This is a genomic window from Flavobacteriales bacterium (assembly GCA_016715895.1).
Taxonomy (GTDB): domain Bacteria; phylum Bacteroidota; class Bacteroidia; order Flavobacteriales_F; family PHOS-HE28; genus PHOS-HE28.
In genome coordinates, this window is the sequence record JADJXH010000003.1 from 1,873,874 (window position 1) to 1,989,216 (window position 115,343).

The 115,343-nt window shown below is 65.4% G+C and carries 97 protein-coding genes, 1 tRNA gene and 2 pseudogenes (1 of these 100 cut by a window edge); 50 read left to right on the top strand and 50 right to left on the bottom strand.

The window, feature by feature from the left end; translation table 11 throughout:
- The 9 genes from IPM49_08125 to IPM49_08165 all read left to right on the top strand — a co-directional run.
- Positions 1 to 1,072 carry the 3' portion of a ribonuclease D gene (locus tag IPM49_08125; protein ID MBK9274491.1) on the top strand. It extends 59 nt beyond the left edge of the window, so 1,072 of the gene's 1,131 nt are visible here — the last part of the coding sequence; its start codon lies beyond the left edge, outside the window; it ends in the stop codon at positions 1,070 to 1,072.
- Positions 1,073 to 1,141: 69 nt separating this feature from the next.
- Positions 1,142 to 1,456: a helix-turn-helix transcriptional regulator gene (locus tag IPM49_08130; GenBank protein ID MBK9274492.1), complete on the top strand. Its 315-nt coding sequence runs from the start codon at positions 1,142 to 1,144 to the stop codon at positions 1,454 to 1,456.
- A 3-nt stretch (positions 1,457 to 1,459) separates the two neighbouring features.
- On the top strand, positions 1,460 to 2,263 hold the full coding sequence (locus IPM49_08135) for a sulfite exporter TauE/SafE family protein (GenBank protein ID MBK9274493.1): 804 nt from the start codon (positions 1,460 to 1,462) through the stop codon (positions 2,261 to 2,263).
- A 78-nt stretch (positions 2,264 to 2,341) separates the two neighbouring features.
- On the top strand, positions 2,342 to 3,754 hold the full coding sequence (locus IPM49_08140) for an MBL fold metallo-hydrolase (protein ID MBK9274494.1): 1,413 nt from the start codon (positions 2,342 to 2,344) through the stop codon (positions 3,752 to 3,754).
- Positions 3,755 to 3,851: 97 nt separating this feature from the next.
- Complete coding sequence (locus tag IPM49_08145) at positions 3,852 to 4,415, top strand: YeeE/YedE family protein (protein MBK9274495.1); 564 nt, start codon at positions 3,852 to 3,854, stop codon at positions 4,413 to 4,415.
- A 4-nt stretch (positions 4,416 to 4,419) separates the two neighbouring features.
- Positions 4,420 to 4,932, top strand: a complete 513-nt coding sequence (locus IPM49_08150) for a YeeE/YedE family protein (protein MBK9274496.1) — start codon at positions 4,420 to 4,422, stop codon at positions 4,930 to 4,932.
- A gap of 138 nt (positions 4,933 to 5,070) precedes the next feature.
- Positions 5,071 to 6,054 carry a c-type cytochrome gene (locus IPM49_08155; GenBank protein ID MBK9274497.1) on the top strand — a complete coding sequence of 328 codons (984 nt, stop codon included), beginning with the start codon at positions 5,071 to 5,073 and terminating at the stop codon, positions 6,052 to 6,054.
- Positions 6,051 to 7,838, top strand: a complete 1,788-nt coding sequence (locus IPM49_08160) for a 5'-nucleotidase C-terminal domain-containing protein (GenBank protein MBK9274498.1) — start codon at positions 6,051 to 6,053, stop codon at positions 7,836 to 7,838. The genes IPM49_08155 and IPM49_08160 overlap by 4 nt, the downstream gene beginning before the upstream one ends.
- A 17-nt stretch (positions 7,839 to 7,855) precedes the next feature.
- Positions 7,856 to 8,329 carry a DNA starvation/stationary phase protection protein gene (locus tag IPM49_08165; GenBank protein ID MBK9274499.1) on the top strand — a complete coding sequence of 158 codons (474 nt, stop codon included), beginning with the start codon at positions 7,856 to 7,858 and terminating at the stop codon, positions 8,327 to 8,329.
- Between the two features lie 14 nt (positions 8,330 to 8,343).
- Here the strand turns inward: IPM49_08165 and IPM49_08170 are convergent, their stop codons facing one another.
- The gene (locus tag IPM49_08170) at positions 8,344 to 9,930 is read right to left on the bottom strand and encodes an STAS domain-containing protein (GenBank protein MBK9274500.1); all 1,587 of its coding nucleotides are present in this window, start codon (positions 9,928 to 9,930) and stop codon (positions 8,344 to 8,346) included.
- A 207-nt stretch (positions 9,931 to 10,137) separates the two neighbouring features.
- On the opposite strand from IPM49_08170, the gene IPM49_08175 reads away from it, so the two are divergent.
- From IPM49_08175 to IPM49_08200, 6 genes are all read left to right on the top strand, one after another.
- Complete coding sequence (locus tag IPM49_08175) at positions 10,138 to 10,551, top strand: DsrE family protein (GenBank protein ID MBK9274501.1); 414 nt, start codon at positions 10,138 to 10,140, stop codon at positions 10,549 to 10,551.
- A 2-nt stretch (positions 10,552 to 10,553) separates the two neighbouring features.
- The gene (locus tag IPM49_08180; GenBank protein ID MBK9274502.1) at positions 10,554 to 11,981 is read left to right on the top strand and encodes a hypothetical protein; all 1,428 of its coding nucleotides are present in this window, start codon (positions 10,554 to 10,556) and stop codon (positions 11,979 to 11,981) included.
- A gap of 71 nt (positions 11,982 to 12,052) precedes the next feature.
- Positions 12,053 to 12,373 (top strand): rhodanese-like domain-containing protein, encoded by a 321-nt coding sequence (locus IPM49_08185; protein MBK9274503.1) that lies wholly within the window; start codon positions 12,053 to 12,055, stop codon positions 12,371 to 12,373.
- A 20-nt stretch (positions 12,374 to 12,393) separates the two neighbouring features.
- A complete protein-coding gene (locus IPM49_08190) occupies positions 12,394 to 12,606 on the top strand; it encodes a hypothetical protein (protein ID MBK9274504.1) in 213 nt (70 codons plus the stop codon).
- Positions 12,603 to 12,920, top strand: a complete 318-nt coding sequence (gene trxA, locus IPM49_08195) for a thioredoxin (GenBank protein ID MBK9274505.1) — start codon at positions 12,603 to 12,605, stop codon at positions 12,918 to 12,920. Before IPM49_08190 ends, trxA begins: the two co-directional genes overlap by 4 nt.
- Positions 12,917 to 13,321: a rhodanese-like domain-containing protein gene (locus IPM49_08200; GenBank protein ID MBK9274506.1), complete on the top strand. Its 405-nt coding sequence runs from the start codon at positions 12,917 to 12,919 to the stop codon at positions 13,319 to 13,321. The genes trxA and IPM49_08200 overlap by 4 nt, the downstream gene beginning before the upstream one ends.
- On the opposite strand, the gene IPM49_08205 is transcribed toward IPM49_08200, so the two are convergent.
- The 7 genes from IPM49_08205 to IPM49_08235 all read right to left on the bottom strand — a co-directional run bounded on the left by IPM49_08205 (position 13,318) and on the right by IPM49_08235 (position 19,841).
- Positions 13,318 to 14,028: an acetolactate decarboxylase gene (locus IPM49_08205; protein MBK9274507.1), complete on the bottom strand. Its 711-nt coding sequence runs from the start codon at positions 14,026 to 14,028 to the stop codon at positions 13,318 to 13,320. The genes IPM49_08200 and IPM49_08205 overlap by 4 nt on opposite strands.
- Positions 14,012 to 14,551 carry a hypothetical protein gene (locus IPM49_08210; GenBank protein MBK9274508.1) on the bottom strand — a complete coding sequence of 180 codons (540 nt, stop codon included), beginning with the start codon at positions 14,549 to 14,551 and terminating at the stop codon, positions 14,012 to 14,014. The genes IPM49_08205 and IPM49_08210 overlap by 17 nt, the downstream gene beginning before the upstream one ends.
- Positions 14,552 to 14,667: 116 nt before the next feature.
- Positions 14,668 to 16,062 carry a class II fumarate hydratase gene (fumC, locus tag IPM49_08215; protein ID MBK9274509.1) on the bottom strand — a complete coding sequence of 465 codons (1,395 nt, stop codon included), beginning with the start codon at positions 16,060 to 16,062 and terminating at the stop codon, positions 14,668 to 14,670.
- A 66-nt stretch (positions 16,063 to 16,128) separates the two neighbouring features.
- On the bottom strand, positions 16,129 to 17,226 hold the full coding sequence (gene prfB / locus IPM49_08220) for a peptide chain release factor 2 (GenBank protein MBK9274510.1): 1,098 nt from the start codon (positions 17,224 to 17,226) through the stop codon (positions 16,129 to 16,131).
- A 46-nt stretch (positions 17,227 to 17,272) separates the two neighbouring features.
- Positions 17,273 to 18,841 (bottom strand): Rne/Rng family ribonuclease, encoded by a 1,569-nt coding sequence (locus tag IPM49_08225; GenBank protein MBK9274511.1) that lies wholly within the window; start codon positions 18,839 to 18,841, stop codon positions 17,273 to 17,275.
- 191 nt (positions 18,842 to 19,032) lie between these two features.
- Entirely contained in the window at positions 19,033 to 19,554 is a 522-nt protein-coding gene (locus IPM49_08230) for a tetratricopeptide repeat protein (protein ID MBK9274512.1), read from the bottom strand.
- Complete coding sequence (locus tag IPM49_08235) at positions 19,551 to 19,841, bottom strand: integration host factor subunit beta (protein MBK9274513.1); 291 nt, start codon at positions 19,839 to 19,841, stop codon at positions 19,551 to 19,553. Before IPM49_08235 ends, IPM49_08230 begins: the two co-directional genes overlap by 4 nt.
- Positions 19,842 to 19,911: 70 nt before the next feature.
- Here IPM49_08235 and mutY point away from each other — a divergent pair, with 70 nt between their 5' ends.
- The 4 genes from mutY to IPM49_08255 all read left to right on the top strand — a co-directional run bounded on the left by mutY (position 19,912) and on the right by IPM49_08255 (position 23,469).
- Positions 19,912 to 20,979, top strand: coding sequence for an A/G-specific adenine glycosylase (gene mutY, locus IPM49_08240; GenBank protein MBK9274514.1), 1,068 nt, complete (start codon positions 19,912 to 19,914; stop codon positions 20,977 to 20,979).
- Positions 20,980 to 21,049: 70 nt separating this feature from the next.
- Positions 21,050 to 21,511, top strand: coding sequence for a single-stranded DNA-binding protein (locus IPM49_08245; protein ID MBK9274515.1), 462 nt, complete (start codon positions 21,050 to 21,052; stop codon positions 21,509 to 21,511).
- A 34-nt stretch (positions 21,512 to 21,545) separates the two neighbouring features.
- On the top strand, positions 21,546 to 22,871 hold the full coding sequence (gene gldE, locus IPM49_08250) for a gliding motility-associated protein GldE (GenBank protein MBK9274516.1): 1,326 nt from the start codon (positions 21,546 to 21,548) through the stop codon (positions 22,869 to 22,871).
- On the top strand, positions 22,861 to 23,469 hold the full coding sequence (locus IPM49_08255) for a hypothetical protein (protein ID MBK9274517.1): 609 nt from the start codon (positions 22,861 to 22,863) through the stop codon (positions 23,467 to 23,469). Before gldE ends, IPM49_08255 begins: the two co-directional genes overlap by 11 nt.
- Here IPM49_08255 and IPM49_08260 read toward each other — a convergent pair.
- Complete coding sequence (locus IPM49_08260) at positions 23,353 to 24,435, bottom strand: COX15/CtaA family protein (protein ID MBK9274518.1); 1,083 nt, start codon at positions 24,433 to 24,435, stop codon at positions 23,353 to 23,355. The genes IPM49_08255 and IPM49_08260 overlap by 117 nt on opposite strands.
- Before the next feature lie 96 nt (positions 24,436 to 24,531).
- A complete protein-coding gene (locus IPM49_08265; GenBank protein ID MBK9274519.1) occupies positions 24,532 to 25,059 on the bottom strand; it encodes a heavy-metal-associated domain-containing protein in 528 nt (175 codons plus the stop codon).
- 92 nt (positions 25,060 to 25,151) lie between these two features.
- On the opposite strand from IPM49_08265, the gene IPM49_08270 reads away from it, so the two are divergent.
- From IPM49_08270 to IPM49_08285, 4 genes are read left to right on the top strand one after another with little or no spacing between them, the layout of a single operon-like run.
- Entirely contained in the window at positions 25,152 to 26,057 is a 906-nt protein-coding gene (locus tag IPM49_08270; GenBank protein MBK9274520.1) for a DMT family transporter, read from the top strand.
- Between the two features lie 60 nt (positions 26,058 to 26,117).
- Complete coding sequence (locus tag IPM49_08275; GenBank protein ID MBK9274521.1) at positions 26,118 to 26,870, top strand: glycosyltransferase family 2 protein; 753 nt, start codon at positions 26,118 to 26,120, stop codon at positions 26,868 to 26,870.
- A 2-nt stretch (positions 26,871 to 26,872) separates the two neighbouring features.
- Positions 26,873 to 28,480 carry a glycosyltransferase family 39 protein gene (locus IPM49_08280; GenBank protein MBK9274522.1) on the top strand — a complete coding sequence of 536 codons (1,608 nt, stop codon included), beginning with the start codon at positions 26,873 to 26,875 and terminating at the stop codon, positions 28,478 to 28,480.
- Between the two features lie 13 nt (positions 28,481 to 28,493).
- On the top strand, positions 28,494 to 29,657 hold the full coding sequence (locus IPM49_08285) for an aminotransferase class I/II-fold pyridoxal phosphate-dependent enzyme (GenBank protein MBK9274523.1): 1,164 nt from the start codon (positions 28,494 to 28,496) through the stop codon (positions 29,655 to 29,657).
- Between the two features lie 39 nt (positions 29,658 to 29,696).
- Here IPM49_08285 and IPM49_08290 read toward each other — a convergent pair whose 3' ends face one another.
- From IPM49_08290 to IPM49_08365, 16 genes are all read right to left on the bottom strand, one after another.
- Positions 29,697 to 32,114: a TonB-dependent receptor gene (locus IPM49_08290; GenBank protein MBK9274524.1), complete on the bottom strand. Its 2,418-nt coding sequence runs from the start codon at positions 32,112 to 32,114 to the stop codon at positions 29,697 to 29,699.
- 99 nt (positions 32,115 to 32,213) lie between these two features.
- Entirely contained in the window at positions 32,214 to 32,765 is a 552-nt protein-coding gene (locus tag IPM49_08295; protein MBK9274525.1) for a hypothetical protein, read from the bottom strand.
- Positions 32,766 to 32,789: 24 nt separating this feature from the next.
- Positions 32,790 to 33,995: a hypothetical protein gene (locus IPM49_08300; GenBank protein ID MBK9274526.1), complete on the bottom strand. Its 1,206-nt coding sequence runs from the start codon at positions 33,993 to 33,995 to the stop codon at positions 32,790 to 32,792.
- Positions 33,953 to 34,960: a hypothetical protein gene (locus tag IPM49_08305; GenBank protein ID MBK9274527.1), complete on the bottom strand. Its 1,008-nt coding sequence runs from the start codon at positions 34,958 to 34,960 to the stop codon at positions 33,953 to 33,955. The genes IPM49_08300 and IPM49_08305 overlap by 43 nt, the downstream gene beginning before the upstream one ends.
- A gap of 6 nt (positions 34,961 to 34,966) precedes the next feature.
- Complete coding sequence (gene der / locus IPM49_08310; protein MBK9274528.1) at positions 34,967 to 36,271, bottom strand: ribosome biogenesis GTPase Der; 1,305 nt, start codon at positions 36,269 to 36,271, stop codon at positions 34,967 to 34,969.
- Between the two features lie 103 nt (positions 36,272 to 36,374).
- Entirely contained in the window at positions 36,375 to 37,250 is an 876-nt protein-coding gene (era, locus tag IPM49_08315) for a GTPase Era (protein ID MBK9274529.1), read from the bottom strand.
- 68 nt (positions 37,251 to 37,318) lie between these two features.
- Positions 37,319 to 37,391 (bottom strand) — tRNA-Met (locus tag IPM49_08320).
- Between the two features lie 38 nt (positions 37,392 to 37,429).
- Complete coding sequence (locus IPM49_08325) at positions 37,430 to 39,358, bottom strand: ABC-F family ATP-binding cassette domain-containing protein (GenBank protein MBK9274530.1); 1,929 nt, start codon at positions 39,356 to 39,358, stop codon at positions 37,430 to 37,432.
- A gap of 111 nt (positions 39,359 to 39,469) precedes the next feature.
- The gene (gldN, locus tag IPM49_08330; GenBank protein ID MBK9274531.1) at positions 39,470 to 40,342 is read right to left on the bottom strand and encodes a gliding motility protein GldN; all 873 of its coding nucleotides are present in this window, start codon (positions 40,340 to 40,342) and stop codon (positions 39,470 to 39,472) included.
- A 14-nt stretch (positions 40,343 to 40,356) separates the two neighbouring features.
- Positions 40,357 to 41,976 (bottom strand): gliding motility protein GldM, encoded by a 1,620-nt coding sequence (gene gldM, locus IPM49_08335; GenBank protein MBK9274532.1) that lies wholly within the window; start codon positions 41,974 to 41,976, stop codon positions 40,357 to 40,359.
- An 84-nt stretch (positions 41,977 to 42,060) separates the two neighbouring features.
- Positions 42,061 to 42,849, bottom strand: a complete 789-nt coding sequence (gene gldL / locus IPM49_08340) for a gliding motility protein GldL (protein ID MBK9274533.1) — start codon at positions 42,847 to 42,849, stop codon at positions 42,061 to 42,063.
- Positions 42,850 to 42,941: 92 nt separating this feature from the next.
- Entirely contained in the window at positions 42,942 to 44,291 is a 1,350-nt protein-coding gene (locus IPM49_08345) for an SUMF1/EgtB/PvdO family nonheme iron enzyme (protein MBK9274534.1), read from the bottom strand.
- A 104-nt stretch (positions 44,292 to 44,395) separates the two neighbouring features.
- Positions 44,396 to 45,328, bottom strand: a complete 933-nt coding sequence (locus IPM49_08350; GenBank protein MBK9274535.1) for a type IX secretion system membrane protein PorP/SprF — start codon at positions 45,326 to 45,328, stop codon at positions 44,396 to 44,398.
- A 132-nt stretch (positions 45,329 to 45,460) separates the two neighbouring features.
- Positions 45,461 to 46,630 carry a formimidoylglutamase gene (locus tag IPM49_08355; protein ID MBK9274536.1) on the bottom strand — a complete coding sequence of 390 codons (1,170 nt, stop codon included), beginning with the start codon at positions 46,628 to 46,630 and terminating at the stop codon, positions 45,461 to 45,463.
- A 128-nt stretch (positions 46,631 to 46,758) separates the two neighbouring features.
- On the bottom strand, positions 46,759 to 49,365 hold the full coding sequence (topA, locus tag IPM49_08360) for a type I DNA topoisomerase (GenBank protein MBK9274537.1): 2,607 nt from the start codon (positions 49,363 to 49,365) through the stop codon (positions 46,759 to 46,761).
- A 168-nt stretch (positions 49,366 to 49,533) separates the two neighbouring features.
- On the bottom strand, positions 49,534 to 50,238 hold the full coding sequence (locus tag IPM49_08365; GenBank protein ID MBK9274538.1) for a hypothetical protein: 705 nt from the start codon (positions 50,236 to 50,238) through the stop codon (positions 49,534 to 49,536).
- On the opposite strand from IPM49_08365, the gene miaB reads away from it, so the two are divergent.
- The 8 genes from miaB (at position 50,237) to IPM49_08405 (ending at position 57,920) form a co-directional block, all read left to right on the top strand.
- The gene (gene miaB, locus IPM49_08370) at positions 50,237 to 51,739 is read left to right on the top strand and encodes a tRNA (N6-isopentenyl adenosine(37)-C2)-methylthiotransferase MiaB (protein MBK9274539.1); all 1,503 of its coding nucleotides are present in this window, start codon (positions 50,237 to 50,239) and stop codon (positions 51,737 to 51,739) included. The two genes, IPM49_08365 and miaB, sit on opposite strands and share 2 nt — an antisense overlap.
- 39 nt (positions 51,740 to 51,778) lie before the next feature.
- Positions 51,779 to 52,993 carry a sigma-54-dependent Fis family transcriptional regulator gene (locus IPM49_08375; GenBank protein ID MBK9274540.1) on the top strand — a complete coding sequence of 405 codons (1,215 nt, stop codon included), beginning with the start codon at positions 51,779 to 51,781 and terminating at the stop codon, positions 52,991 to 52,993.
- Positions 52,994 to 53,094: 101 nt separating this feature from the next.
- The gene (locus tag IPM49_08380; protein MBK9274541.1) at positions 53,095 to 53,577 is read left to right on the top strand and encodes an LptE family protein; all 483 of its coding nucleotides are present in this window, start codon (positions 53,095 to 53,097) and stop codon (positions 53,575 to 53,577) included.
- A 5-nt stretch (positions 53,578 to 53,582) separates the two neighbouring features.
- Positions 53,583 to 54,626 carry a hypothetical protein gene (locus IPM49_08385; GenBank protein MBK9274542.1) on the top strand — a complete coding sequence of 348 codons (1,044 nt, stop codon included), beginning with the start codon at positions 53,583 to 53,585 and terminating at the stop codon, positions 54,624 to 54,626.
- 73 nt (positions 54,627 to 54,699) lie between these two features.
- On the top strand, positions 54,700 to 55,047 hold the full coding sequence (gene secG, locus IPM49_08390; protein MBK9274543.1) for a preprotein translocase subunit SecG: 348 nt from the start codon (positions 54,700 to 54,702) through the stop codon (positions 55,045 to 55,047).
- A gap of 146 nt (positions 55,048 to 55,193) precedes the next feature.
- Complete coding sequence (gene groES, locus IPM49_08395; protein ID MBK9274544.1) at positions 55,194 to 55,487, top strand: co-chaperone GroES; 294 nt, start codon at positions 55,194 to 55,196, stop codon at positions 55,485 to 55,487.
- Between the two features lie 59 nt (positions 55,488 to 55,546).
- On the top strand, positions 55,547 to 57,184 hold the full coding sequence (groL, locus tag IPM49_08400) for a chaperonin GroEL (GenBank protein MBK9274545.1): 1,638 nt from the start codon (positions 55,547 to 55,549) through the stop codon (positions 57,182 to 57,184).
- Between the two features lie 331 nt (positions 57,185 to 57,515).
- Positions 57,516 to 57,920, top strand: coding sequence for a T9SS type A sorting domain-containing protein (locus IPM49_08405; protein ID MBK9274546.1), 405 nt, complete (start codon positions 57,516 to 57,518; stop codon positions 57,918 to 57,920).
- Positions 57,921 to 58,088: 168 nt separating this feature from the next.
- On the opposite strand, the gene IPM49_08410 is transcribed toward IPM49_08405, so the two are convergent.
- Positions 58,089 to 58,547 (bottom strand): hypothetical protein, encoded by a 459-nt coding sequence (locus tag IPM49_08410; protein ID MBK9274547.1) that lies wholly within the window; start codon positions 58,545 to 58,547, stop codon positions 58,089 to 58,091.
- Positions 58,548 to 59,121: 574 nt separating this feature from the next.
- On the opposite strand from IPM49_08410, the gene IPM49_08415 reads away from it, so the two are divergent.
- The 7 genes from IPM49_08415 to IPM49_08445 all read left to right on the top strand — a co-directional run bounded on the left by IPM49_08415 (position 59,122) and on the right by IPM49_08445 (position 72,259).
- Positions 59,122 to 60,420: a hypothetical protein gene (locus IPM49_08415; protein ID MBK9274548.1), complete on the top strand. Its 1,299-nt coding sequence runs from the start codon at positions 59,122 to 59,124 to the stop codon at positions 60,418 to 60,420.
- A gap of 208 nt (positions 60,421 to 60,628) precedes the next feature.
- Entirely contained in the window at positions 60,629 to 63,727 is a 3,099-nt protein-coding gene (locus tag IPM49_08420; GenBank protein MBK9274549.1) for an outer membrane beta-barrel protein, read from the top strand.
- Complete coding sequence (locus tag IPM49_08425) at positions 63,724 to 65,034, top strand: T9SS type A sorting domain-containing protein (protein ID MBK9274550.1); 1,311 nt, start codon at positions 63,724 to 63,726, stop codon at positions 65,032 to 65,034. Before IPM49_08420 ends, IPM49_08425 begins: the two co-directional genes overlap by 4 nt.
- 81 nt (positions 65,035 to 65,115) lie before the next feature.
- Positions 65,116 to 66,501: a T9SS type A sorting domain-containing protein gene (locus IPM49_08430; protein ID MBK9274551.1), complete on the top strand. Its 1,386-nt coding sequence runs from the start codon at positions 65,116 to 65,118 to the stop codon at positions 66,499 to 66,501.
- Positions 66,502 to 66,515: 14 nt separating this feature from the next.
- Positions 66,516 to 67,217 (top strand): hypothetical protein, encoded by a 702-nt coding sequence (locus IPM49_08435; GenBank protein ID MBK9274552.1) that lies wholly within the window; start codon positions 66,516 to 66,518, stop codon positions 67,215 to 67,217.
- A 236-nt stretch (positions 67,218 to 67,453) separates the two neighbouring features.
- On the top strand, positions 67,454 to 69,001 hold the full coding sequence (locus tag IPM49_08440) for a hypothetical protein (GenBank protein MBK9274553.1): 1,548 nt from the start codon (positions 67,454 to 67,456) through the stop codon (positions 68,999 to 69,001).
- A gap of 84 nt (positions 69,002 to 69,085) precedes the next feature.
- Positions 69,086 to 72,259 carry a T9SS type A sorting domain-containing protein gene (locus IPM49_08445; protein ID MBK9274554.1) on the top strand — a complete coding sequence of 1,058 codons (3,174 nt, stop codon included), beginning with the start codon at positions 69,086 to 69,088 and terminating at the stop codon, positions 72,257 to 72,259.
- Between the two features lie 55 nt (positions 72,260 to 72,314).
- Here IPM49_08445 and IPM49_08450 read toward each other — a convergent pair whose 3' ends face one another.
- The 3 genes from IPM49_08450 to IPM49_08460 are packed head-to-tail and all read right to left on the bottom strand — an operon-like array spanning position 72,315 to position 76,875.
- Complete coding sequence (locus tag IPM49_08450) at positions 72,315 to 75,575, bottom strand: CHAT domain-containing protein (protein MBK9274555.1); 3,261 nt, start codon at positions 75,573 to 75,575, stop codon at positions 72,315 to 72,317.
- Positions 75,572 to 76,300: a hypothetical protein gene (locus IPM49_08455; GenBank protein MBK9274556.1), complete on the bottom strand. Its 729-nt coding sequence runs from the start codon at positions 76,298 to 76,300 to the stop codon at positions 75,572 to 75,574. The genes IPM49_08450 and IPM49_08455 overlap by 4 nt, the downstream gene beginning before the upstream one ends.
- Positions 76,297 to 76,875 carry a sigma-70 family RNA polymerase sigma factor gene (locus IPM49_08460; GenBank protein ID MBK9274557.1) on the bottom strand — a complete coding sequence of 193 codons (579 nt, stop codon included), beginning with the start codon at positions 76,873 to 76,875 and terminating at the stop codon, positions 76,297 to 76,299. Before IPM49_08460 ends, IPM49_08455 begins: the two co-directional genes overlap by 4 nt.
- A gap of 160 nt (positions 76,876 to 77,035) precedes the next feature.
- Here IPM49_08460 and IPM49_08465 point away from each other — a divergent pair, with 160 nt between their 5' ends.
- From IPM49_08465 to IPM49_08500, 8 genes are all read left to right on the top strand, one after another.
- Entirely contained in the window at positions 77,036 to 77,494 is a 459-nt protein-coding gene (locus IPM49_08465; GenBank protein MBK9274558.1) for a response regulator transcription factor, read from the top strand.
- A gap of 26 nt (positions 77,495 to 77,520) precedes the next feature.
- A complete protein-coding gene (locus tag IPM49_08470; GenBank protein ID MBK9274559.1) occupies positions 77,521 to 78,564 on the top strand; it encodes a hypothetical protein in 1,044 nt (347 codons plus the stop codon).
- 3 nt (positions 78,565 to 78,567) lie between these two features.
- Positions 78,568 to 79,305: a T9SS type A sorting domain-containing protein gene (locus IPM49_08475; protein ID MBK9274560.1), complete on the top strand. Its 738-nt coding sequence runs from the start codon at positions 78,568 to 78,570 to the stop codon at positions 79,303 to 79,305.
- Positions 79,306 to 79,368: 63 nt separating this feature from the next.
- Positions 79,369 to 80,433 (top strand): hypothetical protein, encoded by a 1,065-nt coding sequence (locus IPM49_08480; GenBank protein ID MBK9274561.1) that lies wholly within the window; start codon positions 79,369 to 79,371, stop codon positions 80,431 to 80,433.
- A gap of 3 nt (positions 80,434 to 80,436) precedes the next feature.
- A complete protein-coding gene (locus IPM49_08485; GenBank protein MBK9274562.1) occupies positions 80,437 to 81,381 on the top strand; it encodes a T9SS type A sorting domain-containing protein in 945 nt (314 codons plus the stop codon).
- Positions 81,382 to 81,524: 143 nt separating this feature from the next.
- The gene (locus tag IPM49_08490) at positions 81,525 to 83,135 is read left to right on the top strand and encodes a DUF4139 domain-containing protein (protein ID MBK9274563.1); all 1,611 of its coding nucleotides are present in this window, start codon (positions 81,525 to 81,527) and stop codon (positions 83,133 to 83,135) included.
- Between the two features lie 32 nt (positions 83,136 to 83,167).
- Positions 83,168 to 83,839, top strand: coding sequence for an MBL fold metallo-hydrolase (locus IPM49_08495; GenBank protein MBK9274564.1), 672 nt, complete (start codon positions 83,168 to 83,170; stop codon positions 83,837 to 83,839).
- Positions 83,840 to 83,953: 114 nt separating this feature from the next.
- A complete protein-coding gene (locus IPM49_08500) occupies positions 83,954 to 85,774 on the top strand; it encodes a class A beta-lactamase-related serine hydrolase (protein ID MBK9274565.1) in 1,821 nt (606 codons plus the stop codon).
- A 177-nt stretch (positions 85,775 to 85,951) separates the two neighbouring features.
- On the opposite strand, the gene IPM49_08505 is transcribed toward IPM49_08500, so the two are convergent.
- The 5 genes from IPM49_08505 to IPM49_08525 form a co-directional block, all read right to left on the bottom strand.
- On the bottom strand, positions 85,952 to 86,392 hold the full coding sequence (locus tag IPM49_08505) for an OsmC family protein (protein ID MBK9274566.1): 441 nt from the start codon (positions 86,390 to 86,392) through the stop codon (positions 85,952 to 85,954).
- 36 nt (positions 86,393 to 86,428) lie between these two features.
- Complete coding sequence (locus tag IPM49_08510; protein ID MBK9274567.1) at positions 86,429 to 87,034, bottom strand: NAD(P)-binding domain-containing protein; 606 nt, start codon at positions 87,032 to 87,034, stop codon at positions 86,429 to 86,431.
- 32 nt (positions 87,035 to 87,066) lie between these two features.
- Positions 87,067 to 87,837 (bottom strand): DUF481 domain-containing protein, encoded by a 771-nt coding sequence (locus IPM49_08515; protein ID MBK9274568.1) that lies wholly within the window; start codon positions 87,835 to 87,837, stop codon positions 87,067 to 87,069.
- A gap of 3 nt (positions 87,838 to 87,840) precedes the next feature.
- Entirely contained in the window at positions 87,841 to 88,773 is a 933-nt protein-coding gene (locus tag IPM49_08520; protein MBK9274569.1) for a hydrogenase, read from the bottom strand.
- A 98-nt stretch (positions 88,774 to 88,871) separates the two neighbouring features.
- Positions 88,872 to 89,618, bottom strand: a complete 747-nt coding sequence (locus tag IPM49_08525) for a type 1 glutamine amidotransferase domain-containing protein (protein ID MBK9274570.1) — start codon at positions 89,616 to 89,618, stop codon at positions 88,872 to 88,874.
- Positions 89,619 to 90,028: 410 nt separating this feature from the next.
- On the opposite strand from IPM49_08525, the gene IPM49_08530 reads away from it, so the two are divergent.
- Entirely contained in the window at positions 90,029 to 90,412 is a 384-nt protein-coding gene (locus IPM49_08530) for a helix-turn-helix transcriptional regulator (protein MBK9274571.1), read from the top strand.
- Positions 90,413 to 90,415: 3 nt separating this feature from the next.
- Here IPM49_08530 and IPM49_08535 read toward each other — a convergent pair whose 3' ends face one another.
- The 5 genes from IPM49_08535 to IPM49_08555 all read right to left on the bottom strand — a co-directional run bounded on the left by IPM49_08535 (position 90,416) and on the right by IPM49_08555 (position 98,127).
- Entirely contained in the window at positions 90,416 to 90,844 is a 429-nt protein-coding gene (locus IPM49_08535) for an ankyrin repeat domain-containing protein (GenBank protein MBK9274572.1), read from the bottom strand.
- A 91-nt stretch (positions 90,845 to 90,935) separates the two neighbouring features.
- Positions 90,936 to 93,338 (bottom strand): ABC transporter permease, encoded by a 2,403-nt coding sequence (locus IPM49_08540; protein ID MBK9274573.1) that lies wholly within the window; start codon positions 93,336 to 93,338, stop codon positions 90,936 to 90,938.
- Between the two features lie 195 nt (positions 93,339 to 93,533).
- Positions 93,534 to 94,403 carry a T9SS type A sorting domain-containing protein gene (locus IPM49_08545; GenBank protein MBK9274574.1) on the bottom strand — a complete coding sequence of 290 codons (870 nt, stop codon included), beginning with the start codon at positions 94,401 to 94,403 and terminating at the stop codon, positions 93,534 to 93,536.
- Positions 94,404 to 94,491: 88 nt separating this feature from the next.
- Positions 94,492 to 95,700, bottom strand: coding sequence for a rhodanese-like domain-containing protein (locus IPM49_08550; protein MBK9274575.1), 1,209 nt, complete (start codon positions 95,698 to 95,700; stop codon positions 94,492 to 94,494).
- Between the two features lie 9 nt (positions 95,701 to 95,709).
- Entirely contained in the window at positions 95,710 to 98,127 is a 2,418-nt protein-coding gene (locus IPM49_08555; GenBank protein MBK9274576.1) for an ABC transporter permease, read from the bottom strand.
- 160 nt (positions 98,128 to 98,287) lie between these two features.
- Between IPM49_08555 and IPM49_08560 the strand changes: the two genes are divergently transcribed.
- A complete protein-coding gene (locus IPM49_08560) occupies positions 98,288 to 98,635 on the top strand; it encodes a hypothetical protein (protein MBK9274577.1) in 348 nt (115 codons plus the stop codon).
- A 54-nt stretch (positions 98,636 to 98,689) separates the two neighbouring features.
- On the opposite strand, the pseudogene IPM49_08565 reads toward IPM49_08560, so the two are convergent.
- The 7 genes and pseudogenes from IPM49_08565 to IPM49_08595 form a co-directional block, all read right to left on the bottom strand.
- Positions 98,690 to 100,970: pseudogene (locus IPM49_08565) on the bottom strand (multicopper oxidase domain-containing protein).
- Positions 100,971 to 101,004: 34 nt separating this feature from the next.
- Entirely contained in the window at positions 101,005 to 101,856 is an 852-nt protein-coding gene (locus IPM49_08570; protein ID MBK9274578.1) for a DUF3347 domain-containing protein, read from the bottom strand.
- Positions 101,857 to 101,893: 37 nt separating this feature from the next.
- Positions 101,894 to 104,322 (bottom strand): annotated as a pseudogene (locus IPM49_08575) (heavy metal translocating P-type ATPase).
- A 14-nt stretch (positions 104,323 to 104,336) separates the two neighbouring features.
- On the bottom strand, positions 104,337 to 104,765 hold the full coding sequence (locus IPM49_08580; GenBank protein MBK9274579.1) for a cation transporter: 429 nt from the start codon (positions 104,763 to 104,765) through the stop codon (positions 104,337 to 104,339).
- Positions 104,766 to 104,845: 80 nt separating this feature from the next.
- Positions 104,846 to 105,409: a helix-turn-helix transcriptional regulator gene (locus tag IPM49_08585; GenBank protein MBK9274580.1), complete on the bottom strand. Its 564-nt coding sequence runs from the start codon at positions 105,407 to 105,409 to the stop codon at positions 104,846 to 104,848.
- A 28-nt stretch (positions 105,410 to 105,437) separates the two neighbouring features.
- A complete protein-coding gene (locus tag IPM49_08590; GenBank protein MBK9274581.1) occupies positions 105,438 to 106,133 on the bottom strand; it encodes an ABC transporter ATP-binding protein in 696 nt (231 codons plus the stop codon).
- A gap of 76 nt (positions 106,134 to 106,209) precedes the next feature.
- A complete protein-coding gene (locus tag IPM49_08595; protein MBK9274582.1) occupies positions 106,210 to 107,457 on the bottom strand; it encodes an efflux RND transporter periplasmic adaptor subunit in 1,248 nt (415 codons plus the stop codon).
- Positions 107,458 to 107,798: 341 nt separating this feature from the next.
- On the opposite strand from IPM49_08595, the gene IPM49_08600 reads away from it, so the two are divergent.
- Together IPM49_08600 and IPM49_08605 are read left to right on the top strand one after the other, a co-directional pair.
- A complete protein-coding gene (locus IPM49_08600) occupies positions 107,799 to 108,350 on the top strand; it encodes an RNA-binding protein (protein MBK9274583.1) in 552 nt (183 codons plus the stop codon).
- Positions 108,296 to 109,639, top strand: a complete 1,344-nt coding sequence (locus IPM49_08605) for a TonB-dependent receptor (GenBank protein ID MBK9274584.1) — start codon at positions 108,296 to 108,298, stop codon at positions 109,637 to 109,639. Before IPM49_08600 ends, IPM49_08605 begins: the two co-directional genes overlap by 55 nt.
- A 1,153-nt stretch (positions 109,640 to 110,792) precedes the next feature.
- Here the strand turns inward: IPM49_08605 and IPM49_08610 are convergent.
- The 3 genes from IPM49_08610 to IPM49_08620 form a co-directional block, all read right to left on the bottom strand.
- Positions 110,793 to 111,755 carry an HmuY family protein gene (locus IPM49_08610; protein ID MBK9274585.1) on the bottom strand — a complete coding sequence of 321 codons (963 nt, stop codon included), beginning with the start codon at positions 111,753 to 111,755 and terminating at the stop codon, positions 110,793 to 110,795.
- Positions 111,756 to 111,757: 2 nt separating this feature from the next.
- On the bottom strand, positions 111,758 to 113,998 hold the full coding sequence (locus IPM49_08615; GenBank protein MBK9274586.1) for a TonB-dependent receptor: 2,241 nt from the start codon (positions 113,996 to 113,998) through the stop codon (positions 111,758 to 111,760).
- 66 nt (positions 113,999 to 114,064) lie between these two features.
- Positions 114,065 to 114,889, bottom strand: coding sequence for a T9SS type A sorting domain-containing protein (locus tag IPM49_08620; protein ID MBK9274587.1), 825 nt, complete (start codon positions 114,887 to 114,889; stop codon positions 114,065 to 114,067).
- Positions 114,890 to 115,343: the final 454 nt, after the last annotated feature.

The window sequence follows — 115,343 nt, forward strand, 5'->3', positions numbered from 1 at the left end:
GGCGCTGAGCACCTCGTCGGTGATCGCGCTGGACACCGAAGCGAGCAGCTTTCACCGCTACAAGGTGCGGGTATGCCTTGTGCAGGTGAGCGACCGCGACCGCACATGGCTGGTGGATCCCTTCGCCGCCGGTGACCTGGCGCCACTGGGGATCCTGCTGGCCCGTACGGACATGGAGGTGGTGATCCACGATGCCGATTACGATCTGCGGATGCTGGCGCGGGAACAGGGGATCCGGGTGGAGAACGTGTTCGACACGCTGGTGGCGGCGGAGCTCCTGAACGAGCCCGAGATCGGCCTGGCCTCCCTCCTGCAGAAGTACATGGGCATCCAGGTGGACAAGAAGTTCCAGAAGGCGGATTGGAGCAAACGCCCGCTGCCCGAAGCCATGCTGGACTATGCCGCCGGGGATACGGCGCACCTCATCGCCCTGCGCGACATCCTCGAGGCCCGGCTGAAGGAGAAAGGCCGATGGAACTGGGCCCGGGAGGAGTTCGCCCTGCTCACGGACGCCCCCTTCAACCTGCAGGACAACCAGGAACCAGGCTATCTGCGCCTGAAGGGGGCCAAGCTGCTGAAGCCCCACCAGCTGGCGGTCCTGCGCGAGGTGCATGCATGGCGCGAGGGTGTCGCCGAACGCATGGACCGCGCCCCGTTCATGGTGATCGGCAACGAGGTGCTGCTGGACCTCGCCAAGGAGCCACCGGCCGATGCGCGTGCGCTCGCCTCGCGCAAAGGCATGAGCGAAAAGGTGATGGACCGCCATGGCCGTGCGCTGCTCGAGGCCGTTCGTCGCGGCACCCTCCTGCCCAGGGATCAATGGCCGCGCCTGGAGCGCCCCAAGCGATGGGACCGCGACCCGGAGCATGACGAACGCCTGAAGCGGCTCAAGGCCGTGCGCGACCGCCTCACCGTCGAGCACGACCTGCGCATGGGCATCGTGGCCAGCAACCAGCTGCTCCAGGAGGTCGCACGCTCACGTCCGGGCGACCTTCAGGCCCTGTCCGCTCTGCCCGGCATCCGACACTATCAGGTGGAGCACTTCGGCGCCGACCTGCTCGCCGCCGTGTAGGGATGTGACCCCGGTCACATCGTAACATAGTTATCTTGCTATACTTTTGTCCCCGGAACACCGAGGACGATGGCGACCCTGACCCTGGAGGAACGTGTGGGCACCGAAAAGCTGGTGCGCGCGAGCGAACTGTTGCGCATGGCGGCGCATCCGCAACGCCTGGCGATCCTGGACCAGCTTGGACGGGCCAAGCGATTGTGCGTGCTGGAGCTCCGCGAGAGGCTGGGCATCGAGCAGGCCATCCTGAGCCAGCACCTCACCCTCATGCGGGACAAGGGGCTGGTGGACTTCGAGAAGGAGGGCCGCTTCAGCTTCTACTTCCTGGCCCGGCCGGAGTTCATGAAGATCATCCGCGACATCGAGACCTGCTGCGACAAGCTCTGAGCCATGGAGATCATCGGGTACATCGGTGCGGTGCTCATGGGGTTGTCCCTGGGCTTGATCGGAGGGGGGGGAAGCATCCTCACGGTCCCCATCCTGGTGTATCTCTTCAGCGTGGACGCGGTCCTGGCCACCGCCTACTCCCTGTTCATCGTGGGCCTTACGAGCCTCGTGGGCAGCTTCAGCCACATGCGCATGGGCAACATCCACTGGCGCACGGCCATCGTGTTCGGCATCCCCAGCATCCTGGCCGTCTACGCCACACGCGCCTGGCTGGTGCCGGCCATCCCGGACCCGATCGTGTACATGGGCGACTTTGTCCTGCACAAGCCCATCGGCATCCTCATCCTCTTCGCCCTGATCATGGTGGCGGCGGCCTACAGCATGATCCGCAAGCCGAGGTCGACCACCGCGGAAGCGAAGCAGGCCATCGCGTTCAACTATCCGTTGATCCTGATCGAAGGTATCGTGGTCGGCACGGTCACCGGCATCGTCGGCGCGGGTGGCGGTTTCCTCATCATCCCGGCGCTGGTGCTGCTGGCCAAGCTGCCGATGAAGCAGGCGGTGGGCACCTCGCTCATCATCATCGCGGCGAAATCGCTCATCGGCTTCACCGGCGACCTGAAGGGCGCCGAGGTGATCGACTGGAACTTCCTGCTCGTGTTCTCCGCCATCGCCATCGCCGGCATCATCGCGGGCAGCCTCCTCAGCAAACGCATCCCGAACGAAAAGCTCAAACCCGCCTTCGGATGGTTCGTGCTCCTCATGGGCATCTACATCATCGGACGGGAACTCTCCAACCTCAGCTAACCCGTACGGGCGACGTTCACGTCGCCCAATAACTCCACACCAAAAATCCAGGGCGACGAGATCGTCGCCCCAACGACCATGAACATCGAACAGATCTACACCGGCTGCCTGGCGCAGGGCGCCTATTACATCGAGAGCGATGGCGAAGCGGCGATCATCGATCCGCTGCGCGAAACGAGCCCCTACATCGAGCGGGCCGCGGCGCGCAACGCCAAGATCAAATACGTGCTGGAGACCCACTTCCACGCGGACTTCGTGAGCGGCCACCTCGACCTGTCGAAGAAGACCGGGGCGCCCATCGTGTACGGACCGAACGCCAAGCCGGCCTTCGAGGCGCACATCGCCACGGACGGCGAAGAGCTCAAGCTCGGCAAGGTGACCATCAAGGTGCTCCACACCCCGGGCCACACCATGGAGAGCACCTGCTACCTGCTGATCGACGAGCACGGCAAGCCCCACAGCCTCTACACCGGCGATACCCTGTTCATAGGCGATGTGGGCCGTCCCGATCTGGCGCAAAAGGCCGGCACCCTCACCCAGGAGGACCTGGCCGGTTTCCTGTACGACAGCCTGCACAACAAGATCATGCCACTGCCCGATGACGTGATCGTGTACCCCGCGCACGGGGCCGGCAGCGCCTGCGGCAAGAACATGAGCAAGGAGACCTTCGACACGCTCGGCAACCAGAAGCGCACCAACTACGCGCTGAAGGCCGCCACCAAGGAGCAGTTCATCAAGGAGGTGACGGACGGCCTGCTGCCGCCCCCCGCCTACTTCCCCCAGAACGTGGCCATGAACAAGGGCGTGATCCCGAGCGTGGACACCGTGAAGGAGAAAGGCCTCCGCGCGCTGACCCCCGACCAGTTCGAGCTGGTGGCCGAGACCGAAGGCGCGCTGGTGCTCGACACGCGGAACGCCGAGGACTTCAAGGACGGCTTCGTGCCGCGCAGCATCAACATCGGCATCAAGGGCGACTTCGCCCCCTGGGTGGGCAGCATGGTCCCCGATGTGAAGCACCCGCTGCTGCTGGTGACCGATGCCGGCATGGAGGATGAAGTGGTGACCCGCCTCGCCCGCGTGGGCTACGACAACGTGATGGGCTACCTGAAGGGCGGCATCGCCGCGTGGAAGGCGGACGGCCGGGAGGTGGACACCATCGAGCGCATCGATGCGACGGAGTTCGCCAGGCGCTTCCACGCCGGCAAGCTGCGCGTGGTGGACGTGCGCAAGGACGGTGAGTATGCCGCCGAGCACGTGGACGGTTCCTGGCATGCCTCCCTGCAGTTCATCAACCAGAACCTGTCCGCCTTCAGCAAGGACGAGACCAACTACGTGCATTGCGCCGGTGGCTACCGCAGCATGATCGCCGCCAGCCTGCTGAAGGCACGCGGCTACCACAACCTGGTGGAGATCCGCGGTGGATTCAACGCCATCAAGGGCACCGATGTGAAGGTGACGGACCACGTGTGCCCCAGTACCCTGAAGAAGTGAACGCGATCGAATGGTGAACGGTCAATGGTGAATGGGAGGCCTCGGGGCATTCCCATTCGCCATTCGCCAATGACCATTCACCAAGACCCTCAACCCCATGCTCGAGCTCATCAAACAACCCTGGCCCTGGTACGTGGCCGGCGCCCTCATCGGCCTAACGGTACCCTACCTGCTGCTCGTGGGCAACAAGACCTTCGGCATCAGCAGTTCGCTGCGGCACCTGTGCGCGGCCTGCCTGCCGACGAACATCAACTTCTTCAAGTACGACTGGAAGAAGGAGGTCTGGAACCTCTTCTTCGTCGGCGGCATCGCGCTGGGTGCGTTCATCGGGGCCACGCTGCTGGCCAACCCCGATCCGGTGCAGCTGGCAGAGCCCACGGCCGCCTACCTCGCGGAGAAGGGCATCACGGACACCACGGCCTTGATGCCCCCGGAGATCTTTTCCTGGTCGAACCTGTTCACGCTGCGCGGCCTGATCTTCTTCGTGATCGGTGGCTTCATGGTGGGCTTCGGTACGCGCTATGCCGGTGGCTGCACCAGCGGGCACGCCATCATGGGGCTCAGCAGCCTGCAATGGCCCAGCCTGGTGGCCACCATCATGTTCATGGTCGGCGGCATCGTCATGACCTGGCTCATCCTCCCCTACCTGCTCACCCTCTGATCCGATGGCACAGCAAAAGCAACCCTCCACGGCGGAGCTGAAGGACCTGCAGACCCGCGAGCTCGATGCGATCTGTGTGAATGAGAGCGCACTGAAGCACCCGTGGTGGTACAACCTGAAGTACAGCGCCTGGGGCATCCTGTTCGGCATCGTGTTCGTGAAGGCGGAGATCATCAGCTGGTTCCGCATCCAGGAGATGTTCCGCTTCGAGAGCTTCCACATGTACGGCGTGATCGGCACCGCCGTGATGGTCGGCCTCATCAGCGTGCTCATCATCAAGCGCACCAAGGCCCGCACCATCTACGGCGAGGAGATCCACATCCCGAACAAGGAGTTCAACAAGGGACAGATCTACGGCGGACTGATGTTCGGACTGGGCTGGGCCATCACCGGCGCGTGCCCGGGTCCGCTGTTCGCCCAGATCGGCGCGGGTTTCGGCGTGGTGATCGTCACCTTCCTGAGCGCCGTGGCCGGAACCTACGTGTATGGAATGCTGCGCGACCGGCTCCCGCATTGACCCATGCCCCTCCTCGCACCCCTCGCGATCCTGTTCGCCGCCCTCGTGGTGTGGCTCTACCTGGTCGTGGTGGAGGAGGCCACCCGTGTGCTGAGCGAGCGGGCGGGGATACCGTTCCAGGAGCGACGCGCGCGCACCATGCGCGCCCTGGTGCTTGCCGTGATGGCCGGGGTCGTGCTGATCCTCATGCTGCCCCACCGAACGCTGGACCTGTTCGAGCGGACGCCACCCCCCCTGCCACAACAGGCCACCTACACCGCCGACAGCCTGTGGACCGGCGCGGACACCGCGCGCCTGACCTTCCTCGATGAAGAACAGGGCGCGTTGATCCGCTATGGACGCGAGCTGATCGTCAACACGGCCGCCTACCCCGGTCCGAAAGGCAGCGTGGCCGCGCTCACCAACGGCATGAACTGCCAGAACTGTCATCTGGACGCCGGGACCAAGCCCTGGGGCAACAACTACGGGGCCGTGTGGAGCACCTATCCCAAGTTCCGCGCCCGCAGCGGTGGGCAGGAGAGCGTGGAGAAGCGCGTGAACGACTGCATGGAACGAAGCTTGAACGGCTCCGCCCTGGATAGCAGCAGCCGGGAGATGCGCGCCATCGTGGCCTACATGCAGTGGCTGGGCACCGGCATCCGCAAGGAGCAGAAGCCGAAGGGTTCGGGCATCGTCGAACTGGCCTACATGGAGCGGGCGGCGGATCCGTACAGGGGTGCGATGGTCTTCATGGAGAAGTGCGCAAGCTGCCACGGCAACGATGGCCAGGGCATCCTGAAGGCCGATGGCATCACCTATCAGTATCCGCCGTTGTGGGGGGAGCACAGCTACAACCAGGGCGCTGGGCTGTTCCGGCTGAGCCGCTTCGCCGGCTACGTGAAGGCGAACATGCCGCAGGGGGCGAGCTGGGATCGGCCGCAGCTCACGGATGAGGAAGCCTGGGATGTGGCCGCATTCGTGAACTCACGCCCGCACCCCCCCAAGGACCTCAGCACCGACTGGCCGGACATCGGGAAGAAGCCGATCGACCATCCCTTCGGTCCATACAAGGATACCTTCACCGAGCTGCAGCACAAGTTCGGTCCCTTCGGCCCGATCGCCGCCACCTACAAAAGACCATGAGCGAGATCCACCACCCGCCCGGATGCGCCTGCGGCGCACATGACGACACGCCGCTCGATGAAGGACGCCGCCGCATGCTCCGTTCACTCGGCGCGTTGGGTGCGGGCATCACGCTCGGCCCCACCCTGGCCATGGGCGCCTTGAGCGATCCCGTGCGGCGCAGCGAGCTGACCGGTTCAAGCGCGGTGGCCCAGGGCAGGGCGCGGAAGTTCTCGCTGCTCTTCACCAGCGACATCCACGCGCAGCTGCACACGCACGATGAGTTCCTCCTGGAGAACGGAAAACCCGTCTACCGGAAGCGCGGCGGCTACGGCGTGCTGAAAACGATGATCGATGCGCTGCGCGCGGAGGATCCGGCGAACACCCTCGTGATCGACGGCGGCGATTGTTTCCAGGGCGGCGGTGTGGCGGCCATGAGCGAGGGGCGGGCCATCGTGCCCCTGATGAACCGCATCGGCTACGACCTGATCCTGCCCGGGAATTGGGAAGTGGTCTACGGCAAGGAGAACATGCTGAAGGACCTCGGCGGCTACCGCGCGGCGAAGATCTGCGCCAACATGTGGCACGAGAAACTGGCGGACTACTGCGGGGACATGCAGGACCCCAACGCCGATCTCGCGGGCGAGATGATCTTCCAACCCTACTGGACGCGCATGATCGCCGGGGTCAAGATCGGCTTCATCGGCTACAACGATCCGCTCACACCCAAGCGGCAGTCACCGGCGTACAGCTGCGGCATCAAGTTCACGAAACCGGAGGTGAACGTGGCGAAGTACATCCGCATCCTGCGCGACTACGAGCAGTGCGCGATGGTCTTCCTGGTCACACACATGGGCCTGGCCCAGCAAGTGGACCTGGCGAACAAGCCCGAGGTGGAAGGTGCGGACCTGATCCTCGGTGCCGATACGCACGAACGCGTGCGCACCCCCATCGAGGCGAAGTACAGCAAGGTGGTGGAGCCCGGCTCCTTCGGGTCGTTCCTCGCGCGCTTGGATGTGGTCGTTGAGGACGGCAAGGTGAAGGACAGCCACTACGAGCTGCTGGACGTGGACCCGGAGAAGTACCCGGCGGACCAGGGTATGCTCCAACTTGTTGACGAGGTGAGCGCGCCCTACAAGGACCAGTTGGGCAAGGTCGTCGGCAGCACGAGGAACACCTTGGTGCGCTACTACGTGATCGAGAACCCGATGGACAACCTGATCACGGACGCGCTGATGTGGAAGTTGAAGCCCGACATCGCGATCAGCAACGGCTTCCGTTTCTGCCCGCCGATCGTGGCGGATGGAAAGACCCCGACGCCCATCACCAACGACCACCTCTGGAGCATGATCCCGGTGGACAGCGACGCCAAGTACGGTGAGGCGACCGGTCAGCAGGTGTGGGACTGGCTGGAGAAGGAACTGCACAACGTGTTCGCGAAGGATCCGGCGAAGCGCTTCGGCGGCTGGGTGGTGCGGTTCAAGGGCATGACGGCCAATTTCACCATGCACAACGACATGGGGAAGCGCGTGAACTGGATCAAGGTGGGCGGCAAGCCCATCGATCGCGCGCGCACCTACCTCATCGCCGCCTGCGAACGCGAAGGCGATCCGGATGACACGCTCTGCCGCCTGGAAAAGGTGTCGAACCCGCGCCGCGCGAACATCACCATGCACACCATCCTGCGCGAGTACTTCGGCAAGTTCTCGCCCGTGACACCGAAGGTGGAAGGGCGGATCACCGCCACGGACGCGCCGCAGGACCTGCTGAGCCAGTTGGAGGGGTACGACTACGAGTTCCGTTGAACCCAACACGACCTGCCATGAAGACCAATGCGATCGGACTCGACCGGAAGAAGGCCGCGAAGCTGGCCGAAAAGCTCAACGTCCTGCTGGCGAACTACTCGATCTTCTACCAGAACACACGGGGTTACCACTGGAACATCAAGGGCGAAAAGTTCTTCGAACTGCATCTGAAGTTCGAGGAGCTGTACAACGACCTGCTGCTGAAGATCGACGAGGTGGCGGAGCGGATCCTCACCCTTGGAGCGACACCGGCGCACAACTACAGCGACTACCGCAAGGAGGCCACCATCAGGGAAAGTCGTCAGGTGAGCGACGGTAACGCGGCCGTGAAGGACATCCTGACCGCGTTCAACACCGTGATCACCCTGCAGCGCGAGCTGTTGGAACTGAGCGCCGATGCGAACGACGAAGGGACCAACGCCCTGATGAGCGATTACATCCGCGCCCAGGAGAAACTGGTGTGGATGTACTCGGCCTATCTGGGCAGGTGACCGGACCGCGCCGCTCACTTCGTTGCTCCGGCCAGTGCGATCGCCGAACGGATGTCCGGGCACAGGCGCCCTTCCATCGGTAGTCCGGCGTCCTGGATGGAGCCCTGCACCTCCGGCCGCACATCGGTGAGCAGGACGCGCACGTGGCGCCGCTCCATCGTCCGGATGATGTCCTGCAGCCGGTGCAGCCCCGTGGCGTCGATGAAGGGCACATGGCGCATGCGCAGGATCAGCACGCGGTGGTGATCGCCCACCTGGCGGATGGTCTCGGCGAAGGTCTGCGCCGCACCGAAGAAGAGCGGTCCGTTGATCTCGAAGATCACCACATGCGAGGGCACCGTGCCCAACTCGGATTCGAACAGCTTCTCCGCGGTGCCGTCCGCGGCCCCCAGTTCGCTGAGCCGTGTGCTGTCGCTCATGCGCTTCATGAAGAGGAAGGCCGCCAGCACCAGGCCGATCTCGATGGCCACCACCAGGTCCACGAACGCGGTGAGCAGGAAGGTGACGAGCAGCACGGCCATGTCGTAGCGGCTGGTGCGGAACACGGCGATGAAGCTGTGGACCTCGGCCATGTTCCAGGCCACCACCACAAGGATCCCCGCCAGGCAGGCCATGGGGATCAGTGCGGCCCATTGCCCGGCCACCAGCAGGATCAGCAGCAGCACCGCGGCGTGCACCATGCCCGCCATCGGTGTTCGCCCACCGTTCTTGATGTTGGTGGCGGTGCGGGCGATGGCGCCGGTGGCCGGGATGCCGCCGAAGAGCGCGGACACCACGTTCGCCCCACCCTGGGCCACCAGCTCCATGTTGCTGCGGTGCCGGCCACCGATGCTGCCATCGGCCACCACCGCGCTCAGCAGCGATTCGATGCCACCCAGCAGCGCAATGGCCAATGCGGGCCGGAGCAGTTCCTTGAAGGTGGCCAGGTCCACCCACGCGAAGTGTGGTGCCGGCAGGCTGGTGGGGATGCCCCCGTACCGCGATCCGATGGTGTCCACGGGCAACTGGAACACCGTGACCGCGACCGTGGCCAGCACGATGGCCACCAGGGGCCCCGGGATCGCAGGCAGCATGCGCGGCATCAGCACGGTGATGGCGATGGTGCCTGCACCGATGGCGAAGGTGAGCGGGTCGAAGGCCGCCGCGTGCTGCAAATAGGCCCCCCACTTCTCCACGAGGTCCGCAGGCACGTGGGCGATGCCCAGCCCCAGCAGGTCGTTGACCTGCGTGGAGAAGATGATCACCGCGATCCCGGTGGTGAAGCCCACGATGAGCGTGTGCGGGAAATAGCGCAGCAAGGCCCCGGCACGCAAGAGGCCGAGCAGCACCAGCAGAACGCCGGCGATCAGCGTGGCGATGGTGAGCCCCTCCACGCCATGCTCCTGCACGATGCCGTAGATGATGACGATGAACGCGCCGGTGGGGCCACCGATCTGCACGCGGCTGCCACCGAAGGCGCTGATGAAGAAGCCCGCGACGATCGCCGTGATCAAGCCTTTTTCCGGGGTCACGCCCGAGGCGATGGCGAAGGCGATGGAGAGCGGCAAGGCCACGATGCCCACGATCACGCCGGCCAGTGCATCGCGCCGGAACTGCGGCATGGCATAGCCCCTTCCCAGTACCGAGAAGGACTTGGGCACGAACTCCGACCGGTCCCGATCCCCTTGCACAGCGGCCAAGGTACCGGTACATCACTCGGGGCACAGGACCGTGGCAAGCCCCTTTGCGAACCGGGTCCGGTTGGCATCGGCCCATCTCCGGTGACATCGATCACCGGTCACCTTTCCACGCAGCCGGACCTTTGCAGCATGAAACAGATGCTCCTTCTGCTCGCCCTTCTGGCCGGGCCCGTGATGCATGCGCAGGACCAGGCCCGCCAACACCGCATCGTGATGCAGCTCACCAGTGGTGACACCCTCGTCCACAAGAACCTGATGAAACAGTTCAGGAACATGCTGGAGGCCGCGCCCACGGCGAAGATCGAGGTGGTGTGCCACGGGCCCGGCATGGACATGCTGATGAGCGACAGCAGCGTGGTGGGAGCCAGGGTGAAGGAGTTCGCCGCCAAAGGCGTCGCCTTCACGGCCTGCGACAACACCATCCGCGAACGCCAGCTGGACCCCGCCAAGGTGTTGCCTGAGGCGGGCCATGTGAAGGCCGGCATCATCCACATCGTGGAGCGGCAGGAGGACGGTTGGAGCTACATCAAGGCCGGCTTCTAGGCATGTTCCATTTCCGACCGGACCGGTCGCAGTGCGGCCGGCCCGCGCTATTGATGGCCTCCCTGCTCGGCATCTCCGGTGCGCTGGTCGCGCAGCATGGCGAACAGGACGTGCCCAGCGCCGACAGCCTCCGCGGTACAAGCCACCTGTACGACATCATGAGGCAGGGCCGGCTGGATGGGCGGTTCAGGCTGTACGGCATGCTCACCGTGAACGACGGAGCCCCGGCCGACTACCATGCCGTGGCCTTCGGCGGGACCCTGGGCTTCACCTCCCAGCGCTGGCACGGGCTGCGGTTCAGGCTGAGCGGTGGATACACCTTCGACCTGGCCACGAGCGACCTCACGGAACCCGACCCGGTGACCGGGGCCGTGAACCGCTACGAGATCGGCCTGTACGACGTGAACGACCCCCGCCACACGAACGATCTTGCCTACCTGCACGAGTTCCAGCTCGACTGGCTGGGGCGTAATGAACGGACGCAGGTGGTGGTCGGCAAGCAGGAGCTCAACACCCCCTTCCTGAACCCGCAGGACGGGCGCATGCATCCCAGCCTGTTCGAGGGCATCTGGGCCCACCATCACACGCAGCGCGGATCCCGGTTCCAGGGCGGATGGCTGTATCGGGTGGCACCGCGCGGAGCCAGCGAGTGGTATCCCGTGGAGGAGAGCATGTCGGTGTTCCCGGTGGGCCGGAACATCCACGGTGAAGGTGCAGGCCATGGCGACCACCTGAACAGCGCCGGCATCTTCGCGGCCAGCGCCAGGCAGGACCTGGGGCGCAGGTGGCGGCTCACCGTGTGGGACCTGTACACGGAGAACGTGTTCAACAGCGCCCTCACCCAGGTGGACCTTGGAGGCGCAGAGGACCGGTGGAGCGCTTCAGCCATGGCCATCCGGCAGGATGCCACACACCACCGCGGAGCGCTGAACGACACGGTGCTCTACATGCCCCCCAGCGAGAGCTCGTGGGCCTTCAGCGGTCGGCTGCGCAACGTGCTCGGCCGGTTCCGCTGGCAGTTGAACTACACGCGCATCACGGCCCACGGCCGCTACCTGATGCCGCGCGAGTGGGGGCGCGACCCCTTCTTCACCTTCCTGCCGCGCGAGCGGAACGAGGGTGCGGGTGATGTGCACGCCGCCACCCTGAACCTCATCTGGCGGACACCCGGCGGATGGCGTATCCAGATGGACGGGGGGTGGTACGCCATGCCTGCCTTGAGCGACGCACGGCTGAACAAGTACGCCATGCCATCCTATATGCAGTTCGATGTGAACATGCAGTACCGGTTCAAAGGGGGGTGGAAGGGCCTTGCCCTGCAAGTGCTCGCCCTGGTCAAGCTGCCGGTGGACCCGGGTCTCTCGGAGGCACAAGCGATCAACAAGGTCGATATGCTTCACGCCGATCTCATCATCAACTACGTGTTCTGATCGGGCTGTGTGACAGGGGTCACCGCGGAGGCGTTACGTGAGCGCGGAACTTTGCGGCACAACTGAACGAGATGGGGATCCTGCAAATGATCAAGAGCGCCATGGGTGGTGGACCGAAGGTCGACCTCGGCGAACTGTTGCGGTCCGGCGCGGTGGTGCTGGACGTGCGCAGCAAGGAGGAGTTCACGGCCGGTCATGTGAAGGGGGCGAAACACGTTCCGTTGGACCGCCTGGGATCCCACTTGGCGAAACTGGACCGTTCCAAGCCCATCATCACCTGCTGTCGCAGTGGCATGCGCAGCCGAGCGGCGGCCGACCTGCTGCGTCGTCAGGGATTCGATGCCTACAACGGCGGACCGTGGACGAGCGTGCGTGCGCTCAAGGCCGGATGAGACCGATCGCAACGCCCCTCATGCGCTGGTTGAACGGCGCAGTGGCCATGGCTTTCCTGATCCAGGCCGTACTCAGCAACGACGGGTTCGCCTACGCGCTGGCGGCCTTCTTTGGACTGAAGGCCCTCTTCAACGTGGGCTGCTGCGCGAGCGAAGGCTGTGCCACACCCGACCGGACCACCCAACCCCCACCCCGGGAGGTGGGACCGACCCCCATTGCGCAGACCCCATGAACACGCGTGCCCGCACCTTTCAAGAGCTGATCGGCGGCGAAACGCCGGTGTTGGTGGATTTCTTCGCCGAGTGGTGCGGCCCGTGCAAGGCGATGGCGCCCATCCTGGAGGACTTCAAGCGCCAGGTGGGTGACCGGGCGGTGGTCGTGAAGGTGGACGTGGACCGGAATCCGGCGGCTGCGCAGGCCTATCGCATCCAGGGTGTGCCTACGCTGGCGCTCTTCAAGCAGGGCCACATGGTCTGGCGCACCTCGGGCGTGATGAGCGCCGCTCAGCTGATGAACGTCATCTCCCCTCACCTCGACCGACCATGATCCACAGAACGCTGATCCCGTTCCGCGCAGGAGCGCTCCTGCTCCTCTTGAGCATGGCCGCGGCCTGCGGCGCAAGCGGCCCGGGATCGGCGCTTGCACCCGCGTCCTTCCAGCAGGCGATGCGCACACCCGGAGCGCAGGTGATCGACGTGCGCACCCCGGCGGAGTTCGCCTCCGGTCATCTGGACGGCGCGATCAACCTGGACTGGACGGGCGGCGTGCTCGAACAACGCATCTCGGAGCTGGACAAGGAGGCACCCATCCTGGTGTACTGCGCCTCAGGTCGTCGCAGCGCCGCAGCGGCGAACGCGCTGCGGGAGGCGGGATTCCGCACCGTGTCCGACCTGGGGGGCGGCATCCGGGCCTGGCAGGCGTCCGGGCTTCCGGTGACCGGTCGTTAGCGCCCTACGAGCAGGCGCATCCCACCGGCACGCCACATCGCCATGTCCGCATGCCCCATCCGCTTCCGGTCGGGCGAGATCACGTGCATGTGGATGTTGCTGTCGTGATGGGTGAACACCGTGCGATGGGCCGTGGAGAAGAACCCGATGAGCTCCACGGGTTCCTTGGTGAAGCTCACATGGGCGTCGTACGCGTGGGCCTCCTCCCTGGAACGGACCTCCACGTTCTCCGGCACGGCGAGGACATGCGCCGAAGCACTGTCCACATCACCGACCAAGCGGAACGCGAACGGTCCGGGGTCCATGCCGGCCCGTGCTGTGAGGAAGGCGTCCAAGGCGGCCAGGTCAAGCACGCTGTCCGGCAGGGCCACCGGCTCCCAGCGATCCACACGGGTATGGACGAAGAACGGTGCGCGCACATCCCTGTTCACGGACACCCTTACACTGTGGTTCACCACCCGGGCCACATGGCAGACCCCGTCGATCACCGTGATCTCTCCACGCAGGTGCTCCAGTGGCCCGACACCATAAAGCCCTGGTCCGGTGAGGCTGTCCATGGAAATGACACCCGCACCCTGGCCATTGTGGATCACATCGCGCATGGCGCCCGTGGCGATGACCTGGGCGCCCAGCAGCAGCGGAACGACAGCCCAGACAAGGAGCGTGGCACGCTTCGTCCACCCGCGTCCCTCAAGGGAGCAGGTCACAGGAAACGCATGTTGCACAGCGATCGCGGTCACCTGTAAGGCAGGTCGTGTAGACCATCTTGAACTGATTGAGCAAGAGGCAGGATCCACAGCCCAGGGTGCCATGCAGATTGGGATGGCTCGTGGTATTCGTTGCATCGTGCCGATCGATGATCAAAACATGCTCCTTGGTGGCCGAATAGTCCAAGACACCATCCGTCTTCACAGTGATCACATAGGGGCTGGACATGGAGGCCTCTCCGGTCACCTTCACCACGTGCTTGTTCTCGTTCATCACTTCGGATACGAAGGCCATGGTATCCTCCCTGGTGGCGGCGCTTGCCAGCGGTCCAAGGTCCATGATGACGATATCGACCTGACGACCATTCACCTTCGCCGGATCTAGGGCGTTCTTCTCGAGGTGGACGGTATAGCCGCCTTCCACGCGCTCCAAAGGCGGTTTCACCGCCGGTCCTGTGCATGCCGCCAGAAGCGTGATTGCGAGGATGGGAAGCACCTGCCTGGTCAGAGCAGGCCGGTTCATCGTCAAGCTCTCTTTCGGAGATCCCTTTGTCATCATGATCGGAGTGGATCAGGCGAGGCCCCAACAGCAAGGCCACGGCCGAAAGGTAACCAAGCCGGTCGCTGGCTCCTTCGGCCTCACCCCTCGCCGCACATCTTCGCCGGATCCACCCACGTGTCGAAGTCCCCGGCGCTCACGTGACCGAGCGCGATGGCGGCCTCCTTCAGCGTGGTGCCCTCCTTGTGCGCCTTTTTCGCGATCTCGGCCGCCTTGTAGTACCCGATGTGCGGGTTGAGGCTGGTGACGAGCATGAGCGAGTTCTCCAGGTGGCGCTTGATCACCGGGCGGTTGGGCTCGATTCCCTCGGCGCACTTGTCGTTGAAGCTCACGCAGGCATCGCCGATCAGGCGGGCGCTCTGCAGCACGTTCGCCGCGATGAGGGGCTTGAACACGTTCAACTCGAAGTGGCCGTTGCTGGCGCCGATGCCCACGGCCACATCGTTGCCCATCACCTGGGCGGCCACCATGGTGAGCGCCTCGGGCTGGGTGGGGTTCACCTTGCCGGGCATGATGCTTGAGCCGGGCTCGTTATCGGGGATCACCAGCTCACCGATGCCGCTGCGCGGGCCGCTGCTGAGCATGCGGATGTCGTTGCCGATCTTCATCAGGGAGATGGCGAGCCGCTTCAGTGCGCCGCTGAGCTCCACCATGGCATCGTGCGCGGCCAGCGCCTCGAACTTGTTGGGGGCGGTGACGAACGGCAGACCCGTGAGCTCGGCGATCTTCTTGGCCACGAGCTCGCTGTAGCCCTTGGGCGCGTTGAGGCCGGTGCCCACCGCGGTGCCGCCGAGCGCCAGTTCGCGCACCATCTCCAGCGCGTTGTTCACCGCGCGCAGGCCGTTGTCCAGCTGCTGCACATACCCGCTGAACTCCTGGCCGAGCGTGAGCGGCGTGGCGTCCATGAAATGCGTGCGCCCCGTCTTCACCACGTCCTGGAACGCTGTGGCCTTATTCGCCAGCGTGTCGCGCAGCTTCTTCACCCCGGGGATCGTCACCTCCACCGTCAGCTTGTACGCCGCGATGTGCATGGCCGTGGGGTAGGTGTCGTTGCTGCTCTGGCTCTTGTTGACGTCGTCGTTGGGGTTGAGCACCTTCTGCTCGTCGGTGAGCTTGCCGCCGTTGAGCACATGCGCGCGGTAGGCCACCACCTCGTTCACGTTCATGTTGCTTTGGGTGCCGCTTCCGGTCTGCCAGATCACCAGCGGGAACTGGTCGTCCAGGGCACCGGTGAGGATCTCGTCGCACACACGGCCGATGAGGTCGCTCTTCTCCTTCGGCAACTTGCCCAGCTCCAGGTTGGTGAGGGCGGCGGCCTTCTTCAGGTAGGCGAAGGCATGGACGATCTCACGCGGCATGCTGCCCGGCGGGCCGATGCGGAAGTTGTTGCGGCTGCGCTCGGTCTGCGCACCCCAGTACTTGTCGGCGGGCACCTCCACCTCGCCCATCGTGTCCTTTTCGATCCGGTATTCCATGTCGTTCTTCATTGCGTTGGTCAGCCCGGCCGTCCCATTGGGTTCCGGGCGACGCTTGCGTCGCCCCTACACCTTCTGTGATTGGCCGTGCTGCATGAGGTAGGCCTTCAGGAACTCGTCGATCCCGCCGTTGAGCACGTCGTCCACGCTGCTGGTCTCGTGCTCGGTGCGCACGTCCTTCACCAGCTTGTAGGGCTGCAGCACGTAGTTGCGGATCTGGCTGCCCCATTCGATCTTCTTCTTGCCGGCCTCGATCTCGCTGCGCTTGCTGCGACGCCGCTCCAGTTCGGCCTCGTACAGCTGGCTCTTGAGCAGCTGCAGCGCCTTGTTCTTGTTCTCCAGCTGGCTTCGGGTCTCGGTGTTCTCGATGATGATGCCGGTGGGCCCGTGGCGCAGGCGCACGCCGGTCTCCACCTTGTTCACGTTCTGGCCACCGGCGCCCCCACTGCGGAAGGTATCCCAGGTGATGTCACTGGGATTGATGTCGATCTCGATGCTCTCATCCACCAGGGGGTAGACGTACACGCTCACGAAGCTGGTGTGGCGTCGGGCGTTGCTGTCGAAGGGGCTGATGCGCACCAGGCGGTGCACGCCGTTCTCGCCCTTGAGCATGCCGAAGGCGAACTCGCCGTCCACCTCCATGGTGGCCTGCTTGATGCCGGCGGCCTCGCCGTCCTGGTAGTCCAGCACCCGCACGGCGTATCCGTTCTTCTCGGCCCACATGCGGTACATGCGCAGCAGCATCAGGGCCCAGTCGTTGCTCTCCGTGCCACCTGCGCCGCTGGTGATCTGCACCACCGCGCTCAGGGGGTCCTCCTCGGCGCTGAGCATGTTCTTGAACTCGAGCTCCTCCAGGGCATGCGCGGCCTTGGCATACTGGGCCTCCAGTTCCTGTTCGCTCACCTCCTTCGCCTTGAAGAAGTCGAACATCACTTCCACGTCGTCGAGCTCCCGCTTCACCGCCTCGTACAGCTCCACCCACCGCTTGAGCTCGCGGATCTTCTTCATGGTGGCCTGCGCCCTCTTCTGATCGTTCCAGAAGTCGGGGTCGTGGGTGTACTTCTCCTCCTCGAGGATGAGCCCGCGCTTGTCCTCGATGGCGAGGTAGCCCTTGAGGGCCTCGAGCCGCTCGCGGAGCGCGTCGATCTTGTCGATGGTGATCATCCGGATGAAGCGGCCGCGAAATTACGCCTTGCCCCGCAGGGCCGGATCACAGGGGGATGTCCTTCCCGGAGCCGTCCACCACCCGGAAGTCGAGGTACTGGCTGGACCCTTCGCCCACGATCTTGACCCACTTCCGCCAGCGCCACCACCACCGGTGCTGCACGCTGGGCAGGCCCTTGGTGAGGTAGGCGGCGATGAAGGGATGCACCCGGAGGGTGAGGCCGCTCATGTCCTTCTCCACCAGCAGGTGGTTCAGGGCGTTCTCGATGGCGTCGATGATCAACACCGGAGCGCCCACCTCGCCGCTGCCACCGCAGGTGGGGCAGCTCTCGGTGGTGTCGATCTCCGTCTCGGGGCGCACCCGCTGACGGGTGAGCTCGATCACCCCGAAACGCGAGGGCGGGAGCACGTTGTGCTTGGCCTTGTCGTCGGCCATCGCGTCCTTGAGCGCCTTGTGCAGCTCACGCCGGTTGTTGGCGTCGTACAGGTCGATGAAGTCGATGGCGATGATGCCGCCCATGTCACGCAGGCGCAGCAGCCGGGCGATCTCGCGGGCCGCCTCGATGTTGATGTCAAGGGCGTTCTTCTCCTGGTCCTGGTTGCCGCCCTTGCGCGCACCGCTGTTCACGTCGATGACGTGCATGGCCTCGGTCTTCTCGATGATCAGGTAGGCGCCGCTGGGCAGCATCACCTGTTTGCCGAAGGCCTGCTTGATCTGCTTGTTGACCCCGAACTGGTCGAAGATGTCCAGCTTCCCCTTGTACAGCTTGACGATGCCGGCCTTCTCGGGGGCGATGCGTTCCAGGGTCTGCCGCACCTCGTCGGTCAGGGCCTCATCGTTGACGTGGATGCTGGTGAACTCCTTGTTGAGCAGGTCGCGCAGCACGGCGCTGGTGCGGTCGATCTCCCCCAGCACGCGCTTGGGCGGGATGGCGTTCCGCAGGTTGTGGAAGCAGGTGTCCCACCGCTGGAGCAGGTTCTTCAGGTCGGCCTCCAGGTCCTCGGTGCGCTTGTTCTCGGCGTTGGTGCGGATGATGACCCCATGGTTGGCGGGACGGATCCGCTGCATGAGGTCCTTGAGCCGCCTGCGCTCATCATCGTCCTTGATGCGCGTGCTGATGCTCACCTTGTTGATGAACGGGACCAGGACCATGTAGCGGCCGGCCAGGGTGACCTCGGCGGTGAGGCGCGGGCCCTTGGTGCTGATGGGCTCCTTGGCGATCTGCACCAGCACGCTCTGGCTGGCGCTGACCACCTCGGCGATCTTGCCGTCCTTGTTGATGTCCGGGTCGAGCTTCCAGCCGGCGAGGTCGCTGCTGGTGATGGTGCCACTGACGGCGCCCTTGGCGAACTTGAAGCTGTTGCGGTACTGGGGGCCGAGGTCGAAGTAGTGCAGGAAGGCGTCCTTCTCGTGCCCCACGTCCACGAAAGCGGCGTTGAGGCCAGGGGCCACCTTGCGCACCTTGGCCAGATGGATGTCGCCGACGGTGAATCCGCGCTCGGTGCGCTCGCGATGGAGCTCCATGAGCACGGGATGCTGCCGCCCGGGCACTGAGCGGAGCAGGGCGAGGGCGACCTCACCGGCCGAGGAGCGGATGACGAGGTCGACGCTCACCGGGGGAGTGATGTAGGGGGTTCGGGCACAATCCTGAGGGATGTGCGCAGCCTGCACCGGAAGGGCGCGTGCCGCTCAGGGCACGGCCCCGGCGCTTGGCTGAAGCGTCCTACCGGAGCTTCTTCTTGTGGCGGTTCTTCCGCAGGCGCTTCTTGCGCTTGTGGGTGGCCATCTTGTGGCGCTTCCGCTTCTTACCGCAGGGCATGGTCCTGTTCGTCTAGGTTGATCCGTAATTCCTCCAATGCCTGGTCCGTGGCCTTCCGGGCTTCGGGATCGGGCGTCAATTGCCTGTATCGTGTCAACGCGTCGATGGCCGGCAGGATGCTGTCCATCATCGCGTAGCTCTGCCCCAGCATGGACCACGCCTCTGGGCGCGTGCCGGCCGTGTCCAGCTCCACCACCTTGCGGAAGCGGGCCGCGGCCTTGTCCACCTGCCCGCTCTGCAGGCTGAAGAGGCCCAGGTGCCAGTGCACCTCGGGCCGCTCGGGATGCTCCTCGGCCAATTGGCGGAGCAGCATGATGCCTTGCATCGGCTCCTGGCCGTTCACCAGGGCCACCGCCTCATCCAGGCGGCGTTGCAGGTCATCGGTCACGACGGCCTCCTGGTCGGGTCCGGTCGTCGTGCCCGGTGTGCGGGGCAGCAGGAATAAAAGAACGACCACCGCCAGCGCCCCGGCCACGGCCAGGTAGTGAACGGTGCCCCAACGCCTCATCCCTTCGCCGGGCGGTTCTTCACCCGGTCAACGAACACGTCCGCCGGCTTGAAGGCGGGCACGTCGTGGGCGGGAATGACGATGGTGGTGTTCTGGCTCAGGATGCGGCCGGTCTTCTGCGCCCGGTGCTTCACCACGAAGCTGCCGAACCCGCGCAGATGCACGTCCTCACCCTTCTCCAGGCTGGCCTTCACTTCCTCCATGAAGGCCTCGATGGTCACAAGCACGGCGTTCCGCTCGATCCCGGTACGCTTCGAGATGATGCCGACCAGCTCTGCCTTCGTCATGCCCTTCAGACTTTTTGGGGGCGCAAAGATAGGGTTCTTTCCATACCGCGCAACGCATCTTTGTGCTTGGATGTCAAGCCCTTCTTGGTTCAGCAAGGCCCTGCGCGGCTGGTATACCGCCGGTCATCGCGACCTGCCCTGGCGCCACACCCGTGACCCGTACCGGATCTGGCTCAGCGAGGTCATCCTGCAGCAGACCCGGATCGACCAGGGCATGGCCTACTATGAGCGGTTCGTGGAGAAGCACCCCACCGTTCACCATCTGGCCGCGGCGGCCGATGACGAGGTGATGCGGCTGTGGCAGGGCTTGGGCTACTACAGCCGCGCCCGGAACCTGCTGGCCGCGGCGCGGGCCGTGGTGAACGAGCACGGAGGCCGCTTCCCGGACACGGTGGAGGCTCTGCGCGGCCTGAAGGGGGTGGGCGACTACACCGCGGCCGCCATCGCCTCGATCGCCTTCGACCGCCCCGCAGCGGTGGTGGACGGCAACGTGTACCGCGTCCTCGCCCGCGTGTTCGGCATCGCCACGCCCATCGATTCCACGGCCGGCCGTCGGGAGTTCAGCGCGTTGGCCGGCGACCTGCTCGACCCGGAGCACCCCGGTGACCACAACCAGGCGGTGATGGAACTGGGCGCCACCGTGTGCCTGCCGCGCTCGCCGCGCTGCGGCCAGTGCCCGGTGGCCACGCGCTGCATCGCCCGCCGCGAGGGCCGCATCGCCCACCTGCCGGTGAAGGTCGGTCGTGCCACCGTGCGCGATCGCCATTTCAACTACCTGTGCATCGATGTCGATGGTGGTCTGATGCTCAGGAAACGAGAGGGCCGGGACATCTGGCAGGGGCTCCATGAGCCACCCCTGCTGGAATCCGAGGCACCGCTGGACCGTGCGGCCTTCCGGAAGGCCTTGCGCCACTGGCTGGGCGCAGGGTGGACGGTCACCGGCGATCAAGGCCCCACCCGCCATGTGCTCAGCCACCAGGTGCTCCACGCACGGTTCTGGGAGGTGGTGCCACCCCGCACCTTCACCCCACCCCCGGACTGGCGCTCCGTGGACCTGACCGAGCTGGAGATGGTCGCCGTGCCACGGCTCATCGAACGCTACCTGGCGCTGCGTCGTGCGCGGGGCCTGTTCGGATAGGGCCAGTTTTCCACGATCCGGGGATGTCCGGACCGATGGGGTTACCTTTGGACTTCTTCCATACCCCACCATGTCCGGAGTCAACAAAGTGATCCTGATCGGCAACCTGGGTGCCGACCCCGAGGTGCGCCACCTGCAGAACGGGGCCACCGTGGCCAACTTCCGCATCGCCACCAGCGAGACCTACAAGGACCGGCAGACCGGCGAGAAGCGCGAGCAGACCGAGTGGCACAGCATCGTGGCCTGGCGCGGGTTGGGCGAGATCACCGAGAAATACCTGCGGAAGGGCAGCAAGGTGTATGTGGAAGGCAAGCTCCGCACGCGCTCCTGGCAGGACCGCGACGGCAACACGCGCTACACCACCGAAGTGCACGCCGAGGAAATGACCCTGTTGGACCGGCCCTCGGGCGAACGCCCGGAGCTGGCCGCCGCGGCCGGATCGATGGCCACAGCCCCTGCCCCGCGTGCTGCCGAACCGGTGGGCGCTGCCCCGGCCGGACAGCCCAACGAAATGGACGACCTGCCGTTCTGATCATGCCCTCAGCCCGCCGACCGGCGGGCCGTCCATGGAGCCTCCGCCCGTTCCGCTCACCACCTTCCTCCCCGCCGGCCTGGACCCGCTGACGGCCACGGCCTTGGTGGCCATCGTCCTGCTGTTGATCGGTTCGGCGGCCATGTCGGCGAGCGAGGTGGCGCTCTTCAGCCTCGACCCGACCCAGCTGCGCGACCTGCGCGAGCGCGGCGGAAGGAGCGGGGCCCGCGTCATCGACCTGCTCTCCAAGCCGCGCCGGTTGCTGGCCACCATCCTCATCGCCAACAACTTCGTCAACGTCGGTGTCATCATCCTCAGCACCGTGGTGCTCAACGGGCTGGTGGACACCACGGGCATGTCCGACCTGCTGGTGTTCAGCATCCAGGTGCTCGGGGTCACCCTGGTGATCCTGCTGCTGGGCGAGGTGCTTCCCAAGGTCTACGCCACCAGCCATGCCATGCGCGTGGCCACCACCATGGCCGCACCCCTCACCGCACTGCGGTGGGTGCTCAGCCCGCTCAACGAGCTGCTGGTCCGCAGCACCACCTTCATCGAGAAGCGCTACAAGAAACGGGCGGCCAAAGGCATCTCCGTGGACAGCCTGGGCCATGCCCTCGAGCTCACCAAGGATGCCAGCACCACCGCCGAGGAGCAGCGCATCCTGAAGGGCATCGTGAAGTTCGGCAGCGTGGAGGTGAGCGAGGTGATGCGTCCGCGCACCGCCATGGTGGCCTTCGACAGGGAGCTCACCTTCCAGGAACTGGTGCCCGCCATCATCGAGAGCGGCTTCTCCCGCGTGCCGGTGTACGAAGGCACCCTGGACCGCGTGATCGGCGTGCTGCACATCAAGGATGTGCTGCCCTTTCTGGACAAGCCCGACATGGACTGGCTGGCCCACCTGCACGAGCCCTGCTTCGTGCCGGAGACCAAGAAGCTGGACGACATGCTCAAGGAGTTCCAGCGCAAGAAGGTGCACCTGGCCATCGTGGTGGACGAGTACGGCGGAACGAGCGGTCTGGTGACCCTGGAGGACGTGATCGAGGAGATCGTGGGGGACATCACCGACGAGTTCGATGACGAGGAGCTGAACTACACCAAGCTCGACGACCGCACCTGGATCTTCGAGGGACGCACGCCGCTCAACGACCTGTACCGCATCCTGGGCATCGACGGACAGGTGTTCGAGGAACACCGGGGAGACAGCGGCACGGTGGGCGGTTTCGTGTTGGAGCTCACCGGGCGCATCCCCCAGAAGGGCGAGCGGGTCTCGCTCAGGAACTTCACCTTCGTGGTGGAATCCTCGGACAACAAGCGTGTACGGCGGGTCAAGATCAGCGTGGGCGATGAGGATGCGGCCTGAAGATGCCCTCCGGGGCCTGCTGCTGGTCCTGGTGACCGGGTGCACGGCCGAGCCGCAGCCCCTTCCCCACGGCTATTTCCGCATCGACCTGCCACCGGTGGCCTTTGTCGGGCATGACGCGGGCTGCTACACCGCCGAGGTGCCCGCCGCCGTGCGGGTGCTGCCCCGCAGCGCGGATGGTCAGCGCTGCTGGAGCGACCTGGACTACGGCCTCTACAAGGCCCGGGTGCATCTCACCTATCGCACCGTGAACGGCGACCTGGACCGGTTGATCGACGATGCCCACGTGCTGAAGCGCAAGCACGAACTGAAGGCCGCGCGCATCCGCAGCCAGGTGGTCCACCGTGACAGTGCCCGGGTGCACGGCACCATCTTCGATGTCGAGGGCGATGTCGCCAGTCCGCTGGTGTTCTACCTCACCGACAGCAGCACGCATTTCCTCTACGGGGCGCTGTACTTCATGGCCCGGCCCAACTCCGACTCACTGGCCCCGGTGACCGACCGCGTGCGGGCGGACATGCGGCACTTCATCGGCAGCCTCCACTGGAACGACCCGCCCGGTGGCGTGGATCAGGCGGAGCAGCACGCCGAGCAGTAGCAGCGCGCCAAGCTGGTGCAGCACCCCAAGGGCGATCTGCACTGCGGTGAGCAGGGTGGCCACGCCAAGAACGAACTGAAGCAGCACGGCGGCCATCAGCCAGGGTCCGATGCGCCGCACGCGCGGATCGGCGCGCAGGAGGATGGCGAGCGCGATGCAGCCAACAGCCACCAGCCATGCCACGTTGCGGTGCACGAACTGCACCCCGTCCCGGTGGTCGGTGAGGTCCTTCACCAGGTCGCCGAAGGCGTGCACGTTCTCGGGCATGAAGGCGCCGTTCATCAGGGGCCAGGTGGTGTAGATGCGACCGGCATCGAGGCCGGCGGTGAAGGCCCCGTAGACCACCTGGAGCACGACCAGTACCAGGAGAAGGCGCGACCAACGCGCGGCCGCCGAGCCATCGCCGCGCCACGTGCGCCGCCCGACCTGCAGATCGAGCACGGTCCACAGCACCAGCAGAAAGACCGCGAAGGCCGCGCACAGGTGGATGGCGAGCCGGAAGTGGCTGACGTCCGGGTTGTCGGCCAACCCGCTCATCACCATGAACCATCCGAGGGCGCCCACCAGGCCACCGCCCGTAAGGATGACCAGCGTCCGGCGCAGGAGCCATCCCTTCAACCGGCCCTGGCGCAGGAAGATCGCGAAGGGGACGATGAACACCAGGCCCATCAGCCGACCCCAGTTGCGGTGCAGGTACTCCCAGAAGAAGATGGCCTTGAACCCGTCCAGGTCCATGAGCTGGTTCTTCAGCGTGTACTCCGGGATGCGCTTGTACTTGTCGAAGGCCTCCAGCCATTCCCCCTCGTTCAAGGGAGGCAGGGCCCCCATGATCGGCTTCCACTCGGTGATGCTGAGACCGCTGCCGGTGAGGCGGGTGATGCCCCCGATCACCACCATGCAGGCGATCAGCGCACAGCCCGTCACCAGCCAGCGCACGACAGGACGGTGGGGGGCATGGACCGGCATGGGCGGCAAAGCTATCAACGCCCGAGAGCCCCTTCCGTTCGGGGCGACAACGCGAAAGGGGCCCGAAGGCCCCTTCACATGCGCCGGGTCCGGGGATCAGGCCCGGAGGATCAGCGAGAGCAGTTCCAGGAGGCTGGGGAGACGCAGGGTGGGCAGTTCGGCGTTCACCTTCGCCTCGGTGGCGCCGGCGGCCTCCTCCCCTTCGCTTGCCGCTCCTTCGCCCTTCACCTGCTTGGTGACGGCCACGGCCACTACCTTGTATTGTCCATCGTGGATCTTCTGCACGGCCTCCACCAGCTGGGCATCGCTCACCTGGGCCGGATCAAAGGTCACGATGGCGTGGTCGTTCTCATCCCCCTCGATGAACTTGATCTCCGTGCCGGCCACTCCGGGCACCTGGGCGAGGGCCTTCTTGATGGCCCCGCCGCACATCATCTCGCAGCTCATGCCGGAGATGCTGAGGTCCGCGAAGGTCACCGGGGTGCCCTGGGTGATGACCTGCTCGGTCACCACGCGGGCCACGCTGGCCGCATCCGTCGCGACTTCGGTCGCCTCACCGGCACCGGTGGAGCAGGCGGAGAGCAGAAGGAACGGAACGGAGCCGGCGATGATCCAGGAGCGCATGGCGTGGGAGGGGTTGGTGAACATGGGACGCCCAGGAGAACGGAATTGTTACAAAAGTAGTGTGCGGAAGCGTCCCGGTACATTCGCGGCGCATGTCATCCCCCCTGCGAGGTCCCGACCGGCTTTCCTGGCTCATGTTGGGCACGCTGGCCCTGATCTGGGGCTCCTCCTTCATTCTGATGAAGCGTGGGCTGTGGGCGGAGGGCCGTCCGGTGCTGAGCCCTGGACAAGTGGCCTCCGCGCGGCTCGCCATCGCCTGGGCGGTGCTGAGCCCGGCCGTGCTGCGCCACTGGCCCATGCTGCGCACCCACTGGCGGCCGCTGCTGCTGGCCGGTGTGCTGGGCAACGGCATCCCGGCCCTGCTGTTCGCCACGGCGCAGACCCGCATCGACAGCGCCCTCAGCGGGATGCTCAACAGCCTCACCCCGCTCTTCACCCTGGTGATCGGGCTGCTGCTGTTCGGCACTCCGGCGCGCCTGGCCCAGCTGGCCGGAGTGCTCCTGGGGCTCATCGGCGCCGTGGGCCTGGTGGTCTTCGACCCCGGTGCCGGACCGGCGGATTGGTCGCTGTACGCGCTGCTGCCCGTGGCCGGCACGATGTGCTACGGGGCCAGCGCCAATGTGGTGAAGCACCGTCTTTACATGCTGCCCGCGATGGCCACCGCGGCCCTGGCGCTCACCTTCGTGGGGCCCATCGGCATCGCAGGCTGTGTGCTCACCGGCCTCCCGGGCACCCTGGCGGCCGATCCGGCCGCCTGGCCGGCCCTGGGCTTCGTGGCGCTGCTCGCCGTGCTCAGTTCGGCCCTCTCCCTGGTGCTGTGGAACGCGCTGCTGAAGCGCACGAGCGCCGTACAGGCCTCGGCCGTTACATACCTGATGCCGGTGGTGGCCATCGGCTGGGGACTGCTGGACGGTGAGCGGCTCGGCCTGTTGCAGGTGCTGATGATCGCGATAGTCCTCGGTGGGGTGTACCTGGTGTCCACCGCCGATCGGTCCTGAGGGTCGGCGTTGGTTGAGCATCTTTGCCCGACCGGCCGCGCCCGGCAACCAACGACCTCCATGTACCTCGGACAGAAAGTCATCGTGGTGCTCCCCGCCTACCGGGCCGCGCTCACCCTCAAGCAGACCTACGACGAGATCCCCTTCGACCTGGTGGACGAAGTGGTGCTTGTGGACGACAAGAGCCCGGACAACACCGTGGAGGTGGCGCGGCAGCTGGGCATCCGCCACATCGTGGTGCACGACGTGAACAAGGGGTACGGGGGGAACCAGAAGAGCTGCTACGACAAGGCCAAGGAGCTCGGAGCCGACATTGTGGTGATGCTCCACCCCGATTACCAGTACACGCCCAAACTGCTCACGAGCATGATCGCGCTGATCGGCAACGGGGTCTACCCGGTGGTGTTCGGCTCGCGGATCCTGGGCGGGGGCGCGCTCAAGGGCGGCATGCCGATGTACAAGTACATCGCCAACCGGCTGCTCACCATGGGACAGAACCTGCTGATGGGCGAGAAGCTGAGCGAGTACCATACCGGATACCGCGCCTTCCATCGCAAGGTGCTCGATGCCTGCCCCTACAGGAACTGCTCGGATGACTTCGTCTTCGACAACCAGATGATCGCCCAGATCTTCTGGCAGGGCTTCGCCATCGCCGAGATCACCTGCCCCACGAAGTACTTCGACGAGGCCAGCAGCATCAACTTCAGCCGGAGCATGACCTACGGGCTGGGCGTGGTGCACACCAGCTGGCGATACTTCCTGGCCCGCACGGGTCTCCTGGGCTGGGCCCTGCTGGGCCAACGCACCCGCTGACCATGTCGGACATCCTGCGCGACCGGCTGGTGATCGTCCTGGCGGCCCTGCTGCTGTTCGTGCCCGGCCTGGGGGCGGTGCACCTCTTCGACTGGGACGAGATCAACTTCGCCGAGATGGCGCGGGAGATGGTGGTCACCGGCGACGTGCTCCGGCCGCAGATCGACTTCAAGCCCTTCCACGAGAAACCACCCCTGTTCATCTGGCTGCAGGCCGCATGCATGGCCGTGTTCGGTGTGGGCGAGTTCGCCGCACGGCTGCCCAACGCCGTCTGCGGCGCGATCACCCTGCTCGTGATCCACGGCATGGGCACCAGGCTGCGCGGTCCGCTCTTCGGCCGGCTGTGGGCCCTGGCCTACGTGGGCTCCATCCTGCCCCACCTCTACTTCCGCAGCGGCATCATCGACCCCTGGTTCAACCTCTTCATCTTCCTCGGCCTCGACCGCATCATCCGGGTGTTCGACGGGGCGGGAGGAGGCGATGCGGTGTGGGGCGGCCTGTTCCTGGGACTTGCCGTCCTCACCAAAGGCCCGGTGGGCATCCTCATCCCCGGGCTCACCGTCGGCGTCATGCTGCTGCTGTCGCGCCTGCGGCTCCGCCTGCCGATGGTGCCGCTGGTCCGGATGGCGCTCGCGCTCGTGGTCACCATCGGCTCATGGGCCGCGATCGACCTGCTGCGGAACGGACCGACGTTCATGCAGGCGTTCTTCTGGCGCCAGGTGGCCATGCTCACCACGGAGGATGCCGGGCACGGCGGGTTCTTCGGCTACCACGTGGTGGTGTTGCTCGTGGGCTGCTTCCCCGCCTCGCTCTTCGCCCTGCACGAGGGGCTCCGTCCGTCGCCACCGGATGATCCACAGCGCCTGCACCGCCGCTGGATGGTGGTGCTGCTCCTGGTGGTGCTGGTCCTCTTCAGCATCGTGAAGACCAAGATCGTGCACTACAGCAGCCTGTGCTACTTCCCGCTCACCTATCTGGCGGCCGTCCGTCTCGCGCACATCTGGGAGCACCGGGTCCCTTTCGGTCCGTCGCGCTTTGCGCTGGGTGCGTTCGGCAGCCTGATCGCCGCGGTGGTGATCGCGGTGCCCTTCCTGGGCATGCGGCCGGATCTTCTGCGCCCCCTGCTGTCGTCGGACCCCTTCGCCCTGGGCAACCTGGAGGCGGTGGTGCCATGGACGGGCTGGGAGGCACTGGCCGGGGTGCTGCTCGCCGCAGGGCTGCTGGCGGCTCATTTTCTGCATGGTGCAACGCGATATCGAACGAGCATCGTGGTGCTCTTCACCGGCGGCGCGCTCTTCGTCACCACCACCCTGGTCGCGTTCATCAGCAACATCGAAGCATACAGCCAGCGCGCCGCGATCGACTTCTTCACCGCGCGCCAGGGCGAACGGTGCCACCTCGCCACCAAGGACTACAAGAGCTACGCCCCCTGGTTCTACGGACGCACAACGGGACCCACCCCGCCGGAGGAAGTGCTCTTCCATGGTCCCATCGACCGCCCGGTGTACCTCTCGTGCAAAGTGACCTCGGTGGAAGCGGTCCAGGCCCTGGGCACGTTCACCGAGATCGGAAGGAGCAACGGGTTCGTCTTCTTCCGGCGCGATCCATGACCACCCTGCCACCATGACCGACGACCTTTCGCACCTGCTCAACCACCTGGGCGAGGACCGCGCACATGGCTTCGATGCCGTGGTTCCTCCCGTGGTGCAGAGCGGCAACTTCGCCTATCCGACGGTGGCCGCCATGCGCGCCGTGGTGCAACAGGAGTTCGAGCGCCCCTTGTACACCCGGGGCTTCAACCCCACGGTGGCCATCGTGCGCCGGAAGCTCGCCGCGCTGGAGCATGCGGAGGATGCGCTCCTCTTCAGCAGTGGCAGTGCGGCCATCGCCGCCGCGGTGATCGCGTTCACCAAGGCCGGCGACCATGTGGTGTGCGTGCACAAGCCGTACAGCTGGACGAAGAAGCTGTTGAGCGAGCTGCTGGTGCGCTTCGGGGTGGAGACCACCTACGTGGACGGCACCGAGGCGGAGAACTTCCGGCGTGCCTGCCGTCCGAACACCACGTTCTTCATCACCGAAAGCCCGAACTCGCTCACGTTCGAGCTCCAGGACCTGGCCGCCGTGGCCGCCATCGCCCGGGAGCGGGGCATCGTCACGCTCTGCGACAACAGCTTTAACAGCCCGCTGTTCCAGAACCCGATCGACCTGGGCATCGACCTGGTGGCCCACAGCGGCACCAAGTACCTCAACGGGCACAGCGACGTGGTGTGCGGGGTGCTGGCGGGCAGCGCGGCGCACATGCGGCAGGTGATGGCGAGGGAGTTCATGACCCTCGGCGCCGCTCCGAGCCCGCACGACGCGTGGCTGTTGATGCGAGGTCTCCGCACCCTGGAGCTGCGCGTGCATCGGAGCGCCGATTCAGCCGAACGTGTGGCCCGCTTCCTGGAGGCCCATCCCAAGGTGAGGCGGGTGCACTGGCCGGGGCTCGCAAGCCATCCGCAGCACGCGCTGGCCAGGCGCCAGATGCGCCGTTGTGCCGGGTTGATGACGATCGAACTGGACGCATCGGACGAGGCCGCCGTGGAACGCTTCTGCGACAGCCTTCGGCGCTTCCTCATCGCGGTGAGCTGGGGCGGCTATGAGAGCCTGCAATGGCCGGTGTGCGCGCTCAAAGGGCCCAGCGGCTACTACACCGACCTGCCCTTCACGCTGGTGCGCCTGTACATCGGCCTGGAGGATCCCGATCTGCTCATCGCGGACCTGCAGAACGCACTGGCCCGGATGTGACGCGCACACCCGGGCCAGGTATTGCGCTCCGTACGTTCGTCAGAACGAAGCGCGCAGCCCCACCGTGAAGTTCCTGCCCGGCGCGGAAATACCGGAGGAATACGGTCGGTATCGTTGATCCGTGATGTTCTCCACACCCGCGGTCACCAAGAGGACCTTGTTCACCTGATAGCTTCCGTTGAGGTTCAAGGTGTACCACGAGGGCGCATAGGGATTCCCGTTGGCGTCCTTCGCGTAGATGGGAAGCTTGGCCTGTTCGCTCGGGGGCAGCTCATCGAAGGAGAATCCATCACTGATGTCGGCGAACAACCGGGCACGCACCCGACCCTTCTGCCAGGAAAGACCCGCGCTGCCGAACGGCGGAGGTGAATGGCGCAGAGGGACGTCCGTTGTGTTGTCGTCGTCCTGTTCCACGCCATCATGCCAGTTCAGCCGCATATCGAAGCCCAGACCGGACCACAGGCGGGCCTCCAGGGACAGCATGCACCCGACCACACGGGCCTGCGCGGCGTTCTGGATCGCGTCCACACGGCTCGGCTCTCCGTCGTAGACGATGCTGTCCTGGCCGTTGAGCGAGAAGGGACGACGCACCATGGCGTTGTCCAGCAGGACGTAATAGGCACTGCCGCGCACCCGAACCCGCTCGGACACCACCTTCTCGATGCCCAGCTCGGCGCTGTAGGCATGTTCCGGTGCCAGGTCCGGGTTGGGCACGATCACTGCACCCGGCTCGCTATCGAACACCTTGCCGATGTCATCGATGTTGGGTGCGCGGAAGCCCGAGCTGAGGTCCAACGCGATCTTCCAGTCCGTTCCCGGCCGGTACACCATTCCCAGGTTACCGGTCAACGCCGAATTGCTGAGGCTGGTGGAGGTGGCCGGATAGGGGAACAGGGTCGTGTCGAACGTGCACTCCAATGCACTCCAGTTGAACCGGGCGCCTGCGGAGAGGGTGAGGCGCTCGGTGAGATCGAACATGGTGCCGACATACACCGAGCCGGTGCTCCAGGAGGAACCGTCCGGGTAACGCGAATTGATCACGGTCCGCTCCCCGGTCTCCCGATCGACCCGTTCGCCGGTCGACCCGACGGTGTTGGTCACATACTCTCCGCCATAGAAGAGCTGCCCGCGCCTGCCCAGTTCACGTTCCATATCGAGGTTGACGTGGATGCCGGTCACCTCCTCCTCCTGCGTACGGAGGCTTGCGCTGCGGTAGTTCCGGTCGTTCCGGCTCTCCGCGTAGTCCTGATAGGCTACGCTGAGCCGCGCCGTGCTCCAAGGTCCGCTCCGGGCGGTGTGCTTCACGGTGAGCGCACCCATCGACCAGGTCTGCGGCCCATAGTACCACTCGGCCGATCGTGGGGTACCGTTCGAACGCAGTTCGATCAGGCGGTCGTAGCGTGGCACATCGGACGTGGTGCTGTGGTACACGTTCAGGCCGATCTCCACCGCCTCCACCGGGCGGAAGGCCAGCTTGCCGAACAGGTTGATGTTGTCGTAGCCACTGCCCACCTGGAGGTCCGGATCATCGTTCATCACCATGGAATCCACCCCGTTGATCGTCCCCACATACCAAGGGCGCTGATAGTCCTTGGGGCCGGAGGAGCCGGTCCGCAGATCTCCGAACCGCGTGAACGAAGCACTGCCCACGAAAGCCACCCGTCGGCCACCAAGACCGAGGTTCAGGTTGCCGCCGAATTCGTTCGCGGCGCTTCCGTACCGTGCCATCGCACCGCCACGCAACAGCAACGTGCTATCCTGGCTGAAGCGTGGACGGAGCATGTGGAAGTCCATCACCCCCCCGATCGCATCGCTGCCGTAGGTCATCGCACCGGGTCCATGGACCACTTCGGCACGTTCGATGGCGTTCGCATCGGTGCTGATGATGTTCTGTAGGTTGCCGGCTCGGTAAATGGCGTTGTTCATGCGCACCCCGTCCACCACGATCAGGAGGCGGTTGGCCGCGAAGCCGCGGATCATGGGGCTGCCGCCACCGAGCTGGCTTTTCTGCATGAAGACCTCACCCGAGCGCTGGAGCATGTCGGCGGCGGTGCCGGGGTTGTAAAGCGCCACGTCGCGCGGCCGCATCACCGTGATGCGGTCGGGCACGCGCTCCGAGCCCTGCTCCCATCGGTTCACGCTCACCACCGCTTCGCGGAGGGTGAACGGAAGCGCATGAAGTGCCACGCGTGCATCGGCGGCGATGAGCGCGGCCCGCGATATCCGGTGCTCCGCATATCCGAGCGCCGTGAAAATGAGCGTATCACCGGGCAGCCCGTCCACGGAGGTGCGCCCACGCGCGTCCGTGGTACGTCCCATGGTCGGGTCACTGCCGATGATGACGACCCCCTCGAGGGGCCGTTGGTCGTCCTGGTCCACCACCTGCACCATCTGGGCCTTGGCCTTCGGGATGCACAGCAGGAGGACGAGGACCGCAATGGTCCTGTTCAGTATCATGTTCGGTCGAGCGTTGTGAGAACGGGGAACGTGCGTTCCGGAGAGCGCGGTCCACCGCGCCTTCGGAACGACCTCCATCCTCCCCGGTACGGATGAGGATCAGCCGTGCACGCGCCGCTCGGGCGGTGGTGTGCGATCGGCGATCCAACCATCCGCAGGCGACCGGACCGATGCCGAAGGCCAGGCCTGCGCAGAGGCAGCTTGCGCGGGAATGGCCGGTCCTTCCGCGGGGCGGCCGAGGTCGAGCACCATGTGCACCACACGCTCCCTGGACCTGGGCACCCGTCCTTCAAGGTCGCGTGCCACGGCTTCCTTCAAGCCGGCGAAGAGCGCGGTCTCCTGATGGTCCGCGATGCACTGCACCACCACCACCCCATGGGCGCGTACGGTGCGATGCACCACGTCGAACATGCGCCCGTCGGACAGGCGGAACTCACGCCCGGGTTTCACCCAGCGCAGACCGCGCCATTGTTCCGCCGTGAGCGTGAAGGTGGTGAGCTCCTCCTCGGGTACGCCCTGCTTCAACCGGAGCTTCATGGCCCGTTGGATGGAGGCCCTCTGTTGCTCGAACCGGAGCAGAGCACCGAACTGCGCATAGCCCAAGGCCAACAGGGCCGTGAGCAACAGCCAGGGTGCGGCCCGCCGGAGCATGCGCCGAAGGTAGCGGGTGATCGCTTACTGTCCCTGCCGCTCCTCGACCAGGAGCAGCCGCAGGTCATGGATGCCCCGGGCGGCCGTGAGCAGGTCGGACAGCGCGCGGTGATCCGGACCGATCTCCCGCGCGTTCGTCACCGAGAGCTGCGAGCTCACGGTGGCCGTTCCCCCCGTCGATCCCACCTGCACATCGAGCACGGCACCCGGCGAACGCCAGGAACCGGATGCGATGTCCGTCCGCAGGCCCATGCCATCGGGATGCCGCACGCTCACCTCCAGCAGATCGCGCTGCGTGAAGTCCCAGTGGAACGGCAATTCGCGCGCGGCGGCGTCGAACGGGGCCGGTACCGCATGCATGAGCAGGTGCGCCAGGTCGAGGGTCCAGGCGGTGTCGTTGACCCGGCTCAGCCTGGGACCGAGGTCCAGCAGCTGCGTCAGGGTCATGGTGAACGGGGGATCGGTGCCCAACGGCGACGCCTCCTGCCGCAACACCATGCATCGACCCGCATCCTGTGGCCGGTGGCCATAGCCGGTGTGCACAGCGGGATCCGGCTCGGCGTGCGACCAGGCCCCACGGCCCACGGTGCTGAACTGCCCGGCCAGCCGCACCTGCACGCGGGCGGTGCACGTCCCGTTCCGGGGGTCCACATCCACCTCCATCGTGATGTGCCGGCGGTCATGCCCGGGATCTCCCGTGGGAAGCCTCGTGAAGGCGACGTCCTGCGGCCCGTCCATGGCGAGGCGTGTCACATCCGCACGCAGGGCCTGGGTCCCGGCCCAATAGAACGGCAGCTCGTTGGCCAACAGCCCGGTGCGTCGACGCTTGGGGTGCATCCAGAGCATGCCCGCACCATCCTCGATCCCGATCAGCTGTTCCAGGTCCCACACGGGTGTGAGATGGTGGGGCGTGAGCACACCGGCGCGACGATCGAGGGCGTACGCCGTGCTGTGCGCCAGGCGGTGATGGGCGATGAGCTTCACATACAGGTCGTGGCGGCTGATGTCGCGCAGCAACGCATCGGCCACCTGGTCGCCCATGCGCTGATTGGTGCCGCGCACATCGGCGTACCAGTCACGGTCCGGATCGTAGCTGAAGTCCATGGCGATCCGCTCGTGGAGCGCCTCGATCCTCCGTGCGACAGGGAGGTTGGCAAGGCCGGTGGTGGTGGAGGTGATGAACTCCTTCACCAATTGGTTCTGCCGGTCGGGCACCTTCTTGCGGGCCACCGTTCCAACCAGAGCGCGTTCATTTCGCGGTGACGCACCACGTACATCCAGGGCGACCGTTGAACAGGCATGTGGCTCAGCCGGTCGCGCGCCCAGTAGCGCAGGTCCTCCACCTCGAGCCGGAGCACGATGTGGGACAGATCGTCCGCAGGTCGCGCGTTCACTTCGTCCATGCAGCCCGGCAACCCGGTATGACGCCACACGGCGGCCAGGGCCTCCCCGTCCTCCCGGAGGGCATGGGGCCCTTCTCCCGAAAAGCTCAGACCCTGCTTGCGCAGGTAGCGGATGGTGACCTGCTGGGCGCGCACGGGCAGGGCGTCGTGGAAGAAGATGCGCCAGCTGGTGAGGCGTGCCCAGTTGTCCATCCACGGAGCGGAACGCCAGCCCTGCGTGGCCGGCTGGTTCAGGTCGTAGGGCACCATGTACTTCCAGTGGAGCTCCACCACATCGCCGGGTGCGATGCCCGGAAGGTCGAAGGTGAAGGACCAGGCCTGCTCGATGGTGGTGGGGTTCTTCACCGGCCATCGGCGCACGCGCACCAAAGGCTCAAGCGCACGGGCCGACCCGTCCGGCCGCAGCACCCGGGCCGTGAACCGGTCCAGGCGGACGTTCATCCAGCGTGGGCCGGGGTTCTCGGCAAGGGGGTCCCAGATGCGCTCACCCCGGTCCATGGGCGGGTCCAGGCTCTCGGGCAGCTGCACGGAACCGTGCCTCAGGATGTCGACCTCCGTGTCGAAGCGGATGATGCGTCGCCGCTCGAAGAACACGTTCAGGAACTGGGGCTTCACCCCATGGAAGCGTACCTCCAGCGTATCGGCGAGGATGACCGTGCCGTTGGTCCGCTCCCATCCTGGATCCCACACCGGGTCATGGGTCCACGCCTGTGGGCGGTCCAGCATGCCCAGGTCCTGCGCCGCCGCGCTCCACCCCATCGCGGCAAGGCTGGCGATGAGGAGGGCACGCATGGCGGATCACTTCTTCCTCAGAAAGATACGGACGGGGACACCCGTGAAGCGGAAGTGCTGACGCAGCTTGTTCTCCAGGAAGCGCACGTAGGGTGCCTTGATGTACTGGGGCAGATTGGCGTAGAACGCGAAGGAGGGCACCGGCGTGGGCAGCTGGTTGACGAACTTGATCCGGATGGTCTTGCCCTTGTACATGGGCGGTCCCATGCGCTCCACCTCCGGGAGCATCACATCGTTCAACTGGCGGGTGGGGATCTTGCGCTCCCGATCGGCGTACACCTGCATGGCCATCTCCATCACCTTGTGGATGCGCTGCTTCTCCAGCACGGAGGTGAACACCACGGGCACATCGGAGAAGGGCGCGAGCCGCTTCCGCACCTCGGCCTCGAAGGCCTTCATGGTGTTGGTCTCCTTGGCCACCAGGTCCCATTTGTTCACCACCACCACCACGCCCTTGCCGTTGCGCGCGATGATGGAGAAGATGTGAAGGTCCTGCTGCTGCACGCCTTCGGTGGCATCCACGAGCAGCAGGCACACGTCGCTGTCCTCGATGGCGCGCACCGAGCGGATCACGCTGTAGAACTCGATGTCCTCGTTCACGCGCTGGCGTTTGCGGATGCCGGCGGTGTCCAGGAGCATCACGTCGAAGCCGAACACGGTGTAGCGGGTGTGGATGGGGTCGCGCGTGGTGCCGGCCACCGGGGTCACGATGTTCTGCTGGCGGCCCAGAAGGGCGTTCACAAGGGATGACTTGCCCACGTTGGGGCGCCCCACGATGGCCAGCTTGGGCACGTCGGGGAGGGCTTCGGCGCTCGGCTTGCGGAAGCCGGCGACCAGGGTGTCGAGCAGATCGCCGGTGCCGGCGCCGCTCTGGGCGCTGATGCAATGCACCTCGCCCATTCCCAGGGTGTAGAACTCCGCGGCGTCGGCCTGCTTGTCGCCGGTGTCCACCTTGTTGGCCACCAGATGCACCGTTCTCCTCGACTTCCGCAGCATGCCCGCGATCGCCTCGTCCATAGGCGTGAGGCCCTGGCGCACATCCACCAGGAAGAGGATCACATCGGACTCCTCGATGGCCAGCTCCACCTGGCGGCGGATCTCCGATTCGAAGACGTCGTCGCTGCCGGTGACATAGCCGCCGGTATCGATCACACTGAACACCGTGCCGGTCCACTCCACCTGGCCGTAGTGCCGGTCGCGGGTGGTGCCGGCGGTGGGGTCGGTGATGGCCTCCTGCTGCTCGGTGAGGCGGTTGAACAGGGTGCTCTTGCCCACGTTCGGGCGGCCCACGATGGCGACGATGTTGCTCATTCAGTTGCGAGTGGTGAGCGACGAGTGGCGAGTGGCGGTTGGTGATGCACCGGTCCAGATGGGCACCAGCTCACCACTCGCCACTCGTCGCTCGCAACTCTCATCAGTATCCGTAGTTCCGAAGCTTCTTCTTGTCCTCGCGCCAATCGGGGTCGGCCTTCACCTTCAGGTCAAGGAAGACCTTGGTGCCCACGAAGCGCTCGATCGCCTCCCGGGCCTGGGTGCCCAACCGGCGCAACGCCCTGCCCCCTTCACCGATGAGGATGGCCTTCTGGCTCTCACGCATCACGATGATGTCGGCCTGGATGCGGGTGAGGGTGGAGCCCTCCTCATAGCTGTTCACCACCACTTCACAGCTGTATGGCACCTCCTGCTTGTAGAGGGCGAGGATGCGTTCGCGCACCAGTTCGGCCACGAAGAAGCGCATGTTGCGGTCGCTGAGCTCGTCCTTGGGGAAGTAGGGCGGATGTTCGGGCATGGCCTGCACCAGATGCTGGCGCAGTTCGTCGACGTGGAACCCGTGGAGCGCCGAGACCGGCACCACCTTCGCCGTCGGCAGCGCCTCCTGCCAGCGCTGACAGGCTTCCAGCACCTCGTCCTCCCCGCCCAGGTCCACCTTGTTCACCAGCACGAGCAGGGGACAGCCGGCCCGTCGCGCGCGGTCGAGCAGTGCCTGCGAGCGGTCAGGACGCTGGCGCAGCTCCACAAGGACCACCAGCACATCGGCATCGCGCAAGGCCTCATCGACCGCGGCCATCATGCGTTCCTGCAGACCGTATTGCGGCTCCAGGATGCCGGGCGTGTCCCCGATCACCAACTGATGGTCCGGGCCGTTGATGAGCCCGAGGATGCGGTGGCGGGTGGTCTGGGCCTTGGGGTTGGTGATGGCCAGGGGCTCACCGAGCAGCGCGTTCAGCAGGGTGCTCTTCCCCGCGTTGGGCATGCCGATGATGTTGACGAAACCGGCGCGGTGGCTCATGGCTCTGCGAAGATGGGAGCGGGAGGGGCTGAAAGAAAGAGCCCGGTCGATCGGACCGGGCTCTTGTGTAGCGGGGGCAGGACTCGAACCTGCGGCCTTCGGGTTATGAGCCCGACGAGCTACCATCTGCTCCACCCCGCAGTGGACCGCAAAGGTAACATTCTTTCGTTGCGGATGAACTAGGCCTCCACGTCGAGCTCATCGAGGCGGGCGGAGGCGGCCTCCCAGTCGGCCATCACGGCGGCGATGCGCTGGGCCAGTTCGCCGAGCCGGGCGTAGCCCTTGTCCAGTTCGGCGGCGGGCAGGCCGGCGGCCATCACCTTGGCCTGCAGGGCCTTTTCCTCCTGCTCCAGGGCGGCGAGCTCCTTTTCCGCACGCTCCACCTGGTTCTGCACCCGGCGGCGCTCCTTCTCACGCTCCTTGCGCTCGTGGTAGTCGCTGCGCTGGCCGCTGGCGGCCTTCGCCGGTGCGGTCCGCGCACTGCTGGCGCCCATGTCGGCGGCCTGCAGGGCCTTGCGCTTCTCGATCAGCTCCAGGATGTCCAGATGCTGATCGCGGATGCGGCCGCCGTCGAGCTCCAGGATGCGGTGGGTGAGGCCATGCAGAAAATCGCGGTCGTGGCTGACGAGCAGGAAGGTGCCGTCGTAGTTCTTGAGCGCCTCCTTGAGCACGTCCTTGCTCTGGATGTCCAGGTGGTGGGTGGGTTCGTCGAGCAGCAGGAAGTTCAGCGGGCGCAGCAGCATGCAGCACAGGGCCAGGCGGGCACGTTCGCCGCCGCTGAGCACCTTCACCTTCTTGTCCACGTCCTCCCCGCTGAAGAGGAAGGCCCCGAGCATGGCGCGCACCCGTGGTCGGTTCTCCTCGCTCGCGGCATCCTCCGCGGTCTCCAGCACGGTGCGCCTGGGCTCCAGCCGCTCGGGCATGTCCTGAGCATAGTAGCCCAGCACAACGCCATGTCCCAGGCGGATCTCGCCCTCGAACGGCTCCTCGCCCACCATCATGCGGATGAGCGTGCTCTTGCCCGTGCCGTTGGCACCCACCAGGGCCAGGTGCTCGCCCTTGCCGATGGTGAGCTCGGCATGGCTGAAGATGCGCTTGGGACCGTAGGCCTTGCTCACGTCCTTCACCTCGGTGATGAGCTTGCCGGCATGCGGCGCGGGCGGGAAGCGTACGACCAGCTTTCGGAGGTCCTCGTCCTCCACCTCGATGCGGTCAAGGTTCTCCAGCTTGGTGATGAGGCTCTGGGCGAATGCGGCCTTGCTGGCCTTCGCCCGGTACTTGTTGATGAGCTCCTGGGTCTTCTCGATGTACTTCTGCTGGTCCTTCGCGGCGGCCATCTGCTGCTCGCGTTCCACCTTGCGCAGCTCCACGTACTGGCTCCAGGGCACCTTGCGGTCGATCAGCTCGCCGCCTGTGACCTCCAGGGTGCGCTTGGTGAGGCGGTCCAGAAAGGTCTTGTCGTGGCTGATCAGCACCAGCGCGGCCGGATAGGTGCGCAGCAGGTCCTCGAGCCATTGGATCGCGGGCAGGTCGAGGTGGTTGGTGGGTTCGTCCAGCAACAGCAGGTCGGGCTGCAACAGCAGGATGCGGGCCAGCTCGGCGCGCATGCGCCAGCCGCCGCTCAGCTCGGCCAGCGGGCGGTGGATGTCCTCGCCCACGAAGCCCAGGCCCTTCAGCATGCGTTCCACCTGCTGGTCATGGTCGGCCACCCCAAGGGCGTTGAGCCGCTCATGGGCATGGGCCAGCATGGTGGCCAGTTCCATCTGCTGCTCCACCTCGGTGGCCGTTTCCAGCTCCTTCTCGATCCGGTCGAGCGAGGCGCGCAAGTGCTGGGCCTCTTCGAAGGCCTTCTCGGCCACCTGACGCGGGCTGAGGGTCAGGTCGTGGTCCATCTGCTGGGGCAGGTAGCCCAGGGTGAGCTCACGCGGACGACCGATGCTGCCCTTGTCGTAGGCCTGCTGGCCGGCCAGGATCTTCAGCAGGGTGCTCTTGCCGGCCCCATTGCGCCCCACCAGGCCGATGCGGTCGTCGCTCCCGATGAAGAACGACACCCCGTCGAACATGGGGCGCTGGCCGAAGTGCAGCGTGAGACCGGAGACGTCGATCATGGCCGGATGGGCGGAAAAGGCCGCAAAGGTACGGGCTTCCGGGCCACCTGGTGGGCGTGAACGACGAAGCCCCCCGCGGTGCGGAGGGCTTCGGTCGACGGCTAAGGCCGCTTAGAAATTCCAGAGGTCGTGCTCGAACTCGAAGAGCGACTGCTTGATCTCCTCGCCCTCCAGCAGCGCATCCAGGCCCGTGCGGTACTGGTTGATGCTGCGGTCATACACGTTGCTCCACTTGATGATCGTGCTGCTGAACTGGCGCTTCCAGAAGAGGTCCTCGTAGCTGCGCCGCTCGGCATCGTTCTCCCGGTTGAAGACGTCCCAGTTGGCGAAGACATAGCGGCACTCGGGGAAGTACAACCAGAACAGGGTCTGAAAGCCTTTGGACTCGCCGTCGTCGCCGATCTTCTCCCGCATGGGCGCGATGCCGATGATGCGGATGTCCATCGAGCTGCGCTGTTTATCGAAGACCCAGTCCTCCTTGATGCGGTAGCGCTTCACCTCGGCCGATTCCAGCGGGATCTCCTGCACCACCTGGATGAACTCCCCGGGGTTGCTGGGGTCCTCGGTGAGCTGGGTGTCCACCTTCATGAACATGTCCTTGAGCTCGCTGGGGGGCAGCGCCTTCTTGAACTCATCCTCATCGCCCAGGGCACCGGCGCTGTAAGCCGTGATGGAGCCATCGGTGAGCAGGGCCTGGCGGATGACGTCGAACAGGCTTTTCCGGTCGCTGATGGGCGTCACGGGGTAGTACAACGGGTGATTGATCTTCTCACGAAGGTCGATCTCGCGCCACACGCGGCGGGCCCACATCACATCGGCCTCACGGATGTGGGCGTAGGGCACCACCCGCTTGGTCTTTGTATGCTCCTTGATGTACGCCCCGTCCAACACGGTCTGTGCCGTGGCGGTGCCGGCGAACGACGCGAGCAGTACCGACCCGATGAGGGCGGCCTGCAGGGAACGGACGACGTGCTTCATGGTCATGGGGCGTTGGTTCATCAAACGACCTTCAACGACAGGGAGGCGATACCGGTGACGGTGCCATCAGGCTTGCGGACCTTGATGTTGTCCACATAGACCTTGCTGCCCACCTTCACCTTGCTCAACAACTCCTTCTGGTCGGCGTTCAGGGTGTTGCCTTTGTTGCTCTTCTCCGCATACGTGCCGGAGACCGACACGCCGATGTTGAACTCGACCACCTCGAACTTCAGGTCGAACTCGAAGCCCTCCATCTTGGCAATGACGCCCAGGGCGGCGGTGAGCTCGGCCTTCTTCACCGTGGCATCGCCGGCACCCTTGCCGGCGAACTGCGGCGTCGGGTTGGGCACGGACTTCACGCGGAACTTCACGCCCGGCATGCTCTTGCGCTGGCCGTTGGGCATCTCCACGCTGACGTTCACCGTGGCTTCGGTGCCCTTGCCGGGCTTCACGATGTAGCCCTGAGCGGCCTTGGTGATCGAGCCATTGTCGATGCTGGGCGTGATCTTGTCCGCGCTGAAGCCGGGCACGCTGACGTCCACCGGATTGTCGATGCCGCGGTAGAACACGTTCATCTTGGTGGGGCTCACCACCACGTTGGGCTGGGCCACCTCGTAATTGGCATAGAAGGGGTAGCGCTTCTCCGCCTGGCCGGCCTGCTTGAACTTGATGATGCCCTTCCACTCCTTGGACCCGACACCCTGCCCCGGGAGGCGCAGCTTGCCTTTGCCATCGATCCCGATGGGGACGATCTCCTTGTCGCCGATGACCTCCATCTTCACCGTATCGATGGTGCCGTTCTTGCTCAGCTCCACAACGGGAGGGTTCAGGGGGTCATACCCGGCGAGGTACACATCGGCGCGGAACGAATCGCCCACGGTGATGTAGTTGCTGACGGGCAGCACCACGGGGGCGAGCTCCGAGAATTTCATCGCCGCACCTTCCACCTCACCCATGAGGTAGCTCACGCATTCGTTCTCCACGTTGCGGACGTCGCTCTGCAGCTTGGACAGGATGGTGATGCCGGCGGCGAGGGGAACATGGTAGAAGTTGATGCTCTCCCAATTGTTCATCGTGCCGGACGCATCACGGCGGTCGCTCAGATCGAACACACGCTCCACCTGGGCCACAAGGCCCGGGTTGCTGGCGGCCACCTGCTTGATCTTGTCGCGAAAGGCCTCGATCTTGCCCCGCAGCTCACGGGCGGTCAGTTCGCCCTCCTTCGGCTTGCTGGGTTCGGAGCCGACCATCAATTCCGTGATCTTGTTGTTGTCGTCCTTTTTGCCCACCAAGGCCAGGTTGATGATGGTGTCACGGCCTTTCTCGTCCTTGCCGATCACCTTGTCCTCGGGAAGGCCTTCGGTCGCGGAGATCACCTTCACCTTCACGCGGTCGATGTGCGCCAGAAGGTCCGAGGCCATGGCCTGCACCGCCTGTGCCTCACCCCACGCCTTTCCGTATTTCTTGGGGTTCTCCGCGGCGAGCCCCGAGAAGCTCGCGTAGGTGGCGTCCATCTTGTCCTTCAACGTCAACTTGGTGGTCTCCAGACCGTTGTTCACGGTCACGAAGCTGTCCAGGATCTCCTTGGACACGTTCAAGGCCAGAAGGGCGGTCAACACGAGGTACATCATGTTGATCATCTTCTGACGCGGTGTCTGTTTGCCACTTGCCATGGTTCTACCAGCGGGTTTTGGTCCGTGCTAGGTCAGGGATGCAAGCGGCGCTCAGCGCACCGTCATGGCGTTCAGCATGTTGCCGTACACCGTGTTGAGCTTCTGGAGGTTGTCGCTCAGTTGGGCGATGTTGTCCTTGTAGCGCTTGGTGTCGTCCACGCTGTTGCGCAGGTTGGTGAGCAGTTCGCCCACGCCCTCGAACATCTGGTTGGCGGCCTCGAGCTTCTCGCGGCTGCTGCGCAGCTGCATCTCGTACATCTCGTTCAGCGCGCTGAGGTTCTGGCTCATGCGGCTGAGGCTCTCGCCGGCGCTCTTGCCCGCGTCCACGTTGTCCGTGAGGCCCACGAGGCTCTCGCTCGCCTTGGCGTAGCTGTCGCTGAGGCTGCTCACCTTGGTGCTGGCGTCCTTCAGGCTGTTCGCGTACTCGTTGGTGGCGGCGGCGGCGCCGGTGATCTCGGTCATCTGCTTGGCCTGATCGCTCAGGGAGCGCATGCCGTTGCCCAGGCTTTCGATGAGCTCGGGCTCGATCTTGGCGGCCTCCAGCATGTCATCCAACTGCTCCGTGATGGAACGCTGGTCGTCCTTGCGGAAGTCGTCACCCTCGGCGCGTTCGCCCGTGGCGAGCTCGGGGTACACCAAGCTCCAATCGGGGTCCTCGTGCGGGGGTTCGAAGGCCGAGAAGAAGAAGATGATGGCCTCCGTACTGAGGCCCAGGATGAGGAAAAGGTCCGCAGCGGGCCAGTGCTGGATCTTGAACAGCGCGCCCACGATCACGACCGCGGCACCGATCCCGTACAACTTGGCCATGAAGTTCTTCCACTTCTTGCTACCGGGTTTCATCGTTCGTCCTTGCGTTTTAGGTTGATCTGAAGAGTTGGTCCTTCTATCGAGCGGCCCCGTGCAGGTTCAGTGCGGAGGCTGTTCTTCTGGTCTTAGAGGTCCTCGGCATTGACGGCCTTTCCGCGGCCCAGGTAGGTCATCACGCTGCGGAAGCCGATGTAGCACTTGGAGGTGTCCTGGTATTCGTAGCTGCGGGTGCCGGTCTGCAGGTACCAGCCGATGTCCTTCCAGGAGCCGCCGCGGATCACCTTGCGCTTGAGCGAAGGCGGGTCGTTGGCCAGGGCATCATAGCTGTACTCGGGGTTCAGGTCGTGGTCGAAGTCGTACACCGCCTCATCGAAGGCCGTGCTGGTCCACTCCGCCACGTTGCCGGCCATGTTGTAGAGGCCATAGTCGTTCGGCGAGTAGCTGTCGATGGGCACGGTGTGGAAGCCACCGTCGTCCGTGTAGTTCCCGTGCAGGGGCTTGAAGTTGCCCAGGAAGCAGCCCTGACGGTTGCGGATGTACGGACCGCCCCAAGGATAGGGTTGGAGGTCAAGGCCCCCGCGTGCGGCGTACTCCCACTCGGCCTCGGTGGGCAGTCGGAAGCGGTTCACGAAGGGCTCCTCCTGCGAGCTCAGCCAGCTGTTCATCAGCATGGAGCGCCACACGTTGAAGGCCGTGGCCTGCGTCCAGGTGATGCCCACCACGGGATAGTCGTCGTAGGCCGGATGCCAGAAGTAGTTCTCGGTCATCGGCTCGTTGAAGGAGTAGGTGAAGTCATGCACCCAGGCGAGCGTGTCGGGATACACGTTGATCACCTCCTTGATGATGAACTTGCTGCGGTCGCTGTGGCCGCGGATGGCATTGTTCTGGCCCTTGGTGTTCGTGTAGCTCAGGTCCAGGTCACGTCCGGCCTTCCTGGCGGCCTCCTTGAGGTCGATCCAGTAGTACTCGAACATGAGCTTGCGGGTGTCGATCTCCTTGCGGCGATAGAACTGCTCGCTCTCGCTGTAGAACATGTCGGCCAGGGCCTCGCGCTCCTCCTCGCCATACCAGTTGATGCGTTCGCGCCAGTTGATGATCGGGGGATCGATCTCCTCGCCGAACTCATCCTCACTGATGACGTGCTCCCCGATGTCGTCCTCACCCAGCAGCTTCTTCGCGGTGCTGTCGATGACGTAGTACACGAACTGACGGTACTCGTTGTTGGAGATCTCCGTCTGGTCGATGTAGAACGCCTGGACCGAAACGGTCTTGCTCTTGGAGACCATGGCGTAGGGGGCGTCCTGATCGCTGGGTCCCATGGTGTAGCTGCCCATGGGGATGTAGTTCATCCCGTAGGGGTCCACCTGGTACCAGTCCGGACGTCCGACGACGCCGATGAGCTGCCCCTGCCCGCCGCCGCCGCAACTGGCCAGCAAGCCGACAGCGCCGATGTAGATGATGGGACGAAGTTGCATGGGTTCCTCCGTTTGTGCCGTTCGACCGTTGGGGCCTTGGGTCCGGGTAAGCGAACACTTCAGGCTAGACTTCCTACGGCCGTGCAGGTGTTTGGGTTACCGTCTTACAGGAAGCGGATGTTCCGGTAGATCTCGAGCTTCTCCGGCTTGATGATCTTGAAGCAGTAGTTCAACATCACCTCGTGGCTGCCACTGCTGTAGTTGCTCAGCTGGGAGGTGGTCACATCGTAGCTGTACCCCAGGCGGATGCTGGAGTTGCCACTGGGGAATTTGTACTGATAGCCGATCATGGGAGCGATGGCATCCTCGGTACGGTAGGTAACGCCCAGCCAGACCATGTCATTGTACAGGAAGGTGGCGTTCACATCGAGCTGCGTGGTGGCCGCGTCGCTCTTGACGAGGACGCTGGGCTGGAGCACATACTTCTTGTTGCCCCCGATGGCCCAGTCGTAGCCGCCCTGCAGGAAATAGTGGCGGGCGTTCTTGATGCTCACCTCTTCCAGGGCGGTCTCCGGAAGCTGGGTGCTGCTGATGCCCACCCAGAAGGTGGGGGCCACGTAGTAAAGGCCTGCGCCAAGGTCAAAGCCGGCATCGGAAACACCGGCGTCGGGGATGGCGTCGTCATTGGCCACCGGGTCCACGGCCACCCAGTCGCTGCCCAGGGAGCGGCTGGTCATGCCCGCATAGATGCCCACCCCGAAGGTGCCGGGCCCGAACTTCCGGTGGAAGGAATAGCTGAGGCGGGCGATGGTGCCCTTCTGCTGCCCGAGCTGGTCCATGTACACGGAGAGGCCCACCCCGCTGCTGATCTTGCTGATCGGCATCTGGAAGTTGAAGAGGCCGGTCTTGGGCGCACCCTCGAAGCCGCTCCACTGCTGGCGCAGCAGGGCGGTGACGCACATGTTGCCGCTGGTGCCGGCCACGGCCGGGTTCACCGACAGGCGGTCGAACATGTATTGGGTGTACTGCGGTTCCTGTTGGGCGTGCACAACACCCATCAGGCCCGCGCAAAGCGCTGCGGTCAGTTTCCCCCTCATCCTTGGTTCCGTTCTGGGCCGGCCGTCATGGGACGAAAGTCCCCTCGGGACCGGCGTTGATCCCGGCGCCAATATAGCAAAGATCCGGACCGTCCAAATTTCCCCAAGCCCAGCAGGGGCGGGCGAAGGCGGTCAGGCCAGCTTCTGGAAGGTGCGCCACCAGCGGTCGGGCACCTCCTCCCGGCAGGCCATCTGGTAATCCGCGTAGCTGCACGGCACCAGATGGTGACGTTCGAACCGCGCCTCCTGTTCGGCCCTGTAAGGCACGTCCATCCACCAGCGATCGCTCACGGCGCTCTTGTAGAACACCAGCTCCTGCTCGTTGCCCCGGATGGGGATCCGGAACCGGGTGAACCGCTTCCGGTCCAGCCACGGCAGATCGTTGGTGCGCGAGCGGAAGCCATCGAGGAAGCACCAGATCATCTGGGCCGCCAGTTGGGCGGTGACCCCGTCCTGGTCGCGGCCGGGATCCAGTTCATAGAGCCCCACGGACGAGATCTTCTCGCTGATGCCGGCATAGCGCATGAGCTGGCAGACCTCCTCGGCGTGGAACCCGTTGGGACCGGGCCGGGTGGTCCCCGGTGCATCACTGCGCCGCACGGCGGCAAGGTCGACGCTCAAGGTGTCGCCATTGCGGAGCACCGGTTCAGCATCGGCCAGATGGTCGCGCAGCTCGCCCAAGCGATGGGCATCGAAGAAGAGCTTGTCCATCAGCTCGATGCCGGGCTGATCCACGAGGTAGGTCTGGAAGCCGAGGTTGCTGTAGTTGAACAGGTAGTTGGGCTGACGCAGCACGATGTGGCTGAGGTAGCTGCTGTCGGCCAGGCCCTGCCCGGGCTCGCCCAGGTCGAAGCGCGCATCGATGCAGACCAGGTTGGCCGTGCGCTCCAGCTTCTCGTAGGCCAGGTACTGGGTGAAGGTGTGGCCCTGCCCACCGCCCAGGATGATGGGCACGATGCCGCGACGCACCAGTTCGGCGATGGACTCGGCGAGCGCATGCTGGGTATCCTGCGCACTGGCACCGGGATGGATGTCACCGAGGTCCACCAACTGGAGCCGGCCCTGGGGGCGGAAGAGCGGATACAGCTGCTCGCGGATGGCATCCGGGGCCTCCACACAGCGTCTTGGGCGCGCGTGGCCGGGATCGTCGAGCACCCCGATCAGCGCCACCTGGGCCCCTTCCAGCTCAGGAAATCCGGCAGGACCGTGGAAGTGCGCCCCGTCGCCCAGGGTGTGGGCCGCATGGTCGGGGCGTTGGGCACCGAAGCGGGGGCTGGGACGGAAGTAGAGGCTGATGTCCATGCGTGACCCGGACCGTGGCTCCGGTCCTGGCGAAGGTCCGACGCTGGCCGGCGACCACGGCGCCCGGTCACACCGAGCTACGCACACGATGCTGTTGGCAACCCTGCTCCGGGTCCGCGCCTCGGGGGTCAGGCCTTTTTGGACGACGACTTCCTGGGCGCGGTCTTCTTACCGGCGGCCTTCTTCGCGGACGCTTTCTTCACGGGGGCCTTCTCAGCCGGGGCACTGCGTGTGCGGCCCTTCCGTCCGCCCTTCCTCTCGGGGGCGGCCGCCAGCAGCTCGGTGGCCTGCTCCAGGGTCACCTCTTCGGCCTTCGTGCCCTTGGGCAGGTTGGCGTTCTTGCTGCCGTCGGTGATGTAAGGACCGTAGCGCCCGTCGAGCACTTGGATGGCGCTGTTGGGGAACTCCTTGAGCACGTTCTGGCGGGCGCCGGCCAGCTTGGCCTCCACCAGCTCGATGGCGCGCTCCAGCGTCACGGCGGCGGGGTCCTCGGACTTGGGGATGTTGGCGTAGGTCCTGCCGAACTTCACGTAGGGGCCGAAGCGGCCGCGGCCGGCCACGATCATTTCGCCCTTGTATTCGCCCAGATCGCGCGTGGCGCTGGCCGCCTTCTTCAGGTCGATGAGCTCGATGGCACGGGCCAGGTCGATGCTGAGCGGGTCGTCATCCGCCGTCAGGCTGGCGAAGGTGCCGCCCAGACGCACGTACGGGCCGAAGCGGCCGATGGCCACGCTGACGACCTCGCCATCACGCTCACCCAAGGTGCGGGGCAGCTTGAAGAGGTCCAGGGCCTCTTCCAGGGTGATGGTGCCGATGCTCTGGTCCTTGCGCAGGCTGGCAAAGCGCGGCTTCTCCTCGTCCTCGGCGTCGCCGATCTGGATCATTGGGCCGAAGCGGCCGATGCGGGCGACCACGTCCTTGCCGCTCGCGGGGTCCTGGCCCAGCACGCGGGAACCGGTGGCGCGTTCCGCGGTCTCGCTCACCGTGCCGATGGTCTTGTGGAAGGGCGCGTAGAACTCCTTGAGCATGGCGCGCCAGTTCATGGTGCCTTCGGCGATCTGGTCGAACTCGCCCTCCACGTAGGCCGTGAAATTGAGGTCGACGATGGTGGGGAAGTGCTCGACCAGGAAGTCGTTCACCACCATGCCGATGTCGGTGGGGAAGAGCTTCTGCTTCTCGGCCCCCACGTTCTCGGTGGCCGTGCGGTCGCTGATGGCGCCATCGGCAAGCGTGAGGATCCGGTACGGACGCGGTGTACCCTCGCGGTTCTCCTTCACCACATAACCGCGCTTCTGCACCGTGCTGATCGTGGGCGCGTAGGTGCTGGGGCGGCCGATGCCAAGCTCCTCGAGCTTCTTCACCAGACTGGCCTCGGTGTAGCGGGGGGCCGGGCGCTCGAAACGCTGGGTGGCCGTCATCTCCTGCAGGCCGAGCGCCTCGCCCTGCTTCATCTCGGGCAGCAGGCCCTCCTGCTCCTCGCTGTCGCCTTCATCGTCGCGGCCCTCCATGTACACCTTCAGGAAACCGTCGAAGAGGATCACCTCGCCCTGGGCGACGAGGTCATCGCCCGGGTGGCCGCTGATGGCGATGTTGACCACGGTCCTCTCCAGCTCGGCGTCGGCCATCTGGCTGGCGAGGGTGCGCTTGCTGATGAGGTCGTAGAGGCGCTCCGCATCGCGGTCGGCGCCGGCGGTGCGTACGTTGAGGTCGGTGGGTCGGATGGCCTCGTGCGCCTCCTGGGCGCCCTTGCTCTTGCTCTGGTAGCGCCGGGCCTTGCAGTAGCGGGGGCCATACTGGGCGGTGATGGCGGCTTCGGCGGCGGCGATGGCCTGCTCGCTCAGGTTCACCGAGTCGGTACGCATGTAGGTGATGTGCCCCTGCTCGTAGAGCCCCTGGGCGATGCGCATGGTGCGGTCCACGCCGAAGCCGAGCTTGCGGCTGGCCTCCTGCTGCAGGGTGGACGTGGTGAAGGGCGCGGCGGGGGTGCGTTTGCCGGGCTTCTTCTCCACCGCGTTCACGGTGAAGCTGGCACCCACACAGCCCTGCAGGAAGGCCATGGCCTCGGCCTCGGAGGCAAAGCGCCTCGGCAGTTCGGCCTTCACCGTGGCCTTGCCTCCGGTGACCAGCAAGGCGGTGATACGGAAGGCGCTCTTTTCGGCGAATCCGAGGATCTCACGTTCGCGCTCCACGATGAGCCGTACCGCCACGCTCTGCACGCGGCCCGCGCTGAGGCTCGGCTTCACCTTGCGCCACAGGATGGGGCTGAGCTCGTAGCCCACCAGGCGGTCGAGCACGCGGCGGGCCTGCTGGGCGTCCACCAGGTGCACGTCGATCTTCCGCGGGTTCTCGATGGCCTTGAGGATGGCGGGCTTGGTGATCTCGTTGAAGGTGATGCGGCGCACCTTGTCGTCGGGCAGCTTCAAGGCCTCCTTCAGGTGCCAGCTGATGGCCTCCCCTTCGCGGTCCTCGTCAGTGGCGAGCCACACGATGGCCGCCTTGTCGGCTTCCTTCTTCAGTTCGGATAGCCGGCCCTTCTTGTCATCCGGAATGATGTAGGTGGGCTCGAAGCCGTTGTCCACATCCACGCTGAGGTCGCGCTCGGGCAGGTCGCGGACGTGGCCGTAGCTGCTGAGCACGGTGTAGCCCTCGCCGAGGTACTTCTCGATGGTCTTCGCCTTGGCGGGCGACTCCACGATCACCAGTTCGCCCGTGCCTGCTTCCTTCTTCTTCGCCATGGGATGCGGTCCTTGGTCCGCAAAAGAACGCTCATCCGGGGCCGTGCGGTGGATCGGGCGAGCCCCCCTCCCACCCTTCCCCTATGGGGAAGCTTTTTTTCAACAGGGACGGGCCTCGCGCGGTGGCGTGCGCGCCCCGCGCATACGTACGAACGCGCGCGAGGGACGTCAGCGGACGGGTGGGCGGGCCCATTCGGTGAGGGCCATGCGCTTGGTGGTGAAGGCCCACCCCAGCCGCAGGCCCGACTCCCAGGAGCGCGAGCCGCCACCGACACGGACCATGGGCACCAGGCTGAGGGCGGTGAAGGGGTCGATGACAAGTTCGCCGCCGGCGGTGAGCGGAACGCGTATGCCCAGGCCCAGCATGGCACGCAGCTCGCCACCGAAGCCCTTGGGATCGGCGTCCCCGAGGGTTTCGTTCAAAGTGCCATTGAGGCCCCATCCGGTGCGGGTGCCGTTCATCCGGCCCGCGACCACCGCCCCCAGCGCAAGCCCGAAGCGCAACCGCGTGTTCCCGGGTTGGTCCAGGTTCACCTCGGGCAGCAAGGCCAACCGCACGGTGTAGAGCTCCACGGAGGCCGTGGTGGACTCGCCACTGCCCAGGCCGCCATCGGACCAGCTGGCGCTGAACCGGCGTCGGTCGACCTGCAGCTCGCCCCCCAGGTGGAGGCGACCCGGGGTGTGCTCCCGGTAGAACACGGCCATCGACCAGGCGGGCTGGTCGACACCCTCGAAGTCCAGGGAGCCTGTGGTGTTCTTGCGCTTCCGCTCCTGCAGGTCCAGGTGGGCCGCGCCGACCGTGATGCCGATCGCGTACTGCGCTGTGGCCTGTGCGATCGTGAGCAGGCCCAGGACGAACAACGCCGCACGCATGGGAGTAAGGTCTCTCAAATGTAGGCCCCCATACCCCTCTGCCACCTTGTCAGTCGCCTGGGAAGATCGCCCTACCTTTGCGGCCCTTTCCACCATGGCCGGCAAGCGCGTCCATATCGAGAGCTACGGCTGCCAGATGAACTTCAGCGACAGCGAGATCGTCGCGAGCATCCTGGCCCGGGACGGCTACACCGTGGTGGATCGGCCCGAGGAGGCGGACCTGGTGCTGCTGAACACCTGCAGCATCCGCGACAAGGCTGAGCAGACGGTGCTGAACCGGATCGACGGGCTGAACCACCTGAAGGGAAGGAACCCCGACCTGCGGGTGGGCGTGCTGGGCTGCATGGCCGAGCGCATGCGGGAGGACCTGCTGGAGAAGAAGAAGCTGGTGGACCTGGTGGTGGGGCCCGACGCCTACCGCACCCTGCCTGCCCTGCTCGATGAGGTGGAAGGCGGCCAAAAGGCCGTGAACGTGCTGCTGAGCCGCGAGGAGACCTACGCCGAGATCGAGCCCGTGCGCCTGGGCAGCAACGGGGTCACCGCCTTCGTCACCATCATGCGGGGCTGCGACAACATGTGCGCCTTCTGCGTGGTGCCCTTCACCCGGGGGCGTGAACGCAGCCGCGACCCGGACAGCATCGTGGACGAATGCCGGCAGCTGGTGGCCCAGGGCTACCGCGAGGTGACGCTGCTGGGCCAGAACGTGGACAGCTACCGCTGGAACGTGGACGGCCGCGGCGCGGTGAAGGACCCTTCGCAGCCGGTGACCGACTTCGCCGACCTCCTGGAGCGGGTGGCCGGGGTGAGCCCGCTGTTGCGCGTGCGCTACAGCACCAGCCATCCCAAGGACATGACCGACAAGGTGCTGGAGGTGATGGCGCGCCACGACAACATCTGCAAGTACATCCACCTGCCGGTGCAGAGCGGCAGCAGCGCGGTGCTGAAGCGGATGAACCGCGGCTACGACCGGGCCTGGTACCTGGACCGCATCGCCGCCATCCGCCGGCACATGCCCGACTGCGCCATCAGCACCGACCTCATCAGCGGCTTCTGCGGCGAGACCGAGGAGGAGCACCAGGACACCCTGAGCCTGATGGAGGCGGTGCGCTACGACATGGCCTACATGTTCAAGTACAGCGAGCGCCCGAAGACCCTGGCCGCGCGCAAGTACGCGGACGACGTGCCGGACGAGGTGAAAGGCCGGCGCCTGCAGGAGGTGATCGACCTGCAGATGAAGCATGCCGGTGAGCGCAACCAACGGCACGTGGGCCAGGTGCAGGAGGTGTTGATCGAGGGCGTGAGCAAGCGAAGCGATGCGCACCTGTTCGGCCGCAACAGCCAGAACGCGGTGGTGATCGTGGCGCGCGGGCACCAGGGCACGGAGCTGACCCCCGGCGACCGGGTGCTGGCACGGATCGTGAGCGGCACGAGCGGCTCGTTGCAGGGCGAGGTGACGGAGGTCGTGGCGCGTCGCCAGGCCTCCGCCGAAGTGGCTTCATAGGACCAACGGGCGCGGAGGCGCACCAGAGCACGGCACGGAATGAACGTACAACCCATCAAGCAGCGGTTCGGCATCATCGGTGGATCGCCGATGCTCGACCGGGCCATCGAGATCGCCGCGCAGGTGGCGCCGACGGACCTGACGGTGCTGATCACCGGCGAGAGCGGCTCGGGCAAGGAGGTGATGCCGCAGATCGTGCATCAGCTCAGCTCGCGCAAGCACGGCCCGTACATCGCGGTGAACTGTGGCGCCATCCCGGAGGGCACGATCGACAGTGAGCTCTTCGGCCACGAGAAGGGCAGCTTCACCGGAGCGCACGAAGCGCGCAAGGGCTACTTCGAGGTGGCCGACAAGGGCACCATCTTCCTGGACGAGGTGGGCGAGCTGCCGCTGACCACGCAGGTGCGCCTGCTGCGGGTGCTGGAGACCGGCGAGTTCATCCGTGTGGGCAGCAGCAAGGCGCAGAAGACCAACGTCCGCGTGGTGGCGGCGACGAACGTGAACATGCTGCAGGCCGTGCAACGGGGCAGCTTCCGCGAGGACCTGTACTACCGCCTGAACACCGTGCCCATCCACGTGCCCCCGTTGCGGGAGCGACGCGAGGACATCCACCTGCTGTTCCGCAAGTTCGCCAGCGATGCCGCCGAGCGGTACCGCATGCCGGCCATCACCCTGGAACCCGATGCGCTGAAGCTGCTGACGGAGTACCGCTGGCCCGGGAACGTGCGCCAGCTTCGGAACATCGTGGACCAGTTGAGCGTGATCGAGCAGACGCGGTCGATCGGTGCAGCGACCTTGAGGCAGTATCTGCCGGAGGAGAGCACCGCGCTCGTACCTGCCGGGGTCGGGCGGGCGGCGGGGTTGGACAGCGTGAGCGAACGGGAGCTGATCTACAAGTTCCTGTTCGACATGAAGAACGACCTCACCGTGTTGAAGGAGCAGGTGGCCGCCCTGATGCACGGTCAGCCGCTGCCCTCCATCGCTCCGCCGGTCTACCGGGATGAGATCGTGCTGCCGATGCAGGGCACGCCGTCGGGCACCGTGAGCATCCAGCTGCCGCAGCGGCCGGGCGAAGCGGACGAGGAGGTGGAGCACATGGAAGTGGAGGAATCGCTGAGCCTGGAGGAAAAGGAGAAGGAGCTGATCCGCAAGGCGCTGACCAAGCACCGCAACCGCCGGAAGACCGCCGCGGCCGAGCTCGGCATCAGCGAACGCACCCTGTACCGCAAGATCAAGGAATACGGGCTGCAGTGATGGGAGGTGCGAAGGTGCAAGGGGGCGGGAAGGCGAGGGTGCAGGGGCGCCGGGCCTCGAAGGTCCCAAGGCGGCCGATCGTCCGCAGGGCGCTGGGCGTATTGCTCCTTCCACTGCTGGTCCTCGCCGGCTGCAAGGTGAACTACTCGTTCACCGGCGCCGACATCCCGGCCGGTGCGGCCACGTACGATGTGGCGGTGTTCGACGCGCGCGCACCGCTGAGCACGCCGCGCACCGCGCAGGTGTTCACCGAAACCCTGCGGGACCTGCTGCAGGCCCAGACGCCGTTGAAGCTGGTGCGCGAGGGCGGCGACCTGCGCTACGAGGGCGCGATCACGGGCTACGACGTGCAGCCGGTGAGCATCCAGGCCAACGAGACCGCCGCCCTGAACCGGCTGACGATGACGGTGAGCGTGACCTACACCAACAGCCTGGATGCCACGCGCAGCAGCACCTTCACGGTGAGCCGGTTCGCCGACTATGACAGTGCGGCCGATCTGGTGACCGTGGAGGAGAGCCTGGTGCGGACCATCAGCGACCAGTTGGTACAGGATATCTTCGACCGCACACTGGGCAACTGGTGAACCGCATGGACCGCGAACGGCTGAACACGCTGCTGCAGGAGCCCACGGCCGTGGACGCCGCCGATGTGGCCGGGCTGCGCGAGCTGGCGGGCCGCTACCCGTGGTTCAGTGGCGCCCAGGTGCTGCTGACGGTGGGCGAAGCGGCCACGGGCGGGGTGCTGTACGACGAGCACCTGCGTCAGGTGGCGGCCCATCTGCCCAGCCGGGCCCGGGTGCACGACTTGGTGCACGCCGATGCGGGCCCCGCTCCGCGCCTGCGGCCCACGCCGGTGGATGCCGGACCGCTGACCGTGCCGGTGACGCCGGAGCCCCCGGTGCCCATGCGGGAGCCGGTCGATCAGGAGCCGGCCGTTGGCACGCCCGGGGAGCCTGTCGCTTCCGCGGATGGACCGGCCCCACCTGCCCCGCAGACCGAAGGGTCCATCGCCGCCTCGGACGAACTGGACGACCAGATCCGCAGCGCCGCCCTTGCGACCGCGTACGACCTGACCTGGTCCACAGGCCAACCGGCCGAGGAGGTGCGGGGACCCGTGGTCCCCCGGTCCGAAGCACCCGCCCCACCCCCTGCCCCGGCACCCGGACCCCCACCTCCGACCGTTGAGGGACCCGCCGCGCCGGCCGCCCGTCGGGAACGCATGCGGTTCACGGCATGGCTGGAGGACGGATCGTCCGAGGGAACGCGGGCGGGCAACCCATCCCCGAAGGTGGATTTGGCGTCCGCCCCCCTGCCGGAAGCTCCGGTGAAGCGGGCCTCCCCCGCATCGGTCCTGCCGGCGGCGATGGACAGCACCGCGTTGATCGAGCGGTTCATTCAGGGCCAGGCCCCGCCCGCGCCCCGCAAGGCGGAGTTCTTCACCCCGCAGCAGGCTGCCAAGCGCAGCTTGGAGGAGCATGCCGAGCTGGTGACCGAGACGCTGGCGCGCATTTACGAGCAGCAAGGCGACACCGCCCGGGCGGCCGCGGCCTACCGGCGTCTGGCGGAGCGGCATCCGCAGCGCCGGGAGGAGTTCCTGGCCCGTGCCGTTGCGGCGGAACGCGGCAAGGGTTGACCGCCGGATCGCCAAGATCCGTTTACTTTGCGCCCCCGCTGCCCGGCAGCGTCCTCTTCAACGCTCCTTCGCCATGGTCGTCGTCTCCGTCCTCATCCTCATCGTGGCCGCCCTGCTGGCCCTTGTCGTGCTGGCCCAGAACCCCAAGGGAGGTGGGCTGGCGGCGGGATTCACCGGCGCTCAGCAGATCGGGGGTGTGCAACGCACGGCCGACTTCCTGGAGAAAGGGACGTGGACGCTCGCCGGTGCCTTGATGGTGCTGTGCCTGGTGAGCACGGCGGTGCAGAGCGGAGGCGCGGCCGAACTGGACGAACTGGATGCCCCCAGTGAACAGGTGACCGCGGGTGACGTGGCGCCCGAGGATGTGGCGCCGGCCCAGGAGGAGGCACCGGCCCAGGAGCCTGCGCCGGCCACGCCGTAACGCGTCAGGCTGACAGCCCTGCTGTCAGGTGGTTGGTCCCTTCGGGCCGAACCTTGCAAGATCGTCAGTCGTGTGACAGGCAGAGGTGCATTGGCATGGCGGTTGACATGCGCGGCCCGCAAACCAACCGAACGATCCAATTCACCATGGCTACGAAAGTGAAGCCCCTGGCGGACCGTGTGCTCGTGGAAGCCGCAGCCGCCGAAGAGACCACCAAGGGTGGCATCATCATCCCCGACACGGCCAAGGAGAAGCCGCAACGCGGCAAGGTGGTGGCCGTCGGCAGCGGCCGTGTGGCCGAGGACGGCAAGGTGACCCCGTTGAGCGTGAAGGCCGGTGACGAGATCCTGTACGGCAAGTACAGCGGCACCGAGCTGAGCTATGACGGCAAGGACTACCTCATCATGCGCGAGAGCGACATCTACGCCGTCCTGAACTAAGCACCCTACGGGCGCCTCATGCGGCGCCCTTCCCGTTCCATCCCAAATCCCCAACTGCAATGGCAGCCAAGAACATCCAATTCGACATCGATGCGCGCGACCGGTTGAAGCGCGGTGTGGACCACCTCGCGAACGCGGTGAAGGTGACCCTGGGCCCCAAAGGCCGCAATGTGATCATTGACAAGAAGTTCGGTGCCCCCTCCGTGACCAAGGACGGGGTGACCGTGGCCAAGGAGATCGAGCTGAAGGACGCCGTGGAGAACATGGGCGCCCAGATGCTGAAGGAAGTGGCCAGCAAGACGGCCGACGCCGCCGGTGACGGCACCACCACCGCCACGGTGCTGGCCCAGGCCATCGTCACCGCCGGTCTGAAGAACGTGGCCGCCGGTGCCAACCCGATGGACCTGAAGCGCGGCATCGACAAGGCCGTGGTGGCCGTGGTGGACGAGCTCAAGAAGATGAGCAAATCCGTCGGTGACGACAACGCGAAGATCAAGCAGGTGGCATCGATCAGCGCCAACAACGACGAGACCATCGGCGCGCTGATCGCGCAGGCCATGGAGAAGGTGAAGAAGGAGGGTGTGATCACCGTGGAGGAGGCGAAGGGCACCGAGACCACCGTGGAAGTGGTGGAGGGCATGCAGTTCGACCGCGGTTACCTGAGCCCCTACTTCGTGACGAACGCCGACAAGATGGAGGCCGAGCTCGAGAACGCCTACATCCTGATCTACGACAAGAAGATCAGCAGCATGAAGGAACTGCTGCCGATCCTGGAGAAGGCCGTGCAGACCGGCAAGCCCCTGCTGATCATCAGCGAGGACGTGGACGGTGAAGCGCTGGCCACCCTGGTGGTGAACAAGATCCGCGGCGCCCTGAAGGTGGCCGCTGTGAAGGCCCCGGGCTTCGGCGACCGCCGCAAGGCCATGCTGGAGGACATCGCCATCCTTACGGGCGGCACGGTGATCAGCGAGGAGCGCGGCTTCAAGCTGGAGAACGCCGACCTGAGCTACCTGGGCAAGGCCGAGAAGATCAGCATCGACAAGGACAACACCACGATCGTGAACGGTGCCGGCAAGAAGGCGGACATCACGGCCCGTGTGAACCAGATCAAGGCCCAGATCGAGACCACCACGAGCGACTACGACAAGGAGAAGCTGCAGGAACGCCTGGCGAAGCTGGCCGGCGGCGTGGCCGTGCTCTACGTGGGTGCCGCCACCGAGGTGGAGATGAAGGAGAAGAAGGACCGCGTGGACGACGCGCTCCATGCGACCCGCGCGGCCGTGGAGGAGGGCATCGTTCCGGGCGGCGGTGTGGCCTACATCCGTGCCCAGAAGGCGCTGGAGAAGATGGAGGGCGCCAACAACGACGAGACCACCGGCATCGGCATCGTGCGCCGCGCCATCGAGGAGCCCCTGCGCCAGATCGTGGGCAACGCGGGCCTGGAGGGCAGCATCGTGGTGCAGAAGGTGCGCGACGGCAAGGCCGACTTCGGCTTCAACGCCCGCACTGAGGAGTACGAGAACCTGCTCGCCGCCGGTGTGATCGACCCCACCAAGGTGACCCGTGTGGCCCTGGAGAACGCCGCTTCCATCGCCAGCATGCTGCTCACAACCGAGTGCGTGATCAGCGAGGAGAAGGAGGAGAAGGCCCCGGCTCACAGCCACGGCGGCATGGGCGGCGGCATGGACATGATGTAAGCCTCCTCTGGAGGGAACCCCAAGGGCAAGCCCCGGTCAGCGATGGCCGGGGCTTGTTCGTTCATGCGCCAGGGATGCTCAGCCGCCTGGGCAGGTGTCTGCACCGGGCTCAAGCACCCGTATCCGCACCACGATCGGTGCTGGTCGGCGTGCACTCCTCTTGCCGCTCTGGGCAAGGCCGCGAGTTACCGGCGTGCATACCTACGCCGCACGGCACCTCATCGCAGCCTCAACGCTGGATGAATTCGCGGCGCTCCGGCAAAGGATGATGTGCGCTTCGCATTGCCGGAACATCGCTGCATTCGCTTTGCGCCACAAAACCGAACGAACGATGGAACGACCAACGATGATGACGAACGCCATGATCGCCGGACTGCTGCTGCTGGCCTCTCAGGGCATGAAGGCGCAGGATGTGGCAGAGCTGATCCCCGGGGAGCACAGGACTGAGCAGCACCGCGACGCGATGCGCTCAACGGACGTGGACCCGATCACGGACGATGGCCATGACGCGGACCGGTTGAGCCCGGCGGCCCAGTTCGTGATCACCAGTGAGCCCGATTCGAAAGGAACGCTGCACGTGCAGATCCGCGATGAGGCCGGCCGTGTGGTGCAGGACCGGTCGTATGCGGATAAGACCACGATCGCCGTGGACCTGGGCCACCTGCAGCATGGACGCTATGCCGCACGCGTGGAGCGCGGTGGTCAGGTGGTGGTGCGCCGATTCGTCCGGCCCTGAACTTCACCGCTGATGCGTGGAAGCCGGCCTCGCGCCGGCTTTTTCATGCGTGGAAGGGCGCGGTTCACGCCAGGTTCCCCAAGGCTTGATGCGGACTTCACACGCAAGGCGGCCCGATCCGCTTCCTTCGTGGCTCAGGCCCGGCACCTGTGGGTGGTCACAACGTCATCAACCCCGGCTTGGCCCACCGGTCGCCGGGTCCGATGCTGTGGATGTTGCGGGGGCATCCGTTGTCCTGTGCGGACCGGGTGCGATCCCACCGACCCTCGGTTCCAAAGCGGTCCGGCCGATGGGAGGTTCGAGCCACACACTGGGGATGGGATCGCGGCGTCGCCAGGTGCGCACGGACTGATAGGCATCCCGGAACGCGGAGAGATCGGCATCCGGATCCTTCCAGGCCCCATCCTCGAGCAAGGCATCCACAGCAAGCACTTGGGACACGGTGATCCGCGGGGCCAGCTGACGACGCAGCAGCTTCAGGCGCAGATGCACATCGGCGAGCCGGTCCCCCAGGAACACATCCTCGAAGCGCAACACCGCCCATACTACTTGATCGGTGTGATCCAAGCTGGTGACCCAACGCGCCAGCTCGGCGCCCAATCCATCCGCATTCCTTCGTTCGCCCATGGTTTCCGATCGACGATGAACACGTCGATCTCCGGGGCAAAAAGTAGTTCGAGCGGACGCGGTGCCAAGCGCTGAGGCCGGGCTCGTATCCACGACCTATCAACAGGCGGTTGTGGACCGCTCCGGGAGCACTTGAGGTTCTGGGGCAGACGATGCCGAACACGTTCACGAACAGGCCGAAGTCCGTGATATTGACCTGGTCGTCCCGGTTCAGGTCACCGCGCACGGCGTACACCGCAGCCTGGCCCACAGCCCCAGCACCCCGGAACACGCCAGCGTCTTCCCGGGTGCCAATGGCTACCCGTCCTGGATCCTCGACCCGTACGACCCATCCAGCCGCCGCGTGTTCAAGACCATGTAGAAGCTGGTCCGCCAGCAAGCTGAACGACCTTCGATGGAAGGACCGCTCGCATCGAAGAACACCACCTTGCCGGGGTCGGTACTGGGCATTCCTTCCGTCGCGACCACGATGCCGCCGGGCACCACGCACACGCTGTTGGCGCCAGCACATGCGCAAGCGAAGCTTAACCTTCCGATAGGGCGGGCTTCACGCGGGCCCTCGTGCTTTGCCCCGATGTCGCTCACCCGGAATGACGGCGCGGGACGGACCGGCGAACCCGGCGAAGAGCTCGCGCTCTTCGCTGCGGCGGTGCAGGCGGGGCGATCGGACCACGCGGTCTTCAGGCACTACACCACCGGGCCACCCATCGATCCGCATGACCCCCGACTGGACAGCGACCCCGCGGCGCTGACGGAGCGGTTGCGCAGCATGGCGGCGGCGGATCGGAGGAAACCCGGGACCACAGGGCGGCCAGCGCCGACCGCCGCACGGCGGGTGGATGAGGAGGACCTGATCGAATTCCTTCCGAGGCCCTTCGCCAGGACCTACGTGATGCGGCAGGCCATCCCTGAGCCGACAGTGGACGACCTGCCGTTCCTGATCGGACCGCAAGGAGGAGCAGGGAACACCTTCCTGGTCTTCGCACCGGAGACCGGCGCCGGCCAGCCCTTCGCGTTCGCCACTTCCGCCCTGCCCCACGCACAATTCGCCGGCCCAGGCCGGCGCACGGTGCTGCTTCCACGTCATACGTTTGATCCCAAGGGAGTGGCCCGGGACAACATCAGCGCATGGGCTGTGGACCGCTTCCAGGAGGTGTACGGTTCCCTTCCCCTCCGCCACGGCAAAGGTCCCCAGATGATCCCGCCCACGCTGTCGGAGGTCCGGGCCGCGCGTGCACAAGGCATTCGTCGCAGACCGCTGCGGAAAGCCACCATGGACCGCACGATCACCAGCACGGACGTCCTCCACTATGCCTACGCGGCGATGCATGACCCCTTGTGGAAAGGACGACCGGAGGAATCCGGCGCCGCACCCGGCCCGATACGCATCATGCTTCACCCCGACCTGGAGGCCTGGTGCAGCCTGGGCCAGGAACTGCTCGAGCTCCACCTCGGCCACGACATGCTCGAGGGGTGGCCATTGACCGCCACGCCGGTGCCGGCTCCAGTGTACGAGCGGATCGTTCATGATGAGGCGGGCGCGCCCTTCATCTGGCGGCTTCGCATGAAGGTGGACCGGGAGGAGGGCTGGATCGAGGTCGACGGCCGGGTCCGGCTGGAAGGTGTGCCGAGCCGTGCCTGGGACCTGATGCTTGGTGAGCGTTCGTTGATGGACCGCGTGATCGACCAGTACAAGGAGCTGGTGATCCATCCCGGGCGCAGCGCCAAGGAGGAACGGCAGCTCCGCGAACGTCATGTGGACCGATCCGTGCGCACCCTGCGCCGCGCGTGCCGGTTGAGCTTTGAGACGCAGCGGATCCGACAGGCGATCGCTGCGTTGCCGCACGCCATCACGACCCGCCTTCGCGCGTAAGATCCGATCGACCGGATCGTTACGCGAATGTGACCGGGCCGCAGGCCTCCGATGTCCGCCGACCGGGAATGAACGCTTCCGGGGCCTTGCTGGCCGCGGGTCCGTGCGCATTGGTCCGCATCGGTCGGAAATAGATCATGCTTAACGACCACGGAACGCACAGCCCAAACGGGGCCTGCACCTTCGCCGCCCGGAACGATCTCCCCGCATGAAGCCGCTGCATCATATACTAACGTTGATCGCCCTGGGCTGTTCGCTCATCATCCATGGACAGGGCATCATCCGCGGCAAGGTGACCGACCAGAACGGGGAGCCCATGATCGGAGCCTCCGTGATGCTCAAGGACAAGCCGACCGTCGGTACGGCGGCGGACCTGGACGGGAATTATTCCTTGACGATCAAGGACCCCGGTCCCGCGGTGATCACCATCGCCTCCTTCGGTTTCCAGGCCGTGGAGCGGACGGTGGACCCGAAGGGTGGTGAGGTCATCATCCTCAATGTCATGCTCAGCCAGCAAAGCACCGAGCTTAAGGAGTTCGAGGTGACTTATAAGGCGAGCAAGCGCAGTGACGGCTATCTGGACCGAATGAAGATCAACTCGGCCACGAGCTTTGATTTCATCTCAAGGGACGCGATGGTGCGGACGGGGGACGGGGATGCGGCGCAGGCGGTTCGTCGGGTGACCGGGGTATCTTCGGTTGGGGCCTTCGTCACAGTGCGCGGATTGGCCGATCGCTATGTGGCCACCACGATCAATGGGGGCCGGGTACCCACGCTTGACCCGTTCACCAACAACCTACGGCTTGACCTCTTCCCCACCGGTCTGATGGATAACATCATTATTACGAAAACGGCCACACCGGACGTGCCTGGTGATTGGTCGGGGGCGTACATCTCCATGAACACGAGCGACTACCCAGAGAAGTTCTTCCTGAACGTGCAGATGACGGTCGGCTATAATCCCAAATCAAGCTACAAGGACATCGTGACGGCCGGCACGTCCAGCACCGATCGCCTGGGATGGGATGACGGGACACGTGGCCTGCCCGAAGGCATGCCTGACGATGTGGAGGACTTCCCGCGATTCGTGGAGCCGAACATCTACCAGCAATTGAGCCTGCTCGGCCTCCAAGGCTATTTGAACGGTCTGGGCATCACATCGAGCACGCCCGGGTTCAACACCACGAGCATGACAACAGGCAGCACGCTGCAGCACCTGGCGCTCACCGAGCTCGGGCTTCTTCCCCCCGCGCTGCTGTACGACGCCACGGCTGTTTCCCAAGCGGTGAACACCTACAACGCCACCTACGACCTTGGGTACTTCTCCCCCACGGTGAACGCCGAGCTGGCCTCGCTGAACACGCGTTTTGACAACAGCCGGTGGCGGGTGGGGCAAGGTACGGGCGACCCGAACTACAACTTCGGGATCACCATGGGGAACCAACTCGATCTGGGGCGTGACCGCGAACGGCCGGGAAAGCTCGGCTACCTCGTGGGCCTGCGCTACAGTTCGGAGACCCAGTACGACGGAAGCTCAACCTTCCTGCGGACCTTCGAGCGGTACGAGGATGAAGAACCCGGGGACCAGTTCAAGCGCAAAGCCGAGCAACAGATCAGTGTGGTGTCCAATGGATGGAACGCCCTGGGCAACCTGTCATGGAACCCGAACCGCAACAACAGCATATCGCTGATGGCGATGGCCAATGTCCTGGGGCAGAACAACGCGCGGTTCATCACCTTCCTGGATCCCACCATCAGCGGCGAGACCTTCATTTCCGAGGAACAGTTCTGGGAGCAGAGACGCTTGTTCGCCTTCCAGTTGGGAGGGAAGCATCTGATACCGGCGCTCAACCTGACCGTGACCCCCGACGTGTCGTACTCGACCGGCAAGCGGGACATGTTGGACTTCCTGACGGTGCAATACGTGCTGCCACCTCCCAGCCAGCCGATCACGGACGTGGACGGTGCGCTGACCCCCCCGGGTCGTATCTACCGTTTCCTGAACGAACGGTTGCTCGACGCGCGGCTCGGGTTCGAGCTTCCTCTGGATGACGATCCTTCGCTGGTACGCAAGCTGAAGTTCGGAGGGGGGTATCGGTGGAACGAGCGACGCAACGACCAGAAGTACATGGTGGTGCTTGATGCGCCGGGCCCGACACAATGGGAGGAGCCGGGACGGTTCGAGATGAACGAGGAGGGTCGATTCCCCTCACGCTACGCCCCATTTGGCACCTTCAAGGACAATGACATCGGCATCCTGCATGTGGTCGCAGGATACGTGATGACCGACTATGCGCTCACCCCACGCCTTAGGATCGCAGGCGGCGTTCGCGCTGAGAACACGGACCTGTTGAGCGACATTTTCAAATTCTGGCGCGACGGGGTCGCCCGCGAGGACAGCATCAGAGGCACCGTGGGTGACCTCGCCATCAACGGAGCAGGGACACCGGAGCCCAAGCCGGCCTACCCTGGTGAGATCAAGCAATGGGACCTGCTGCCGAGCGTCAACCTCATCTATCGCATCAGGAATGACGAGGGCGCACCGATGAACCTGCGCCTGGGCTACTTCAGGTCGCTGGGTCGCCCAAGTTTCCGCGAGCTCAGCGTCGTCCAATACTATGACTACCTCTTCCAGGCTCCTGTCTTCGGGAACCCGGACCTAAGGATGACGGCGATCGACAACTACGACCTTCGTTTGGAGAATTTCTTCGCCGGTGGTGCCAACGTGTCCCTTAGCGGATTCTACAAAGCGTTCCGCGACCACATTGAACTGCTGCAGACCTCCGGAGGGGGCATCACATGGCGCAACGCCGACCGCAGCTACGTGGTGGGCGTGGAACTGGAGGGACGGGTGAAGCTCCTTCGGCCTCTGGAGCTCCGCGGCAATCTAACATGGATGGAGTCGCGGTCCTTCCTGACCACGTACATCGCAGGTGACGAGGTGAAATACAGCACACCGATGTACGGACAGGCCCCGTACATCGTGAACACCATGCTGACCTACGCGCTGGACAGCCTGAAGATGGACCTCAGCGTGTCATACAACCTGCAGGGCCCGAAGCTTGCGGTGACCAACAACGAAGGCGACCCTGATGCCGTGCGTTCCTTCGAGATGCCGAGGCATGTGGTCGATATCACCCTGGGCAAGCAGTTCGGCGCCCACTGGGGACTGCAGTTCAGGGTGCGTGACCTGCTGAACACCGCGGTGCGCAGAATCCACCTCTTCGCCGAAGGCTATGGGCCGGACTTCGACAGCTACCGCTGGGGTACCGAATACCAGCTCAACCTTTCGTACACCATCCGATGACCACACGAGCGATCCTGCTTCTTACCGCCATCACGATGGCAGTGCAGGTCCGTGCCCAAGGCGACCTGGAGAACGTCATCGTGGAGACCTATTACATCTCCGATGCGAACGACGCCACGGACACCATCGGCGGTGGCCTGGCAGAGCCATCACGCACCTACCGCGTGTATGTGGACCTCTGCGACAGCTGTGCCCTGCGCGCCGTCTACGGCGATGCCTCACATGCACTGGAGGTCCGTTCCACCGCACCCTTCTTCAACAACCTCGACCGTGGCAAGAGCTTCGGGCACGAGATCAACAACGGTGCGTTGGACGAGAACACGGTGGCCCTGGACTCGTGGTTCTCACTCGGTGCGGGAAGCAACCAGAAATTCGGCATCCTGAAGGCCGACGACCCGGATGGCAGCATCCTGGGTGGGAACGACGGCGGCAGCGCGATGATCCCCGGGGGCCTGTTGCAGAACGTCGATCCTCTCGCAGGCGCCCCGCTCGATTCGCTGGACGGCCTGGTGCCGCTGAACGGAGGTTCCGCCCTGCCACCCGGTTTCGCCGTCACCGGCCTCAGCCCTGACAGCCTGTTCGAGGACAGCATCGCGGGGGGCGAGTTCGTGACCAGCAACACGCGGATCAGCTGTATCGCTCCCGGTGTCACGGGTCCGACCGCGGCGAACCGCATCCTGATCGGGCAGTTCACCACCACCGGCGAACTGAACTTCTGCCTGAACATCGAGATCCAACGGGCGAGCGGCACCCTGATCAAGTACGTGTGCCGGGACACACTGCTTCAAACCGGCGAAGTGGCCAGCGGCCTGTTACAGTATCCACCACAGTGCGGCTGCATGGACCCGAACTACCTGGAGTTCGACCCCACGGCCGGCTGCGACGACGGATCCTGCGCCACGCCCATCGTCTTTGGGTGCCTGGACAGCCTGGCCTGCAACTTTGATCAAGGGGCCAATTTCCCTGTGGACGCGCTGTGCTGCTATGGCCCGGACGACTGCAATGGTCTCGACATCTCCATCGTCTGCCCGGACGTGGGCATCGTCGATCCGCACGGTGGCGCCGCCGACTGGAGCTTTCATCCGAACCCGTCCAGCGGCGACCTGCTCACGATCACCTGGGTCGGTCTTCATCCGGAGCGCGTGCGTGTGCTCGACGGGATCGGCAGGACCATGATCGAGCAGGAGTTGGGGGCAACACCCGACGGATCTGTGCTTCTGGACGTTTCCGCATTGCCTCCCGGGCTGTACTTGGTGCAGCTCGCGGATGCGGATACGACCCGCGTGAGACGGTTGGTCCGAGGATGAACCAGCTTCACGATCTGGTAACACAGCCCTCCGATGGGCGCAATGCTGCGCCGATAGTTTCGCCCGCTCAACCGACGAACCATGCACCGCCCGCTCCTATCCGTCCTGATCCTCCTCGTCACACCTGCGCTGGCCCAGTACACCCCGCCCGACCCCAGCGGTCTGGAGAACATCCTGGTGGAGCGCTACTATGTGTCCGACGCGAACGACGCATCCGACACCGACGGCAGCAGCGACCTGGATGCGGGTGAGGTGACCTACCGCGTCTACGCCGACCTCAAGGAGGGGTACAAGCTGATCACCGTGGGCGGGTTCCCCGGCCACGACATCAGCTTCAATACCACGACCACGTTCTTCTACAACGATGATCGCGGAGAGGCCTGGGCCGTGGACATCAACGACATCCATATCAACAAGAACTCGGTGGCCATCGACAGCTGGCTGACCATCGGGGCAGCGAGCGATGCGCACTGGGGTGTACCCAAGGACGAGGACACCGATGGGTCGATCTTGATCAACAACGACGGGGGCAGCACCGGCACCCCGATGCTGGTGAACACCGATCCACTGGCGGGCATCCCGCTCACGCAAGCGGACGGTCTGCTCGCAGGAACGCCGCCGGGCATCCTTTCCGTGGGCCTGGCACCGACCATCTTCAATGACGTCAACGGCAGCAGCTATACCTCGGACAACTTCGCCTGGAGCAGCAACATCGGCAACATCGAAGGACCCACGGCCTCCAACAAGATCCTGCTCGGCCAGTTCACGACCGACGGGACCTTCACCTTCTGCCTCAACCTCTGGGTGCGGATCCCGGACAGCCTGGTATGCAATGACCCGAACTGCCACGAGATCCTGGAGTACTACGCCACCATCATCCCCTCCGACACGATCGGCGGCGGATACAACGCGGACAACAAGTTCAGCTTCCCCTGGTTGTGCTTCGATTCAAGCAGCCAGCAGGTGGACTGCCTCGGTGTGCCGGGCGGAAGCGCCCTGCCGGGAACTCCCTGTGATGACGGCAACGCGGACACCTCGAATGATGTGTTCGATGCCAATTGCGCGTGCGTGGGCGAGGACTGCGAAGGTGTCCTTGGTGGCAATGCCCTGCCCGGCCAGCCGTGCGATGATGGTGACCCGAACTCGGTGAACGACACCTGGCAACCCGGCTGTGTGTGCAGCGGGGTCGTCGGCGTCGAGGAGCTTGCCACGGGCGACGTCCTTGTGACCGTGCACCCGAACCCCGTGGTCGACCGCTTCACCGTGGGGATCCACGGCGCTGTCGGAGAGCGCGCATCGTTCGAACTGCGCACGGCGCTCGGCCAGCTGGTGGAGTCGCGCGATCTGGGTGCGCTCGGTGAGCGCTGGAGCGGAAAGATCGACCTGGGGAACGCCGCGAGCGGCATCTACTTCCTGGAGGTGGTGCATGGCGGTGCACGCGAGGTGAAGCGCGTGGTGAAGCGTTGACCATGCGCTGCAGGTTGGCCATCCTCGTCTGCGGTCCGCTGATCGCGATGTCGACGGTGCGGTGCCAGGACCCTATCGAGGCGGTCCTTGTTGAACGCTTCGCCGTCAGGCCCGACGCGACGCGTGGTGAGGACCTGGTGACCTACCGGCTGTTCATTGACCTTGCCGAAGGTCACCGGCTCAACATGGTGTTCGGCGAAGAGCTCAATGAGCTGATGATCCGCACCACGACGCATTTCGTGAACTCCACGAACAGCGTGAAGTACGGCGACCGGATCCACCATCGCGACATCCTTCAAGGGGACGATGCATACGATTCCTGGTTGACCATCGGCGCGGCAAGTGACCGGCACTGGGGTATTCCGCGCGAACTGGATGTGGCCGATGGAAGCGACGATGGCCTCGTCGAGATGGACAGTGTACCCCAGGTGGTGAACATGTTGATGGAGCCGGGCTACCTGGGAACGATCCCCGGTTGCTGCGTGCATACCATGAACGGTGCCTGGGCCATCCTTGGAGGCACCAGCGGGCTCTCCGACGAAGGAGTGGTCCTCATCGGACAGTTCACCACGAGCGGGACGCTGGAGTACACATTGAACGTCCAGGTGAAGCGACCGGACGGCAGCCTGGTGCGCTGCGTGGCCACGGTAGCGAGCGAACCGGGCGACCTGGTGCTGCCGATCCTCAAGGGATCCGCGGGGGCGGCCCGCCCCTGAACCCTTGCTCTTGGGCACGACCCATGCCTTGTGGGTGGTGGGTGAAGTGTGCCTGATGCGATCCGCGCTGTGTTAACCCCATGTGACCGGAGGAAGATCACAGTTCACACGAAAAGCCACGATCCATAAGCAAAGGATAGCGTGGCAGTAACGCCGCATGGGGTCGGGTGCGGACAGTTTTGTCCCATCTGAAACCGAACCCCCAACCCCCCAAAAACCCTAACTCTTTCCAGACCATGAAGAACCTGAATCGAACGCTGATGGTGGCCGGCCTGGCCGCCGCAGGTCATGCGGCCTCCGCGCAAGCGGTGGGCAGCGCGTGTGGCTGTCCGGACGTGGCCGCCCGCACGCCAGTGAACGTGTCCACTTTGGTGGACGCCAACGACAACCTGATCAATGCGGCGACCACGCTGACCTGCAACAACCTGTACATCTTGGACACGCGCCTGTACGTGAACGCCGGCCAGGACCTGTACATCGAGCCAGGCACGGTGATCAAGGCGCAGAGCAATGTCGGAGCCGCACACGCCATCATCGTGGCACGCGACGGCCAGATCTGGGCGAACGGAAGCGAGGCCTGCCCGATCATCATGACCTCCGTGAACGACCCGCTCGACGGTTCCTACTCCGTGCTGAACCGAGGACAGTGGGGCAGCCTGGTGGTGCTGGGCCGCGCTTACACCAACAAGCAGAACACGGACAATGACCCGACGGAGACGGCCGTGAACGGCGTGGGCTCGATCGAGGGCCTGGCCGTGGGTGACCCGCGCCACGAGTTCGGCAACCCGGTGGGCACGGAGATCAACGATGACAACAGCGGAGTCATCCGCTACGTGAGCCTGCGCCACGGCGGCGAGATCATCGGCGCGAACAACGAGATCAACGGCCTGACCCTGGGCGGCGTGGGCACCGGCACCACGATCGACCACGTGGAAGTGGTGGCCAACAAGGACGACGGCTTCGAGTTCTTCGGCGGCACGGTGAACGCCAAGAACCTGGTGGCCTTCCACTGCGACGACGACTACATCGACTGGGACAACGGCTGGAACGGCAAGCTTCAGTTCGTGTACGGCATTCAGGGTCCGGACAACAGCGGCGGTGCGAACAACCAGGGCGACAACGGCTTCGAGTGCGATGGCGACGACGCCGCCACGAACACCGGGATCAAGTCCAACCCCATCGTCTACAACGCCACCATCATCGCGCGCAACCTGAACGACGAGGCGATCGAGGCCAAGGAGCGGACGCTGGGCAGCATCACCAACAGCATCTTCGCCCGCTTCGCACGTGGCTTGAACATGACCACCGAAGTGGGTGCCGCTTGGAACGCGAACACGTTCAACGTGAAGAACTGCACCTTCCAGGAGGTGGGCACACCGCTTCGCATCAACAATGTGGTGCCTGCCGCTGGAAGTCCCGAGCAGACCAAGTTCGCTGCTGACGGCAACCTGAGCGTGGGCGCCAACGCCCTGATCGACGCCACCTACACGATGGGCGCGAACAACAGCCTGACGGACCGTGTGAACCCGGTGCCTCCCGCTGGTGCGGTGGCCGCGCAGACCACCTTGACCCCTCCGGTGGACGGCTTCTTCACCGGTGCGAAGTACCGTGGCGCCTTCCAGCCCGGCGCAACCCCTTGGACCGAGGGCTGGACGCTCGCCGCCCAGATCGGCCTCGACGTGGCCGCCTCCGCCGGCTGCACCGGTGACCTGAACCGCGACGGCATCGTGAACGCCACCGACTTCGGCCTGTTCGTGAACGCCTTCAACAACACCTGCTACTAAGCGACCCCCTGAACGGTCCCCGGGGAGGCGGGTCCGCCCCGATCCCCTCCCCGGGTGCACCGTCCCTTCTTAACCATTCCAACCATGAACCAGACATTCAAACAACTCCTGCTGGGGACCGCCCTTTGTTGCGGCACCTTGGTGGCCCAGGCCCAGGGCCTGGAAGGCATCATCGTGGAGGAGTACCACACGGTGACGCAGGCCGATGCCGACTTCCTCAACAACGACCTCGGCAACAGCAGCTTCACGATCGCCCCGGGATCCAAGGTGTACCGGGTGTATGTGGACATGCTGCCCGGCTACAAGCTGAACCAGGTGTTCGGCGCGCCGGAGACCTTTCCCGGGAGCGGCGTGAGCCTCAACCCGCTGGATTTCTCCACGACGACGACCTTCTGGAACGACGACAACTTCGGATCGGAGCTCCCGGCCCAGACGCGTCGCATCGATGAGGGTACGGCCTTCGACAGCTACATCACCGTGAACACCACCGGTACCGCCGGCGGCACGGCGGGTTGCGGTGTGGCCACCCAGCAGTTCGGTGTGCTGCGCACGGCCGACACGGACGGTGACCTCACCACCTGCGGTGTGTACCCGGGCTTCACGGGCAACGACGGCAGCATTCCGGGCACGGGCCCCGCGCTGACCTACAACATCAGCGGTCTGATCGACTTCGCGGCCCTGACCGGATCGGCCAGCAGCCTGCAGGTGATCAACGATGCCTGGACCACGCTGCCTGCCAGCCAGGGTGTGGACCCCAGCGGCACCAACCGCGTGCTCATCGGCCAGTTCACCACGGACGGCACCTTCAGCTTCCACATCAACGTGCAGCTGAGCGACCCCAACAGCAACCTGGAGACCTACGTGTGGAACCAGGCCGGCGCCGGCGAAGTGGTGAGCCCCCTCCTCACCTACCCGCAGGCCCTTCCTCCGGATTGCAACGGTGTTCCGGGTGGTCCGGCCGTGCCGGGAACCGCCTGCGATGACGGTCTCGCCACCACGGGTAACGATACCTGGGACGCGAACTGCGTGTGCGTGGGTCAGCTGATCGACTGCGAAGGCACCCCGGGCGGCAGCGCTCTTCCGGGCACCGCCTGCGATGACGGCCTGGCCACCACCGGTAACGATACCTACGATGCCAACTGCACCTGCGTCGGTCAGCTGATCGATTGCGAAGGCACCCCGGGCGGCAGCGCCCTGCCGGGTACCGCCTGCGATGATGGCCTCGCCACCACCGGCAACGACACCTGGGATGCGAACTGCACCTGCGTGGGCCTGCTGATCGACTGCGAAGGCACCCCGGGCGGCAGCGCCCTCCCCGGCACCGCCTGTGATGACGGTCTCGCCACCACCGGCAACGACACTTGGGATGCGAACTGCACCTGCGTGGGCCTGCTGATCGACTGCGAAGGCACCCCGGGCGGCAGCGCCCTCCCCGGCACCGCCTGCGACGATGGCAACCCCAACAGCAGCAACGACACCTGGGATGCCAATTGCACCTGCAGCGGCACCCTGGCCAACGACTGCCTCGGCGTGCCGGGTGGTCCTGCCCAGCCGGGTACGCCCTGCGATGACGGCCTCGCCACCACCGGCAACGACCTGTGGGATGCGAACTGCGTGTGCGTGGGTCAGCTGATCGACTGCGAAGGCACCCCGGGTGGCAGCGCCCTGCCGGGCACCGCCTGCGATGATGGCCTCGCCACCACCGGCAACGACACCTGGGATGCCAACTGCACCTGCGTGGGCCAGCTGATCGACTGCCTCGGTGTGCCGGGTGGTTCCGCTCTTCCGGGCACCGCCTGCGACGATGGCAACCCCAACAGCAGCAACGACACCTACGATGCCAATTGCAACTGCGTGGGCCAACTGGCCAACGACTGCCTGGGCGCACCGGGCGGCCCTGCTCAACCGGGTACGCCCTGCGATGACGGCCTCGCCACCACCGGCAACGACCTGTGGGATGCCAATTGCGTGTGCGTGGGTCAGCTGATCGACTGCGAAGGCACCCCGGGCGGCAGCGCCCTGCCGGGTACCGCCTGCGACGACGGCAACCCCAACAGCAGCAACGACACCTGGGATGCCAACTGCACCTGTGTGGGCCAACTGGCCAACGACTGCCTGGGTGTGCCGGGCGGATCCGCCCTGCCGGGTACCCCCTGCGACGACGGCCAGGCCCAGACCGGCAACGACACCTGGGATGCCAACTGCAACTGCATCGGTGAGGTGATCGACTGCCTCGGCGTGCCGGGTGGTTCCGCTCTGCCGGGCAGCGCGTGCGACGACGGCAACGCGGCCACGATCAACGATGTGTACGACGCGAACTGCACCTGCGCCGGCACCCCGCTCGGCAACTGCACCGAGATCCTCACGCTGGACATCACCCTGGACAACAACGGGGCTGAGACCACCTGGGAGGTGCGCGACGAGACCGGTACCACGGTGATCCTGTCCGGTGGTCCCTACCAGAACGGTCAGGCCGGCAGCATCGTCACCGAGACCCTCTGCCTCAACCAGATCTGCTACCGCCTGATCGTGAACGACGCCGGTGGTGATGGCATCAACGGTGGTGGCTACGTCCTCACCGATGCCAACGGCCGCCGCATCGTGGACGCCAACGGTTCCTTCACCAGCACCAGCAGCGTGATCAACGAGTTCTGCCTGCCGCTTAGCGTGGCGCGCCTGATCAACGCCAGCTGCGACCGCACGAACCTGACCTACAGCACCAGCACCCAGATCTACGCCAGCTTCTACCCGGGTGCCAGCGGCTACCAGTTCTGGATCTTCGACCCCCACGGCTCCTACAGCCGTCGTGTGTTCAAGACCACGCAGAACCTGGTGCCCGCCAACCTGGTGACCCTCCCGGTGCCCGCCGACCTCGACCTGAACGTGCGTGTGCGCGCCCTGGTGGGTGGCAACTACACCGCGTTCGGTCCGGCCTGCCGCTTCCGTCTCAACACCCCGGGTGGTGCCGGTCGTGAGGCCGTCCTCTTCGACGAGGCCAGCAACGTGACCATGAGCCTCTACCCGAACCCGAACCGGGGTGAGGTGGTGAACGTGGCCTTCGACGGCATCGCTGCCGCCGAGCGGATGGACATCGACGTGATGGACATCTTCGGCAAGCGCGTGATGGCCGAGCAGATCGCCGCTCCGGGTGGTGCCTTCGTGCACACGATGGACATGGCCTACCTCGCCCCTGGCGTGTACATGGTGAACGTCCGCGTGGGCGAGCGCCTCTACACCCAGCGCCTGGTCCGCCAGTAAGCTGAACGACCTTCAAGGCGAAGGGCCGCTCCTCACGGGGCGGCCCTTCGTGCGTTCAGCGCGTTGAACGGCGGTGACGTGGCCACCACCGCCATCCGAGCCACAACGCCAGGCAGGCGCCGACGCCCATCACAAGCCAGATCCAGGGAAAGCTCCGTTCGAACTGCACGGGTCGCACATCTCCGACCAGGACCAGGCCTGCCCAGTAATATGGTAGAAGGAGCTCATCCTTCGCTGCATCGAGGTGCTCCAGCTTCGCCAACCGAAGCGCCTCATGCTTCGGCAGGCCGTCGGCGAGGTGTTCGTAGAAGCGTGTGACGATCTCCGAGGACACCTTCTCATCGATGCTCCACAGCGCCATCACCAGGCTTGGGCAGCCGGCATAGGCGAAGCTGTGGCCGATGGAGCGCACCCCCTCACCCACGTCCTCCCGACCGCTGCCGGTCTCACACGCCGTGAGCACGGCGAGCTGGGCACGGAGGTCCAGCTCGTAGATCTCATAGGCATGCAAATAGCCGTCGTCATCCGTACCTCCTTCCGCACCGCCTTTGCTCAGCACGAGCCGCGCGTACATCGGATCGGATGGATGCAGTTCGGCATGCGTACCCAGATGAATGACGCCGTGGTCCGCGGCACGATCGCGCAGCGCCTGTTCACTGGCCGCACTGCCCAGCAGGAGCGTGGCGGACCAGGACCGGCCCAACCCCGCCGCGGTGCTCAATGCGAAGGGCTGCCGGACATACGACAGGAAGCGCCTGTCGATGCGCGTGCTGTCCGCGATGCGCTCCACGTAGTTGCGTTTGACCTCGTCGGTGAATCCGGGCGCGAGCGCAAGGGTCCTGCCTGTGCGCTCCCGCGCGAGGTCGGCGAACTGAACGGCGGTGGTGGCGGAGAGCAGGTAGGCGATGGCGTACCGACGCAGCAGCACGTGTTCGCTCATCCGTGACGGGACACAAGGTGCGTCCACCAGCGCCTCGAAACTGACCTGGTGAAGCGGACCATCGGGGATGATCAGCAGTTCGCCGCCGGTGAGGGCATCGGCCACCGGGGCGATGAGCCTTTGATGGAGCCGATGCGCCGAGGCGATGCCGCGGACCGCATCCCTGCTCCCGATGGACTCATTGAACGCACGCACATCGGCCGCAAGGCCCTTTCCATCGGTGCGGACCAGGATGGCGGTGTCGCTCCGGATGACCAGGATGTACAGATGCTCCTCATGCGCGGTGTACGCAAGCAAGGGTCGTTGCGGGGTCACAAGCTTCTCCCGCACCTGCTTCAGGGTCACCGTGGGTTCGCCGTGGCGGAGCGCAAAGTACCGGGGATGCTGTTCGGCGATCATCCTCAGCAGGTCCCGCAGCTCGGCCTCCCGCCGGTCCAGACCCAGGGCTGACGAAGGGTGATCGGCATCGATGGCGAGGGCCTGGATGAGCTCCTGCTCGCGGGCGACCAGGGAATCCGGCAGGCCGGCATAGCGCAGTCCGGCGAACGTGTTCAACCGGGCTTTGAGCAGCACCGAGCGGTCCGCCTCCGCCAGATGCAGGAAGCGCTCGAGGCGGTCCGACGAAGGAGCTTCCGCGTACGCGTCATGGGCGACCTCCTGGGCGAGCTCGAAGAGGCGCTTCTGGGCGGCCATGAGGTGCAGTCGGGATGCGGCATCCTGCACGGCCGAGCGGTTCCGGGCCAGGGCGGTGATGGCCAGGTCCAGATCGGCGTCCCACGCGTCCCCATGCGCATGGCCGGCGGGCGCCAGGGCACGTGAGGCCCGCACCTTCCAGTAGACCGCATCGGGCAGCAGCCGGGGTGCGGGGAAGGCCTGGGGCAAGGGGAAGGCCTGAGGCAAGGGGTCGGAGCGGGCCGCGCGCACCCGGGCGTTCAGGATGCGCAGGGCCTCCTCCGCATGCCCGAGCGCACCCCGGGGATCGCCGGCCTCGAAGGCGACCTCGGCAAGCTGGATCTCCACCTCGGCCACCTGATGATGCGCACTGCCGTGGATGCCTTCGAGGATGGTCCGGGCGCGCTGCAGCTCTGTCCGCGCTTCCTCCCACCGGCCCTGGCGCGCACGCATGGAGGCACGTTCACGCACGCAACGGGCCAGCTCCGGGTCGATCGCCGGGTCCCGGCTCTTCTGACAGGCGGCGATGCTTCGTGTGAAGAGGGAGTCCGCCGCCATGTAGCGCCCCTGACGCACCAGGATGGAGCCCAACTTGATGGCCGCCCGGATGTACTCCTCGCTGGACCTGCCGAACCGCTCCTCGGCGGAACGCACGTACTCCAGCTGCAGGGGAAATGCGTTGCCCGCATCGCCCGCGCCTAGCTCCAGGTCGGCGAACCGTTCCTTGACGGCGATGAGCTGGGGGTCGTCCTGCGCGAGGACACTGCTGCGATCGCGCCAGCAGAGGTCCAGCAGTTCCCGCGCACGCCCGTGATCGCCAAGCTCGAAATACACGGTGGACAGGTTGAGGTAGGTGCGCGACCGGCTGACGATGGCCTCATCGCGGGTGAACGCATCGGAGGTGGTGCGCACCAAGCGATCGCTTTGCCGCAGGGCATCCTGATAGTAGGCCAAGGCCCGTGGAAGGTCGCCGGCGCTCTGCCAGAGGACGCCCAGGTTCCCATAGGTGCTCCCTCTGCGTGCGATGCTGGCCTCATCGGTGCGGTCGTCCAGCACCTCAAGGGCCCTTGCATACTGGCCCTCGGCCTCGCGGATGCGCCCCAGGTGCCAGCAGGCGACGCCGACCGCCGTGTACGCTTCCGCCCACTGGATCGCCGGCACGGAGTCCGCGCGCCCATACTGCTTGAGGGCTTCCCGGGCCCAGTGGGCCGAACGCTCGTGGTCGCCCAGGATGCTGTGGTCGAAGGCCAGGTATTGACGGGCGCGGCCTTTCTGGCCGAACGGGATCGAGGGGTCGGCGTCGGCGACCAGCACGGCGAGCGAGTCGACACGGGCGCATTCACGGGCCTGACCGGCCTCGTAGTACACCCAGCTGAGGTCGAAGAGCGCCTCCAGTTCGTTCCTCGCCGCTCCGCGCTCGCGCACGCGACCGAGGATCCGCTCGCCTGCTGCGATCCCGGCCTCCGGTCCGTTCACCTTGCGCTGCGCACGGGCGAACTTGTAGAGGTAGCGATGCAGGGAGTCCGCGTAGGGTGTGCCCGGCACCTCGCGCAGCTGGGCCTCCACTTCACGGATCACACCGGCGTGGTCCCCGGCCTCGTACAGGGCGCTGATGCGCGCATGGCGCGCGGCCACGGCCGCGAGGTCCTGCGCCGGCAGTGCAAAAGGCAGCGCTCCTGCGAGGAGGAACAGCCACCGGGTCATCGTGCCTTCAGCTGTTGCTTGATCGCACGGGCCTGATCGCCCCGCAAGGGATCCTCCTCCACCGGAAGGGCGGCGGCCTTGTCGGTCTCACCTGTGCGCAGGTAGGCCAGAAAGAGATACCACCGGGCCTTGTGGAGGAAGGGCGACGCAGGTGCGGCGGCCAGCGGTTCCAGGAGGGGGATGGCACCGGGCAGGTCACCTTCGGCCATCAAGGCGGCGGCGACGTAGTACTGAAGGGTATCGCTCCCGGGCCGCTCCTTCAGGAGGGAGGCCCAGCGCGAGCGGGCATCCGCATAGCGACCCTCCTTGAAGGACACCATGGCATCCGCGAAGACCGGATCATCGGTGACGCTCATGGCCACCGGCAGGCCGGGATCCACCACGAAGTGCTCGGCGAAGAGCCGCTCGGGGTCCGAGGGCCGCAACATCCACCAAACGGCCACGCCAAGCAGCAAGGCGAAGCCCGCAGCGTACTTGAGCAGCCCGCCCCATGCGGGTCCTCCGCCTTTGCGCAGCTCCACCTCCCCGATCGCCTGCAACGTGCGCTGCAGCCCGCCCAGTTCAACGGCCAGGATGTGCTCGCGCTCCAGGTCCAGCTCGGCGCGCAGCGCCGGGTCCGAGGCCAGCCGCTGCTCGAATCCAGCGCGCTCCGCCGCGCTCATGCGGTCCAGCACGTAGGCCTCGATGGCCTCGAAGGTGGTCCGGTCCAGGGCTCCGTTGCTCATCCCTGCTCGTGATCTTCGCCTCCGATGGCGTTCCGGTGCGCACGCAGTTTCATCATGCAGCGGTACTTGATGGTGCGGATGCTCTCCTCCTCCACGCCCAGTTCATGTGCGATGGTGGACAGGTCCTTCCGTTGGAAGTAGAACCGGTCCAGGACGGTGCGGCACTTGTCATCCAACCGTTCATAGATGGCCCGGAGCCGGGTCAACCGGTCCTCCACGCCGTCGTCCGGCTCGAAGGCCGCTGCGTGCATGCGTTGATCGTGCACGACGTTCATGTGGCGGTGGGCGGCGGACCGGACGGTGTCCAGCCATTTGTTGCGGGCGATGCTGAAGAGGAGGGCGCCGGGGTCGGTGCCGGTGGACAGGGTGCCATCGCGGGCACGGAGCCAGAGCACGGTGATGGCCTCCTGGAACACGTCCCGTGCATCATCTCCCGTGCCTGAATTGGCCAGCACGAACCGCCGTACCGTACCGAAGTGCGCGGTATAGAGCGCACGGATGCTGGCGGGGTCGTTCCGCAGGAGGCCGATGAGCCGATCGTCGGCCAAAGGGCGGGAGTGCGCTGGCGTAGGCACGGGCTGGCCACGCGATGATACGGCGAAAGGCCGAGCGGGTCCATGGGTGGCGTTGGAACTGGCATCCGGATCATCATCGGGGAAGGTCGCGCAATGTGAACAGTGGGTTATTCTTTCCGCCCGATCGTTCACATCCGCGGACCCATCCCGATGAAGGGGCATGGAACGCACACTCCCCACCCCCTCGGCCAGGCCAACGGCCGTTAGCCGCCGGGTCGTGATCGCCGTGATCGACCTTCCGGACGGAGAGCCCGAGGGACCGATGGTCCGCAACGGCCACATGATCACCCTGGACGGTGCGATGCCGGTGGAGGACCTCATCACCGGTCTGCTGAACCGACCGCCATGCGTGCCGATGCACCCAGGCGTGGAGCGTGTGCAGGTGCAGGTGATGCGGCACGAGGCTCGACAGGAGGTGCGCTTGAGCCCGCGTGAGCACCAGGTGCTGCAGGCGCTGGTGGCGGGGCTGAGCTACAAAATGATCGCGGACCGGCTGGGGATCGGTTTCCAGACGGTAAGCACTCATCTGCGCCACATCTACACGAAATTGGGCGTACGCACCAACACCGAGGCCGTGGCGATGGCGCTGCGGTACGGACTGCTGGCGGCGCGCGCCTGAACCCACGAACCAGAACCAAAAAGCACATGAACCATCGTACCCTCCTCCTAACCGCCCTGGCCTCCCTCGTGGGGGTCTCGGGCTCCGCGCAATTCGTACGAATTGTCGTACAAGGCACCGGTGCCCCCCAGGTCTTCTCTGACCTTGCCGCTGCGGTGGCGGCCGCCCAACCGGACGACCACCTCTACCTGAGCGGTGGCACGTTCACGGTGTCCGGCAACATCGTGGTGGACAAACCGCTGCACTTCGTAGGCGCCGGCATCCACCCGGACAGCAGCAGCGTCACCACCATCACGACCATCAACACCTCCGGGGCCACCCAGGTGCACACCGCCGGCTCGGGCAGCAGCTTCACCGGCATCCGCTTCAGCAACACGATGCAGTATGGCGACGGGACGGCGAACTTCTCTCCCACCGGCATCGTCTTCCAGCGCTGCGAATTCAACTCGTACGCCCACCTCGGCGCTGGATCGGAGACGGTGATCGACGAGTGCATCTTTCGCTTCCGCTTTTACGGCTACGATGGCACCGCCCTCGTAACGCGCTCGATCTTCACGTATTGGGGGAACGCCACGCATGCGCCGATCAGCGCGTTCGGCACCGGAGGCCTTACCATGGACCATTGCACGGTCATCGGTGGACGGATCACCAACAGCGCGAACTCGACCGTCAGCAACTGCATTTTCACCCGGAACAGCAGTGCGCCGTTCTGGCAGAGCAGCGGATCGACCATTACGAACAATCTGTGCGTCTTCACCAGCCTGACGAGCAACATGACCCCGGGCGCCACGAACGGCAATGTGCTTGGCCTGAACGCGGCCGATAGCCTCTTCGTCAATGAGATCAGCGGCAACTACGAGTTCAGCGACGATCTGCACCTGGTGGCCGTGAGCCCGGGGGTCGGAATGGCCACGGACGGTACGGATGTCGGCGTGTACGGTACGACCACACCCTACAAGCCTGGCGCGGTACCCTTCAACCCGCACCTGCGCAGCGCTGTGGTGGATCCGACGACGAACATGAACGGCGAGCTACCGGTGAACATCCGCGTGGCCGCACAGACCCATTGAACCATGAAGCGGCTCCTTCTTCTTCCTGCGCTGCTCTCCACCGTATTCGCTGGAGCGCAGACCATCAACGAGCTCCGCTACTGGGTGAACGACGACCCGGCCACCCTGGCCACCGCGGCCGTGGGGCCCGATGCCGACCTGAACCTGAGCGCCAGCTGGATGCTCCCCAATCTGCCCAAGGACTTCAACACGGTGACCTACCAGTTCAAGGACAGCGATGGTCGATGGAGCGTCCCGCACACACTGCCCGTCCTGCGCAACACCGGCCTGGCGGACGGATACGCGTACTGGATCGACGACGCCATCGCCAACGCCACGACAGGTTCGCTGGGTCCGGGGCAGGTGGTGGACCTGATCGCCGATCTCCCCATCGGGCTTCCGAGCGGGAACCACCTGTTCACCATCCAGTTCAGCTCCGCACAGGGCAGCTGGAGCGTACCCTTGACCACCGAGTTCTCCGTGGTCCTCGAGGTTCCGGAGCTTCCGGGCGTCACCGACCTCCTGCTCTTCCCCAACCCGATCACCCAGCAGCTCAGCCTCCGCCTTTCGACAGAGGAAGCACGGACCCTGGACCTGCAGGTGGTCGACCTACGGGGTGCGGTAGTGGCGGACCTGAGCACCTGGAGCGTGAGCAGCACGGCCACGCGGAACTGGGACCTGTCCACCCTTGCCCCAGGGAACTATCTCCTGCGCTTCACCGGCGATGACGGGGTGGCTGCGATCCCCTTTGTCAAGGAGTGACCGCGCACCGGAAGCTCACAGACTCCCTTTCACATCAAACAACAACTACAACCGTTCACCATCATGGAACATCGGAACACGCTCCTTCTTCTGACCGGCCTCCTCGCCGGGTCCGTCCATGCCCAATTGCAACGCGTCGTTGTGCAGGGTACGGGCGCACCCCAGGTCTTCAGCGACATCAACAGCGCGCTCGCCTCGGCCCAAGCCAACGACCGGCTCTACTTCAGTGGTGGCGCATTCATCTCTTCGACGGCGCTGACGATCGACATACCCCTGCACTTCATCGGCGCCGGGATCCATCCGGACAGCACCGACGTGACCAGCACCACGGAGATCGCCACCACGACAGGGAACATCATCCTGACCACAGGCGCCAGTGGGAGCACCTTCACCGGTATCGTGCTGAACGCCTCAACGGGGATCCAGTACGGCACAAGCGGCACCGACGATAACCCTACCGGCATCCTCTTCCAGCGCTGCCGTCTGATGTGCGCATTCAACTTCACGCAGGACCAGTTCTCGACCTCCAGCACCACCTTCGACGAGTGCCTCATTCACAACAACTTCAATGGAGGCATTGGAGGTCCGGCCAACACCACGACGGCGACGTTCACCCGGTGCATCTTCGGGAACGCTGCTGGTACGGGAACGATCGGACAAGTGGGCAACCTGTTCATCAGTCATTGTGTGTTCCTTAACGAAGAGATCTGCCGCAACTCGGAGGGCGCCGTGATCGAGAACAGCATCTGCACCATGTCGAGTGCGCCGGTCTACCAAAGCAACAATGTCACCTTCACCAGTTGCCTCTTCAGCGGTGGCTCCTACACGGGCAATTCGACCGGGGAGGTGGTCATCAATTGCCAGTTGAACGTGTCGCCTTCGAGTCTTTTCGTGAATGAGACGGACAATGCCTTTCAGTTCACGGATGATCTGCACCTGGCGCCCGGGAGCGGTGGCATCGGGATGGCCACGGACGGCACCGACATCGGCATCTACGGCAGCTCCTCACCCTACAAGCCCGGTGGTGTGCCATACAATCCGCACTTCCGCAGCGCGAGCATCGCTCCGGCCACGGATCCGAACGGCGATCTACCCGTCAACATCCGCGTAGCGGCTCAACCCAACTAGGACATGCGCTCCATTGTGCTCCTGCCTGCCCTGGCGGTCATGTGCTATGTTCAGGCGCAACAGATCGATGGCTACCGCTACTGGTACGATGACGATGTGGCCGCTGCCGTGACGACGGCGGTGAGCAACACCCCTGAGCTTGTGCTCGTGGATGGCTGGCCAACGTCGGGCCTGGGTCCAGGACATCACCGGGTCAGTGTGCAGATACGCGACACGGATGGGAACTGGTCGGTGCCTCAGACCCACCTCTTCACCCGTAGCGGATCGCCGATCACGGGCTACCGGTACTGGACGAATGATGATGTGTCGACCAGCATGACGGGCAGCATCGTCCCGAACACGGTGGTTCACTTGAACACCTTGGTGGATCCGGGAACGTTGCCGAACGACTTCAACACCGTGACGATCCAGTTCCGCGATGCTGATGGCGAGTGGACCGTTCCGCACACGACCTGGTCCGTCAAAGGGACCGGTGCGGTGGACGGCTATCAATACTGGATCGACGACGACATCGCCAACGCCACGACCAGTTCCATCGGACCTGCGGCCGTGGTCGATCTCATCGCCGGGCTTCCCATCATGACCACGACCGGGACCCACACCTTCACGATCCGCTTCAGCGGCGCGAACGGAACGTGGTCGGTCCCCTTGACCACGGAATTCTCCTTCATCACGGACGTCGAAGAACTGCCGGGGATCACCGATCTCCTGCTCTTCCCGAACCCGGTGACCGATCAGCTCGGGCTGCGGCTGACGACCAACGAGGCCCGCACCCTGAGCCTGCAGGTGCTCGACCTCTCTGGATCCGTCGTGGCCGACCTGAGCACCTGGAGCGTGAGCGCCACGGCACACCGCAGCTGGGACATCAGCACGCTGGCAAGCGGGAGCTACATGCTCCGGATCACCGGCGAGCACGGAGCATGGACCACCCGGTTCGTGAAGCCATAAGGCGAAGAGCCGACCGGCGGAACCGCCGGGAAATCATGGGAAGGGCCGCTCCGCACGGGGCGGCCCTTCGCGCGTTGAACCGATCGGCACGCCGCGTGTACGGAGCGGGTGCACGGTGCCTTCCTTTGCACCGCTCCACACTCATGCGCACCCTCCTTCTCTCCCTGCTCACCGTGTCCACCCTGCTCCGGGCCGCGGAGGGCGAACGCCCCGTCACCAGTCGCATCAGCGCCGCCAAGGTGTTCCTGAGCGGCGCACAGGTGAGCCGGTCCGCATCGGTCACCGTGCCGGTCGGTCGCACCACGCTGGTGTTCAGCGGTCTCAGCCAGGAGCTGGATCCCATGAGCATCCAGGTGACCGGAAAGGGCGGCTACACGATCCTCAGCGTCAACCATCGGATCAACTACCTGACGGAAAGCCCGAAAAAGAAGGAGATCGAGGAGCTCAAGGAGCGGATCACGAAGCTCGAGCACGACTGGGCCGTCGAGAACGGGCTGCAGCAGGTGTGGGTGAACGAGGAGCAGCTGTTGCTGAAGAACAGCGCGGTGGGCGGGCAGCAGAACGGGCTGACCGCCGCGCAACTGCAGGCGGTGAACGACTACGTACGCGAGCGGATGAAGGCCATGAAGGCCGGCTGGCTGGCGCAGGAGGAGAAGAAGAAGGCCATCCACGAGGAGGCCGAGAAACTGCGGCAGCAGTTGGGCACCCTGCAGGCCCAGGCGCCGCGCCCCACCAGCGAGGTGGTGGTGGAGCTCGACAGCCCTGCGGAAGTGGCCGCCAGCTTCACCCTGGGCTACTTCGTGCGCAGCGCAGGTTGGACGCCGGCGTACGATCTGCGGGCCAGGGCGGTGGGGCAGCCGATCGAACTGCTGATGAAGGCCCAGGTGGTGAACAACACCGGCGAGGACTGGACGAAGGTGGACCTGGGCCTGAGCAGCGGCAACCCCACGCAGGGCGGGGTGATGCCCGAGCTGCAGGCCTGGGTGCTGGACCAGCCGGTGATTTTGGAGACGATCGCCATCCGCGGCGCACGGACCAGGAGCGAGGCCTACCGCGAAGCCCCACCGGCCGCCATGGGCGATGTGACGATGCAGCGGGAGGACATGGACGCGATCGCGACGGTCAACAACACCGTGGTGTACCGCACCACCACCGTGGAGTTCACCATCGACGCACCGTTCAGCGTGCCCAGCGACGGGCAGGCGCACACCGTCGGCGTGCGCACGCACAGCATCCCGGCCACCTACCAGCACTATTGCACGCCGAAGCTGGACCCCGACGCCTTCCTCTATGCCCGCACCACCGGATGGGAGGACCTGAACCTGCTGCCGGGCCAGGCGAACGTGTTCTTCGAGGGCACCTTCGTGGGCCAGAGCCATCTGGACCTGAGCCGGCCGCAGGACACCTTGGCCATCAGCCTGGGCCGCGACAAGGGCGTCGTGGTGGAACGGGTGCGCCGCAAGGGCACCGATGACAAAGCGGTGATCGGTGGCCGTCGCACGGTGACGCGGGGGTGGGATATCACGGTACGCAACACCAAATCCACTGCTGTGGACCTTGAACTTCGCGACCAGTATCCGCTGAGCCCGCGGAGCGAAGTGGAGGTGAAGCTCGAGGACGCCGGTGGTGCCTCGGTGAACGAACAGACCGGCCGGCTCAGCTGGCGCCTCAGCCTGGAGCCCAAGGCCACGCGCAAATTGAGCTTCGTGTACACGGTGAAGCACCCCAAGGACCAGCCCGTGGTGCTGGAGTAGTTTCGCGTGCATCTGAAGCCTGCGGACCGCACATGCGCCACGCACATCTCCCCGCCGCCCTCCTCCTGCTGGCCCTGGTGCCGCTGCACACCTGCGCACAGCGTGTGAACGCCACCTTCATCGGCAACTGCGCCTTCCGGATCGGGCTCGAGGACTGGACGCTCTTCACCGACTTCCCGTACCAGCCCGGCTACTCGGGCTATGACACGTACGAGATGCCCGCCGACATCGCCGGCGTCCGGGGCACGGCCCTGATCACGCACGGGCACCTCGACCACTTCGACAGCAGCCGCTTCGCCACGACACGCCTGGACCTGATCGCGCCCTTCCTTTCCGAAGGCGAGCAGGCCGAAGCCCTGTCCGCACTCGAAGCCCGGGGCATCTACGTCTACCCGCAAGCCACAGCACATGCGGAGATGCCCCATGCGTCGTACATCGTCAGCATCCGGGGTCGCCGTCTCTACATCGCAGGCGATACCGAGGACCCCGCGCACCTGCTGGCCTCCCGCGACCTGGCGGTGGCCTTCGTCACGCCCTGGCTGCTGCGCACCGTGCACGCTCAAGGCAAACGCATCGATGCGCGGGCCGTGGTGGTGATGCACCACGAGGCCGACATGGTGGACAGCCTGGAGCTGCCCACCCCGTGCGATGGGTGCCGCTTCATCATCCCACGTCAGGGCGAGGTGATCGAGCTGTTCCGCTGATCCGGACCGCAAGGGATGTTCGGGCGATCGTGCCCGCTCCGAGGACCCAACGCGCACTTTCCGGATCCCCAGGCCATCGATCCGGACGACCTTTACCGGCCAAACCATCCCGGTATGCGACCCATCATCCTGTTCCTTGCGCTCACCGCACTACCGGCCTGCCAGGCGCCACACCGCACGGACGACCCCGCCGGGTTCCTTCGGCGCCACGTGGAGACCGGGCTGTGCAACCCCGTGTTCATCGAGGGCGACAGCCTGTGGACCATCGAGGAACGCATGAAGCACTACGGTGTGCACGGCGTCAGCATCGCGGTGATCGACAGCTTCAAGATCGCCTGGGCGAAGAGCTACGGGGTGATGGACACCGCCACGAAGCTGCCGGTCACGGACAGCACCTTGTTCCAGGCCGCCTCCATCAGCAAGCCCGTGTTCGCCATGGCCGCGTTGAAGCTGGTGGAACAAGGCGTGCTGCAGCTTGATGCCGATGTGAACACCCAGCTCAGCTCGTGGAAAGTACCGGAGAACGAATTCACCGCCACGGAGAAGGTGACCTTGAAGCGCCTGCTGGGTCACGTGGCAGGCACCACCGTGCATGGCTTCCAAGGCTATCGGCAGGGCGCTCCCTTGCCCACGCTTGTCAACATCCTCAATGGCGAAGCTCCCGCCAACTCGCCCCCTGTGGTCGTGGATCAGGTACCTGGAAGGGCATGGAGGTATTCAGGCGGCGGCTATTGCGTGGCCTCGCAGCTGATCCTGGATGCGAAAGGCGGCACCATCCCACAGCACATGCACGAGCTGGTGCTGAAGCCGCTGGGCATGACGCGAAGCACCTACGAACAACCCATTCCTTCGACCATGGTGCACAACGCCGCCAGCGGCTACGTGCCCAACGGCTCCATGGCAGTGGGCAAGTGGCACGTGTATCCCGAGATCTCGCCCGATGGCCTGTGGACCACCGCGACGGACCTCGCGCGGTTCGTCATCGATATGCAGAGAACCCTGGCGACGGACAGCGGCAAGGTGCTCACACGCGCTACTGCCGAGCAGATGGTGGAGCCCTTCGTGGAACCGCACGGCGGCGTGGGATTCTCGCTCATCAACAAACGCGGCGAGCGCTACTTCGAGCACGGCGGCTGGAACGAGGGCTTCTGCGGCGAGATCATCGGCCATGCCTCCAGCGGCAAGGGCGTGGTCATCCTCATCAACGCCAACCGACCGGCCTTCATGTACGAAGTGGTCCGCTCCGTGATGCGCGCATACGACTGGCCGGGCATCGTTCCATCACGAAAGCAAGTGCCGATGGACGCCGCAGCGATGCGGACGCTCACCGGGCGGTACAAGGACGGCAGCGATAACAGGGTCACCATCGCTGTGCGTGACGGCGATCTGTATCGCGAGCCGCTGCGCGAACCCGCGACCGAGCTGGTGCACATCGGGGAAGGGGTGTTCGTCAGCCGCACGGATGAGCGCAGGCTACGCTTCATGCCCGACAGCGCGGGCCGCATGACGCTCCGCGTAAGCCAAGGCGACCCCGATGAGCTGATCGTGGCCATGCCCCGCATGCAGGACGATGAGCTCGTACCGTTCGAGCATGTGCAACGTGGCGATCGCGATGCGGCCCTGAAGGCCTACACCGTGCTCCTGGCCGCGGACCCCAACGACGAAGCCGTGAACGAACAGCGGTTGAACGCGACCGGATACGAGCTGATGAACTCGGGGAAAGCCCAACAGGCGCGCGACCTCTTCTTCATCAACATGAAGCTCTACCCGAAGAGCTCCAACGTGTACGACAGCTACGCCGAGGCCTGCCTGATGCTCGGCGACAAGCGCGAGGCGCTGATCCATTACAAGCGTGCGGCGCAGATGGACCCGAACAACGCGAATGCAGCGAGCATCGTAGAGGAGCTGGAACGCGAAGGGATCAAGGCCGAATAGGCCTGCCGATCAGCTCTTCGGCTTCAGGTCGTACCCCATGCGGATGGTCATGAACTACTGCTCCTGTTCAGGCCAAGGTCCTTGAGCTGGCCGGTACGCACACCGAAGACCCGGCCGCGGATCATGGGCTGGCGTTCCTTGCACCAGCGATCCCGCTTGTGGTGCGGATCCGACCGTTCAGGCAAGCGATGCGCTCAGGGTGATGGGCACGCTGCGCAACAGCTGGCTGATGGGGCAGTTGGCCTTGGCATCCTCGGCGCAGGCCTGGAAACGCTCCGCATCGATGCCGGGTACGCTGGCGGTGAGGTCGAGGTGGATGCCCACCACGCCCATGCCGTCGCCCACCTTGTCCATGGTCACGGTGGCGGTGCAATCGAGCCGGTCGGCGGTGAAGCCGGCCGCGTTGAGCACGAAGCTCAGCTTCATGGTGAAGCAGCTGGCATGTGCGGCGGCGACGAGCTCCTCGGGGTTGGTGCCGGCGCGACCGTCCTCGCTCACGAAGCGGGTGAGGAACGAGTGCGGGGTGCTGCTGAGCGCGCCGCTCGTCGTGGTGACATGGCCTGAGCCTTCCTTGCCGGTGCCGCTCCAGGTGGCGGTGGCTTTTCGGTTGATGGGCATGGGATGTGTGTTAGGTCGGCCGCCGAATGTAGCTTCTCAGCGCCGCATGAGCTTGAAGGCGATCCCCCTTCCCATCTTCTGGAAGATGGCCAGGTCGATCCATACCAGCGCGAAGCCCTCCAGGATGGGCACCTTGTCGTCACCGCCGAGGTCATGGCACTCCTCAAAGCCCACGGCCTTCACCAGGTCGCGCACCGTTCCCTTGGCCGCCTCGCTGCCGCCGGCCATGAACATGTCCGCCACTTGATCGCCGTAGCGCACATCGGCGAGGTTCTCCCATCCCGTGCAGTTGAAGACCTTCACGGCATCGGCACCGATCGCGCGCAGGGCCTCGAAGCCGGGCGCCGTGCCCAGGGGACCCGCCATGTTGGTGGCGTCCATTACGAGCTTGCCATTGAGCGCGTCGCCCAGCGACGCGGCCAGATCGGCCACCACCTTGCCGGGCGTGGCGATCAGCACGGCATCACCGGCCTTCACCGCGTCCGCGATGGGCATCACACGGGCGCCGATGCCTTGGGCCCACTTCAGGGTCTCCTCGTCGTTGGGATCGCGGGCGCCGATCAGGATGTCGTGTCCTGCGGACTTCCATTTCTCCGCGAGCGTGCCGCCGATGTTGCCGGCGCCGATGATGGTGATGGTCATGGGTGCTGTAGTTCGTGGTCGGTTGTTCGCTGTCAGTGGGCCTTCGACCGGCCTTCGAAGCTCACCCCAAAGGTCCACAACAGGTCCTCGTACATGTTGCGCTGCTGCACCACGCTCTCGTAGCTCCAGTTCACGGCCTGGCGCAGGGCGAAGCCCTTCTTCAGCGGGATGCTCAAGGCCGCTTCCACGTGGGCACGCAGGTTGTCCGCATCCGTGAGCGAGGGCTGCACCCACGCTTCGCATTGCAGGCGCATCAGGCCCTTCATGATGCGATGTTCTCCGTAGATCCTGCCGGTCAGTCGATAGGTCCCGATCAATGGATCGGTGAGGTCCGGACGTTCCCTGTACGTCGCGCTGCGGAAGGTGCTGGTCTCGTAGGTGGCGGTGGCGGAGAGCTTGAGCAGCTGGGCGTTCTTCCGGAGCAGCACATAGGTGAGCCCGGGTCCCACCTGCGTGCGGTGGTCGATGCCACGCTGATAGCTCTGCTGGTACCACAGCATGAGGTAGGGATAGAGCCGGGCCCGCGGGTTCGCGTACACGAAGTTCCGCCAGATGCCCTCGCCCAGGGTCTGCCGGTAGAAGAAGGTGCCGTACTGATAGGTGATCGCGCTCTTGAAGCCCCAGCGCTCCTTCACATGGGCGATCTCGGCGGTGCCCAGCAGCATGAACTGCTCGATGTTGCCGCGCAGCCAACTGCCGGTGGCGCTCACGCGGTACTGCCAGCGCAGCGTGTCCACTTCGCTGAGCTGGGCGCGGCCCATGATGGAGAGCGCAAGAAAGCCGATGACGCAGAGCACGCGCATGGATCAATCGAGGTAGCCGTCCACGGGCTGGAGCTTGGCGGGCAGCTCCGACTCGCCCAACAGCTCGCGTAGGTCGCGCTCGATGGTGTTGCACAGGGCATTGAGCGGCACATCGGTGATCCGGCCCTCGAAGGGGTCCTCGTTCACCTCGCCCACCTTGCCGATGATGGCGAACACGAAGCTGATGACGAGCGCCACGGGGACCACCACCCAGCCGATGCCCATGCGCTCCAGATCGGCCACCAGGCAGAAAGGCAACAGCACGATGAAGACCTGCAGGAAGAGCCGCGTGAAGAAGTGGTACTGGCGCAGCAGGGGCGTGTTCTTGATGCGTTCGCAGCCGCCCTGGTAGTTGGCCAGCGCGAGCAGTTGCCCTTCCATCTGGAAGCTGTCGAAGCCGCCCAAGGTGCCATCGGCCATGGCCCGGTAGATCCGCTGTCCGATCAGCTGCATCACCACGTTCGGCTTATTGGCCGCCGCGTCCACCGCGGACCGCTCCTCCGCCGGCATCAGCGCCGTCACGGACGACCAGTCCCGTTCGCCGCGCAGGTGGATGCGCAGCGCGTGGGCCCAGGCGATCACCTTGTGCACCATCTCCCGTTTGAAGGCCTCGCTGCGGGCGCGATCGAAGTTGGGCTGGTGCGCGTGGCTGTCCGTGAAGGTGATGATGAGCCGCGCCAGCACCCGAGTGCTGTTGATGATGCCGCCCCACAACGTGCGCGCCTCCCACCACCGGCCGTAGGCGCTGTTGTTGCGGAAGCCGATGAAGATGGCCAGCGCTCCGCCCAGTGTGGCGGCGATGCTGAAGGGCAGGGCCACCAGCGGCTCCCAGCGGTGCAACACGTAGGACGCCGCCGCCGCGATGAGCGCCAGCAGCAGTTCGCCCTGCACGTAGGACAGCACCTTCAACGGATCGAAGCGGCGTTTGATGATCATGGGAACAGGTTCATTCGGATGTTGGGATCATCGGGCCAGTGCACCCGGTAGGTCGACCCGGTGGGTCGACGCTACGGGTGCCTGACCGCGGTGATGCTTTAAGCGCCAAGCGCCTCGATCACCATTCGGGCCGTGGCCGAGCCGCTGAACTGCTGCTGGCCGGTGATCAACCGACCATCCCGCACGGCGAAGGCCTTGAACATGCCGCCGGTGATGAAGTTGGTATTGGGCAGCTTCCGCGCCTCGGTCTCGATCCAGAAGGGCTGGATGCGCTGGCCCACGAAGTTGTCGGCGAACTGCTCCTCGGCATCGGCGAAGCCGGTCCAGGTCCTGCCGTCCACCAGCAGCTTGCCATCGGCGGTCTTCGCCTTCAGCAGGATGCAGGTGGCGTGGCACACGATGGCCACGACCTTCTTCGCTTCGTGGAAATCGACCACCAGCTGGTGCAGCTCGGTGTTATCAATGAAGGTGTACATGGGGCTTTGGCCACCGCTGAGGAACACGGCGTCATAGTCGGTCACCTTGATCACGCTGATGGGCTTGGTGTTCTTGACGAGTTCGGCGTGCTTCGGGCTCTTCTTGAAGCCGAGGCTCAGGATGTCGGCCGCGCTGTAGCCGCTCTCGTGCTCGGGGTCGCTGAAACCGTCGGCCTCCAGGTCGCCGCCATCCGGGCTGAAGATGTCCACCTGATAGCCCTTCTCCACGAACTCCCAGTAGGGATGCGTGAGCTCGGCCCACCAGAAGCCGATGGGCCAGCCGGTCTGCTTGCTGGTGGATGCGTTGGCGGCAATGAGGGCGATGCGCCTGGGCTTCGCGGGGTCGATGAGGTTGAGTGCTGCGCTCATGGGGATGGGTTTTGTCCAACAGACACCCTGCCTGTTGATGGTTTGTGTTTCGTCCGATGAGGCACCCCGCCTGTTGCGGTTGGATATTCGGTCGGTGAGGGAGTGCCCTTGTTGCGGCTGCAAACCTTCAGCCCATACAGGCACTTTCCGCAGGTAGCGCGAATCCGTGAGGTACTCACGTTTTGGTAAGTATTGTGCTGGACAGGGGTTCGCGACGATCTTTGCCCCGCCAGGGATGCGAGCGGCAGCCTGCTGATGCCGAGGCGCTGGTGGCGCGCGCAGCGAGGAGGCGACCGGAGGAAGCCCCCGCAGCCGCAGCGACACCCGCTGAGGCGAAGCAGCTACAGCGGACAGCCCGTCCGGCGGCCCAACCCGCCAACGCAACCTCACAACACGCAACCCATTCGATCATGCCCGACTTCACCCACGACGGCCACGTGTACTACAACCCCTTCGAGTTCGCCATGGCCTTCATCGGGGGCACGTGGAAGGCGCCGGTGCTGTACCGGCTGAAGAAGGAGAAGCAGCGCTACAGCGAGCTGAAGAAGAACATGCCGCACATCAGCGACCGGCAGCTGGCGGCCACGTTGCGCGAACTGGAGAAGCACGGCATGGTCTCGCGGAAGGTGTACGCCGAGGTGCCACCGCGCACGGAATACGCCCTCACCAAGCGGGGCGAGCAGGCGATCCCGGTGATCGAAACGCTGCGGCAGTACGGCATCGCGCTGATGAAGGACGTGGGGATCGAGAGCAAGTTCTACATACCGCGAGTGAAGGCGGTGCGGAAGAAGTAGCGCTTATGGCAAGGCGAACTTCATCTCCGTGAGCCCAAGCCCCTGGATATGCTCCAGCAACTCCTTCGCCGGCTCGCCGCCACGTGTCGCGTGATGCAGCAATGTGAGCCCATGCGGCCCTTTCGAGCGCAGCAGGTTCGGAAAGGCCGCCAGCAGTGTCTTCACTTCCACGGTGCGGCCCAGCATGGTGAGCACGAAGATGTTCGCCCGGGCGCCCTGACCGATCAGGTACTCCGCGATCTCCCGATCGCCGACATGGCCAGCGCCCTCAAGTGCTGTCTCAAAGTCGCCACCGCCCACATCCCAGGTCGCGTTCAGCAGGCCGGGCTGCTCCTTCAGCATGCGCTGCACTTCCGCCAGGTTGTTGTGGCCCACGCGCACGAACTCCTTTACCAGTTCGGGTGCGAGCTGCGAAGGCTTGGCGGGGTTCATGGTGTCCTGGGCCAGCAACGAGGCGTTGCTGAGGAACGGCAGGCCCAATGCGGTGGTGGCGAGGAAGTGGCGGCGGTGCATGCGGCAGAGCTTATTCGTGACGTAGCGCCCGCACCGGATCGGTCTGCGCGGCCCGGATGGCCCGGAAGCTCACCGTGAACGTGGCGATGAGCAGCACGACCAGTCCCGCGCCCACGAAGACCAGCGGCTCGATGTGCGTGCGGAAGGCGAAGTTCTCCAGCCAGCGGCCCACGCCGAACCACGCGAGCGGTACGGCCACCAGCGCGCCTACGAGCACCAGCAGGAGGAAATCGCGGGTGACCACCCAGGTGATGCGCAGCGTATCGGCGCCCATCACCTTGCGGATGCCGATCTCCCGTGTGCGCTTCTCGGCCGTCCAGCTGGCGAGCGCGAAGAGGCCGAGACAGGCGATGAACACCGCGAGCAGCGAGAAGATGCCGACCAGCGACGCCAGGCGGCCCTGCGCTTCGTACTGCATGTCCAGCTGGTCATCGAGGAACTGGTACTCGAAGGGGAACTGCGTCGTGCGGGCGTTCCACTCCCTGCGCGCGGCCTCGATCACGGGCGTGGGGTCGCCGGCCTCGGTGCGGATGTAGATGTAGCGCAGCCATTGCCCGATGTCCCTGGTCATGTCGAACACGAAGGGCTGTACGGCCTTGAAGAGCGGATCGAAGGCGAAGTCCTTCGCCACGCCGATCACGCGTTCCTCGCCATGCGGCGTGTCCATGCGCTCGCCGATGGCCTTGGTGGGGTCCTCCGGATGCAACTGCCTCGCGAAGGTCTCGTTGATCACCACACTGAGCGAATCATCGCCGGGGAACTCCCGGCTGAACCAACGGCCGCCGAGCAGCTCGATGTCCATCGCCTCCCGGAACTCGGGGTTCACGTAGAGCGCGGGCAGGTAGGTCCATTTGCCCCGCTCCATGGTGCCCCAGTTGAACTCATGCGTGTTGTGCTTCTTGCCCAGGATGTCGTTGGCCCAGCTCACGGCCTTCACGCCGCTGATCTTCTTCAGTTCGGGGAACACGGCCGTGTAGACATCGTACATGGGCGCGCGCACCGGGATCAGCACCACCTGCTCCTTCTGGAAACCGAGGTCCACGCTGCGTAGATGGTCGTGCTGGCGCTTCACGAACACGGTGCCGATGATGAGCACGAGCGCAATGGCGAACTGCACCACCACCAGCGCTTTGCGCAGGGCCTGTCCGCGAGAGGTGCCACCGCTGTTGCCCTTCAGCACCACCGCCGGTCGGAAGTTGCTGAGGAAGAAGGCCGGATAGATGCCGCTGAGCAGCCCGAGCACGACCGCGATGCCGAGCACGCCGGGAACCAGCAGCGAAGGCAGCGGGATGCTCTCGCCCGCCAGGGAGTTGAACGCGGGCATCAGCAGCTTGATCAGCAACAGGGCGATCGATGCCGCGAGCAGGCTCATCAGCACGCTCTCCAGCAGGAATTGGGCGATCAGCTGACCGCGCGTTGCGCCCGCCGCCTTGCGCACGCCCACCTCCCGCGCGCGGTACGCACTTCGCGCCGTGGCAAGGTTCATGAAGTTGACGCCCGCCAGCACGAGGATGAAGAAGCCGATCACCCAGAGGATGTTCACGCTGCCCCGGTCGCCGTTCTGCCGCATCTCGAAGTCAAGCTTGCTGGTGAGGTGGATGTCGGCGAGCGGCTGAAGCTCGTGCCCTATCTGGTTCTTGAGGAAGTCAGGGTAGTACTTCTGGATGAAGTCCGGGAACACGCGGTCCACCTCGGCTTTCGTGACACCCTCCTTCAGCCGCACATAGGTCCAGCAGGGGTTCCACACCCAGTTGTTCTTCTCGATGTTGCGCCAGAACTGCGTGATGGTGTAGAACGAGACCAGTCCCGTGAACCTGATGTGGGAATTGCGAGGGGTCTCACCCAGGATGCCGGTCACCTGCACGTCCATGGCATTGTCCCATTTCATCATCCGGCCCATGGGGTCCTCATCGCCGAAGTACTTCTTCGCCAGCTCCTGCGAGAGCACGATGCTGCCGGGTTTGCTGAGCGCGGTCCTCGGATCGCCGACGAGCAACGGGTAGTTGAACATGTCGAACACGGTGCTGTCCACCAGGTAGAGGCCGCTCTCGGTGAACATGCGGTCGGTGCTCAGGCTGTCACCCACCTTCAAGGTGTGCTGCGGGTCCTGGAAATCGAACCAGCGGCAATAGCGTTCGATCAGCTCGGGGTGATCATGGTAGAGCGTGGGCCCGAGGCCGAAGACCATGCTGCTGCTGTGCTCGCCCTGACCTTCCATCTCGATCTCGCCCACCACGCGGTGCACGCGCTCGTGGTCAGGCACGAACCGGTCGAAGCTGCGCTGGTACCGCACATACAACCCGATGAGCACGAAGCACGCGATGCCCGTGGCCAGGCCGAGCAGGTTGATGAGGGTGTAGAGCTTCTGCTTCCAGAGGTTGCGGAAGCCGGTGAGGAGGAGGTTCTTGAGCATGATGGCGGCAACGAGGGACAGCAAGGTGCTCCTGACCACCCATACCCGCGTTGGCTTTCGTGCGCTGGCGTTGCCTCGGTGATGAACGGTTCATGGTGCCCTCGCCCTGCGGTGGTGGCCACCCGGAACAGCCGCGGGACACCGGGTGCGCGGTCCGCCGGGGCGACAGACCTGCTGGTGTGCGGTCGGGACCGATCACGGACGGATCACGCGCACCTGCCAGTCGGGCCCACGCAGCACGTACAGTCCCGGTCGCAGCGCATGGACATCCACGGAACCTCCGGCCTCCAAGCGTTCATGCGCGACCACGCGGCCCGTGGCATCCAGGATGAGGATCCTCTCCCCCGTGAACGCTTCCCCCAGCTGGCATCGGTCCGTAGCCGGATTGGGAAATGGCGACGGGACCGGGGATCGCGCCGGTTCAGGCAGGGCCAGTGTGAGCTCCTGACAGCCGTCCACAACGAGCGTATCGCCTCCTACAGCGTAGCTCCGCAGACAGCCGAACTCCTCGAACCCGAGGCATAGACGACCGAACAGGCCGCTGTGCATCCCGATGCCTTCGATGATGTATCCGCTCCACGGGCCGGCATGATAGCGATGCCGCCATGAGCTTCCGATCGGCACAGAGTCGATCGCATCCACGGTGTAGCCCTCGGCGCAATCGCCATACGTGCCACTGATCACCTGCCCTGATGCGAGCGTGAACTCGAACAACAGCTCTTCGTTCTGGAAGCCTTCGAAGACCACCCACCATCGGTCCGACACCGTGTCCTCCCTCAAGGCGCCCAGATAGTCGTCCAGCGGATCGATGGCCACCGGCACGGTCCCGCCGATCGCCCATGTCGTGTCGGTGCCGTACCGACGCAACTGGTGATAGGTCTGGTTCGCGATGGTGGTGTCGCCGTCCAGCACAATGTCGAACTCAGCATGGTGCAGGTAGGTCCCGTCGAAGTAGGCATAGGTCTCATGCCACGTGGAGCTCGGCTGGAGCCAGAAGCCTTGGGGTCGTGCCACGCTGCACAGCAACAGTGAAGCGAGCAGTACGGGCAGGTGTTGCAGGCGCATGCACGAAAGTGCGTCGGGCGAAGCACCGATCATCCCGCTCGTGGGCGTACGGTTCATTCTGCCGTGGGTACCGTCGGCCGGGGCACGATCACGGGCCCATGAGCCAGGAACGCCAAGTTCCATATCCCGGCAGGTTGTGGACCGCCCACCGCAACCCCCAGATGCCGCCGGACAGCGTGTGGACATGTGCGAACCCCCGATCGGTGAGCGATCGGGCCGCGTCGAGCACCGGTCCGCCGGTCATGTCACCGATGAGCAGGACCGGTCGGCTCCGGTCGGCCGGAAGCTCGTCGATGCGAGCCATCAGCTCCTCTGCCGGGATGTGGACCGCGCCTCGGAACCGGTTCATGGCACGTGGGCCGTTGGGACCTTGTTCATCATACTGCTCGCGGCGGCGCACGTCGATCACGGTCCAGCGTCCCGCGCTGATGGCCGCCGTATCCAGTTCGGCAGGTGGAAGCACGGTATACGGCGCGGTGGCGGTCCAGGTCCGCGCACGGCAGGGGAAGCGGTCCAGCGGCAGCTCCATCAACCCCGACAGCCCGTCGAGGAGCACATGAACGTCCGTGAACCCATTGTCCAACAAGAGGTTCGCTGCGCGGGGCGCATCGGTTCCGCCTTCATCGAAGAGCACGATGGGGCGGTCGTGCGGGAGCTCCTTCATGCGGCCGGGCAGATCCGCTCGCTGGATGTGGAGCGCACCGTCGATGCCGCCCATCGCCCACACGCGCTCGGGCCGGTGCTCGAGGTCGAGCAGGGTGTCGGGACGCACGTCCACAAGGCTGACCGGGCCCGCGGACAGCAGCGCGCACAGATCGACGGCGTTGATGATGCCATAGCGCTGCGAGCGCTCGATCAGGTCCGAAACCTGTCGCAGCCTGTCCCGTTCGAGCCAGTAGCGGCTCAGCCCGGCGTTGAGGTTGATGACATGGGTGAAGCCGCTGTCCGCAAGCGCATTGCTCGCACGGCGGCTGCGTTGGCTGTGGGAACAGTACACGATGATGGGACGGTCCCGATCCGCGCTGAGCCCGGCAAGTCGTTGTGGCAGCTCCTTGTAGCCGATGTGGATGGCGCCCTTCAACCGACCGATGTTCAACCCGGCCCATGCGGCCGTGTCATTGAACTCACCGGCCGATCGGACATCGAGCAACAGGGCGTTCGGCGAGGCGGCGAGTTCGGCCGGAAGATCCTCCAGCGCGATGCACCGGTAGCGCCGGTCGTCGCCTTCGAACTGCGCGCGGACCGGGCCGGCGAGGAGCGGGAGGAGCACCAGGGCGATGGGCTGTACGGCGCGCATGGCGTTGGTTCACTCGTATCGCAGCGCCTTCACCGGGTCGGCCACGGCCGCCCTGTACGCATGCACCGTCACCGTCACCACGGTCACCACCAAGGTGATGAGCAAGGCCGCTGCGTACAGCATCGGTGAGATGTCCGTGTGGTAGGCGAAGGTCTCCAGCCAGCGGCCGATGGCGTAGAAGGCCAGCGGGAAGGCCACGAGGAGCGCCAGGCCCAGCAGCACCACGAACTCCTTGTTCAGCCTGCCCACGATATCGATCAGCGGCGCTCCCAGCACCCTGCGGATACCGATCTCGCGGGTGCGCTGCCTCGCGGTGAAATAGGCCAGCCCATAGAGTCCCATGATGGTGAGCAGGATGGTGAGCACGGCGAATGCGGCGAAGACGCGGTAGAGCTTGTCCTCGGCCTGGTACAGCTGCGCGATGCTGTCGGTGAGGAAGCTCGCCTCCCAGGTGTCGTTGGGCCGCAGTGCCTTCCAGCGCGCCTGCAGGGCTTCAAGCTGTGCGGATGGATCACCGGGAGCAAGACGCAGCACCAGGTTGGCCACACCGTAGCGGCGATCGCTCTGGAAAAGACAGATCGGCTCGATGGGCGTATGCAGGCTGGCATAGTGGAAATCCTTCACCACACCGATCACGGAAAGCTCCTGCTCGCTGCTGTCCCCGGGCACGTAGACCTTCTCCGCGAGCGGGTCCTTCCATCCGAAGCTGCGCACGGCGCTCTCGTTCACCACCACCGCACGGTCGTTGTCGCTCGCGATGGCGGGATCGAACATGCGACCGGCCACCAGCTGAAGGCCCAGCACCTCCGGGAAGTCGGGGTCCACGTTCATGGTGGGCATGGGCTTGTCGATCTTGCCATCCGGCGTCACCACCCGCAGCACCCAGCGGCCACCGCTGTTCCCGGGGAGGCTTTGGGTGAAGGCGGCGCCGGTGACGAAGCTCTCGCGCGTGAGCTCCTGCTTCACCGGGCGCAGGGCATCCCACGCCAGCGTATCGGGCCCCGGCGGCTGGGGCATGGTGATGGTGAGCAGGTTCTCCTTGCGGAAGCCCATGTCGGTGCTGCGCAGCCAGTGCAGCTGCGCGAAGACCGCGAGCGTGCCCACGACCATGAAGAGCGCGATGGCGAATTGCGCACCCATCAGCACCTTGCGCACGCGCTGCTTCCCGGCTCCGCTCGCGATGCCTTCCTTGAGCAGCAGCTGCGGTGCGAAGCGCGAGAGGAAGAAGGCGGGATAGCTGCCCGCCACGACACCGATGAGCAGCACGATGAGCAGCACGACCGCGAAGAAGCTGCCGCGCAGCAGGTGGCCCATGCCGATCTCCTTCCCGGTGATGGAGTTGAACGCCGGCAGACAGAGCCACAGCAGACCCAGGGCGACGACGATGCCGATGACCGCGATCAGGACGCTGGCGCCGATGAACTGCGCGATGAGCTGTCCGCGTTGCGCGCCGCTCACCTTGCGCAGGGCCACCTCCTTGGCGCGGCGCGTGGCATCGGCGGTGCTCATGTTGATGTAGTTGATGCAGGCGATGGCCAGGATGAGCACCGCCACGATCGCGAAGAGCGTGACGTAGGCCTTGTTGCCCTTCTTCGGCGTGTCATAGATCAGCTCGTTGTTGAAGTGCACCTCGCGCAGCGGCTCCAGGTTGAAGCGGATCTCACCCTTGAAGCCCCAGCCCTCCCAGCGCGGCAGGATGTGCTTGGCCACGAACGCATCGATCTTCCCCTGGAAATCGCCCGCGCTGGTGCCCGGCGCCAGCACCAGGTAGTTGAAGCAGCTGTTGTTGCCCCAGCTCTGCGAAAGCTGCTCCTTCGCCTGCGGCGGAAGGCCCAGCCTGCTCATGAAGACCCCCATGGGGATGTGGGTGTTCCCGGCCTTCTCATCGATCACGCCCGCCACCTTCAGCGTGCGGCCATTGCGCGTGACCAGCTTGCCGATGGGATCCTCCGCACCGAACATGCGCGTGGCCATCTCCTGCATGATCACGATGTGGTCCGGCTCATCCAGCGCATCGGGACCGCCGTGCGTGAAGGTGAAGTCGAAGGTGCGGAAGGTGCTGGTGTCGGCGTTGTAGCCGTGCTCGGCGGTGAAGCGCTGGCCGTTGAACTCGAGCGTGGTCTGCCCCAGTTGGAAGAGCGACACCCCGGCCTCGATCTCCGGATACTCCTGCAGCAGCACGTCCATGATCGGAAAGGGCGTGATGCCGAAATCGTCCTTCGTATCGCCGAAGTGATAATGGGCCTGGATGCGGAAGATGCGGTCGGCCTTCCGATGGTGCGCATCGTAGCTCAGTTCATCCTGCACGTAGATGTAGATGAGGAAGCAGGCGACCACGCCGATGGCGAGGCCGAGGATGTTGAGCGCGGCGAACAGCTTGTCGCGCTTCAGGGTGCGCCAGGCGATGAGGAGGTAGTTGCGCCACATGGCCCCAAGGTGGAACGGGACCAGGGTGCTGCGAGGTCTGTTGTGCGCTGAAGTTGGCCGCGTGACGGGCGGTTGGCGGACCGGCCCTCATGCATGACCCGGTTGCAGGGTGCGGATGACCGCCGTCAATTCAAGCGGCGCCCCTCGTGCCTAACTATCCATGAAACTCGCGAACACCCACACCCCAATGGCCACCAAGAAGACCGCCAAGGCCCCTGTCCGGAAGACGACCGCCAAGGCCGCGGCGAAAGCCGTGAAGCCTGTCGCAAAAGCCACGAAGCCCCGCCTGGGCCTTGTGGGCAAGCCGAAGCCCAAGACCGCCCATGCGCGCATGCCCGGTGAACAGCATCCCGGCCAGACGGGCATGACGGCGCGCATGCATGAGCAGCCCGGGTCGCAGATCGAACGTGAACGCCATGTGTATGGCGGCAGCACCCGACCGAAGAGCGGAGCGGGGCGCACGAACAAAAAGGCGGTGGCCAAGTCGCGTCGCGGAACGAAGAAGTAGGCTTCGACAGCACGCCATGGGTGACTCTCCCAGCCCGCGTGAGCGCTCCACCATTCAGTAGGTCACTGTCACCCCCACGCCCCAGCCCATGTCGCTGTCGTAGTGCGTGCTCAGCGCCCAGCTCTTGTCCAGCACATAACGCAGTCGCTCCATGTGCTCCAGGTCGCTGTTGCCCATCAGGTCGAGCCGCAGGCGCGGGGTGAGCGGGATGTCCTCGCGCATCAGCTGGGCGCGTAGCTGTCCGTCGGTGTCGATGCGCGCATCGAACACAAGGAGCATGGGCAGGGTGTATTGGAACCCGGCATGCAGCACCCTCCGGCTGTTCTTGGTGTTGCGCTGCCCGAAGAGGTTCTCCTCCGCATCATCGCCGTGGCCTTCGCGCGTGCGCCAGTCGATGCCGATGTTCGGGAACCACCACTGCATCTTGCCGAGGAATCGGCCGAAGTGCATCTCCACTTCCTGCCCGTGCATGGGGGTATAGCCGAGGCGCCATTCCGCCTGCAGGTTCCAGCGCTTGTTCATCAGCATGGCCTCCCCGTCGTTGCCGTTGGTGGCGAAGTCGTTCTGGGCCATGAAGTGCCAGGCCTTGTCCTCGCGCAGGAACAGGCGCTCCGCCTTGCGGGCATCGGGCAGCACGGGGTTGGGCCGCGGCGCGGGGTTCACGAACACCCGGCCCATGCCGCTCATCATGTGGTAGAGGATGTGGCAGTGGAAGAACCAATCGCCCTCCTCGGTGGCGGCGAACTCGATGGTGTCCGTTTCCATGGGCATGATGTCGAGCACATTCTTCAACGGGGCATGCTCGCCCTGGCCGTTCACCACCCGGAAGAAGTGCCCGTGCAGGTGCATGGGGTGGCGCATCATGCTGTTGTTGGTCAGGATGATGCGCACGTTCTCGCCCTTGCGGATGAGGATGCGGTCGGTCTCGCTCACGGTGCGGTTGTCGATCGCCCACAGGTAGCGGTTCATGTTGCCCGTGAGGGTGAACTTCAGCTCCTTCACCGGACCCGGCGGCAGGGTCGTGGGCGTAGGCGAACGCAACATGGCATAGTTCAACGTCACGATGTCGGACAGCGCGTTGCTGTTGTACCGGTCTCCACCGTGATCATCTCCGGCACCTTCGGTGCGCGTGGCATCCTTCGGACCGGTGATCTCCGGATACATCACCACGTTCATGTCCATCTGTTGCAGGCTCATGTGCATGCCCATATCATCCAGGTCCCCGTTCATCTTCATCATGTCATTCATCATCTCCATGCCCTCGAAGTACTTCAGGGGCTGGAGCGGTGCGGCAAGCTGGCGGATGCCGGATCCGAGCCACACCGAGGCGGAGCGCACGCGGTCCTCGCTGGTGGCCAGCAGTTCATAGGCCGTGCTGTCCGCGGGGATGGTCACGATGATGTCGTAAGTCTCGGCCACGCCCATGATGAAGCGGTCCACCTCCACGGGCTCCACGTCCATGCCGTCGCTGGCCACCACGCTCATTTTCCCGCCGGCGTAGGTGATCCAGAAATAGCTGCTCGCCCCGCCGTTGATGAGGCGGATACGCACCCGGTCGCCGACCTTCAATTGCGGCGCATCGTCCACCGGCCGGCCATTGGCGAGGATGCGGTCGTAGTACACATCGCTCACGTCCATCGCGTTCATCCGTTTCCATTCGTTCGTGACCTTGATGCCGAGCGCACCATCCTTGATGGCATCGCTGTAGCTCTGCACCGTGCCGGGACGGATGCGGTGCTTCTTGATGGCGCTCCAGTCGTTGGCGGCGTGCAGGCGGCGGTGCACCTCCTTCGGCTTCATGTCGGTCCATTCGCTCAGGATCACCACCTGCTCGGGCATGGGATCGCGCTTCCGCTTGTGGATGATGAGCGCGCCATGCATGCCGTTCTGCTCCTGCAGGTCGGTGTGCGAATGGTACCAGTAGGTGCCGCTCTGCACCAAGGGGAACTTGTACACCTGCGTCTCGCCTGCCTTGATGGGCGCGGTGGTGAGGTATGGCACACCGTCGAGGTGGTACGGCAGGATGATGCCGTGCCAGTGCAGGGCTGGCCTCCTCGTGCGCCATGGCGTTGTGCACCACGATCAGCGCCGTGTCGCCTTCCGTGAAGGTGAGCGTGGGCATCGGGATGCTCCCGTTCACCGCGTAGGCCTTGCGGGGCTTGCCGGTGTAGTTCACGACGGTGTCCGTGATCACCAGGTCGTAGCGCGTCACCTGCGGGATGAAGTCGTCCGTGAGGATGGATGTTCCGGAGGCACTGTGCCCGGCGTGCTGCGCGATGACCTTGCCGGCCAGCGCGAGGAGGTGCAGCAGGGCGAGCAACAAGTGGCGGAGCATGTGGAAAGCGATCATGGTCCAGGCGATGTCCGGTTCACTTCACGATCGTCCCCTTCACGCTGCCGCAGGTCATCATCTGCGCGCCGTAGAAGGGGTTCTTGATGGCCTTGTCGAGGCTCAGCCAATCGGCCCCGCCCTCGTACATGGGGCAGTGGTCCAGGTACACCGGCACCGATGTCGGCGCCGCCTTCACCAGGCGGGCCATGGGGTCGGTGAGCTCCCTGAAGGCCTTGCGTTGGGCTTCCAGCCCCTTGGCGGAGGCGATCGCGGTGGCGGTGTTCGCCAGTGGCTCCATCACCTCCATCCATACAGCGTGGACCTCATGGCCCAGCGCGCTCACGTCCACCGCACGCACGGCCTCATCGAGGCGTTGTGCGGCGATCTTCGCCTTGGCCGCGTCGGAGGCCACCAAGGCATCGTTCAGCTCGAAGTAGGGGTCGAACACTGGGGCGAGGGGATCGGCCTTGGCCGTAGCCGCTGTCGACTGCTCCACCGCCGTGCTCCTGTCCGGCTGTTGCACCACGGAAGCAGCGACCGGCTCCTTCTTGAAGGTGCGCGCATAACGGCAGCATTCCGGCAGCGCCGCGTAGGCTGCATCCGGGGCGAGGTAGCGCTCGTTGTCGTAGCCGGCCTGGGCGATGCGCTGCAGCACGGCATCGGCGTCCGTGCGCGTGCTATCGTAGGTGAGCAGGGCTCGCTTGCTGTCCTTGTCCCAATCGGCGGTGGCCTCACCCTTCACGAAGGCGGCCTTCTCGATGGTCTCCTCGCACATGCCGCAGTTCCCGGTGATGGTGACCGGAACGGTGCGGGCGTTCCGGATCTGCGCCTGGCACCCGGTGACCAGGAAGGCCAGGGAAAGGCTGATGAGGAGGAATAGGGTTCTCATGGTCGTTCAGTGTTCGGTTCGTTGTTCAGTCCGTTCGTCATCGGTCCAACCGCGCCCAGCGGAGGCGCAGGCTGTTGCTCACCACGCTCACGCTGCTCAGGGCCATGGCCGCACCGGCGATCATGGGGTCGAGCAGGAAGCCGTTGACCGGGTAAAGCACACCCGCTGCGATGGGGATGCCGATGATGTTGTAGATGAAGGCCCAGAAGAGGTTCTGGCGGATGAGCGCCACGGTGCGGCGGGAAAGAGCGATGGCGCGCGGGATGGCGTTGAGGTCCGTGGCGATCAGGGTCATGCGCGCCACGTCCATGGCGATGTCGCTGCCCTTGCCCATGGCGATGCCCACATCGGCCTTCGCCAGGGCCTCGCTGTCGTTGATGCCGTCGCCCACCATGGCCACCACGTGGCCCTGCTGCTGCAGGCCGGTCACGAAGGCGCCCTTGTCCTTGGGCAGCACCTCGCTGCGAAAGTCGTCGATGCCCACGGCCTGGGCCACGGCCTGCGCGGTGCGGCGCGCATCACCGGTCTGCATGTACACCTTGATGCCGGCGCGCTTCAGGCGTGCGATGGCCGAGGCGGCCGAAGGCTTGATGCGGTCGGCGATGGCCACGGCGGCGCGCACCTGCGTGCCCTCCGCCACCCACACCACCGTGTGCGCTGCCTCCTGCCAGCGCTTCTCGTGCGTGCGCCACTCGCCGGTGACGACGATGCCGTTCTCCTCCAGCAACCGGCGATTACCCACGAGCCAGCCCGACCCGTTCACCGTGGCCTTGACGCCCTTACCGGTGAGGCTGTCGAACGCGCCCACCGCAGCGGCCTGGTGCACGCCGGCGGCATGCAGGTGCCGAACGACCGCCTCGGCCAGGGGATGCTCGGACCGCGCTTCGATCGCGAGCACCGCGGCGCCGACGGGCTGTTCGGTCAACCCCACGGCCTCCACCACCTCAGGCTTGCCTTCGGTGATGGTGCCGGTCTTGTCGAGCACGATGGCGGTGATGTTGCGTGCGCGCTCCAGGCTGTCGGCGTCCTTGATGAGGATGCCGTTCTCGGCCCCTTGCCCATGCCGGCCATGATGGCCGTGGGCGTGGCGAGGCCGAGGGCGCAGGGGCAGGCGATAACCAGCACGGTGACCAGCGCGAGCAGGCCCTGGGTGAAGGCATGCTCACCGCCGAGCACCCACCAGGCGATGGCGCTCAGCAGGGCGATGCCGATGACGATGGGCACGAAGACCGCGGCCACCTTGTCCACCAGCTTCTGCACCGGGGCCTTGCTGCCCTGGGCCTCTTGCACGGTGCGCACGATCTGGGCGAGCAGCGTGGCCGAGCCCACCTTCTCGGCACGCATGCGCAGGCTGCCTTTCTGGTTGATGGTGCCGGCCAGCAGCTTTGCACCGGCCGTCTTCGCCACCGGCACAGGCTCACCGCTCAGCATGCTCTCATTCACGTAGCTCTCCCCGCTTACCACTTCGCCGTCCACCGCGATGCTCTCGCCGGGACGCACCACGAGGATGTCGTCCACGTTCACGTCGGCGATGGGTACCTCGCGCGTGATGCCATCGGCGGCCTCGCGCAGCACCGTGTTCGGGCGTAGGCCCATCAGCTTCTTGATGGCACTGCTGGTGCCGGCCTTGGCGCGCTCCTCCAGGAACTTGCCCAGCAGGATGAAGGTGATGACCACCGCGGCGGCCTCGAAGTACACATGCGGCATCAGTCCGCGGTCGGTCCAGAACTGCGGATAGGCAGTGTTGAAGACGCTGAAGACGTAGGCCACGCCGGTGCTCAGGGCCACCAGGGTGTCCATGTTGGCGCTGCGGTGCTTCGCCTGCTTCCAGGCGTTGATGAAGAACTGCCGGCCGAAGACGAGCACCACGGGCGTGCTGAGGGCCCACATCACCAGGTTGGCCCAGGGTTCATGCATCATGAACATGCCGATCACCACCAGCGGGATGCTGAGGGCCATGGAGGCCCACAGGCGCTTCTTCAGCGAGGCCATGCGCTCACGCGCGATCGCCTCCATGTCGGCGGTGGCCTCGCGCTCCTCCCCGATGATGAGGTCGTAGCCGATGCTTTGGATCGCGGCGCGCATGCGGCGCTCATCGATCACACCGGGCACATAGCGCACCTGCACCGTGTTGGTGGCCAGGTTCACCGCGGCCTCGAGCACCCCCGGCTGGGCCTGCAGCATGCTCTCCACGCTGGCCACGCAGCTGGCGCAGGTCATGCCGGTCACCGGGAAGGTGCGCTTCACCGTGGGCACGTCGTAGCCGTTGTCGCGGATCGCCTTCACGGCATCGCGCACGGCCTCCACGGGCGTGATGCTCTGCACCACCGCGCTGCGGTTGTTCCGCTCCACGTGGTGGGTGGCGATGCTGGGCACGGTGCCCAGGGCCTTGTCCACGATCAGCGCGCAATGCTCGCTGTCCATGTTCTCCACGGGGATCACCAGGGTGCTCGTCTCGGTCTTCATGGCTGTGGGGGTGTTCAAGCGGCCACCGGCAGCAGGCCATAGCCCGCCGGGCGAAGCGCGTTGAGGAGGTCTTCCTGAGCGAGGGTGCCCTGCACCACTTCCACGTCGGCGGTGCGGGTCACGTGGTCGGCCGTGGCGCTCACCACGCCGGGCAGCTTGTTGAGGATATCGCCGGCCTTGTTGGCGCATCCGGCGCAGGTGATGCCGGTGGTGCTGAAGCGGTGCCGCTCGGTGGCGACGTTGTAGCCGGCCTTGCGGATGGCGGCGACGGCCTCGCGCACGGCCTGGGCCGAGGTGGCCGACCGCAACGTGGCCAGGTGGCGGTCGAGGTCCACACGGGCCTCCTCCAGCGTGGGCACGCCATGCAGGGCCTTCTCCACGCGCAGGGCGCAATGCGCGCTGTTCACGTCGAGCAGGGGGAGGGCGATGTTCGTGTTGTCCATGGTCGTTGGTGTTGATTGACGATGCAAAGCACCGACGACCGGGAGCGTTCCGCGTTACATCCTCATCGGGAAGGTTTACATCAACCCACCTGGTCCAGCGGGGTGCGGCCCATGCCCATGGCCTTGAAGGCGGAGGGCGTCATGCCGGTGAGCTTCTTGAACTGGGCGCTCAGGTGCGCCACGCTGCTGAAGCCCGTGCGGTCGGCGATCTCGCTCAGGGTGAGCTCGTCGTACCGGATGAGCTCCTTCACCCGCTCCAGGCGTTGAAGCAGGAAGTACTGCTCGATGGTGATGCCCTCCACCTGCGAGAAGAGCGCGGAGAGCCCAGAGTAATCGCGGTGCAGCACATCCGGCAGGTGCTCGCTCAGCTTCACGCGCCCATTGAGCTGCTCGTTGTGGTGCACCAGCTTCACGATGGCGGCCTTGATGCGGGCGATGAGGGCGGCCTCACGACCGTCCACCAGATCGAAGCCCTCGGCCTTGAGCGCGGCGCGCGTGGCCTCCATCTCGGCATCGGAGGGTTCCTGCTCCAGCTCCACCTCGCCGAGGTCCAGCTGCAGCACGCGCAGGCCCTGCTCACCCAGCACGCGCCGCACCACCGCCTTGCAGCGGTCGCACACCATGTTGCGCACCACGAGCTTCATGAAAGGCGAAGCTAGCGGAGGGGAGCGTTCACAGCAGCGCCTGAGCCGGCACGTTGCCCTCCACCACCTTTCCGTCGAGCAGCTTGATGGTGCGCTGGGCATAGCCCGCATCGCGGAGGCTGTGCGTGACGATGATGACGGTGGTGCCGGCCCGGTTCAGCTCGGTGAGCAGCCCCATCACCTCCTCGCCCATCGCGCTGTCCAGGTTACCGGTGGGCTCGTCGGCCAGGATCAGCCTGGGGCTGTTCACCACCGCACGGGCAATGGCCACGCGCTGCTGCTGGCCGCCGCTGAGCTGTTGCGGGAAGTGCTTCGCCCTGTGCGCGATGCTCATGCGCTCCATGGCCGCCTGCACGCGCTGCCTGCGATCGGCCTTGCCCATGCTCGTGTAGATCAAGGGCAGCTCGATGTTCTCGGCCACGGTGAGCTCGTCGATCAGGTTGAAGCTCTGGAAGACGAAACCGATGGTGCTCTTGCGCAGCTCGGCCCGTTTGCGCTCGTTGTGGCCGCTGACGTCCTCGCCGTTCACCATGTAGCTGCCGCTGCTGGGCGCGTCCAGCAGACCGATGATGTTCAGCAAGGTGGACTTGCCGCAGCCGCTGGGTCCCATGATCGCCACGAACTCGCCCTGGTCGATCTCGATGCTCACGTCATGAAGGGCGGTGGTCTCCACGGTGTCCGTGCGGTAGATCTTCGAGAGGTTGCGGGTGATCAGGAGGCTCATGGGGTGGGGGGTTATCGTGATCGACGTTCCGTGTTGGCAGGCCCTGCAACACGCGAGGTGCGCAGGACCGTGGCTGCTATTGGATCAGGAGCTCGTCCGCATCGTTGAACGCGCTGTATCGGCTGGTCACGACGCGATCGCCGGGCCGAAGTCCTTCGATCACCTCGTACATATCGGGGTTCTGTCGGCCCAGCTTCAGCTCGCGCCGGGTGGCCCTGCCTTCGGCATCGACCACGAACACCCACTGGCCGCCGGTATCCTGGAAGAAGGGGCCGCGTGGCAGCATCACGGCCTCCATGTCCTCGCTGAGCTGGAGCCGCACCTGGAAGGTCTGCCCGCGGCGGATGTCGGCCGGCGTCGCACCCGTGAACCGCAGGTCCACATCGAACTCGCCGTTGCTCACTTCGGGATACACCTTGAACACCTCGATGGTGTGCTCCGAACCGGCATGGATGAAGGTGCCCTGAAGGCCGATGACGACACGGCTCACATAGTGCTCGGGGATCCGTGCGCGCACCTTGAAGCGCTCCAGCACATCGATCTGGGCGATGCGTTCACCGCGCTGCCGCGTCTGGCCCAGCTCCACGTTGAGCCCGCTGAGCTGCCCGTCGATCGGCGCCCTGATCACCAGGTTCTGCAGGTTCTCGCGCAGGAAGTGGAGGTTCTGCTGGATCAGCTCGAGGTTGCTGCTGATGGAGCCCATCTGGCTGAGGCGGAAAAGCGAATCGCTGCGGACGTTCGCGGCCAGCAGCATGCGTTTCGCCCGCATGTACTCCAGGTTCTCCCGGTCGGCCATGTACGTGTTCCGCGCGAGCAGCGAGTCCTGCAGCAGGCGGTCGTTCACATGCTGGTCGCGCTCCAGCCGCCTCAGGTCCTTGTCGAGGTTGAGCAGTTCATCGCGCAGCCGGATGCTCTGCTGGTCCATCGCCAGGCGGGTGTTGCGCAGGTTGTTCTGCTGGTCGAGCAATTGTGCCTCGCGGTTGATGGCGTCCATGTGCAACTGCGGGTTGCTGAGCTCGATGATGGGGTCGCCCGCCTTCACATGCGTACCGTCCTCCACGAAGCGATGCTTCACCGTGCCGCCCTCGAGCGCGTCGAGGAAGACCGTTTGAATGGGTTGCACGGTGCCGGTGACGGGGATGAACTCCTTGAAGAGGCCCCGTTGCACCTCGCCGATGGTGACCCTGGCGGTCTCCACTCGGACACGGCGGGTGGCGAAGGAGCCGCCCCAGAGGGCCAGGGCCGCGAGGAACACGACGACCGTTGCGCCGAACGCGATCATGCGCCTCCGCCGGGCCGGCTTGGGATCGATGGCGCGGTCCATGGTCCGAAGCTGGGGGCTGTGCAGGCGACGGACCGCGGACAGAGGGACGGACCGGTGGGTGGATGACCGGCAGGGACGAACGGGGACCGGTCGACGGGTTTCGGAGCCGCGTCGGGCCTGACCGGTGAGGCGGCCGGCCCATTCGGTCCGCTTCCTGTCGGAAGGCGCGGGGCCGCCGGGGCGCTAGGGTCCGAAATGCCCAATGGGAAAGGCCTGCCGGGCGGGGGGTACTTGCCGGGATCGGACTTCTGCCTACTTTCGTGCCGCCCAACGACCGTGGTGTGCTTTGGCGAGACCACCCCGGCACAGGCAAAGACCAACCAAACACGTCAGTAGAACGCATGAACATTTACGTCGCCAACGTCCCTTACTCTGTGAAGGACCAGGACCTCCGTGAGCTTTTCGAGCCTTACGGCGAGGTCACCTCGGCCAAGATCATCATGGACAAGGCCACCAACCGGAGCCGCGGCTTCGGATTCGTGGAGATGTCCGATGACAACGCCGGCCGTCAGGCCATCGAGGCCACCAACGGCAAGAACTTCCATGGCCGTGACCTCGTGGTGAACGAGGCTCGCCCCCGTCCGGAGGGCGACCGCCCCTTCCGCGGAGGAGGTGGTGGCGACCGTGGCGGCTACCGCCCCGACCGCGGCGGTTTCCGCGATCAGGGCGAACGCTCCTACCGTCGCGACGAGGTGATCCCATCCCATGCCATCAAAGGGCCCCGCTTCGGCGGGGCTCTTTCGTTCCACACCCCGGTTCCCTGTGAAAAGTTGTTGATCTCGACCGGAGATCCCGCATGGCGCAGAGCCGCCATAGGGCATCCCGGTAGCTTTGCGCCATGTCCCTCCCCTGCCCTCGGGCGCTCCTCCTGCTGTTCGCCTTCGGGTGGGTGATCGCACTGCCGGCCCAACGGCCTGGTGGCGGCGGACGTCCGGTGAGCGGCCGTGTCTACGGCAAGGTGATCGACGCGGTGAGCGGCAAGGGCGCCGAGTTCGCCACGGTGACCCTGTTCGCCGGCAGCAGGGACAGCGTGATCACCGGCACCATGGTGCGGGGCAACGGCGATTTCCTGCTGGAACCGGTGCCGGGCGGACGGTACCGCCTGCAGGTGAGCTTTCTGGGCTACCGCACCATCGAACAGACCGTTGAGGTGACCCGTGACCGGAGCGAGGTCGACCTGGGCAACCTGAGGCTGGAGGCCGACGCCGGTGTGCTGCAGGAGGCCACGGTGGTGCGCGAGCGGAGCCCGATGCAGATGCTGGTGGACAGGCGCGTGTTCAACGTGGACAAGGACCTGGCCGCACGCGGTGGATCGGGTGTGGACGTGATGAAGAACGTGCCCGGGCTGAGCGTGGACCTGGAAGGCAACGTGGAGATGCGGGGGGCCCGCCCCCAGATCCTGGTGGATGGTCGCCCCTCCTCACTGACCCTGGAACAGATCCCGGCGGAGGAGATCGAACGCGTGGAAGTGATCACCAACCCATCGGTGATCTTCGATGCCAACACCACCGGTGGCATCATCAATGTGGTGCTGAAGAAGAGCACCAAGCCCGGGTACAGCGGTCAGGTGCAGGCCGGCGTGGGCACCAATGACCGCTACCAGGCCGGTGCCAACGTCAACCTGCGCGAAGGCCGCTGGGGCTTCAACCTCAGCGCCAACTACAACGACGGCACCAACGTCACCGACGGGCTCACCCTGCGCACGGACCTCGCACAAGGTGCGCCGGCGGGCACCTTCGAGCAGCGCACCGACAGCCGGTCGGGACGCAGGTCCTTTGGCGGCCGTTTCGGAGCGGATGTGCAGGTCAGCAACCGAAGCGTGCTGTCCCTGTCCCTGGGATCGCGCTTCCACAACATGTCGGGGCGCGAGAGCCAGACCTTCGAGAACCGCGCGTCCGATGGAGCGGTGAGCACCTACGGCACGCAGGTGAACGACACGGAGACGCGGACCCGGAGCCTCAACGGCCAGCTGGCCTTCCGGCACAAGACCCCAAGGAGGGCAAGGAGTGGTCGGTGGACCTCACGTACAACCGCTGGGACCGCGACAGCGATTCGCGCTTCGACCTCCGGCGCTTCATCGCCGATGGCGGCCCGGACACCACCACGCCGCGCATCCAGGACAACCTGGGCGGATCGTACTACGACCAGTGGTCCTTCCAGTTCGACATGGTGGACCCGCTGAGCGAACGGAGCAAGCTGGAATACGGGGTGAAGAGCAACCTGAAGTGGGACCGCACCTGGCTGGACGTGCTGCTCACGACGCCACAGACGCCGTCAGGCGAGCTGGACAGTGCGCTCACCAACGACTACCGGATCACGGACCTGATCAACGCGGCCTACGTGAACTGGACGCGTACGCTCAGCGAACGCTGGAGCCTGCAGGCCGGCCTGCGGTTCGAGCAGACGTGGTTCGAGACGGAGCTGATCGGCAAGGACCAGGTGTTCAGCTACAAATACCCCGATGGGAGTCAGGACCTGCTCAAGGCGCTGTTCCCTGCGGTCTACCTGGTGCACCGATGGCCGGGCGGCCTGCGCGAACTGCAGGTGAACTTCTCGCGCAAGATCGACCGGCCGCGCTTCTGGCAGATCATGCCCTTCATCATGTTCAGCGACGCCCGCAACGTGCGCATCGGCAACCCGGGCCTGGCGCCGGAGATGAACAACCTGGCCGAGGTGAACCACCTGCTCCCCCTCTGGAAGGGCCGGGCCAGCTGGCTCACCAGCGTGTTCGGACGCTACACGGAGGATGTGATCACGGGCTACAGCACACCGCTGGCCACCGACAGCACCGTGCTGCTGAACACCTTCGTGAACGGCAGCTACAGCGTCACCGCGGGCTGGGAGAACGTGCTGAAGGTGGAACCGGTGCAGGGCCTCCAGCTCACGCTGAGCGGAACGGCGCAATACCTGGACGTGGCCTTGTCCTCGGCCGACGGCGGCGTCCGGAACACGGGCCTCCAGTGGAACGCCAAGCTGCTCGTGAACTACCGCCTGCCGAAGGACTGGTCCGTGCAGGTGAACGGCGAGTACGAGGGACCCCGCGTGCAGCCGCAGGGGCGTGGCCTGGAACAGTACGGGGTGGACCTTTCAGTGGGCAAGGACATCACGCGCCGGTTGAACGCCGTGGTATCGGTGAACGATGTGTTCTTCACGCGTCGCTGGGGCAACACGGTGGAAACGGCCTTCTTCGAACAGGAGAGCTACCGCCGCCGCGAGATGCGCTTCGTGCGTTTCACCCTCACGTGGAAGTTCGGCGAACAGAACAACTCCCTCTTCCGGCGCCGTCAGCCGCAGCGCGATGCCGGCGACGGTGGGGGCATGGAGATGTAAGCGCGCTACAACTCCCGCACCTCCCAGGTGGGGCAGCCCACGGTTCCCAGATCGTCGTAGAAGTCCAGGAAGTGGAGCTTGTGGAACAGCCCCTGCGCATCATGGATGATGTACACGATGGAGGGGTCCACCGTGTAGGCGCCGTCGTCGAACGAATAGGTCTTCCAGTCGAAGCCGATGGCGTCCCGTGCGGTGCTGAAGGGATGCTGCAAGGTGTCCGATAGGCTCACCGTGGCCATGTCGGCAGCAACGATGCGCGCCACACGGACCCCGGGCGGGGTGAGCACGCCTGTGACGATGTAGGGGATGAAGGGCTCGTGGAACTGGTGCGTGTACTGCGTGAAGACCATGTCCCAGCTGCCTGCGGACGGCTCCACGTCCTCCGTCCCGGAAGCGAAGCTGAACATGGTGGAGGCGCTGCTGCCCGACTTGGACAGGGTGTGCTCCTGCATCCCGCTGCCGTCCAGCAGGGCGGTCCGGAACGTGTACGATGTGGCGGTGACCTCAAGCAGCTGCAGCTTCCGGACGCCAAGGTGCGCACCGAAGGCGTTGTAGCCCAGATCGATCAGGTGGATGTCCTGCGCACCCCGCCAGTCCCCGATGGCGGTGCTGTCCGGGTGGCCGCTGGGCGCGTCGATACGGCGCCCTTGGGCCATGCCCGCCGTATCCATCGCCACCGTGATGTCGCCCGGGCCGATCGACCAGGCGGTCATCAGGCGGCTGCCGTTGAGCCACACCCGCCACTGGTCCGGGCCGCTCTCGAAGGCCAGGTCCCAGGCGGTCTTCGGGTTGCTGCGCACCACCGTGCGCGAGGAGATGTCGACCCACAGCTGGTCCTGATAGCCGCTGCCCATGCAAAGCTGCACCTGGGCCGCCTCCCCACGCGGACGGGCGGGCACGGGGAGTTCATCCTTGATGCACCCGGAGAGGAGCAGGATGGAGAGCGGGAGCAATGCGGTGGCACGCATGGTCAGGATCGCTTGCGCAATTCAACATCAAGGCGCATGAACCAGGTGCGCCCGGTGGTCATCGGCACGGCGGTGGCGCCGGCGGAGTGGGCCCCTTCGGCCATGGTGGCCGCCAGGTTCCGCACATCGAACAGGTCCTTGCAGCCCACGGAGAGGCTGATGCGCCGGTCGAGGAAGGCCTTGGTCAGGGTGGCGTCGGCCAGGTGATAGGCGCCGATCGTGCCGCGGGTCACGGCGCCGTCGGCATCGGCGATGTAATTGGCGAGCTCTCCCTGGTACTTGTAGAAGAGGGATGCGGTAAGGCCCATCCGGCCGTGGTTCCAGGTCAGCGAGGCGCGGGCCTCGGGGCTCCACAGGGCGGCGGGCGAGACGGCATCCTCCCTGCCGGTGATGGAGGCTCCGGCGGACAGCGCCCAGCGTCCGTCATCCCACCCTGCGCCCACCGTGCCCCCATAGGTGCGCAGCCCGCCGATGTTGACGTAGGTGTAGCGCGTGCCGCTCACCTGGGCCAGGCTGATGACGTCCTCCACCTCGTTGAAGAAGGCGGTAAGCTCGGCGGACCAGGTGCCCCGCTCCCGTTGTGCGCGATAGGTGAGGCCGGCGCTGCCGTGGTGCGCCCGCTCCGGACGCAGCTCGGGGTTGCCGACGATGTCGTGGTTCACATCCACGAAGAAGAGGTACAGTTCCTTCAACGAAGGCGCGCGGAACCCTCGGGCATAGGCGGCGCGGACGGTGAGCGCCGGTGCCGGCGTCCAGCGGACGTTCAACGAGGGGATCAACGGGGCCTCATACCGGGTGTTGTAGGCGTAGCGCAGGCCGGGCCGAAGGGTGAGGCCGCTCCACGGGCTGTACTCCGCGCTGGCGAAGGCCGCCAGATCGCTGATGGTCTCGCCATCGCCCGCCATCCGATCGCCCTCCCCTGTCTCGTGGTTGAGGTCGGTGCCCACCTCCCACGCCAGCCGGGTACTGTCGGGTGCCGAGGACCATGTGGCGCGCAGGTTGGTGAGCGTGAACCGCGACGTGTCCTGCGTGCCGGGCGTGGTCACCAGCTGTTCGCTCAGGTCGGTGAGGTCGCGGAACCAGGTGTTGCGGATGCGGCGGTAGCGCTGGTGCGCGAGCAGGGCGTTGAACCGGCGTCCCCGGTCCCACCGGCCCTCGGCGAAGACCGCGTTGTCCAGGCGGTGCGTGAGGTACTGCTCATCGAAGGCCGTCTCCTGATAAGGCGCGCGCGGACGACCCCGGTTGGTGATGCGGTCCTGGAAGGCCTCGCCCTTGTACCCCAGGTCCCAGTGTGTGCCGCGCCAACGGTGGTTGAGGCGGGCGAAGTACTGCTCACGGGGTTTCCATTGCTGGTGACGCGTGCTGTCGGCCAAGGTGGGCGAAGGGTCGTACCAGCCGCCGGTGGAGGGGTCCCAACCCGCGAAGGCGTTGCGGCCGCCGGTGATCACGAGGTCGTGGTGCCCAAGACGGGCGGTGGCGGTGCCGGTGAGGTTGAGCCGGCCGATGTGCTCGGCGTAGGCCGTGGCCCTGGCGCTGGAGCGGTCGTTGGAGCGCTTGCGCGTGATCAGGTTGATGGTGCCCGCCAGTGCGTTGGTGCCGTAGTTGACGCTCAGCGGACCCTCCACCACCTCCACCCGCTCGATGCCGGTGAGGTCAAGCTGCGCCAGATCGAGGTTGCCATCCTGCCGCCCGATCACCGGAACACCGTCCACCAACACCTTCACGTTCTCGCCGCCCAGTCCCTGCATGCTCACCGCGGTGCCGAGGATGTTGTCCTGGCCGAGGCGCACGGTGAGCTCATTGCGCAGGGCCTCGCCCAGGGTGTTGGCGGCCATGCGATCGATCCGCCCGCGGTCGATCACACGCACCCGATGCACCGCGTTCTCCGCGATGCCGGCGCCATACTGTCCGGTGACCACGAGCTCGGGCATGTGGATGGACGCCGGCCGCAGGTGCAGCGCGTGTGGACCGGCTCCGATGAGCGTATCGGCGAAGGCCGCAAAGCCCATCATGTGCACGCGCACCAGCAGGGGCCGCGAGGCATCCACCGGCACCGTCAGCGCACCCTGGTCATCGGCTTGCGCCGTGGTCGGTCCGCCGCCCTGCTGCCAGGTGACGCTTGCGAACGGAAGGGGGGCCCCGTTCTCGGCCATGCAGATGAGCCGGACCTGGGCGTGGAGGATGACCGGGCTGGTGGCAGCGGTCAGGAGGAGGGCCGGGAGGACGCGCAGGAAGGGACCCATCGGAAGGACCTTGCAAAGGAGCGCACACGTGCGCGTGCGCACGGTCACGCGCACGTCAGGTTCAGCTCACTGGCGAAGCAGCCGGGCCACGGCAGGGCCACGGTCGGTGAGGAGACGCACGGTGTAGCTGCCGGCTCCAAGCCCTCCAAGTTCCATGGTGAACGGCGCGGCGCTCAAGGCCCCGAGGGAGCGCACAAGGCGGCCGGATGCGTCCAACACCTCGAGGCCCAGGATGCGGGCTTCCCCGGCATCGATGGTGAAGGTGCCATCGGGCGTGGGGTTCGGCCATACGCGGAGGTCCGCCGGCCGGTCGCGTTCGGCCAAACCGGTGGCGCTCACGAGCTCCTGGGTGAAGTCGATCGTGCCGGAGGTGCTGCCACCGAAGCCCGTGAAGGCCACATGCCACACGTTGCCTCCCAGGTCCTTGACGAAGTAGCTCAACGAATCCTCGATCACCCACTGGAAGGTCTGCATGTCGAAGCGCTTCCAATCGAAGCCGATCGTGTTGATGTGCGCGCTGTAGGCGGCGGAGGTCCAGTCGGCATCCGCAGGAGGAACACCGGCGGCCCGGGCGGCCTCGATGCCCTTGTTCTGGAGCACCCCGGTGACCCCGTAAGGCTGCGGGATGAAGGCGACGTACTTCACGAAGGTGAGGTCCCAGCTGTCATTGGCCGGCTCGCGGTCCACGGCCGTGTGGGTCTCCAGGTCCCAGTAGGCGAAGTTCTTCGTGCTGTATGCCGCCTTGTTGATCTGACCGACAAGCTCGTCGCTGCCGTCGAGGTCGGCGTGCGTGAAGGTGTACGTGCCCGTGGCCAGGCCATCGATGCGCAGCTTCCGCCAGCTGCCGTTGGCGAGGTGGATCAGGGAAGATGGTGTCGCCGGCCACCACATGGGTGATCGTGTTGTAGTTGCCCCAGCCCAGGTCGAACTCATCGGCGAAGGGACCCTGGTTGAGGGCGCCGAAGCTCCAGCTGGTGTCCGCATTATGGGCACGCGGCCAGGTGGAGAGCCCTGTGGTGTCCACACTGTTCCAGTCGGCGATGCTGAAGGGGCTCTTCACCACTTCGACGCCGGCCTTCTGGGTGTTCACCAGCACACTGGCCGTGAAGCCCTGGATCTCGAAGGCCAGGTCCCAGTTGTTCACCGGGGCGGTGCCCACCACCCCGTTCTGCAGGCTGTACCACACCTGGTCGGCGTAGCCCGGGGCGATGCTGACGGTGACGGGGGTCTGGGCGTGAAGGCCGTGGACGAGCAGGACGGAGGCGAGGAGGAGCGATGAACGCATGGGTCGGGGTTCGGGGTGCAAAGCAAGTGAGGGTCCATGGGCAGGAACAAGGGGAACGCC

Bases quoted from the DNA above. Each gene is read 5' to 3' on its own strand.
- IPM49_08130 (MBK9274492.1), top strand. From the start codon at position 1,142: ATGGCGACCCTGACCCTGGAGGAACGTGTGGGCACCGAAAAGCTGGTG.
- IPM49_08135 (MBK9274493.1), top strand. From the start codon at position 1,460: ATGGAGATCATCGGGTACATCGGTGCGGTGCTCATGGGGTTGTCCCTG.
- IPM49_08140 (MBK9274494.1), top strand. From the start codon at position 2,342: ATGAACATCGAACAGATCTACACCGGCTGCCTGGCGCAGGGCGCCTAT.
- IPM49_08145 (MBK9274495.1), top strand. From the start codon at position 3,852: ATGCTCGAGCTCATCAAACAACCCTGGCCCTGGTACGTGGCCGGCGCC.
- IPM49_08150 (MBK9274496.1), top strand. From the start codon at position 4,420: ATGGCACAGCAAAAGCAACCCTCCACGGCGGAGCTGAAGGACCTGCAG.
- IPM49_08155 (MBK9274497.1), top strand. From the start codon at position 5,071: ATGCGCGCCCTGGTGCTTGCCGTGATGGCCGGGGTCGTGCTGATCCTC.
- IPM49_08160 (MBK9274498.1), top strand. From the start codon at position 6,051: ATGAGCGAGATCCACCACCCGCCCGGATGCGCCTGCGGCGCACATGAC.
- IPM49_08165 (MBK9274499.1), top strand. From the start codon at position 7,856: ATGAAGACCAATGCGATCGGACTCGACCGGAAGAAGGCCGCGAAGCTG.
- IPM49_08170 (MBK9274500.1), bottom strand. From the start codon at position 9,930: ATGCCGCAGTTCCGGCGCGATGCACTGGCCGGCGTGATCGTGGGCATC.
- IPM49_08175 (MBK9274501.1), top strand. From the start codon at position 10,138: ATGAAACAGATGCTCCTTCTGCTCGCCCTTCTGGCCGGGCCCGTGATG.
- IPM49_08180 (MBK9274502.1), top strand. From the start codon at position 10,554: ATGTTCCATTTCCGACCGGACCGGTCGCAGTGCGGCCGGCCCGCGCTA.
- IPM49_08185 (MBK9274503.1), top strand. From the start codon at position 12,053: ATGGGGATCCTGCAAATGATCAAGAGCGCCATGGGTGGTGGACCGAAG.
- IPM49_08190 (MBK9274504.1), top strand. From the start codon at position 12,394: ATGCGCTGGTTGAACGGCGCAGTGGCCATGGCTTTCCTGATCCAGGCC.
- trxA (MBK9274505.1), top strand. From the start codon at position 12,603: ATGAACACGCGTGCCCGCACCTTTCAAGAGCTGATCGGCGGCGAAACG.
- IPM49_08200 (MBK9274506.1), top strand. From the start codon at position 12,917: ATGATCCACAGAACGCTGATCCCGTTCCGCGCAGGAGCGCTCCTGCTC.
- IPM49_08210 (MBK9274508.1), bottom strand. From the start codon at position 14,551: ATGAACCGGCCTGCTCTGACCAGGCAGGTGCTTCCCATCCTCGCAATC.
- fumC (MBK9274509.1), bottom strand. From the start codon at position 16,062: ATGGAATACCGGATCGAAAAGGACACGATGGGCGAGGTGGAGGTGCCC.
- prfB (MBK9274510.1), bottom strand. From the start codon at position 17,226: ATGATCACCATCGACAAGATCGACGCGCTCCGCGAGCGGCTCGAGGCC.
- IPM49_08230 (MBK9274512.1), bottom strand. From the start codon at position 19,554: ATGAGGCGTTGGGGCACCGTTCACTACCTGGCCGTGGCCGGGGCGCTG.
- IPM49_08235 (MBK9274513.1), bottom strand. From the start codon at position 19,841: ATGACGAAGGCAGAGCTGGTCGGCATCATCTCGAAGCGTACCGGGATC.
- mutY (MBK9274514.1), top strand. From the start codon at position 19,912: ATGTCAAGCCCTTCTTGGTTCAGCAAGGCCCTGCGCGGCTGGTATACC.
- IPM49_08245 (MBK9274515.1), top strand. From the start codon at position 21,050: ATGTCCGGAGTCAACAAAGTGATCCTGATCGGCAACCTGGGTGCCGAC.
- gldE (MBK9274516.1), top strand. From the start codon at position 21,546: ATGGAGCCTCCGCCCGTTCCGCTCACCACCTTCCTCCCCGCCGGCCTG.
- IPM49_08255 (MBK9274517.1), top strand. From the start codon at position 22,861: ATGCGGCCTGAAGATGCCCTCCGGGGCCTGCTGCTGGTCCTGGTGACC.
- IPM49_08260 (MBK9274518.1), bottom strand. From the start codon at position 24,435: ATGCCGGTCCATGCCCCCCACCGTCCTGTCGTGCGCTGGCTGGTGACG.
- IPM49_08265 (MBK9274519.1), bottom strand. From the start codon at position 25,059: ATGCGCTCCTGGATCATCGCCGGCTCCGTTCCGTTCCTTCTGCTCTCC.
- IPM49_08270 (MBK9274520.1), top strand. From the start codon at position 25,152: ATGTCATCCCCCCTGCGAGGTCCCGACCGGCTTTCCTGGCTCATGTTG.
- IPM49_08275 (MBK9274521.1), top strand. From the start codon at position 26,118: ATGTACCTCGGACAGAAAGTCATCGTGGTGCTCCCCGCCTACCGGGCC.
- IPM49_08280 (MBK9274522.1), top strand. From the start codon at position 26,873: ATGTCGGACATCCTGCGCGACCGGCTGGTGATCGTCCTGGCGGCCCTG.
- IPM49_08285 (MBK9274523.1), top strand. From the start codon at position 28,494: ATGACCGACGACCTTTCGCACCTGCTCAACCACCTGGGCGAGGACCGC.
- IPM49_08290 (MBK9274524.1), bottom strand. From the start codon at position 32,114: ATGATACTGAACAGGACCATTGCGGTCCTCGTCCTCCTGCTGTGCATC.
- IPM49_08295 (MBK9274525.1), bottom strand. From the start codon at position 32,765: ATGCTCCGGCGGGCCGCACCCTGGCTGTTGCTCACGGCCCTGTTGGCC.
- IPM49_08305 (MBK9274527.1), bottom strand. From the start codon at position 34,960: ATGCGTGCCCTCCTCATCGCCAGCCTTGCCGCGATGGGGTGGAGCGCG.
- der (MBK9274528.1), bottom strand. From the start codon at position 36,271: ATGAGCAACATCGTCGCCATCGTGGGCCGCCCGAACGTGGGCAAGAGC.
- era (MBK9274529.1), bottom strand. From the start codon at position 37,250: ATGAGCCACCGCGCCGGTTTCGTCAACATCATCGGCATGCCCAACGCG.
- IPM49_08325 (MBK9274530.1), bottom strand. From the start codon at position 39,358: ATGATCGACGTCTCCGGTCTCACGCTGCACTTCGGCCAGCGCCCCATG.
- gldN (MBK9274531.1), bottom strand. From the start codon at position 40,342: ATGACCATGAAGCACGTCGTCCGTTCCCTGCAGGCCGCCCTCATCGGG.
- gldM (MBK9274532.1), bottom strand. From the start codon at position 41,976: ATGATCAACATGATGTACCTCGTGTTGACCGCCCTTCTGGCCTTGAAC.
- gldL (MBK9274533.1), bottom strand. From the start codon at position 42,849: ATGAAACCCGGTAGCAAGAAGTGGAAGAACTTCATGGCCAAGTTGTAC.
- IPM49_08345 (MBK9274534.1), bottom strand. From the start codon at position 44,291: ATGCAACTTCGTCCCATCATCTACATCGGCGCTGTCGGCTTGCTGGCC.
- IPM49_08350 (MBK9274535.1), bottom strand. From the start codon at position 45,328: ATGAGGGGGAAACTGACCGCAGCGCTTTGCGCGGGCCTGATGGGTGTT.
- IPM49_08355 (MBK9274536.1), bottom strand. From the start codon at position 46,630: ATGGACATCAGCCTCTACTTCCGTCCCAGCCCCCGCTTCGGTGCCCAA.
- topA (MBK9274537.1), bottom strand. From the start codon at position 49,365: ATGGCGAAGAAGAAGGAAGCAGGCACGGGCGAACTGGTGATCGTGGAG.
- miaB (MBK9274539.1), top strand. From the start codon at position 50,237: ATGGGAGTAAGGTCTCTCAAATGTAGGCCCCCATACCCCTCTGCCACC.
- IPM49_08365 (MBK9274538.1), bottom strand. From the start codon at position 50,238: ATGCGTGCGGCGTTGTTCGTCCTGGGCCTGCTCACGATCGCACAGGCC.
- IPM49_08375 (MBK9274540.1), top strand. From the start codon at position 51,779: ATGAACGTACAACCCATCAAGCAGCGGTTCGGCATCATCGGTGGATCG.
- IPM49_08385 (MBK9274542.1), top strand. From the start codon at position 53,583: ATGGACCGCGAACGGCTGAACACGCTGCTGCAGGAGCCCACGGCCGTG.
- secG (MBK9274543.1), top strand. From the start codon at position 54,700: ATGGTCGTCGTCTCCGTCCTCATCCTCATCGTGGCCGCCCTGCTGGCC.
- groES (MBK9274544.1), top strand. From the start codon at position 55,194: ATGGCTACGAAAGTGAAGCCCCTGGCGGACCGTGTGCTCGTGGAAGCC.
- groL (MBK9274545.1), top strand. From the start codon at position 55,547: ATGGCAGCCAAGAACATCCAATTCGACATCGATGCGCGCGACCGGTTG.
- IPM49_08405 (MBK9274546.1), top strand. From the start codon at position 57,516: ATGGAACGACCAACGATGATGACGAACGCCATGATCGCCGGACTGCTG.
- IPM49_08410 (MBK9274547.1), bottom strand. From the start codon at position 58,547: ATGGGCGAACGAAGGAATGCGGATGGATTGGGCGCCGAGCTGGCGCGT.
- IPM49_08415 (MBK9274548.1), top strand. From the start codon at position 59,122: ATGTCGCTCACCCGGAATGACGGCGCGGGACGGACCGGCGAACCCGGC.
- IPM49_08420 (MBK9274549.1), top strand. From the start codon at position 60,629: ATGAAGCCGCTGCATCATATACTAACGTTGATCGCCCTGGGCTGTTCG.
- IPM49_08425 (MBK9274550.1), top strand. From the start codon at position 63,724: ATGACCACACGAGCGATCCTGCTTCTTACCGCCATCACGATGGCAGTG.
- IPM49_08430 (MBK9274551.1), top strand. From the start codon at position 65,116: ATGCACCGCCCGCTCCTATCCGTCCTGATCCTCCTCGTCACACCTGCG.
- IPM49_08440 (MBK9274553.1), top strand. From the start codon at position 67,454: ATGAAGAACCTGAATCGAACGCTGATGGTGGCCGGCCTGGCCGCCGCA.
- IPM49_08445 (MBK9274554.1), top strand. From the start codon at position 69,086: ATGAACCAGACATTCAAACAACTCCTGCTGGGGACCGCCCTTTGTTGC.
- IPM49_08450 (MBK9274555.1), bottom strand. From the start codon at position 75,575: ATGACCCGGTGGCTGTTCCTCCTCGCAGGAGCGCTGCCTTTTGCACTG.
- IPM49_08455 (MBK9274556.1), bottom strand. From the start codon at position 76,300: ATGAGCAACGGAGCCCTGGACCGGACCACCTTCGAGGCCATCGAGGCC.
- IPM49_08465 (MBK9274558.1), top strand. From the start codon at position 77,036: ATGGAACGCACACTCCCCACCCCCTCGGCCAGGCCAACGGCCGTTAGC.
- IPM49_08470 (MBK9274559.1), top strand. From the start codon at position 77,521: ATGAACCATCGTACCCTCCTCCTAACCGCCCTGGCCTCCCTCGTGGGG.
- IPM49_08475 (MBK9274560.1), top strand. From the start codon at position 78,568: ATGAAGCGGCTCCTTCTTCTTCCTGCGCTGCTCTCCACCGTATTCGCT.
- IPM49_08480 (MBK9274561.1), top strand. From the start codon at position 79,369: ATGGAACATCGGAACACGCTCCTTCTTCTGACCGGCCTCCTCGCCGGG.
- IPM49_08485 (MBK9274562.1), top strand. From the start codon at position 80,437: ATGCGCTCCATTGTGCTCCTGCCTGCCCTGGCGGTCATGTGCTATGTT.
- IPM49_08490 (MBK9274563.1), top strand. From the start codon at position 81,525: ATGCGCACCCTCCTTCTCTCCCTGCTCACCGTGTCCACCCTGCTCCGG.
- IPM49_08495 (MBK9274564.1), top strand. From the start codon at position 83,168: ATGCGCCACGCACATCTCCCCGCCGCCCTCCTCCTGCTGGCCCTGGTG.
- IPM49_08500 (MBK9274565.1), top strand. From the start codon at position 83,954: ATGCGACCCATCATCCTGTTCCTTGCGCTCACCGCACTACCGGCCTGC.
- IPM49_08505 (MBK9274566.1), bottom strand. From the start codon at position 86,392: ATGCCCATCAACCGAAAAGCCACCGCCACCTGGAGCGGCACCGGCAAG.
- IPM49_08510 (MBK9274567.1), bottom strand. From the start codon at position 87,034: ATGACCATCACCATCATCGGCGCCGGCAACATCGGCGGCACGCTCGCG.
- IPM49_08515 (MBK9274568.1), bottom strand. From the start codon at position 87,837: ATGCGCGTGCTCTGCGTCATCGGCTTTCTTGCGCTCTCCATCATGGGC.
- IPM49_08520 (MBK9274569.1), bottom strand. From the start codon at position 88,773: ATGATCATCAAACGCCGCTTCGATCCGTTGAAGGTGCTGTCCTACGTG.
- IPM49_08525 (MBK9274570.1), bottom strand. From the start codon at position 89,618: ATGAGCGCAGCACTCAACCTCATCGACCCCGCGAAGCCCAGGCGCATC.
- IPM49_08530 (MBK9274571.1), top strand. From the start codon at position 90,029: ATGCCCGACTTCACCCACGACGGCCACGTGTACTACAACCCCTTCGAG.
- IPM49_08535 (MBK9274572.1), bottom strand. From the start codon at position 90,844: ATGAACCCCGCCAAGCCTTCGCAGCTCGCACCCGAACTGGTAAAGGAG.
- IPM49_08540 (MBK9274573.1), bottom strand. From the start codon at position 93,338: ATGCTCAAGAACCTCCTCCTCACCGGCTTCCGCAACCTCTGGAAGCAG.
- IPM49_08545 (MBK9274574.1), bottom strand. From the start codon at position 94,403: ATGCGCCTGCAACACCTGCCCGTACTGCTCGCTTCACTGTTGCTGTGC.
- IPM49_08550 (MBK9274575.1), bottom strand. From the start codon at position 95,700: ATGCGCGCCGTACAGCCCATCGCCCTGGTGCTCCTCCCGCTCCTCGCC.
- IPM49_08555 (MBK9274576.1), bottom strand. From the start codon at position 98,127: ATGTGGCGCAACTACCTCCTCATCGCCTGGCGCACCCTGAAGCGCGAC.
- IPM49_08560 (MBK9274577.1), top strand. From the start codon at position 98,288: ATGAAACTCGCGAACACCCACACCCCAATGGCCACCAAGAAGACCGCC.
- IPM49_08570 (MBK9274578.1), bottom strand. From the start codon at position 101,856: ATGAGAACCCTATTCCTCCTCATCAGCCTTTCCCTGGCCTTCCTGGTC.
- IPM49_08580 (MBK9274579.1), bottom strand. From the start codon at position 104,765: ATGGACAACACGAACATCGCCCTCCCCCTGCTCGACGTGAACAGCGCG.
- IPM49_08585 (MBK9274580.1), bottom strand. From the start codon at position 105,409: ATGAAGCTCGTGGTGCGCAACATGGTGTGCGACCGCTGCAAGGCGGTG.
- IPM49_08590 (MBK9274581.1), bottom strand. From the start codon at position 106,133: ATGAGCCTCCTGATCACCCGCAACCTCTCGAAGATCTACCGCACGGAC.
- IPM49_08595 (MBK9274582.1), bottom strand. From the start codon at position 107,457: ATGGACCGCGCCATCGATCCCAAGCCGGCCCGGCGGAGGCGCATGATC.
- IPM49_08600 (MBK9274583.1), top strand. From the start codon at position 107,799: ATGAACATTTACGTCGCCAACGTCCCTTACTCTGTGAAGGACCAGGAC.
- IPM49_08605 (MBK9274584.1), top strand. From the start codon at position 108,296: ATGTCCCTCCCCTGCCCTCGGGCGCTCCTCCTGCTGTTCGCCTTCGGG.
- IPM49_08610 (MBK9274585.1), bottom strand. From the start codon at position 111,755: ATGCGTGCCACCGCATTGCTCCCGCTCTCCATCCTGCTCCTCTCCGGG.
- IPM49_08615 (MBK9274586.1), bottom strand. From the start codon at position 113,998: ATGGGTCCCTTCCTGCGCGTCCTCCCGGCCCTCCTCCTGACCGCTGCC.
- IPM49_08620 (MBK9274587.1), bottom strand. From the start codon at position 114,889: ATGTGGTGGCCGGCGACACCATCTTCCCTGATCCACCTCGCCAACGGC.